The 111792-nt window shown below is 63.3% G+C and carries 113 protein-coding genes and 1 pseudogene (1 of these 114 only partly in view); 46 read left to right on the top strand and 68 right to left on the bottom strand.

Features of this window, described 5'->3' with window-relative positions:
* From tldD to M8744_RS00540, 6 genes are all read left to right on the top strand, one after another.
* Nucleotides 1-1187, top strand: the 3' portion of a protein-coding gene (gene tldD / locus M8744_RS00565; protein WP_251407785.1) for a metalloprotease TldD. 235 nt of this gene lie to the left of the window's left edge; 1187 of the gene's 1422 nt are visible here — the last part of the coding sequence; its start codon lies off the left edge, out of view; the stop codon is at nucleotides 1185-1187.
* Between the two features lie 93 nt (nucleotides 1188-1280).
* Entirely contained in the window at nucleotides 1281-2441 is a 1161-nt protein-coding gene (gene dprA / locus M8744_RS00560) for a DNA-processing protein DprA (protein WP_251407781.1), read from the top strand.
* A 196-nt stretch (nucleotides 2442-2637) separates the two neighbouring features.
* Nucleotides 2638-5172, top strand: a complete 2535-nt coding sequence (gene topA / locus M8744_RS00555) for a type I DNA topoisomerase (protein ID WP_251407777.1) — start codon at nucleotides 2638-2640, stop codon at nucleotides 5170-5172.
* 118 nt (nucleotides 5173-5290) lie between these two features.
* Complete coding sequence (locus tag M8744_RS00550) at nucleotides 5291-5995, top strand: CoA transferase subunit A (RefSeq protein WP_251407774.1); 705 nt, start codon at nucleotides 5291-5293, stop codon at nucleotides 5993-5995.
* Between the two features lie 15 nt (nucleotides 5996-6010).
* A complete protein-coding gene (locus tag M8744_RS00545) occupies nucleotides 6011-7042 on the top strand; it encodes a PAS domain-containing protein (RefSeq protein ID WP_251407771.1) in 1032 nt (343 codons plus the stop codon).
* Between the two features lie 21 nt (nucleotides 7043-7063).
* The gene (locus M8744_RS00540; protein ID WP_251407768.1) at nucleotides 7064-7690 is read left to right on the top strand and encodes a 3-oxoacid CoA-transferase subunit B; all 627 of its coding nucleotides are present in this window, start codon (nucleotides 7064-7066) and stop codon (nucleotides 7688-7690) included.
* 51 nt (nucleotides 7691-7741) lie between these two features.
* Here the strand turns inward: M8744_RS00540 and M8744_RS00535 are convergent, their stop codons facing one another.
* Nucleotides 7742-8548 carry a lytic transglycosylase domain-containing protein gene (locus M8744_RS00535; protein WP_251407765.1) on the bottom strand — a complete coding sequence of 269 codons (807 nt, stop codon included), beginning with the start codon at nucleotides 8546-8548 and terminating at the stop codon, nucleotides 7742-7744.
* A gap of 351 nt (nucleotides 8549-8899) precedes the next feature.
* On the opposite strand from M8744_RS00535, the gene M8744_RS00530 reads away from it, so the two are divergent.
* The 14 genes from M8744_RS00530 (at nucleotide 8900) to M8744_RS00465 (ending at nucleotide 21658) form a co-directional block, all read left to right on the top strand.
* A complete protein-coding gene (locus tag M8744_RS00530) occupies nucleotides 8900-9079 on the top strand; it encodes a Flp family type IVb pilin (RefSeq protein WP_251407762.1) in 180 nt (59 codons plus the stop codon).
* Between the two features lie 328 nt (nucleotides 9080-9407).
* Nucleotides 9408-9587, top strand: coding sequence for a Flp family type IVb pilin (locus M8744_RS00525; protein ID WP_251407759.1), 180 nt, complete (start codon nucleotides 9408-9410; stop codon nucleotides 9585-9587).
* A 236-nt stretch (nucleotides 9588-9823) separates the two neighbouring features.
* On the top strand, nucleotides 9824-10003 hold the full coding sequence (locus tag M8744_RS00520) for a hypothetical protein (RefSeq protein ID WP_251407756.1): 180 nt from the start codon (nucleotides 9824-9826) through the stop codon (nucleotides 10001-10003).
* A gap of 126 nt (nucleotides 10004-10129) precedes the next feature.
* Nucleotides 10130-10996, top strand: coding sequence for a Flp pilus assembly protein CpaB (gene cpaB / locus M8744_RS00515; protein WP_251407753.1), 867 nt, complete (start codon nucleotides 10130-10132; stop codon nucleotides 10994-10996).
* Between the two features lie 197 nt (nucleotides 10997-11193).
* Nucleotides 11194-12633, top strand: a complete 1440-nt coding sequence (locus M8744_RS00510) for a type II and III secretion system protein family protein (RefSeq protein WP_251407750.1) — start codon at nucleotides 11194-11196, stop codon at nucleotides 12631-12633.
* A 14-nt stretch (nucleotides 12634-12647) separates the two neighbouring features.
* Nucleotides 12648-13304 (top strand): OmpA family protein, encoded by a 657-nt coding sequence (locus M8744_RS00505; RefSeq protein ID WP_251407747.1) that lies wholly within the window; start codon nucleotides 12648-12650, stop codon nucleotides 13302-13304.
* A 220-nt stretch (nucleotides 13305-13524) separates the two neighbouring features.
* Nucleotides 13525-14784, top strand: a complete 1260-nt coding sequence (locus M8744_RS00500; protein ID WP_252474041.1) for a CpaE/TadZ family protein — start codon at nucleotides 13525-13527, stop codon at nucleotides 14782-14784.
* Between the two features lie 20 nt (nucleotides 14785-14804).
* Nucleotides 14805-16268, top strand: a complete 1464-nt coding sequence (locus tag M8744_RS00495) for a TadA family conjugal transfer-associated ATPase (protein WP_251407745.1) — start codon at nucleotides 14805-14807, stop codon at nucleotides 16266-16268.
* A 6-nt stretch (nucleotides 16269-16274) separates the two neighbouring features.
* Entirely contained in the window at nucleotides 16275-17243 is a 969-nt protein-coding gene (locus M8744_RS00490) for a type II secretion system F family protein (RefSeq protein WP_251407742.1), read from the top strand.
* A gap of 10 nt (nucleotides 17244-17253) precedes the next feature.
* Complete coding sequence (locus tag M8744_RS00485) at nucleotides 17254-18228, top strand: type II secretion system F family protein (RefSeq protein WP_251407739.1); 975 nt, start codon at nucleotides 17254-17256, stop codon at nucleotides 18226-18228.
* Nucleotides 18229-18246: 18 nt separating this feature from the next.
* Nucleotides 18247-18810 carry a tetratricopeptide repeat protein gene (locus M8744_RS00480; RefSeq protein WP_251407736.1) on the top strand — a complete coding sequence of 188 codons (564 nt, stop codon included), beginning with the start codon at nucleotides 18247-18249 and terminating at the stop codon, nucleotides 18808-18810.
* 30 nt (nucleotides 18811-18840) lie between these two features.
* Entirely contained in the window at nucleotides 18841-19692 is an 852-nt protein-coding gene (locus tag M8744_RS00475) for a tetratricopeptide repeat protein (protein ID WP_251407733.1), read from the top strand.
* A gap of 7 nt (nucleotides 19693-19699) precedes the next feature.
* Complete coding sequence (locus tag M8744_RS00470) at nucleotides 19700-20224, top strand: A24 family peptidase (protein ID WP_353049780.1); 525 nt, start codon at nucleotides 19700-19702, stop codon at nucleotides 20222-20224.
* Nucleotides 20225-20341: 117 nt separating this feature from the next.
* On the top strand, nucleotides 20342-21658 hold the full coding sequence (locus tag M8744_RS00465; RefSeq protein WP_251407730.1) for a DUF8689 domain-containing protein: 1317 nt from the start codon (nucleotides 20342-20344) through the stop codon (nucleotides 21656-21658).
* Nucleotides 21659-21703: 45 nt separating this feature from the next.
* Here the strand turns inward: M8744_RS00465 and M8744_RS00460 are convergent, their stop codons facing one another.
* Nucleotides 21704-21913, bottom strand: coding sequence for a hypothetical protein (locus M8744_RS00460; RefSeq protein WP_251407727.1), 210 nt, complete (start codon nucleotides 21911-21913; stop codon nucleotides 21704-21706).
* Nucleotides 21914-22016: 103 nt separating this feature from the next.
* Here M8744_RS00460 and M8744_RS00455 point away from each other — a divergent pair, with 103 nt between their 5' ends.
* Entirely contained in the window at nucleotides 22017-24428 is a 2412-nt protein-coding gene (locus M8744_RS00455) for a ligase-associated DNA damage response DEXH box helicase (RefSeq protein ID WP_251407724.1), read from the top strand.
* 73 nt (nucleotides 24429-24501) lie between these two features.
* Nucleotides 24502-25167, top strand: coding sequence for a ligase-associated DNA damage response endonuclease PdeM (gene pdeM / locus M8744_RS00450; RefSeq protein WP_251407721.1), 666 nt, complete (start codon nucleotides 24502-24504; stop codon nucleotides 25165-25167).
* 4 nt (nucleotides 25168-25171) lie between these two features.
* Here the strand turns inward: pdeM and M8744_RS00445 are convergent, their stop codons facing one another.
* From M8744_RS00445 to ruvC, 19 genes are all read right to left on the bottom strand, one after another.
* Nucleotides 25172-25888, bottom strand: a complete 717-nt coding sequence (locus M8744_RS00445; protein ID WP_251407718.1) for a LytTR family DNA-binding domain-containing protein — start codon at nucleotides 25886-25888, stop codon at nucleotides 25172-25174.
* 252 nt (nucleotides 25889-26140) lie between these two features.
* Complete coding sequence (gene folD, locus M8744_RS00440; protein WP_251407715.1) at nucleotides 26141-27058, bottom strand: bifunctional methylenetetrahydrofolate dehydrogenase/methenyltetrahydrofolate cyclohydrolase FolD; 918 nt, start codon at nucleotides 27056-27058, stop codon at nucleotides 26141-26143.
* 165 nt (nucleotides 27059-27223) lie between these two features.
* Nucleotides 27224-28900, bottom strand: a complete 1677-nt coding sequence (locus M8744_RS00435; protein ID WP_251407712.1) for a formate--tetrahydrofolate ligase — start codon at nucleotides 28898-28900, stop codon at nucleotides 27224-27226.
* A 152-nt stretch (nucleotides 28901-29052) separates the two neighbouring features.
* Nucleotides 29053-29655 (bottom strand): MOSC domain-containing protein, encoded by a 603-nt coding sequence (locus tag M8744_RS00430; RefSeq protein WP_251407709.1) that lies wholly within the window; start codon nucleotides 29653-29655, stop codon nucleotides 29053-29055.
* Nucleotides 29656-29749: 94 nt separating this feature from the next.
* A complete protein-coding gene (locus M8744_RS00425; RefSeq protein ID WP_251407706.1) occupies nucleotides 29750-30532 on the bottom strand; it encodes a methyltransferase domain-containing protein in 783 nt (260 codons plus the stop codon).
* A complete protein-coding gene (gene ftsH / locus M8744_RS00420) occupies nucleotides 30532-32442 on the bottom strand; it encodes an ATP-dependent zinc metalloprotease FtsH (RefSeq protein ID WP_251407703.1) in 1911 nt (636 codons plus the stop codon). The genes M8744_RS00425 and ftsH overlap by 1 nt, the downstream gene beginning before the upstream one ends.
* 90 nt (nucleotides 32443-32532) lie before the next feature.
* Nucleotides 32533-33795: a tRNA lysidine(34) synthetase TilS gene (gene tilS / locus M8744_RS00415; RefSeq protein ID WP_251407700.1), complete on the bottom strand. Its 1263-nt coding sequence runs from the start codon at nucleotides 33793-33795 to the stop codon at nucleotides 32533-32535.
* Nucleotides 33792-34628 (bottom strand): tol-pal system protein YbgF, encoded by an 837-nt coding sequence (gene ybgF, locus M8744_RS00410; protein ID WP_251407697.1) that lies wholly within the window; start codon nucleotides 34626-34628, stop codon nucleotides 33792-33794. The genes tilS and ybgF overlap by 4 nt, the downstream gene beginning before the upstream one ends.
* A gap of 32 nt (nucleotides 34629-34660) precedes the next feature.
* Nucleotides 34661-35173, bottom strand: coding sequence for a peptidoglycan-associated lipoprotein Pal (gene pal / locus M8744_RS00405; RefSeq protein ID WP_251407694.1), 513 nt, complete (start codon nucleotides 35171-35173; stop codon nucleotides 34661-34663).
* A 100-nt stretch (nucleotides 35174-35273) separates the two neighbouring features.
* Nucleotides 35274-36596, bottom strand: a complete 1323-nt coding sequence (gene tolB, locus M8744_RS00400; RefSeq protein WP_251407691.1) for a Tol-Pal system beta propeller repeat protein TolB — start codon at nucleotides 36594-36596, stop codon at nucleotides 35274-35276.
* Between the two features lie 103 nt (nucleotides 36597-36699).
* A complete protein-coding gene (locus M8744_RS00395; RefSeq protein ID WP_251407688.1) occupies nucleotides 36700-37824 on the bottom strand; it encodes an energy transducer TonB in 1125 nt (374 codons plus the stop codon).
* 8 nt (nucleotides 37825-37832) lie between these two features.
* Nucleotides 37833-38312 carry a protein TolR gene (gene tolR / locus M8744_RS00390; RefSeq protein WP_251407685.1) on the bottom strand — a complete coding sequence of 160 codons (480 nt, stop codon included), beginning with the start codon at nucleotides 38310-38312 and terminating at the stop codon, nucleotides 37833-37835.
* Nucleotides 38313-38315: 3 nt separating this feature from the next.
* Complete coding sequence (tolQ, locus tag M8744_RS00385; RefSeq protein WP_251407682.1) at nucleotides 38316-39011, bottom strand: protein TolQ; 696 nt, start codon at nucleotides 39009-39011, stop codon at nucleotides 38316-38318.
* 257 nt (nucleotides 39012-39268) lie between these two features.
* On the bottom strand, nucleotides 39269-39664 hold the full coding sequence (gene ybgC, locus M8744_RS00380) for a tol-pal system-associated acyl-CoA thioesterase (protein ID WP_251407679.1): 396 nt from the start codon (nucleotides 39662-39664) through the stop codon (nucleotides 39269-39271).
* 9 nt (nucleotides 39665-39673) lie between these two features.
* Entirely contained in the window at nucleotides 39674-40219 is a 546-nt protein-coding gene (gene thpR / locus M8744_RS00375) for an RNA 2',3'-cyclic phosphodiesterase (protein WP_251407675.1), read from the bottom strand.
* On the bottom strand, nucleotides 40219-40869 hold the full coding sequence (locus M8744_RS00370; protein ID WP_251407672.1) for a hypothetical protein: 651 nt from the start codon (nucleotides 40867-40869) through the stop codon (nucleotides 40219-40221). The genes thpR and M8744_RS00370 overlap by 1 nt, the downstream gene beginning before the upstream one ends.
* Nucleotides 40870-40931: 62 nt before the next feature.
* Nucleotides 40932-41960, bottom strand: coding sequence for a Holliday junction branch migration DNA helicase RuvB (gene ruvB, locus M8744_RS00365; RefSeq protein ID WP_251407669.1), 1029 nt, complete (start codon nucleotides 41958-41960; stop codon nucleotides 40932-40934).
* Nucleotides 41961-42035: 75 nt separating this feature from the next.
* Complete coding sequence (ruvA, locus tag M8744_RS00360) at nucleotides 42036-42710, bottom strand: Holliday junction branch migration protein RuvA (RefSeq protein WP_251407666.1); 675 nt, start codon at nucleotides 42708-42710, stop codon at nucleotides 42036-42038.
* Nucleotides 42707-43213: a crossover junction endodeoxyribonuclease RuvC gene (gene ruvC / locus M8744_RS00355; protein ID WP_251407663.1), complete on the bottom strand. Its 507-nt coding sequence runs from the start codon at nucleotides 43211-43213 to the stop codon at nucleotides 42707-42709. The genes ruvA and ruvC overlap by 4 nt, the downstream gene beginning before the upstream one ends.
* 330 nt (nucleotides 43214-43543) lie before the next feature.
* Here ruvC and M8744_RS00350 point away from each other — a divergent pair, with 330 nt between their 5' ends.
* Entirely contained in the window at nucleotides 43544-43744 is a 201-nt protein-coding gene (locus M8744_RS00350; RefSeq protein WP_251407660.1) for a DUF1127 domain-containing protein, read from the top strand.
* 117 nt (nucleotides 43745-43861) lie between these two features.
* Here the strand turns inward: M8744_RS00350 and M8744_RS00345 are convergent, their stop codons facing one another.
* The 5 genes from M8744_RS00345 to M8744_RS00325 form a co-directional block, all read right to left on the bottom strand.
* Complete coding sequence (locus M8744_RS00345) at nucleotides 43862-44248, bottom strand: hypothetical protein (RefSeq protein WP_256473992.1); 387 nt, start codon at nucleotides 44246-44248, stop codon at nucleotides 43862-43864.
* A gap of 71 nt (nucleotides 44249-44319) precedes the next feature.
* Nucleotides 44320-45192, bottom strand: coding sequence for a 50S ribosomal protein L11 methyltransferase (locus tag M8744_RS00340; RefSeq protein ID WP_251407657.1), 873 nt, complete (start codon nucleotides 45190-45192; stop codon nucleotides 44320-44322).
* Between the two features lie 32 nt (nucleotides 45193-45224).
* Complete coding sequence (locus M8744_RS00335; protein WP_251407654.1) at nucleotides 45225-46571, bottom strand: MATE family efflux transporter; 1347 nt, start codon at nucleotides 46569-46571, stop codon at nucleotides 45225-45227.
* A gap of 61 nt (nucleotides 46572-46632) precedes the next feature.
* Complete coding sequence (locus M8744_RS00330; RefSeq protein ID WP_251407652.1) at nucleotides 46633-47865, bottom strand: MFS transporter; 1233 nt, start codon at nucleotides 47863-47865, stop codon at nucleotides 46633-46635.
* A 134-nt stretch (nucleotides 47866-47999) separates the two neighbouring features.
* Nucleotides 48000-48449 carry a cupin domain-containing protein gene (locus M8744_RS00325; protein WP_251407649.1) on the bottom strand — a complete coding sequence of 150 codons (450 nt, stop codon included), beginning with the start codon at nucleotides 48447-48449 and terminating at the stop codon, nucleotides 48000-48002.
* A 181-nt stretch (nucleotides 48450-48630) separates the two neighbouring features.
* On the opposite strand from M8744_RS00325, the gene M8744_RS00320 reads away from it, so the two are divergent.
* Complete coding sequence (locus M8744_RS00320; RefSeq protein WP_251407646.1) at nucleotides 48631-49695, top strand: YeeE/YedE family protein; 1065 nt, start codon at nucleotides 48631-48633, stop codon at nucleotides 49693-49695.
* A gap of 135 nt (nucleotides 49696-49830) precedes the next feature.
* Here the strand turns inward: M8744_RS00320 and M8744_RS00315 are convergent, their stop codons facing one another.
* On the bottom strand, nucleotides 49831-52020 hold the full coding sequence (locus tag M8744_RS00315) for a primosomal protein N' (RefSeq protein WP_251407643.1): 2190 nt from the start codon (nucleotides 52018-52020) through the stop codon (nucleotides 49831-49833).
* A gap of 97 nt (nucleotides 52021-52117) precedes the next feature.
* On the opposite strand from M8744_RS00315, the gene fsa reads away from it, so the two are divergent.
* The 4 genes from fsa (at nucleotide 52118) to M8744_RS00295 (ending at nucleotide 55282) form a co-directional block, all read left to right on the top strand.
* Nucleotides 52118-52771 (top strand): fructose-6-phosphate aldolase, encoded by a 654-nt coding sequence (gene fsa, locus M8744_RS00310; RefSeq protein WP_251407640.1) that lies wholly within the window; start codon nucleotides 52118-52120, stop codon nucleotides 52769-52771.
* A gap of 156 nt (nucleotides 52772-52927) precedes the next feature.
* Nucleotides 52928-53635, top strand: a complete 708-nt coding sequence (locus M8744_RS00305) for a DUF484 family protein (RefSeq protein ID WP_251407637.1) — start codon at nucleotides 52928-52930, stop codon at nucleotides 53633-53635.
* Entirely contained in the window at nucleotides 53632-54573 is a 942-nt protein-coding gene (locus tag M8744_RS00300) for a tyrosine recombinase XerC (RefSeq protein WP_251407634.1), read from the top strand. Before M8744_RS00305 ends, M8744_RS00300 begins: the two co-directional genes overlap by 4 nt.
* A 1-nt stretch (nucleotide 54574) precedes the next feature.
* A complete protein-coding gene (locus tag M8744_RS00295) occupies nucleotides 54575-55282 on the top strand; it encodes a CDP-alcohol phosphatidyltransferase family protein (protein ID WP_251407631.1) in 708 nt (235 codons plus the stop codon).
* Nucleotides 55283-55359: 77 nt separating this feature from the next.
* Here the strand turns inward: M8744_RS00295 and M8744_RS00290 are convergent, their stop codons facing one another.
* The 3 genes from M8744_RS00290 to ileS all read right to left on the bottom strand — a co-directional run bounded on the left by M8744_RS00290 (nucleotide 55360) and on the right by ileS (nucleotide 59565).
* Nucleotides 55360-55815, bottom strand: a complete 456-nt coding sequence (locus M8744_RS00290; RefSeq protein WP_251407628.1) for a methylated-DNA--[protein]-cysteine S-methyltransferase — start codon at nucleotides 55813-55815, stop codon at nucleotides 55360-55362.
* A 153-nt stretch (nucleotides 55816-55968) separates the two neighbouring features.
* Nucleotides 55969-56466, bottom strand: coding sequence for a histidine phosphatase family protein (locus M8744_RS00285; protein WP_251407625.1), 498 nt, complete (start codon nucleotides 56464-56466; stop codon nucleotides 55969-55971).
* A 114-nt stretch (nucleotides 56467-56580) separates the two neighbouring features.
* Nucleotides 56581-59565, bottom strand: a complete 2985-nt coding sequence (gene ileS, locus M8744_RS00280) for an isoleucine--tRNA ligase (RefSeq protein WP_251407622.1) — start codon at nucleotides 59563-59565, stop codon at nucleotides 56581-56583.
* A 265-nt stretch (nucleotides 59566-59830) separates the two neighbouring features.
* Here ileS and M8744_RS00275 point away from each other — a divergent pair, with 265 nt between their 5' ends.
* Complete coding sequence (locus tag M8744_RS00275; RefSeq protein ID WP_251407619.1) at nucleotides 59831-60247, top strand: group III truncated hemoglobin; 417 nt, start codon at nucleotides 59831-59833, stop codon at nucleotides 60245-60247.
* Between the two features lie 59 nt (nucleotides 60248-60306).
* Here the strand turns inward: M8744_RS00275 and M8744_RS00270 are convergent, their stop codons facing one another.
* The 6 genes from M8744_RS00270 to M8744_RS00245 all read right to left on the bottom strand — a co-directional run bounded on the left by M8744_RS00270 (nucleotide 60307) and on the right by M8744_RS00245 (nucleotide 65796).
* Nucleotides 60307-60549: a hypothetical protein gene (locus M8744_RS00270; RefSeq protein ID WP_251407617.1), complete on the bottom strand. Its 243-nt coding sequence runs from the start codon at nucleotides 60547-60549 to the stop codon at nucleotides 60307-60309.
* Nucleotides 60539-62017, bottom strand: a complete 1479-nt coding sequence (locus M8744_RS00265) for a citrate lyase subunit alpha (protein WP_251407614.1) — start codon at nucleotides 62015-62017, stop codon at nucleotides 60539-60541. Before M8744_RS00265 ends, M8744_RS00270 begins: the two co-directional genes overlap by 11 nt.
* Nucleotides 62014-62724 (bottom strand): alpha/beta fold hydrolase, encoded by a 711-nt coding sequence (locus M8744_RS00260; RefSeq protein WP_251407610.1) that lies wholly within the window; start codon nucleotides 62722-62724, stop codon nucleotides 62014-62016. Before M8744_RS00260 ends, M8744_RS00265 begins: the two co-directional genes overlap by 4 nt.
* A gap of 72 nt (nucleotides 62725-62796) precedes the next feature.
* Nucleotides 62797-63558: an alpha/beta fold hydrolase gene (locus M8744_RS00255; protein ID WP_251407607.1), complete on the bottom strand. Its 762-nt coding sequence runs from the start codon at nucleotides 63556-63558 to the stop codon at nucleotides 62797-62799.
* Between the two features lie 8 nt (nucleotides 63559-63566).
* Nucleotides 63567-64388 (bottom strand): creatininase family protein, encoded by an 822-nt coding sequence (locus M8744_RS00250; RefSeq protein WP_251407604.1) that lies wholly within the window; start codon nucleotides 64386-64388, stop codon nucleotides 63567-63569.
* Between the two features lie 142 nt (nucleotides 64389-64530).
* The gene (locus M8744_RS00245; protein ID WP_251407601.1) at nucleotides 64531-65796 is read right to left on the bottom strand and encodes an MFS transporter; all 1266 of its coding nucleotides are present in this window, start codon (nucleotides 65794-65796) and stop codon (nucleotides 64531-64533) included.
* Nucleotides 65797-65980: 184 nt separating this feature from the next.
* Between M8744_RS00245 and thrS the strand changes: the two genes are divergently transcribed.
* The 5 genes from thrS to M8744_RS00220 all read left to right on the top strand — a co-directional run bounded on the left by thrS (nucleotide 65981) and on the right by M8744_RS00220 (nucleotide 70915).
* Entirely contained in the window at nucleotides 65981-67927 is a 1947-nt protein-coding gene (thrS, locus tag M8744_RS00240; RefSeq protein WP_251407598.1) for a threonine--tRNA ligase, read from the top strand.
* A 371-nt stretch (nucleotides 67928-68298) separates the two neighbouring features.
* Nucleotides 68299-68589, top strand: coding sequence for a BufA1 family periplasmic bufferin-type metallophore (locus M8744_RS00235; protein WP_251407595.1), 291 nt, complete (start codon nucleotides 68299-68301; stop codon nucleotides 68587-68589).
* A 57-nt stretch (nucleotides 68590-68646) separates the two neighbouring features.
* Entirely contained in the window at nucleotides 68647-69543 is an 897-nt protein-coding gene (gene bufB / locus M8744_RS00230) for an MNIO family bufferin maturase (RefSeq protein ID WP_251407592.1), read from the top strand.
* Nucleotides 69540-70295, top strand: coding sequence for an HvfC/BufC N-terminal domain-containing protein (locus M8744_RS00225; RefSeq protein WP_251407589.1), 756 nt, complete (start codon nucleotides 69540-69542; stop codon nucleotides 70293-70295). The genes bufB and M8744_RS00225 overlap by 4 nt, the downstream gene beginning before the upstream one ends.
* Nucleotides 70292-70915, top strand: coding sequence for a DoxX family membrane protein (locus tag M8744_RS00220; protein WP_251407586.1), 624 nt, complete (start codon nucleotides 70292-70294; stop codon nucleotides 70913-70915). Before M8744_RS00225 ends, M8744_RS00220 begins: the two co-directional genes overlap by 4 nt.
* Here the strand turns inward: M8744_RS00220 and M8744_RS00215 are convergent.
* Complete coding sequence (locus M8744_RS00215; RefSeq protein ID WP_251407583.1) at nucleotides 70827-71195, bottom strand: hypothetical protein; 369 nt, start codon at nucleotides 71193-71195, stop codon at nucleotides 70827-70829. The two genes, M8744_RS00220 and M8744_RS00215, sit on opposite strands and share 89 nt — an antisense overlap.
* Before the next feature lie 20 nt (nucleotides 71196-71215).
* On the bottom strand, nucleotides 71216-71530 hold the full coding sequence (locus M8744_RS00210; RefSeq protein WP_251409972.1) for an arsenate reductase family protein: 315 nt from the start codon (nucleotides 71528-71530) through the stop codon (nucleotides 71216-71218).
* Between the two features lie 207 nt (nucleotides 71531-71737).
* On the opposite strand from M8744_RS00210, the gene M8744_RS00205 reads away from it, so the two are divergent.
* Complete coding sequence (locus M8744_RS00205; protein WP_251407580.1) at nucleotides 71738-71944, top strand: cold-shock protein; 207 nt, start codon at nucleotides 71738-71740, stop codon at nucleotides 71942-71944.
* A gap of 52 nt (nucleotides 71945-71996) precedes the next feature.
* Here M8744_RS00205 and M8744_RS00200 read toward each other — a convergent pair whose 3' ends face one another.
* The 3 genes from M8744_RS00200 to scpA all read right to left on the bottom strand — a co-directional run bounded on the left by M8744_RS00200 (nucleotide 71997) and on the right by scpA (nucleotide 75159).
* On the bottom strand, nucleotides 71997-72266 hold the full coding sequence (locus M8744_RS00200; RefSeq protein WP_251407577.1) for a hypothetical protein: 270 nt from the start codon (nucleotides 72264-72266) through the stop codon (nucleotides 71997-71999).
* A 123-nt stretch (nucleotides 72267-72389) separates the two neighbouring features.
* Complete coding sequence (locus M8744_RS00195; protein ID WP_251407574.1) at nucleotides 72390-72797, bottom strand: DUF2177 family protein; 408 nt, start codon at nucleotides 72795-72797, stop codon at nucleotides 72390-72392.
* 235 nt (nucleotides 72798-73032) lie between these two features.
* Nucleotides 73033-75159, bottom strand: coding sequence for a methylmalonyl-CoA mutase (gene scpA, locus M8744_RS00190; RefSeq protein ID WP_251407571.1), 2127 nt, complete (start codon nucleotides 75157-75159; stop codon nucleotides 73033-73035).
* A 368-nt stretch (nucleotides 75160-75527) separates the two neighbouring features.
* On the opposite strand from scpA, the gene M8744_RS00185 reads away from it, so the two are divergent.
* Nucleotides 75528-75980 carry a DUF4174 domain-containing protein gene (locus M8744_RS00185; protein WP_251407568.1) on the top strand — a complete coding sequence of 151 codons (453 nt, stop codon included), beginning with the start codon at nucleotides 75528-75530 and terminating at the stop codon, nucleotides 75978-75980.
* A 4-nt stretch (nucleotides 75981-75984) separates the two neighbouring features.
* On the opposite strand, the gene M8744_RS00180 is transcribed toward M8744_RS00185, so the two are convergent.
* The 9 genes from M8744_RS00180 to M8744_RS00145 form a co-directional block, all read right to left on the bottom strand.
* Nucleotides 75985-76491 (bottom strand): hypothetical protein, encoded by a 507-nt coding sequence (locus tag M8744_RS00180; RefSeq protein ID WP_251407565.1) that lies wholly within the window; start codon nucleotides 76489-76491, stop codon nucleotides 75985-75987.
* Nucleotides 76492-76574: 83 nt separating this feature from the next.
* Nucleotides 76575-78620, bottom strand: a complete 2046-nt coding sequence (locus M8744_RS00175) for an acetyl-CoA carboxylase biotin carboxylase subunit (protein WP_251407562.1) — start codon at nucleotides 78618-78620, stop codon at nucleotides 76575-76577.
* 124 nt (nucleotides 78621-78744) lie between these two features.
* On the bottom strand, nucleotides 78745-78873 hold the full coding sequence (locus M8744_RS17745) for a hypothetical protein (RefSeq protein ID WP_256473989.1): 129 nt from the start codon (nucleotides 78871-78873) through the stop codon (nucleotides 78745-78747).
* Nucleotides 78874-78974: 101 nt separating this feature from the next.
* Nucleotides 78975-79178 carry a hypothetical protein gene (locus M8744_RS00170; RefSeq protein ID WP_251407559.1) on the bottom strand — a complete coding sequence of 68 codons (204 nt, stop codon included), beginning with the start codon at nucleotides 79176-79178 and terminating at the stop codon, nucleotides 78975-78977.
* 352 nt (nucleotides 79179-79530) lie between these two features.
* Entirely contained in the window at nucleotides 79531-79878 is a 348-nt protein-coding gene (locus tag M8744_RS00165) for a hypothetical protein (RefSeq protein ID WP_251407556.1), read from the bottom strand.
* 66 nt (nucleotides 79879-79944) lie between these two features.
* Complete coding sequence (locus tag M8744_RS00160; protein WP_251410052.1) at nucleotides 79945-80127, bottom strand: hypothetical protein; 183 nt, start codon at nucleotides 80125-80127, stop codon at nucleotides 79945-79947.
* A gap of 175 nt (nucleotides 80128-80302) precedes the next feature.
* Nucleotides 80303-80716, bottom strand: coding sequence for a DUF6497 family protein (locus M8744_RS00155; RefSeq protein ID WP_251407553.1), 414 nt, complete (start codon nucleotides 80714-80716; stop codon nucleotides 80303-80305).
* Nucleotides 80709-81122, bottom strand: coding sequence for a hypothetical protein (locus tag M8744_RS00150; protein WP_251407550.1), 414 nt, complete (start codon nucleotides 81120-81122; stop codon nucleotides 80709-80711). The genes M8744_RS00155 and M8744_RS00150 overlap by 8 nt, the downstream gene beginning before the upstream one ends.
* Nucleotides 81123-81167: 45 nt before the next feature.
* Nucleotides 81168-82700 carry an acyl-CoA carboxylase subunit beta gene (locus M8744_RS00145; RefSeq protein WP_251407547.1) on the bottom strand — a complete coding sequence of 511 codons (1533 nt, stop codon included), beginning with the start codon at nucleotides 82698-82700 and terminating at the stop codon, nucleotides 81168-81170.
* Between the two features lie 166 nt (nucleotides 82701-82866).
* Here M8744_RS00145 and M8744_RS00140 point away from each other — a divergent pair, with 166 nt between their 5' ends.
* Nucleotides 82867-84081, top strand: coding sequence for a multidrug effflux MFS transporter (locus tag M8744_RS00140; RefSeq protein ID WP_251407543.1), 1215 nt, complete (start codon nucleotides 82867-82869; stop codon nucleotides 84079-84081).
* 162 nt (nucleotides 84082-84243) lie between these two features.
* Nucleotides 84244-85641, top strand: coding sequence for a helix-turn-helix domain-containing protein (locus M8744_RS00135; protein ID WP_251407541.1), 1398 nt, complete (start codon nucleotides 84244-84246; stop codon nucleotides 85639-85641).
* A gap of 180 nt (nucleotides 85642-85821) precedes the next feature.
* On the opposite strand, the gene M8744_RS00130 is transcribed toward M8744_RS00135, so the two are convergent.
* The 7 genes from M8744_RS00130 to betI form a co-directional block, all read right to left on the bottom strand.
* Nucleotides 85822-86061 carry an HP1242/YdcH family protein gene (locus M8744_RS00130; protein WP_251407538.1) on the bottom strand — a complete coding sequence of 80 codons (240 nt, stop codon included), beginning with the start codon at nucleotides 86059-86061 and terminating at the stop codon, nucleotides 85822-85824.
* Nucleotides 86062-86173: 112 nt separating this feature from the next.
* A complete protein-coding gene (locus tag M8744_RS00125; protein WP_251407535.1) occupies nucleotides 86174-86740 on the bottom strand; it encodes a hemerythrin domain-containing protein in 567 nt (188 codons plus the stop codon).
* A 66-nt stretch (nucleotides 86741-86806) separates the two neighbouring features.
* Nucleotides 86807-87475 carry a thermonuclease family protein gene (locus tag M8744_RS00120; protein WP_251407532.1) on the bottom strand — a complete coding sequence of 223 codons (669 nt, stop codon included), beginning with the start codon at nucleotides 87473-87475 and terminating at the stop codon, nucleotides 86807-86809.
* A 73-nt stretch (nucleotides 87476-87548) separates the two neighbouring features.
* Nucleotides 87549-89207, bottom strand: a complete 1659-nt coding sequence (gene betA / locus M8744_RS00115) for a choline dehydrogenase (RefSeq protein ID WP_251407529.1) — start codon at nucleotides 89205-89207, stop codon at nucleotides 87549-87551.
* Nucleotides 89207-90667 (bottom strand): betaine-aldehyde dehydrogenase, encoded by a 1461-nt coding sequence (gene betB, locus M8744_RS00110; RefSeq protein ID WP_251407526.1) that lies wholly within the window; start codon nucleotides 90665-90667, stop codon nucleotides 89207-89209. Before betB ends, betA begins: the two co-directional genes overlap by 1 nt.
* Before the next feature lie 43 nt (nucleotides 90668-90710).
* Entirely contained in the window at nucleotides 90711-92225 is a 1515-nt protein-coding gene (gene betC, locus M8744_RS00105; protein ID WP_251407523.1) for a choline-sulfatase, read from the bottom strand.
* A complete protein-coding gene (gene betI, locus M8744_RS00100) occupies nucleotides 92222-92806 on the bottom strand; it encodes a choline-binding transcriptional repressor BetI (protein WP_251407519.1) in 585 nt (194 codons plus the stop codon). Before betI ends, betC begins: the two co-directional genes overlap by 4 nt.
* Before the next feature lie 94 nt (nucleotides 92807-92900).
* Between betI and choX the strand changes: the two genes are divergently transcribed.
* From choX to choV, 4 genes are read left to right on the top strand one after another with little or no spacing between them, the layout of a single operon-like run.
* Nucleotides 92901-93824: a choline ABC transporter substrate-binding protein gene (choX, locus tag M8744_RS00095; protein ID WP_251407517.1), complete on the top strand. Its 924-nt coding sequence runs from the start codon at nucleotides 92901-92903 to the stop codon at nucleotides 93822-93824.
* A complete protein-coding gene (locus M8744_RS00090) occupies nucleotides 93821-94063 on the top strand; it encodes a hypothetical protein (RefSeq protein ID WP_251407516.1) in 243 nt (80 codons plus the stop codon). The genes choX and M8744_RS00090 overlap by 4 nt, the downstream gene beginning before the upstream one ends.
* Nucleotides 94060-94893, top strand: a complete 834-nt coding sequence (choW, locus tag M8744_RS00085) for a choline ABC transporter permease subunit (RefSeq protein ID WP_251407514.1) — start codon at nucleotides 94060-94062, stop codon at nucleotides 94891-94893. The genes M8744_RS00090 and choW overlap by 4 nt, the downstream gene beginning before the upstream one ends.
* Nucleotides 94890-95912, top strand: a complete 1023-nt coding sequence (choV, locus tag M8744_RS00080; RefSeq protein ID WP_251407512.1) for a choline ABC transporter ATP-binding protein — start codon at nucleotides 94890-94892, stop codon at nucleotides 95910-95912. Before choW ends, choV begins: the two co-directional genes overlap by 4 nt.
* Before the next feature lie 48 nt (nucleotides 95913-95960).
* Here the strand turns inward: choV and M8744_RS00075 are convergent, their stop codons facing one another.
* The 3 genes from M8744_RS00075 to M8744_RS00065 all read right to left on the bottom strand — a co-directional run bounded on the left by M8744_RS00075 (nucleotide 95961) and on the right by M8744_RS00065 (nucleotide 98934).
* A complete protein-coding gene (locus tag M8744_RS00075) occupies nucleotides 95961-96869 on the bottom strand; it encodes a DMT family transporter (protein ID WP_251407510.1) in 909 nt (302 codons plus the stop codon).
* A gap of 41 nt (nucleotides 96870-96910) precedes the next feature.
* Nucleotides 96911-97504, bottom strand: a complete 594-nt coding sequence (locus M8744_RS00070; RefSeq protein WP_251407506.1) for a LysE/ArgO family amino acid transporter — start codon at nucleotides 97502-97504, stop codon at nucleotides 96911-96913.
* Nucleotides 97505-98193: 689 nt separating this feature from the next.
* Nucleotides 98194-98934 carry a YebC/PmpR family DNA-binding transcriptional regulator gene (locus M8744_RS00065; RefSeq protein ID WP_251407503.1) on the bottom strand — a complete coding sequence of 247 codons (741 nt, stop codon included), beginning with the start codon at nucleotides 98932-98934 and terminating at the stop codon, nucleotides 98194-98196.
* A 156-nt stretch (nucleotides 98935-99090) separates the two neighbouring features.
* Between M8744_RS00065 and bchE the strand changes: the two genes are divergently transcribed.
* From bchE to M8744_RS00050, 3 genes are read left to right on the top strand one after another with little or no spacing between them, the layout of a single operon-like run.
* Complete coding sequence (bchE, locus tag M8744_RS00060) at nucleotides 99091-100752, top strand: magnesium-protoporphyrin IX monomethyl ester anaerobic oxidative cyclase (protein WP_251407500.1); 1662 nt, start codon at nucleotides 99091-99093, stop codon at nucleotides 100750-100752.
* Nucleotides 100745-101401, top strand: coding sequence for a bacteriochlorophyll 4-vinyl reductase (bchJ, locus tag M8744_RS00055; protein WP_251407497.1), 657 nt, complete (start codon nucleotides 100745-100747; stop codon nucleotides 101399-101401). Before bchE ends, bchJ begins: the two co-directional genes overlap by 8 nt.
* A 9-nt stretch (nucleotides 101402-101410) precedes the next feature.
* Nucleotides 101411-103183: an SLC13 family permease gene (locus M8744_RS00050; protein ID WP_251407494.1), complete on the top strand. Its 1773-nt coding sequence runs from the start codon at nucleotides 101411-101413 to the stop codon at nucleotides 103181-103183.
* A 129-nt stretch (nucleotides 103184-103312) separates the two neighbouring features.
* Here the strand turns inward: M8744_RS00050 and M8744_RS00045 are convergent, their stop codons facing one another.
* The 6 genes from M8744_RS00045 to fabA form a co-directional block, all read right to left on the bottom strand.
* Entirely contained in the window at nucleotides 103313-105091 is a 1779-nt protein-coding gene (locus M8744_RS00045) for an SLC13 family permease (protein ID WP_251407491.1), read from the bottom strand.
* 210 nt (nucleotides 105092-105301) lie between these two features.
* A complete protein-coding gene (locus tag M8744_RS00040; protein WP_251407488.1) occupies nucleotides 105302-106114 on the bottom strand; it encodes a TIGR00282 family metallophosphoesterase in 813 nt (270 codons plus the stop codon).
* A 124-nt stretch (nucleotides 106115-106238) separates the two neighbouring features.
* Nucleotides 106239-107030, bottom strand: coding sequence for an enoyl-ACP reductase FabI (locus M8744_RS00035; RefSeq protein WP_285813206.1), 792 nt, complete (start codon nucleotides 107028-107030; stop codon nucleotides 106239-106241).
* 7 nt (nucleotides 107031-107037) lie between these two features.
* Nucleotides 107038-108267: a beta-ketoacyl-ACP synthase I gene (gene fabB, locus M8744_RS00030; protein ID WP_251407486.1), complete on the bottom strand. Its 1230-nt coding sequence runs from the start codon at nucleotides 108265-108267 to the stop codon at nucleotides 107038-107040.
* Nucleotides 108268-108436: 169 nt separating this feature from the next.
* On the bottom strand, nucleotides 108437-108775 hold the full coding sequence (locus M8744_RS00025) for a zinc ribbon domain-containing protein YjdM (protein WP_251407483.1): 339 nt from the start codon (nucleotides 108773-108775) through the stop codon (nucleotides 108437-108439).
* A gap of 5 nt (nucleotides 108776-108780) precedes the next feature.
* A complete protein-coding gene (gene fabA, locus M8744_RS00020) occupies nucleotides 108781-109290 on the bottom strand; it encodes a bifunctional 3-hydroxydecanoyl-ACP dehydratase/trans-2-decenoyl-ACP isomerase (RefSeq protein WP_251409966.1) in 510 nt (169 codons plus the stop codon).
* A gap of 149 nt (nucleotides 109291-109439) precedes the next feature.
* Here fabA and irrA point away from each other — a divergent pair, with 149 nt between their 5' ends.
* On the top strand, nucleotides 109440-109862 hold the full coding sequence (gene irrA, locus M8744_RS00015) for an iron response transcriptional regulator IrrA (RefSeq protein WP_251407480.1): 423 nt from the start codon (nucleotides 109440-109442) through the stop codon (nucleotides 109860-109862).
* 391 nt (nucleotides 109863-110253) lie between these two features.
* On the opposite strand, the gene M8744_RS00010 is transcribed toward irrA, so the two are convergent.
* A complete protein-coding gene (locus M8744_RS00010; protein WP_353049783.1) occupies nucleotides 110254-111711 on the bottom strand; it encodes an ATP-dependent nuclease in 1458 nt (485 codons plus the stop codon).
* Nucleotides 111708-111792: pseudogene (locus M8744_RS00005) on the bottom strand (IS5/IS1182 family transposase); the annotation flags it as partial. The pseudogene M8744_RS00005 and the gene M8744_RS00010, both read right to left, overlap by 4 nt.

Here is a 111792-nt window from a genome sequence, read left to right as displayed (position 1 = left end):
AGATTTCGCAGGCCGCGCTGACGCGCGCGGTGGCCACCGCCCGGCTGGCGGTGGGCGATGGCGGCGGCACGATGGCGGCAGGGCCACAGGCAACCAACCGCCACCTTTACACCGATGCTGACCCGATTGCCGGTGTGGAGTTCCCCGTAAAGCTGGAAACGCTGCGCGCCATCGACGCCTTCGCCCGCGACCTTGATCCGCGCGTGGTGCAGGTTTCGGCCACCATTGCCGCGTCGTGCCAGGAAGTCGAGATCTTGCGCCCCGATGGCCAGCGCCTGCGCGACGTCCGCCCGATGACCCGCGTCAATGTCAGCGTCATCGTCGAAGATCAGGGCCGACGCGAACAAGGCACGGCGGGCGGGGGTGGGCGCGTGGCCCTGGACGGGTTGCTGGAGCCGTCAGACTGGCAGGCCAAGGCACAAGAGGCGTTGCGCATTGCGCTGGTCAACCTGTGCGCCGAGCCCGCACCCGCCGGCGTGATGGATGTCGTGCTGGGCCCGGGCTGGCCCGGCATCCTGCTTCACGAGGCCGTGGGCCATGGGTTGGAAGGGGATTTCAACCGCAAGGGCAGTTCGGCTTTCGCGGGGCTTCTGGGTCAAAGGGTGGCCGCGCCCGGCGTGACCGTTCTGGACGACGGCACCATCCCCGACCGGCGCGGCAGCCTCACTTTCGATGACGAGGGCACGCCCAGCGCGCGCAACACGTTGATCGAGGATGGCATATTGGTGGGCTACATGCAGGATCGCCAGAACGCGCGCCTCATGGGCGTCGCCCCGACCGGAAATGGGCGACGAGAAAGCTATGCGCACGCGCCGATGCCGCGCATGACCAATACCTACATGCTGGGCGGCGATGCCGAGCCGGACGATATCGTGGCCGACCTTAAAGACGGCATATACGCCGTTGGCTTTGGTGGCGGGCAGGTCGATATAACCAATGGCAAGTTCGTCTTCTCCTGCACCGAGGCGTACCGCGTGAAGAACGGCAAGATCGGCGCGCCGGTCAAGGGCGCCACGCTGATCGGCGATGGTGCCACGGCACTGCAACAGATCCGCGCCCTGGGCAATGACATGGCGCTTGACCCCGGCATGGGCAATTGCGGCAAGGCCGGGCAATGGGTGCCAGTTGGCGTGGGCCAGCCCACGGTGATGCTCGGCGGGCTGACCGTAGGAGGTTCGGGGGGATAAAGCCTTTGGGCATGCGTGGCGGGCCCGGCCTGGTTTACCGGCCATTAACCAGCCGCACGCTAGAGATGATTCCAGCAAGACGGCGAGGTCGCGATGCCAGAAGAGTTTCATCCTTCCACTCACCCCCCACTCCCACCCACCACGGAAGATGAGAGGGTATCGTGGCTTCGCCTCTTGCGATCACGCAGGGTTGGCCCCTCGACCTTTTACCGGCTGCTTCACGAGCACGGCTCGACAGCCGCCGCGCTTGACGCCTTGCCCGGCGTCGCCCGCGCAGCGGGCGTCGAAAGCTACACACCCTGCCCGCCAGAGGTGGCGCAGGCCGAACTGCGCAAGGCGCGCGGCGCGGATGCACAGATGTTATGCGTGGGCGCAAACGATTATCCTGCCGCGCTTCTCGATCTTCCCGATCCGCCTCCGATCCTCTGGGCGCTTGGCGATACGGGCCTGCTGACGCGCGACCGCATTGCCATGGTCGGCGCCCGCAACGCCTCGTCGCTGGGCACCCGCATGGCGCGCGCGCTGGCGCTTGACCTGGCAAAACAGGGTTTTGTCATCGTTTCGGGGCTGGCCCGCGGAGTCGATACCGCGGCGCATCTGGCCGCCCTCGGTACCGGCACCATCGCCGTGATGGCCGGCGGTGTCGACGTGATTTACCCGGCGGAAAACACGCAGCTTGCCGAAAACATCGCAAGGACCGGCCTGCGCCTGTCGGAACAGCCCATGGGCGTGGCGCCACAGGCGCGGCATTTCCCGCGCCGCAACCGGCTGATCTCGGGGTTGGCGCGCGGCGTCGTGGTGGTCGAGGCCGCGGCGAAATCGGGTAGCCTTATCACGGCACGCGACGCGCTCGACCAGGGGCGCGAGGTGATGGCCGTGCCCGGCCACCCGTTCGATGCGCGCGCCGCCGGCTGCAACATGTTGATCCGCGATGGCGCCACGCTCGTGCGCCGCGCCGAAGACGTGATGGAGGCGCTGCCCGCGCAGAACGCGCCGGCACCACCGCGTGCCCAGCCCGACCGGGCGGGCACGCCAACCATACCCGACCCCGCGCCAGAACGCCGCAGCCTGCAAGAAACCGCCGCGCTGCACAGCCAGATCCTCGACCGTCTTGGCCCCTCGCCACTGGCCGAGGACCAGCTTATCCGCGATCTGCGCGCTCCCGCGCAGGCGGTCGCCCCGGCACTTACCGACCTGGAGCTTGACGGCCGCATCATCCGCCACCCCGGCGGGTTGCTGGCCCGCGCAACCTGACGCCGCGCGCCACCCATTTTTTAGAACATTGCTGAACGCCCGCAACCGCCGCGAGCCCGGCGATTGACAAGAGCGCGGTGGGCCTGCCGCAGACGGGCAAGTGGCCCCGGCCTTCAAAACGGCGCATTGACAAAGACATACGGCAACCCACATGTTCCGCCGCCAAGCCCCCGGTGTCGAGTCGAAAGGAAATCATATGCCCGTCGTTGTTGTCGAATCTCCTGCCAAGGCCAAGACAATCAACAAGTATTTGGGCTCTGATTACACCGTTCTGGCCTCTTACGGGCACGTTCGCGATCTGCCTCCCAAAGATGGTTCGGTCGATCCCGAGCATGATTTCGACATGAAATGGGAGATTACGAGCGACAGCCAGAAACACGTTCGCGCCATCGCCGAGGCACTGAAAACCGACAACGAACTGATCCTTGCCACCGACCCCGACCGCGAGGGCGAGGCGATCAGCTGGCACCTGAAAGAAGCGCTGACCAAGCGCCGCGCCATCAAGAAAGACACCGATGTGCGCCGCGTGACCTTCAACGCGATCACCAAGGATGCCGTCAGCGAGGCGATGAAGAACCCGCGCGAGATCGACGCCCCGCTGGTCGAGGCCTACCTGGCCCGCCGCGCGCTGGACTACCTTGTGGGTTTCAACCTGTCGCCGGTGTTGTGGCGCAAGCTGCCGGGTGCGAAATCGGCCGGCCGCGTGCAATCGGTCTGCCTGCGCCTGATCGTCGAGCGCGAGATGGAGATCGAGGCGTTCAAACCGCGCGAGTACTGGTCGGTCAAGGCGCTGATGAGCACGCCGCGCGGCCAGGAATACGAGGCGCGCCTGACCGTTCTGGCCGGCAAGAAGCTGGACAAGTACGACATCGAGAATGAAACCCAGGCCGAACTGGCGGTGCAGGCCGTGACAAGCCGCGACCTGACTGTGACATCGGTCGAGGCGAAACCGGCGAACCGCAACCCCAGCGCGCCCTTCATGACCTCGACGCTCCAGCAAGAGGCCAGCCGCAAGTTCGGCATGGGCGCTCGCCAGACGATGAGCGCGGCGCAGCGCCTCTACGAGGCCGGTCACATCACCTACATGCGAACCGATGGCATCGACATGGCCCCCGAGGCAGTGCATGCCGCGCGCGACGCCATCAAGGATCGCTTCGGCCCCGAATACGTGCCCGACAGCCCGCGCATGTACAAGAACAAGGCCAAGAACGCGCAAGAGGCGCATGAATGCATCCGCCCCACCGACATGGCCAAGGATGCCGCGGCGTTAAAATTGTCGGATGCCGATCAACGCAAGCTTTACGACCTGATCTGGAAACGCACGCTGGCCTGCCAGATGGCCGCCGCGCGGTTGGAACGCACCACCGTCGAGATTGCCAGTGCCGATGGCCAGGTGGGGCTGCGCGCCACCGGGCAGGTGATTCAGTTCGACGGCTTCCTGCGCGTCTACGAAGAGGGCCGCGACGAGGTGGTTGACGATGATGACAAGCGCCTGCCCCAGATCATGGAGGGCGAAAAGGCCGAAAAGCGAGGTGTCACGCCAGACCAGCATTTCACCCAACCCCCGCCCCGCTATACCGAGGCGACGTTGGTCAAGAAGATGGAAGAGCTGGGGATCGGGCGTCCGTCAACCTATGCCAGCATTGTCACCACGATCCAGGACCGCGAATATGTGCGCAAGGAGCAGAACCGCCTTATCCCCGAGGACAAGGGCCGGATCGTCACGATCTTTCTGACCAATTTCTTCCGCCGCTACGTGGAATACGATTTCACTGCCGCGCTCGAAGACGAGTTGGACCATGTCAGCGCGGGCGAGTCAGATTACAAAGAGCTTCTGTCACGCTTCTGGCGCGACTTCTCGGCCGCGATTGCCGAAACGTCCGAACTGCGCATTTCCGAGGTGCTCGACGTGCTGGACGAGGCGCTGGCGCCCACGCTCTACCCCCCACGGGAGGATGGCAGCGATCCGCGCATCTGCCCGTTGTGCGGCACGGGCCAGTTGCATCTGAAAACCTCGCGCTCGGGCGGGTTCGTGGGCTGCGGGAACTATCCCGAGTGTCGGTATACCCGGCCCATCGGTGGCGAAGCGGCCGAGACGGGCGACCGGGTGCTGGGCGAAGACGAGGATGGCAACGAGATCAGCCTGCGCTCGGGCCGGTTCGGGCCCTACGTGCAACGCGGCGAGGTGACAGAGGAGAACAAGAAGCCCGACCGCGCCAGCCTGCCCAAAGGCTGGGAGCCCGACGAGATGACGCTGGAAAAGGCGCTGACGCTGCTTTCGCTTCCGCGCCAGGTGGGCGAGCATCCCGAGGGCGGCATGATCAGCACGAATTTCGGCCGTTACGGGCCTTACGTCATGCACCAGTTGCCCGACGATGCGAAGCCCGTTTACGCCAACCTGAAAGACCCCGCCGACGTTTTCGAGATCGGGATGAACCGCGCGGTCGAGTTGCTGGCCGAAAAGCGCGCCAACCCCGGCGGGCGCGGACGTGCGGCGGCCAAGCCCCTCAAAGAGCTGGGCGAGCATCCTGACGAAGGTGGGCCGGTCAACGTGATGGACGGACGGTACGGGCCTTACGTGAAATGGGGAAAGATCAACGCCACCCTCCCCAAGGAGACCGAGCCTGACGCGGTCACGATGGACATGGCCGTGCAACTGATCGCCGAGAAATCGGCCAAGAAGGGCGGCGGGCGAAAGAAAACCACGGGCAAGACGGCCAAGAAGGCCTGAACGTGCCGCGTGGCTGCGGCCCGGCCCCTTGGTCGGTATGCAGCGGTCCACCTTCACGTTGACTCTGCGCGCTCCACCCGGCAAGACATTGCCAACAACCGACTTCAGGGAGAGACCCATGAAAAAAGTCTATAACTCGGCCTCCGAGGCGCTGGACGGTCTGCTGCATGATGGCATGCTGATCGCTGCGGGCGGTTTTGGCCTTTGTGGCATCCCCGAATTGTTGATCGACGCCATCGTCGACAGCGACGTGAAGGATCTGACCGTCGCCTCGAACAACGCCGGTGTCGACGATTTCGGGCTGGGCAAGCTGCTGACCACCCGCCAGGTCAAGAAAATGATGTCGTCTTACGTGGGCGAGAACGCCGAGTTCATGCGCCAATACCTGTCGGGAGAGCTGGAGCTTGAGTTCAACCCCCAGGGCACACTGGCCGAGCGTATGCGCGCCGGCGGGTCGGGCATTGCGGGTTTCTACACCAAGACCGGCGTCGGCACGCAGATTGCCGATGGCAAGGAAGTAAAGATCTTCGATGGCGAGGAATACATCCTCGAACGCGGTATCTTTGCCGACCTGGCCATCGTCAAGGCGTGGAAGGCCGACACGACCGGAAACTGCATTTTCCGCAAGACCGCGCGCAACTTCAATCCGCCGGCGGCGATGTGCGGCAAGGTCTGCGTGATGGAGGTCGAAGAGATCGTGGAACCCGGCGAACTGGACGCCAATGCGATTCACCTGCCCGGCATCTACGTCCATCGCCTGATCCAGGGTGAGCACGAAAAGCGGATCGAGCAGCGCACGACACGCCCGCGCAAGGCCGCCTGACAGGGAACCGCGCCCGTGCACGATCAAGACATGTCATTGGTGCTGAGTGAAGGCGACGTTCTTGTCGGGTTTTCCCGCATGAGCATTGCCATGCTCATCACCAATCCACGGCTTGAGGACAATCCGATCATTTATGTCAATGACGCGTTCGAACGCACCACGGGCTATGCGCGCTCGGCCGTGATCGGGCGCAATTGCCGATTTCTGCAGGGCGAGCGGACCGACAAGCGCGATGTCGACCAGATTCGCACAGCGGTGAAGGAGGCCCGCGAAGCCTCGGTCGATATCCTGAACTACCGCGCCGATGGCACGCCGTTTCAAAACCGGCTGATTCTCACCCCCATAAAGAACGAGGCGGGTGAAGCGATCTATTTTCTCGGTATCCAGAAAGAGCTGCGGCCCGGTGACCGTGCGTCGGAAAACCAGATCGAGCATACCCATCTTAATCTTATCCGCAGCCGCGTGGAAAAGGATTTGTCACTGATGCTTGCCGGGCTGCAGAAATTGCGCAGCACCGACACGGAAGAGATTTTGCACGAGGCCAAAGCCCTGCCCCGGCGGCTGGAATGCCTGCAACTTGTCTACGAGGAAATGAAACTGGCCGACCGTCGGGTCAATGACGGTTTCATCGACCTTGGCAGCCTGCTAAGCCGCATCTCCAACGGCATCGCGTTTCATGACGGGCGCGCGGGCATCCGTTTCAACCAGTTCATCGAGCCGATCCATGTCAATCTTGAAACAGCGACCCGGATCGCGCTCAGCATGTGCGAGGTCGTCACGAACGCGTTCCGCCATGCCTTTGAAGGGCTGCAGCAGGGCTATGTCGAACTGCGCGTGACGCAATTGGCGGCAGGCGGGCTGCGCATCATGATCTCGGATGACGGTGTGGGCCTTCCCGCCGGAGCCGAGTTTCCAAGCGACAAGACGTTGGGCGGGCAGTTGATCAAGCAATTGCTGGACGGGCTCGACGCAACAATCAACGTGGCCCGTGGGGCCGCCGGCACGGTGGTCATGATCGACGTGCCGGTGGGCTTTACGGACCAGTAACAGGAAAAAGGGGTGACGCATATGCCTTGGGATCGCAACGAAATGGCGGCGCGCGCCGCACAAGAGCTGGAAGACGGGATGTACGTGAACCTTGGCATCGGGATTCCGACGCTGGTAAGCAACTACATACCCGAAGGCGTCGAGGTGACGCTGCAATCGGAAAACGGCATGCTGGGCATGGGCCCTTTCCCCTATGAGGGCGAGGAAGACCCGGACCTGATCAATGCCGGCAAGCAAACGATCACCGAATTGCCGCATTCGGTCTATTTCGACAGCGCCACAAGTTTTGGCATGATCCGCGGTGGCAAGATCGCCATGGCAATCCTGGGCGCGATGGAGGTCAGCGAAAAAGGTGACCTGGCCAACTGGATGATCCCCGGAAAGCTGGTCAAGGGCATGGGCGGCGCAATGGACCTGGTGGCCGGCGTTGGCCGCGTGGTTGTGGTGATGGACCATACCAACAAGGCCGGCGAGTCAAAGCTGTTGAAGGAATGTACCCTGCCGCTGACGGGCAAGGGCGTGGTTGACCGGATCATTACCAACCTAGGCGTGCTGGACGTGACGCACAAGGGCCTTCACGTGGTGGAAACCGCGCCCGGCGTCACCCATGACGAACTGGTGGCCGCGACCGAGGCCACGATCGTCTGAACCGGACTTCGGGTTTCGAACAGGGCCGTGCCACACCAGGCGCGGCCTTTTTCACGAGCCCAGGTTGAACACGCACCCGTCAGAGATCAACTGCGGCGGGGTCTTGCACAGGGCACGCGCCACGGCAAAGGCCGCCAGAACCTTCGGCACGTAATCACGGGTTTCGGCAAAGGGCGGCACGCCCTGGTGCTTTTTCACCGCCCCCTCACCCGCGTTGTAGGCAGCCAGTGCCAAGATGGCATCGCCTTCGAATTCTTTCAGCAGCCAATCCAGGTAGGCGATACCGCCCTTTATGTTGTCTTGTGGATCAAGGCTGTCGGTGACGCCGAACCGCGCGGCCGTGGTTGGGATCAGCTGCATCAGGCCCTGTGCGCCGGCCTCGCTCTTTGCATCCGGGCGGCCACCGGATTCAACGGATATGACGGCCAGTGCCAGCGCGGGCGACACCCTGGTGCCCACCGTGTTCAGCAAAAGCGCCGCCTGCCGGTCGCGCGCGATTCGCAGCAGGTCACCCAGGCGTGGCGCGGCCACCCCCTGCCCCTGCGGTGGGTTCGACAGGCTGTTCAGCGCAGGCTCCAACCGCGCGGGCCCTGCGCCCTCCATGTCCGGTGACACGGCCTGCCAGAACCAATCGTACCGCGCGTTGCGCGTGGCAGGTTCTTCCCTGTCGGTCGGTTTCGCGGCCACCGCCGGCTCGGTCCGAGGCTCGATCTGCGGAAGCTTGGGGCGCTCACCCTTTTTCGGGGGGGTGACGCGTTTGAAGGTAAAATCCGGAAAAGGTTTCGGCCCCTCGGCCAGCACGGGGCCGGAAAGCCCCATTGCCACCGCAAGCGCCACCACAAGTGACCGCCGCCTCATCACATGACCTGCCTTTTGTTCTTCTGCTCGTTAACCCGAATTTACTGGAATCGGGTCGGAAAAGCCATTTCCAAAGCGGAATTGATGGAAAAACTGCGGCAGCGGACAGAAAAATGCGTGCATGCAGGTGCGGAAAATGTTTTTTTGTTGTTATTTTTCATTATGTTATAATTTTTCAGGTCAATTTCTTCAAATTTTCCAAAATGGCTCGATTGCTGCCCCAATCATGCCCGATTGCTTTGGCTAATTAACGTCATACCAAGGCGGCGACGGGCCAGTATGAGAGCAACGCCCACTTCATTCACTGCCTGGTTGAGAACCTGAGCAACAGATCCTTTGGAGGGACATACCATGATGAACTTTATCAAGAACTTCCGCAACGACGAAGACGGCGCAGTGACGGTTGACTGGGTCGTGCTGACCGCAGCCGTGGTTGGCCTGGCCATCGCCGCCTACGGCGCGATCGAGACACAGACCCAGGCCCTGGCCGATGCCGCCGCGACCAACATCGAAGGCGAACTGACCAAGTAAGGTTTTGGTGGCGCAACGCGCCATGCATGAACACCCTAGAAGGGCCACCTGCTTTCAGGTGGCCCTTTTCCATTGCCCAGGCCAACCAACTGGTTTCGAACTGACCGACGGCTTGGACGCAAGTGCCGACATGTCGCAGTTGACGTGAAATCCGCGAAAAGGCCCTGAAATTGCCGTTCTTGACCGCGTTAACACCAAATTCATGCCGCATTTGTCCCCGATAAACGCAACATACCGAGACGGCCCCGCCCCCAGAGGGAAAACACGGGTCGGGATTTTCCGGATCGGTAGGGCAACCTGAGTAACCGATCCTTTGGAGGGATGTACCATGATGAACTTTTTCAAGAATTTCCGCAAAGACGAAGACGGCGCCGTCACGGTTGACTGGGTCGTGCTGACCGCAGCCGTGGTTGGCCTGGCCATCGCGGCCTACGGCGCGATCGAAACCCAGACCCAGGCCCTGGCCGATGCCGCCGCGACCAACATCGAAGGCGAACTGACCAAGTAAGGTTTTGGTGGCGCAACACGCCATGCTTGAACACCCTAGAAGGGCCACCTGCTTTCAGGTGGCCCTTTTCACATGCTGGCTTGTCGGCATCGCAATACCTGCAAATCGCTATCTTGAAACCAAAATTCTGCCTCAATCCAATGGCATCAATCCTTAACCTGTTTCATCCGACTGCCGGAGAGTTGGCCAGGAAAACGACGGGTTGGTTAATGATTTAGGATCCCGTGGAGGACTGAATGTTGAAATTTGCAAGACGCTTCCTGCGCGACGACAACGGCGCAGTCACCGTTGATTGGGTCGTGCTGACCGCGGCCGTCGTTGGCCTGGCGACCGCTGCCTACATCGGCATCGAAACCCAAACGAACCTTCTTTCAGCCGAGGCCGCAACCAATATCGGCAGCGAGATCGGCAAATGACACTGTGCACCCGCCTTCGACTTTCGGTGGCGGGTGCGCCCCACGCCCCCGGCCAAGCATACGGGGTAGCGCAACACGGCACGGCAGGTTCGCTTGCCGAAAGCCGAAACGAGAAGAGGTAACAGCATGCGGGTAATCTTTGGATTGGTCTTGGTCGCCGGCCTCGCGCTGGCCGGTTTCGCCGTCTACATGGCCAAGAATTACATCGCCAGCTACCAGGCCAGACTGGCCGAGGCGAATGCGATGAAAGAGCAACTGGTGAAAACCGTCCCAGTCTACGTGGCCGAACGGCCGCTGAAATACGGTGAGATCCTCATGCCCGAGGATGTGCGCGAGGTGCGCTGGCCCGAAGAGGCCGTGCCCGAAGGTGCGTTCACCCAGGAAGGTGCGCTGTTCCCCGAGAATACCGATGAACGCCGCCGCGTGCTGCGCACCATGGAAAAGGACGAGGCGGTGATGGCCGTCAAGGTCACCCAGCCGGGCGAAGAGGTCGGTATCACTTCGCAGCTGGAACGTGGCAAGCGTGCCTTCGCGATCAAGGTCGACGTGGCCAGCGGCGTGTCGGGCTTCTTGATGCCGGGCCATCGCGTGGATGTCTACTGGACCGGGCAGGTTGCCCGCTCCGGCGGTGCGCGCAATAGCGAAAGCCGCCAGGAAGTCACCAAACTGATCGAAACCGGCGTGAACGTCATCGCCATCGACCAGTCTGCCAATAGTGAAACGACCGGCGCCGCAATCGCGCGCACCGTCACCGTGTCCGTGCGGCCGGAGCAGGTTGCAAGCCTCGCGCTGGCGCAATCGACCGGCCGGCTGTCGCTGGCTTTGGTCGGGCTCGATGATGACAGTGTCTCGGGGGCGATCGAAATCGACCAGCGCAAGTTGCTGGGCCTGGCCGACATGGTTGTCGAGGAAGAGGTTAAGGAAAAGGTCTGCACCATCCGCACCCGCCGTGGTTCCGAAGTGGTCGAAATCCCGATCCCCTGCACGAATTGATCCGCACCCACCCCGCATCCCGGCCGGCCCGTCCAAAGCGGGCCGGCTTCGCTTGTTCAGGCATGTTGCCGGATATCTACGTTAAAAGAATTGCCGAACAGCTTGATTCTTGCAAAAAATCCAAGTTTCGTTCATGGTCGTTCAAAATACGGTCGGACAAGGCCGATGTAACGAGGCGTGATCGAGAGGCAGGTCACATGAAAATCGACAAGTTTATCAAAGCGGCGTTCGTCGGCTTTGCATTGGTATATGCACCGTCCTTCCTGGCCAGCCCCGCGGCGGCACAATCCGTCCGTGTCGTGAAAAGCGGCATGGAATCGTCACTTAGCGTGCCGATGAACCGCGCGGTCGTGGTGGAAAGCGAAACACCCTTCGCCGAACTCAGCATCGCCAATCCGGCCATTGCCGACATTTCATCGTTGAGCGATCGCACCATCTACGTGCTGGGCAAGGCACCGGGTCTGACGACGCTGACCTTGCTGGATGCGAACGGCCAGTTGATCACCAACGTGGACGTACGGGTCGCGGCAGATATCTCGGAATTCAAGGAACGCATCCGCCAGATCATGCCCGATGAACGGATCGAGGTGCGCACCGCGAATGACGGTATCGTGCTGTCAGGCACGGTTTCGAGCACATCGAAGATGCAGCGCGCGCTGGACTTGGCCGAACGCTATGCGCCCGAACGCGTGTCCAACCTTATGAGCGTCGGTGGCGTGCAACAGGTTCTGCTGAAGGTTCGTTTCGCCGAGATGGAGCGCAACGTGTCGAAATCGCTCAGCGCCTCTCTGGCGTTGAACGGCACATCGCTGGGCGGTGACCTGGGTATCTCGGGCGGCACGAACACCACCGCCAATTCGGTATCACAGGGCGATGCCCTCGCCGGCACGCTGCCCGCGTCGACCGAACAGAACGGCGCGATGCTGTTCGGTTTCAATGCCGGCTCGGTCGAAGTCGGCGTTTTGCTGGAAGCGCTTGAAAGCAAGGGCGTCATCCGCACATTGGCCGAACCCAACCTGACGGCCCTTTCCGGCCAGGAAGCCAAGTTTCTGGCCGGCGGCGAATACCCCGTTCCGGTCAGCCAAAGCGACGGTCGGGTATCCGTCGAGTTCAAGCCCTTCGGTATCGAACTCAATTTCGTTCCGCGCGTGCTGGACGACAAGCTGATCAACCTCGAACTCGAGGCCGCGGTTTCGGAAATCGACCCGACCCGCGGGTTTGAGCTCAACTCCTTCAAGATCGACGCTTTCAAGCGGCGCGAAGCTACCACCACGGTCGAACTGCGCGACGGCGAAAGCTTTGCCATCGCGGGCATGCTCAAGGACGATTTCCGCGATCTCAGCGGCCAGGTTCCCTGGCTGGGCGACATCCCGGTGCTGGGCGCGCTGTTCCGCAGCGCCGAGTATCAGCGTTCGCAATCCGAACTGGTAATCATCATCACCGCGCACCTGGTGACCCCAACCCGTGGCGAGGCGCTCAGCCTGCCGACGGACAGGGTGAAACCCCCGTCTGAAAAGGATCTGTTCCTTTACGGCCGCGTCACGAGCAACGATGGCTCGACCCGCCCGCTCAAGGGGGCCGCTGGCGAAGTTGCCAAGCAGGACTTCAAGGGGTCCTACGGCTATGTGATGGATTGATGGGAGCAAGGCAGATGTACAAGACACTCGCACTGACCGGCCTTGTGGCCCTGACCGCCTGCAGCGAGAGGCAGATGGCGAATTCCAGTTTCTGGCGCGAAGCCGGTGTCCTGCATAGCAATGCGGATTTCGGCAACTCGACGATGAACAACATCATGTACCAGAACGGCGAGCGCAGCTATGCCGTGGACCTGTCGAACCGGTTCGCGCGCGAAGTGCCCTCGATGGTCAATTTCGCGTTCAATTCGGCCGTGCTTGACGAAACGGCGCGTGCGAACCTGCGCCGCCAAGCCGATTGGATCCGCCAGTTCCCCGAGGTTCGGTTCCGCGTTTACGGGCACACCGACAAGGTTGGATCGAATTACTATAACAAGCGGCTTGGCCTGCGCCGGGCCCGCGCGGTGGTGCATTACCTGACATCGCTTGGCGTCGATCGCAGCCGCCTCGAGGCGGTGGTGAGCTACGGTGAAACGCAGCCTCTTGTCGTGACCGAAGGCCGCGAGCGGCGCAACCGCCGCACCGTGACCGAGGTTTCCGGCTTTCTCAAGCGGCACCCCACGGTGATGGACGGCAAATACGCCGAGGTCATCTATCGCGAATATGTCGCCAGCGCTGAACCGACGTCGAACCTTGAAGGGATCACCGGCGCGGACTTCGGAACCGATCAATAATCGGAAAATACATCCTGACCTTGGACAAGCGGGCGCAACAATGCAGCCCGCTTTTTCTTATCGTTTGAAGATAACGCACAATTTCGATCTTTTGGCCGCAATCTCGCCCAGATTCTCCGACATCTTCACCTTGAGTGAATAACAGGTCCGCCGAGTCGGACCCGGAAGCACGAAGACGGTTCAACTGTCTGCCGCTTCTCGAAAAAAGGACATGAGGCGAATGACAAGCAACGCTCAAATGGTGCCGGAGGCAAGTCCGATCCTCGCCTGCACGGTTAGCCGTGATGTAAAGAATTTCGACCTCTTGGTCGAAGACATGGAAACCGCGATGGGCGAAACCTGGGGCGACCTGGGCTTTGACGACGCGCTTGCCTTTCTCGATCAGCCCGAGGCCGAAACACTGGAGTTCATCGCGCTGGCCGTGGATGCGGATGACGAGGAAAACCTGGCCATGCTGGGCCAAATCATCACCAGCGCCAAGGCCAACCGTATAAAGGTCATTCTGATCGCCGAAGACATCAGCCCAACCGCCCTGCACCAGTTGCTTAGGCAGGGCGCGGATGAATTCGTGCCCTACCCCTTGCCCGAGAACGAGTTGCAGGCCGCGATCGACCGGCTGCGCGCCCCTGCCCCCACCGCCCATGCCGAAGCCGACGAAAGCGCCCCGAGCGCCCGGCGTGGCAGCGGCCCATCGCGCGAAGGTGTTGTGCTGGCCGTCCACGGCATAGCCGGCGGCAGCGGCTGCACGACATTCGCAGTCAACCTTGCATGGGAGCTGTCGCAGGTCGCGAAGAAGGGCGAAACGCCGCCCAAGGTCTGCCTGCTGGATCTCGACCTGCAATACGGTGCGACGGCGACCTACCTCGACCTGCCCCGCCGCGAGGCGGTTCTGGAGTTGCTCGGCGATACCGAGTCGATGGATGACGAAAGCTTCCAGGCGGCCCTCATCGGCTATGAGGATGCCTTGCAGGTGCTGACCGCGCCGCCCGACATGATCCCGCTTGACCTGATAGGGTCGGAAGACGTGTCACGAATCATCGAGATTGCGCGCCACCATTTCGACTATGTCGTGATCGACATGCCGCATACCCTGGTGCAATGGACCGAAACCGCATTGTCGCAGGCGCAGGTCTATTTCGCCATGATCGAGCTCGACATGCGATCTGCGCAGAACACGCTGCGGTTCAAGCGGCTGCTTCAATCCGAGGACATGCCCTTTGACAAGATCCGCTTTGTCCTGAACCGCGCGCCGAAATTCACCGACCTGAACGGCAAGTCGCGCGTCAAGCGCATGGCCGAAAGCCTGGGCATCTCGATCGAACTGCTGCTTCCCGATGGCGGCCGGCCGGTCACGCAGGGGGCCGATCACGGCCAGCCCCTGGCATTGAGCGCGGGCAAGAACCCGCTGCGCAAGGAAATCGCCAAGCTGGCGCAAAGCCTGCATGAGTTTGGCCAAAGCGATGCCGAAGAGGCCGCGTGATGATTGTGAGGAAGTAAGGCATGTTTTCGCGCTACAAGAAACAGACTGCCCCCGCGTCGACTGCGCCGCGCCCGGCCCCCGCGCCCAAGGCCGTTGCGCCGAAACCTGCCCGCGCGGCAGCCGCGCCCCAACCCGCGCCGGTCTCTTCTGCACGGCAAGCCCCCCAAAAGACCCCGGCCCAGGTCGCGACCGCCGACAAGGAGCGCAAGCGCAAGGAGCGGTTGGGGGACATCAAGCTGGAACTGCACCGCTCGCTTCTGGACAACCTGAACCTCAGCGCGATCGAGGCCGCCTCGGAAGCCGAGCTGAAAGCCGAGATCTCCGAAATCGCGGCCGAGGTTCTGTCGGAAAGGGGTATCGTTCTGAACCGCGAGGATCGCACGACCCTGAACCAGGAGCTTTACGACGAAGTGCGCGGTCTCGGCCCGCTTGAGACATTGCTCAAGGATGACACCGTCAACGATATCCTGGTGAATGGGCCGCAGCGGATCTTCGTTGAGCGCGACGGCAAGCTGCAACTGACCGATGTCACCTTCAAGGATGAAAAGCACCTTCAGCGGATCATCGACAAGATCGTTTCGGCGGTCGGGCGGCGCGTTGACGAATCCAACCCCTATGTCGACGCACGCCTAGCCGATGGCTCGCGTTTCAACGCCATGGTGCCGCCCATCGCGGTGGATGGCAGCCTCGTGTCGATCCGGAAATTCAAGAAGGAAAAGCTGGGCATCGACGACCTGGTGAATTTCGGCGCCTTTTCGGAAGAAATGGCCGCCTATCTTCAAGCCGCGGTGGCGTGCCGCCTGAACGTGATCGTGTCGGGCGGAACGGGCTCGGGCAAGACCACGACGCTCAACGCCCTGTCATCCTTCATCGACAATGCCGAACGCATCCTGACGATCGAAGATACCGCCGAACTCCAGCTGCAACAGACCCATGTCGGCCGGATGGAAAGCCGCCCGCCCAACGTCGAGGGCAAGGGGGCCGTGACCCAGCGCGATTGTCTGCGCAACGCACTGCGTATGCGCCCCGACCGCATCATCGTGGGTGAAACCCGCGGCGAGGAAGTGATCGACATGTTGCAGGCCATGAACACCGGCCACGACGGTTCGATGACAACCATCCACGCCAACAGCGCCCGCGACGGCGTCAGCCGGCTGGAAAACATGATCGCCATGGCCGGGATCGAAATGCCCATAAAGGCGGTGCGCAGCCAGATCGCCAGCGCCGTCAACGTCATCGTGCAGGCCAGCCGCCTGCAAGACGGGTCGCGCCGCATGACCTCGATCACCGAGATCACAGGCATGGAGGGCGACGTGATCGCGATGCAGGAAGTGTTCCGCTTTCAGCGTGTCGGCCTGACGCCGGAAAACAAGATCATCGGCCATTTCACGGCCACCGGCGTGCGTAGCAACTTCTCCGAACGTTTCCGGCTCTGGGGCTATGACCTGCCGGCCAACATCTTTGAACCCATCGCCGCGGAGTAACCAGTCATGTCCATAAGTATTGAGCCGCTCATCTACGGGCTGATCTTCATCGGTGTCCTGGTGCTGGTGGAAGGTTTGTACCTCACGGTATTCGGCCGCTCGATCAGCCTGAACAACCGGGTGAACCGCCGGCTTGAAATGCTCGAACAGGGCGGCCGCCGCGAAGAGGTGATGGCCAAGCTGCGCAAGGAGATGCGCCAGCACATGAACTCGCGCGGGATACCGCTTTACGCGATGCTGGCCGACCGCGCGCAAAAGGGGGCGATCGCCTTTACGCCAGTGCAGCTTATCATGCTCATGGTGGCGCTTTCGGTCATTTCCTTCCTCGGCCTGACCATCGGCACCGAAACCAGCGCCCCGGTGCGCGCAGCGGTCGCCGTGGGCATGGGCGTGGGCGGCATTTTCATGTGGGTCAACCACAAGGCCAAGAAACGCATGTCGATGATCGAGGAACAATTGCCCGATGCGGTCGAACTGATGGTGCGCAGCCTGCGCGTCGGTCACCCCTTTTCATCGGCCATCCAGATCGTCGCCAAGGAGGTGCCCGACCCGCTGGCCACCGAGTTCGGCATCATTGCCGACGAATCCGCCTATGGGCGCGACGTGGGCGAAGCGTTGAAAGACCTGGCCGAGCGCCTGGACATGCAGGATTTGCGCTTTCTCGCCGTGGCGGTGACGATCCAGCAGCAGTCGGGCGGCAACCTCGCCGAGATCCTGGCGGGCCTTGCCAAGGTGATCCGCGCGCGGTTTCGCCTGTTCCGCCGCGTCAAGGCCATCACCGCCGAGGCACAGTGGTCGGGAAAATTCTTGTCTGGTTTCCCCGTGTTCGCGCTAATCGCGATCAACCTTCTGGACCCGAACTACTACGACGACGTGCTGGATCACCCCTGGTTCATCCCGGCCTGTTTCGTGGTCGGCGGATTTCTGGTCGCCAACCTGCTGGTCATGCGCATGCTTGTGAACATCAAGGTCTGAGGAGACGACGATGCAACAGTTGAACGACATCCTTACCGGCAGCCTTGGTGAATTCGGCCCGTTGATCGTGGTGGGCGGGCTGGGTCTGTTCCTGATCCTTGCCACCATCCCGATCCTTCTGAGCCAGAAGAAGGATCCGCTGGAAAAGCTGCGCATGGAGAACGAGCGGGGCGTTGTGCACAAGCCCGGCAAGAAACTGCGCACCAACCAGGCCAACAACAAGCTTGAGAAATACAAGGAATTCCTCGAGCCCCAGAACGAACAGGAATACTCGGCCGTTCGCCAGAAGCTGATGCAGGCGGGTTATCGCACCAAGGATTCCGTGCGCTATTTCCATTTTGCGCAATTCGCACTTGGGATCGGTGGTGTGGTCGTTGGCACGATCTACTACATGACATTCAAGGCCGGTGCGCCCGACCTGACCACCCAAAGCACCTTGATGCACATTCTCGGGCCCGGCGTCGTGGGTTACATGGCACCGAAATACTGGGTGACGAAGCGGCAGCAGGAACGCCAGAACCAGATCCAGGAAGGCTTTCCCGATGCACTGGACATGATGCTGGTCTGCATCGAGGCCGGCCAATCGCTGGATCAGTCCATCATCCGCGTGTCCAAGGAAATCCGCCCCTCGTTTCCGGCGCTGGCCGACGAATTCGAAATCGTCAGCTACGAGATCAAGGCCGGCAAGGACAAATCCTCGGTGCTGCGCGACATGGGCGAACGCTGCGGCGTGCAGGACGTATCGAGCTTCGTGACAGTTCTGATCCAATCGGCCAGCTTCGGCACCTCGATCGCCGATGCGCTGCGCGTCTATGCCGGCGAGATGCGCGACAAACGCGTGATGCGCGCCGAGGAAAAGGCAAACAAGTTGCCTACGAAGATGACACTTGTCACAATGACCCTGACAGTGCCGCCGCTTCTGATCATCCTTGTCGGTCCGTCCGTTAACGGGATCACGAACATCCAGAGCGCGACCGGCAACTAGAAACGGGGCAAACACGGCATGACTTCGATCCGCCCGGGGATCGCGCTGATCGCAACATTGGTCTTGGCCGCCTGTTCCACGGGCGGCCTTGATTCATCGCGCGGCCCCTATGCGCCGGGCCCGAAACCGGGCGCCTTGGCGGTTGACGGGCTGCTGGTGGGCCATCGCCTTATTCAGGCCGGTGAGTTCGAGCTGGCGCTGGAAGCGTACAGCCGTGCCGCGCTTGAGCGTGGCACCGGCGATGTCGATGTGCTTTCGGGGCTTGGCACCGCGAACCTGGGGCTTGGCCGGCTGGGCCAGGCAGAACAACTTTTACGCCGTGCCATAGACACCGAAAACGCGATACCGGAAACCTGGAACAACCTTGGCGTCGTCCTGATGGAACAGGGCAACGTGGCCGAAGCCGAGCAGGTATTTCGCCGGGCCTACGCACTCGACAATGGCGAAAGTGACTCAATCCGTGATAATCTGCGCTTGGCCATAGCAAAAAACAAAAATCCAGATTATGGTGACAAGAAAGAACAAGACTATAAATTGGTGCGCCGGGGCAGCAGTGATTACCTCATCCGACGCGTGCCATAGAGGCAAGAGCAGTAAAAGGGACGCAAAAACATGCGCCACCCCCTTCTTATTTCCCTGTGTATCGCCGGGTCTCTCGGCTTGTCCGCCTGCGAACAGCGGATTGACAAGGACAAGGTCGACCGCGCTTTTCAAGAAGTTGACGTGGTCGATGAAAGCAACCTTAGCGACATCATGCTGACAGTGGCCGACCCGAACGAGGCGGTTTCATATTTCACCCGCGCCGTCGAGGACAAGCCCGAGCGGATCGACTTGCAGCGCGGCCTGGCCAAGTCGATGGTGCGCGCCAAGCGCCACACCGAAGCCGTGAGCGCGTGGAAAAAGGTGTTGCAACACGCCGATGCCACCAAGGATGACACGGTAGACTTGGCCGATGCCTACATTCGCAATGGTCAGTGGAAAGAGGCCGAGGAAACACTGAACGGTGTCCCCCCGACCCATGAGACCTTCAAACGCTACCGGCTGGAGGCGATGATTGCCGACGGCAACGAGGAATGGAAAAAAGCCGACAGTTTCTACGAAATTGCCGTGGGGCTGACCACGCGCCCTGGCGGCGTTCTGAACAACTGGGGCTATTCCAAGCTGTCGCGGGGCGATTACGATGAAGCCGAACGCCTTTTTGCCGAGGCGCTTAAACACGATGGCAGCCTGTTCACCGCCAAGAACAACATGGTCCTGTCCCGCGGCGCGCAAGGCAAATACACCCTTCCCGTCGTGCCGATGGACCAGGTCGAACGAGCACAGCTGTTGCATACGTTGGGGTTGAGCGCGGTCAAACGGGGCGATGTCGAAACCGGCAAGGGCCTTTTGCGCGACGCGATAGAAACGCACCCCCAACATTTCGAGGCGGCTGTGCGGTCGCTCAGGGCGCTGGAAGGCGGCTGATCTGCCAATGGACGTGCTGGGGCTCATCGGACGGCTGTCACAAGCGTTGGCCATTCAGGATATGACCGCGCTGGTTCTGCTGGTGGTGGCGGCGCCCGTGTGTTTTTACGTGGCCTTCAGCGATTTGCGCAGCATGCGCATCCCGAACTGGACGGTCGTCATGCTCTTCGTGCTATTCGCCATATTCGGGCCGGTGCTGATGCCCCTGCCCGAATATGGCTGGCAATTGCTGCACATGCCCATCTTGCTGATCCTCGGAATGGTGGTGAACGCGGTCGGGCTGGCCGGCGCGGGTGATGCAAAATTTCTGGCCGCAGCCGGGCCCTATCTTTGGGTGGCGGACCTGCAGGTGCTGATCGTGATCTTTGCCGCAAGCCTGTCGGCGGCCTATCTAAGCCATCGCCTGGCCAAGTATACCGCGCTGCGCGCACTGGCGCCCCATTGGCAAAGCTGGTCGGCAGGTCGGAAATTTCCTATGGGTCTGCCGCTGGCGGGCACGCTGGTGATCTACCTCGCGCTCGGTGCGTTCTGATCGGCGCAAAGCCGTAAAGCTTTCTCCATTATTTTGCCATCATGCTTTGGCACAAACGTGGGCAAACCCATCAAGGGTGCCCCCGCGCACCGCAATGATTGAGCAGGAAACAGCCCGATGAACATGCAAGCGCCCCCCGCCACAGGCGTGCAGCCGCCCCCGATCCCCGCAAGGTTGGAGGACATGCAACTGCCTGTCGTGATGATGCGCGACATCATGTTGAAAACCATGTTTCGCAAGAACCTGGACATGATCGGCGACATCGCCCGCGCCATCTGCCTGCCACGGGCCGTCACGACCGAGCTGATCGACATGACCCGCGCTCAGAACCTGCTTGAGGCGACGGGCACGCTGCACGCGAATGCCAGCAATGAAATGGGGTTCCAACTGACCGATGCGGGCAAGGCACGCACGCTCGATGCGCTCAGCCAGTCGGAATATTTCGGCGCAATGCCCGTGCCGCTCGACGTTTATCGTGAGCAGGTCAAACGCCAGTCGATCCGCAACATCCAGATCACGCGCAAGCAGTTGACCGATGCGATGGGCCATCTCGTGCTGCCCGATGACCTGCTCGACAATCTCGGGCCTGCGGTCAGCGCCGGTCGCTCGATCCTGATGTACGGGCCACCGGGTAACGGCAAATCCAGTATTTCCAACGGCATACGCGACGCCATGGGCGAAAAGATCTACGTGCCGCGCGCCATCGAATACGCTGGCCAGGTGATCACCGTCTATGACCCGATCGTTCATTCGGCCGCCGAAACCGAAGAGGATGACCCGAATTCCCTGCGCGTGCGCCGCAGCTATGACACCCGGTATGTCAAGTGCGAGCGCCCAACCGTTGTCACGGGTGGCGAGCTTAGCCTGTCGATGCTTGACCTCGTCTACAACCCCACCGCGCGCACCTACCAGGCGCCGCTACAGCTTAAATCGACGGGTGGAATCTTCATCGTCGACGACCTTGGCCGCCAGGCCGAGCCGCCACAATCGCTGGTCAACCGCTGGATCGTGCCGCTGGAAGAAAACAAGGACATCCTGGCCCTGCAATCAGGCGAAAAATTCGAAGTACCGTTCGACACGCTGGTGATCTTTTCGACCAACTTTCACCCGAACGAGATCTTCGACCAGGCCGCCCTGCGCCGCATCTTCTACAAGATCAAGATCGACGGCCCGAACCAGCAGAATTTCCTGAAGATCTTTGCCATGGTCGCGAAAAAGCGCGGCATGCCCCTGTCCGAACCGGCGCTGGTGCACCTGATCAAGAAGAAGTACCCCACCATCAACAACGTCTATGCAAATTACCAACCGATCTTCCTGATCGACCAGATAATCTCGATCTGCGAATTCGAGGGGATGCCTTATCAGATGAGCCCCGAGCTGATCGACCGGGCCTGGGCCAACATGTTCGTCAAGGACGAGCATATCGTGAAATGATCCGGGCGGCGTGCCCGGGCCATAATGCAGGGCGCGCGCCGGATTTCACTGTTTTTTCAAACCGATACGTAACATGGCGGCCGGTTCACCGCGATCGCCGCCCGACAGGGCGGCTACCGTCTGCCCCGGCTCGGCCGTGATACCTTCCGCTTGCCGGCGGGCCAGCACCGCGTCGGTTTCGTCGCCCGTCAGGGCGATCACCCGTTCAATCGTGGCCTCGCCGCGACGACTGTTTTCATTGCCAAGCTCACTCATCTATGCGCAGCCCTGTTGCGCGGGAAAGATCAGCGATGCGGCAGATGCAGGAGGCGCTGTTCGCGCCCTGTTCCCCGGCGCTGTTCGGCACTACATCTGGCCTATGCGCGACTTGCCCGATCAGATCGATTCCTGGTTCTCCAGCCAAGGCTGGCAGATCCACCCCCATCAGCGAGAGATGCTGGCCCGCGCTGCGGACCCGGCGACTTTGCTTATCGCGCCCACGGGGGGCGGCAAGACGATGGCGGGTTTCCTGCCCACGCTGGCAGAGTTGTCCGACCGCGCGCATCAGGGCCTCCACACGATTTATGTCAGCCCGCTCAAGGCGCTGGCCGCCGATATAAAGCGCAACCTGACGCGCCCCATTACCGACATGAACCTGCCCATCCGTGTCGAAGATCGGACCGGCGATACCAGTTACACCCGCAAACGCCGTCAACGCGCCAACCCGCCGCATATCTTGTTGACGACACCTGAATCACTGGCGCTGCTGATCAGCTACGAGGATGCACCGCGCATATTCGCCGGCGTGCAGCGCATCGTGGTGGACGAAATACACGCCCTGGCCGACAGCAAGCGGGGCGATCAACTGATGCTGGCGCTTGCACGGGTTCAGGCGCTGGCGCCGGGGCTGCGGCGGGTCGGGCTATCGGCCACGGTGGATGAGCCGGCCGCCATCGCACACCTGCTGGCGCGTCACCCTGACCCGTGCCAGATCGTGCAGGCCGATCCGGGTCCCGACCCCGATATCGCGATGCTGGAAACCCGCCAAGCCCCGCCCTGGGCCGGGGGTGGCGCCGCACATGCCATTCCGGCCATTCTGGAACAGGTCAAACGCCACAAGACGACGCTGATTTTCCACAACACCCGCGCGCAGGCCGAGATCTTTTTTCACAAGCTCTGGATGGCCAATGACGAAGGTCTGCCCATCGGCATCCATCACGGCAGTCTTGCGCGCGCGCAGCGCGAAAAGGTCGAGGCTGCGATGGTCGCGGGCCAATTGCGCGCCATCGTCTGCACCGGGTCGCTCGACCTGGGCATCGATTGGGGTGACGTGGATCTTGTTATACAGGTCGGGGCGCCCAAGAACGTCAAACGCCTGGTCCAGCGCATCGGCCGCGCCAACCACCGCTACAACGCCCCATCAAAGGCGCTGCTGGTGCCGGCCAACAGGTTCGAGGTGGTCGAATGCATTGCTGCGCTCGAAGCGGCGAAAGCGCACGATCTGGATGGCGAAGCGCGCGGTCCGGGGCCGCTTGACGTTCTGTGCCAACACATCCTGCTTTGCGCCTGCGCCGGGCCCTTCGATGCTGATGCGCTTTACAACGAGACCCGGCAAGCCGGGGCCTATGCCGCCCTGCCCCGTGCCGATTTCGACGCCTGCCTGGATTTCTGCGCCACCGGCGGCTATGCGCTGCGCGCTTATGACCGCTGGCAGCGCCTGCAAAGGCGCGCCGATGGCCAGTGGCATCTGCGCGACCCGCGCGCAGCGGCGCTCATCCGGCAGAATATCGGCACGATCCAGGATATCGACACGCTGAAGGTGCGCCTGAAAGGCCGCGGCGGCACGCCTTTGGGCGAAGTCGAGGAAGGGTTTGCCGCCTCTCTCACCCCCGGCGATACATTCCTTATCGGCGGCCGCGTCGTGCGCTATGAATCCTTGCGTGAAATGACGGTCGAAGTCAGCCGCAATGCCGGCCGCGAGCCAAAGATTGCCGTATTCAACGGCACGAAATTCGCCACCTCCACCCAGCTGGCGCAACGTATCCTTGCCATGTTCGCACAACCTGGCTGGCCGCAACTGCCCGAAAACACTGCCCAGTGGCTGGGGCTGCAACGGTCGATATCACGCCTGCCGCAGGCCGGGCGGCTGCTTATCGAAACCTTCCCGCATGAAGGGCGCGAACACCTTGTGGCCTACGGGTTCGCGGGGCGCAACGCGCAGCAGACGCTGGGGCTGATCCTGACCAAGCGAATGGAGGAGATGGGTCTTGCGCCTCTCGGCTTCGTGGCCACCGATTACGCCGTGCTGATCTGGGGGCTGGACCGGGTGACAGACCCCGCGCCGCTTTTCGACCGTGCCGCCCTGCGCGACGGGCTTGAGGGGTGGCTGGCCGGCAACGCGGTTATGAAGCGGACCTTTCGCGCCAGCGCAACCATCGCCGGGCTGATCCAGCGCAGCCACCAGGGGCAGCGCAAATCGGGGCGGCAGGCAACGTTTTCCAGTGACATCCTGTATGACACGCTGGTGAAATACGACCCCGATCACCTGATGCTGCGCATAACCCGCGACGAGGCGATGCGCGGCCTGGTCGATTTCGCCCGGATCGAGGATATGCTGGATCGCGTACAGGGGCGGATCGACCATGTGCGCCTTGACCGCCTGTCCCCCCTTTCCGCACCGCTTTTCCTGGAGCCGGGCCGCGTGCCCGTCCAGGGCGCGGGCCAGGAACGGCTGGTCGAGGAAGAAACAACGCGCTTGCTGGCCGAGGCCGGGTTGGGCGAACTGGGCTGATCTGTCTTGCCCGTTCGATACGCGACATACCCCCGAACTTGACCTTCGCCGGTCCTTTGCGCATCACGTTTGCATGAATGATGGCTACCCCTTCACCCTTGCCGGTCAAAGCCTGGTGGCGCTCGGTTCGGGCGCGCTTTGGTGGCCCGAGCAACGGCTGCTCTGCGTTTCGGATTTGCACCTGGGCAAGTCCGAAAGGCTGGCGCGGCGCGGCGGCGCGCATTTGCCGCCCTATGAAACCCGCGATACGCTTCTGCGCCTGCAAGCCGAGATCGACGCGTTCCAGCCAAAGTCGGTCATCTGCCTTGGCGACAGTTTCGATGATACCACCGCCGCGCAGTCGCTGCCCGAACGCGAACGGATTTGGATTGCCCGACTGCAGGCCGGTCGACAGTGGATCTGGATCGAGGGCAACCACGATCCTGGGCCGGTCAGCCTGGGTGGCTCGCATATGGTTGAGCTGCCCCTGCCCCCGCTTACCTTTCGCCACATCGCAGACCCTGCCCAAAGCGGCGAGATTTCCGGCCACTACCACCCCAAGGCCAGCATACGCACACGGCTGCGCACGGTGACGCGCCCCTGTTTCCTGGTTGACGGTGATCGTGTGATCCTGCCGGCTTTCGGCACCTATACCGGCGGGTTGCAAAGCGCCGACAACGCGCTGCGCGAGCTCATGCGCGAGGAGGCGCTTGCCGTTCTGACAGGGAAAACAGCCAGGCCCATGCCGATGCCACGCTGAGACGTCAGGCCCCGGAGTGGGGAATAAGCCCGGCCTTTTCCAAGCCGGGGCGATAAGTACGGCTTACCGGCACTTCCATGCCGTTTTTCAGTACAATGAACAGCTTACCTGACGCGCGCCTGTGGTCGGACACGGCAGCCCGCGCGACCCAGTGCGAGCGGTGGGTACACAGGCCATCAACCGGGTCCATCTCGTTCACCGCATCGGCGAAGCGCATCCGAATTTTATGCGTCGCGCGGTCGCCAGTTACGGTCACGAAATGCCCGCTGGCCGTCAGATGCAGCACCTCGCCGATATCCTGCCCCTCAAGCCGGCGGTACAAGCGCGGGCGTGGCGGCTCTTCCAACTGGGCGGGCGTCACCGGGGCCGGTGCAACCAGTTGAACCGCGCCATCCTCGTCTCGCGAAAAGAAAACCATATCCTCGAATCCGGGGATCACGCGGCGCATCAGGAACACGGTTGCGCAGCCTGAGGCCACGTAAAAGGCAAACCGCGCCACGCAGCCTATCCCGACGCAGCGCATGCCGCCAAAACCCCATGCCAGAAGCATCACGAAAGGCGTGGCATAGAACACCATCAGCCCAACGGCGCAGGCCTCGTACAGGAAGGGCCGTTTTTGCCCGTCGACATGGCGGGCAATCTGGGCGCGCGCGACATAGGCCATGAAGGTCGTGCCGAAAACCATAAGCGTCCAACAGGCAAAGCGTGTTGGCAAATTCATTGTTTCAAGGGTTCCGAAGGGGCCGGAAATCGTGGCTATGATAGATAGGCTGACGCAAACAACCAAGGTGATTGGATGCATCATCCGCGATCGGATTCCTGTCCATTCATTACTCGCCAAAGTTACCCCCCTTCAAAAAGGGAAAATCATACCTTTCCAACGGCATAGCGAGCACTGAATGCGAGCGCAAGGAAAAGAAATACCCCGCGCACCCCACCCTGTTACACGCGGAGGTAGCAGTTGCGAACGCGCTCAGGCAGTCAAACCTTCGGGTTCGGGCAGGTCGTGGGCGCGGCAGCAGGCCGTGACGGTGTTGGCCAACAGGCAGGCGATGGTCATGGGGCCGACGCCCCCGGGCACAGGGGTAATGGCACCTGCCACTTCGGCGCAGCTGTCAAAGGCCACGTCCCCAACCAGCCGTGTCTTGACGCTGCCATCTTCGTTCGTGCCGCGCTCGGGTGCCTCGATGCGGTTTATGCCGACGTCGATCACGGTGGCGCCCGGCTTTATCCAGTCACCCGGCACCATCTCGGGCCGGCCCACCGCGGCGATGACGATATCGGCACGGCGCGCGACACCGGGCAGGTCTTTCGTCCGGCTGTGCGCGATCGTGACGGTGCAACTGTCCCCCAGCAAAAGCTGTGCCATCGGCTTGCCCACGATGTTCGACCGCCCGATCACCACCGCGTCCATGCCCGACAAGCTTCCGTGATGGTCGCGCAGCATCATCAGGCAGCCAAGCGGCGTACAGGGCACCATGCTTTTCTGCCCCGTGCCCAGCAACCCCACGTTCGATATGTGAAACCCGTCCACATCCTTGGCCGGGTCGATCGCGTTGATAACCAGGTCCTCGTTCAGATGGCCGGGCAGCGGCAATTGCACCAGGATGCCATGCACATCGGTGTCGGCATTCAACCGCTCGATCAGTGCCAGCAGGTCGGCCTCCGAGGTATCGGCATCCAGCCGGTGCTCGTAAGAGTTCATTCCCACTTCGACGGTCATCTTTCCCTTCGAGCGGACATAAACCTGGCTTGCCGGATCCTCACCAACCAGCACCACCGCAAGGCCAGGGGTTATGCCGTGCCCCTGCTTCAAAGTTGCAACATGGCTTGCCACTTTCTTGCGCACCGTGGCCGCGAACGCCTTGCCGTCAATGATCGTCGCTGTCATGGTTCATCCCTTCCCGGTTTGCCGGTGTCTTGACCCAGGGTCAGGTCACAAGCAAGCCCCGCGTCTTCATCTTGCCAGGTATTTCCCGCCCGAGGCAGGAGCGGCCCAAGGGGCCACGACCGGGCCGCCGGGGGCGCGATGCCCCTGACGGCCCGCCTGCCCATCTCAGAACAGCCCTTCGATCTGGCCTGCCTCGTTCAGCATGATCGCCTCGGCGGCGGGTACGCGCGGCAGGCCCGGCATGGTCATGATCTCGCCGCAGATGACCACCACGAAACCGGCCCCCGCGCTCAGGCGCACCTCTCGGATCGGCACCGAATGGCCTGTGGGCGCACCGCGGCGGTTGGGATCGGTGGTAAAGGAATACTGGGTCTTGGCCATGCAGACCGGCAGGTTGCCATAGCCCGCGTCTTCCCATTCCTTCAGCTGGTTGCGGATTTTCTGATCGGCCAGCACCTCATCGGCGCGGTAGATGCGCTTTGCGACGCATTCCACCTTTTCGAGCAGGCTCAGGTCATCGCCGTAAAGCGGCGCGAAATTGCTTTCGTCCTTGTCAGCGATCTCGGCCACGCGGGTTGCCAGCGCCTCGGTCCCTTCGGACCCCTTTTCCCAGTGCTGGCACAGGATCGCCTCGCTGCCCATCTCGGCCACGTAATCCTTGACTGCCTGCACCTCGGCATCGGTGTCGGTTACGAAATGGTTGATCGCCACCACGACCGGCACGCCGAATTGCTTCACATTCTCGATGTGACGGCCCAGGTTCGGGCAGCCAGCCTTGACCGCGTTGACGTTTTCCGCGCCCAGGTCGGCCTTGGCCACGCCGCCATTCATCTTCATTGCGCGCACGGTGGCAACCACCACCACGACCGAGGGCGCCAACCCTGCCTTGCGGCACTTGATGTTCATGAATTTCTCGGCACCAAGGTCGGCACCGAAACCGGCCTCGGTGACAACATAATCGGCCAGCTTTAGCGCCGTGCGCGTGGCAATGACGCTGTTGCAGCCATGTGCGATATTGGCAAACGGCCCGCCATGCACGAAGGCTGGGTTGTTCTCCAGCGTCTGCACAAGGTTGGGCTGCGTCGCATCCTTCAGTAGCACGGTCATCGCGCCATCGGCCTTGATGTCGCGGCAGGTGATCGGTTCTTTCGCGCGGGTATAGGCCACGATGATGTCGCCCAGGCGGCGTTGCAGATCGGAAAGGTCGTTGGCCAGGCACAGGATAGCCATCACCTCGGAGGCCACCGTGATGTCAAAACCCGTCTGGCGCGGGAACCCGTTGGCCACGCCGCCCAGCGACGTCACGATGTCGCGCAGCGCCCGGTCGTTCATGTCCAGCACCCGGCGCCAGACCACGCGGCGCTCGTCAATGCCCAGTTCATTGCCCCAGTAGATATGGTTGTCGATCATCGCCGACAGCAGGTTGTGCGCGCTGGTGATGGCGTGGAAATCACCGGTGAAATGCAGGTTCATCTCTTCCATCGGCACAACCTGCGCGTAGCCACCGCCTGCGGCCCCGCCCTTCATCCCGAAACACGGGCCCAGGCTGGCCTCGCGGATGCAGATCGCGGCACGTTTGCCGATGCGGTTCAGGCCATCGCCCAGGCCGACGGTGGTGGTGGTCTTGCCCTCGCCCGCCGGGGTGGGGTTGATCGCCGTCACAAGGATCAGCTTGCCATCGGCATTGCCCTGGACCGAATTGATATACTCTTGGCTGACCTTGGCCTTGTCATGGCCGTAGGGCAGCAGGTGGTCGCTGGGAATATCCAGCTTGGCGCCGATTTCCTGAATCGGGCGTTTCTTGGCTTCGCGGGCGATTTCGATATCGGACTTGTAGCTCATGGATCACTTCCCTGCTGTGCGGCCTGTGCCGGGTCTTTGCAACGCCGTGATAAAGCCAGATGCAATGGCTCCACGCGGCATTTCCGACATTTCCGGCGCTGCTTGCGGCGAGATGCCGCGCGTTTGTTTCTTTTCGGAAATCATCCCCGAGATCAACCGCCCCTCGCCGCCGCAATGTGCGGCCATGCGGGCTGATCGGGGATGTGCAGGCGCAGCGTGTGACCCAAGGCCAGTCGCCCCTCGCGCTGGACCCAGGCGGTTACGCCCCGGCGGCCATTGGCGGCGCGCTTGAAAAGGCGGCCCTTGCCCGGTTCGACGGATTCGATGCTGCGGGCCGGCAATTGGCAGGGCCTGTTTTGCATATCCACCACCATGGTCGCGCCATCCGGCCCCTGCAACCGTGACGACGGCGGCACAAGGCTGAGATCGGGCAAGCCGCGCAGCACGACCGACGCGCCCAGCCGCGCGGGATCAAGCCGCGCCAGGCCCATGGCGGCGGCGATCTTGGCCAGTTCTTCCTCGGCAAGGAGCGAGAGCTGGCGTTCGTTCGCGATGGGCGTACCCTTGGGATGTTGCGCCGTGACTCGGCTGCAAGACGGGCGCAGGCGCCCGCCATGAACCGACCCTGCCAGCCCCTCGAACGTCAGGTCGACCGCGTCGCGTGATGTGGCGATCAGGGCGGTTCGGTCATCGCTTTCGACCACACCCAGCCATGTGACCGTGACGGTAAACTCGGTTGGGATCAGCGCTGGCATCATGGGCTCCGTCGGTGGTTGCGCGCCCAAAGGTGCCCGGCCCCGCAAGCACAAGCAATCGCCTTGTGCTGATGGCGCGCATCACCGCACGCGATCAAACCACAAGCGTGAAGAACAGCCGCCGGAACGGAAACAGGACCGAGCCATCGGCCCCGCGCGGGTAGGCTTTTTCCATCACCGCCTCGTAAGCGGCGATCAATTGCGCACGCTCGCCATCGTCAAGCGTTGCCAACAGCGGGCGGGCAAAGGTCGCCTCGGTATAGCGACGAACGGGATGGGCGCCTTTGTCTGCTGGCAAAAGCTGGTAATATTCGGTTTCCCACAAGGTCAGGCTGCCCAGGGGCGACAAGAGATGATGATAATCGGCGGGCAGCAAGACATCCGGCCCGCCCGCGCCATCGTAGCGGCCCGGGAACATCTCGTCCGCCAGGCTCAACCAGACGCGATGGCTGGGGGCGTTGTTCTGGTGCGGAACCTGAACCGCCAGCGTGCCACCGGGGGCCAACATCGCGGCAAGGCGCGGCACCAGCCTGTCATGTGCGCCCAGCCAGTGCAGCGCCGCGTTGGAAAAGATCAGCGCCGGGGGCGCGTCGGTACGCCAAAGCGTGATATCGGCCTGATCCAGCCTATCATAGAGCCCCGTTGCCGTCGCCTTGGCAAGCATCGTGGCCGACGTATCCACGCCGATCAGCCTGCGATCGCCGAAACGCGCCCTTAGCCCCTCGGCCGCGACACCGCTGCCACAGCCCAGATCAACGATATCGCCCGCGGGCACGGACCCGACCGCATGGATCAGGTCTTGCGCAGGGCGCAAACGCTGACCCCGGAACCTGTCATAGGCCCCGGGGTCCCAATCGGTTTGCGTGGTTTCGACCATCAGGTCGGTTCCGGTTCCATCCCGCCCGAAGGCTTGTTCTTGGGGCGGGTTTTCGGGATGGCGGTGACCGAGGGGGCGTTGCCCTTGTCCTCGTTGTCGCCCTCATCCTCGTCGGTATGGGGCGGCTCGCCGCGCATCACGCGTGCGATCTCGTCGCCGGTCAGGGTTTCGTATTCCAAAAGCCCTTCGGCCAGACGCTCCCAGTCTGCCTTGCGCTCGGTCAGGATCTGGTAGGCACTTTCATAGCCCTCCTGCACCAGGCGCCGCACCTCTTCCTCGATCAGCTCTTTGGTATGCGCCGACACCGAGAACCCGGCCGTGTTGCCCGAATATCCTTCATGCGCCTCGGCATAGTCGATGTTGCCGACCTTGTCGGACATGCCCCAGCGCATCACCATGGCGCGCGCCAGCTGGCTGGCCTGCTGGATGTCGCCGGCCGGGCCGTTCGACACTTCGTCCTCGCCATACTTGATGATCTCGGCCGCCTTGCCCGCCATGGTCATGGCCAGCTTTTGCTCACATTCGGACTTGTGCCAGTTCAGCCGGTCCATTTCCGGCAGGCTGACGACCATGCCCAAGGCACCGCCACGCGGAATGATCGTTGCCTTGTAGACCGGGTCGCACTTGGGCAACGTCAGACCCACCACGGCGTGACCGGCCTCGTGAAAGGCGGTCTTTTCCTTCTGGTCGGGTGTCAGCACCATCGAGCGACGCTCGGCCCCCATCATGACCTTGTCCTTGGCCTGCTCGAAATCTTCCATCGTCACGAAACGGCGCCCGACGCGCGCGGCCATCAGCGCCGCCTCGTTCACCAGGTTGGCCAGGTCGGCCCCCGAGAAACCGGGCGTGCCGCGCGCGATGATGCGCAGATCGACATCGGGGCCCAGCGGGGTCTTGCGGGCATGCACACCCAGGATCTTTTCGCGGCCCTTGATATCGGGGTTGGGCACGGTGACCTGACGGTCAAACCGGCCCGGGCGCAGCAGCGCCGGGTCAAGCACGTCCTTGCGGTTGGTCGCGGCCACGATGATCACGCCCTCGTTGGCCTCGAACCCGTCCATCTCGACCAGAAGCTGGTTGAGCGTCTGTTCACGTTCGTCATTGCCGCCGCCATAGCCTGCACCACGGGCGCGGCCCACGGCGTCAATCTCGTCGATGAAGACAATGCAGGGCGCGTTCTTCTTGGCCTGTTCGAACATGTCGCGCACACGAGAGGCGCCGACACCCACGAACATTTCCACGAAGTCCGAGCCCGAGATGGTGAAGAAGGGCACGCCCGCCTCACCCGCGATCGCGCGGGCCAGCAGCGTCTTACCAGTGCCCGGCGGGCCCACAAGCAGCGCACCTTTGGGGATCTTGCCGCCCAGCCGGCTGAATTTCTGCGGATTGCGCAGGAATTCCACGATCTCTTCCAGCTCTTCCTTGGCTTCGTCGATGCCCGCCACGTCATCGAATGTGACACGGCCCTGCTTTTCGGTCAGCAGCTTGGCCTTGGATTTGCCAAAGCCCATGGCACCGCCACGTCCGCCGCCCTGCATGCGGTTCATGAAGTAAATCCAGATCGCGACCAGCAGGACGAATGGCAGAAGCGACAGCAAGAACGACTGGAAGCCGCTTTGCTCTTGGCTTTCGGCCGAAACCGGGATGCCCTGGTCGATCAGCATCTGCGTGACCTCGGCATCCTCGGGCTTGATGGTGGTGTAATCCTGCCCATCCTCACCCCGGAAACGCACCTGTTCGCCATCCAGCGTGACGCGGCTGACCTCTTCGTTGTCGACCTTCCGGACGAATTCGGAATAGCTGACCGACGTGCTTTGCATGGTTCCGCCCGTTCCGCTGAACAGGTTGAAAAGCGCAAGTATCAGAAGGAACAGAACCACCCAAAAGGCGATGTTTCTCGCGTTGCCCAAGGAAAATCTCCTATAATTCTTGGTAAGGGCCAAGATCTATCCGGCCCCCCATCCTAAGATAGAGATCAGCGCGGTTTCTTCAATGCACAATCACCCCTTCATCAGCGCGGCAAAGAAGTCTTCCTCGTTTCGGGCAAGAACCTGCCGCCAGCATTCGGGGCGACAGGCCAGCGGTGCGGCAACCACGGTATCGCCGTCCCAAAGCGCAGGGCATCCCAGCATCGAGGCATGTGGCAGGCCGCTTTCACGCCAGTCGGGGCATTGCGCCAGCCCCGCCTCGCCCAGCGCGGCAATTTGCAGCGGCGCCTGCGTGGCCTGCCCGACAAAACGCCAACGGCCATCCCAGGTTTGCGTCACCGCACAACGCAGGCGGGCAACGGCATTGTATTCGCGCGTCAGGCGGATCGGCTGATCAGGCCCGTCGGGCAACATCTGGCAGCCATGCAATGTCATGCCCCGCCCCTGCAAGGCAGCTTGCACCATCTCCAGCAGCGGGCGGCGGCGCGGCGGGTATGCGGCGCCGCTGATCCAGCATAGCGCCTGCGCGATCAACCGCCGCTGAATGTCTTGCGGCAACGTGCGAAACCCGGGGCGCGCGATCAAGACATCGCCGGCCTGCATCTGCGCCAACTCACGCGCCGCCAGATAGGTCTGCCATTTCAGCGCCTTGCGGGCCTCTGCCATGTTCCGTGACACGGTGATCAGGCTGTCCCTGTCAAGGCCAAGCGGCGCCAGGTGGTCCAACGCGCGGCGGGCCTTGATCCGGTCGAAACGGGTATTTTCATTCGACGGATCATCAATCCAGGCCTGCCCCTGCGCCGTCAGCCAGGCGCGAAGATCGTCGCGCGCGATATCGAGCATGGGGCGCAGAAAGGCCACGCCCTCGACCACGCGCCGCGGCGGAATGGCGGAAAGCCCGTCAACACCCGCCCCGCGTGCAAGGCGCATGAGAACGGTTTCGGCCTGGTCGTCGGCGGTATGGCCAAGGCAGACATGGCTGATCTCGTTGCGATGCGCCCAAACCGAGATAAGCGCAAACCGGGCGCGGCGGGCATTGTCCTGCACGTTGCCGCTTCCATCCCATCCATGCCATTCGACGGTGTCATGTGCGATGCCGTGATCGGCTGCGACGCGTGCCACGGTTGCAGCCTCTTGTGCGGCTTCGGGCCGCAGGCGGTGATCGACCGTAACGGCCCGGAACGGCGTGCCGCGCGCCCGCGCCCAGGCAGCTGCGCATAACATCAAGGCCAGAGAATCACCGCCACCCGAAACAGCCACCCCAAGCCCGGAAATCGAATCCTGCCCAATCAGTTCGCCCAGGCGCGCGCCAACGCGCTTGGCGGCGTCGTTCACGGACAGTCGAGCCGCGCCCGTGCCTCTTCGGCTTGCGTCACGGCGTCCGATTGCGGGAAACGCGCGCTCACCTCGGCCAAGGTCACGCACGCCTCCTGGGTTTGGCCCAGATCGCCCAGCTTTTCACCCAGCCTCAACAATGCGCGTGGCGCAAAGGGGCCATCCTGGTCGCTGCTGAACGCATCGAGAAAGGCGCGGGCCGCAGTGGTGTTGCGGTCTAGCCGGGCCAATGCCTCACCGCGTTGGAAATGCGCCTCGGCGGTCATTGGCCCGCCAGGGTAGGTTTCGACGAAACTGCCGAACAGTTCGGCCGCCTGTTCATGATCGCCCTCGTCCATGGCTTGCATTGCCCGGTCGAAATCGCCTTGCTCGCCCATCGCCAGTTGCGGACCCTCCGAAGCGTCGCCTGCTTCTTCGGCCGGTACGGGCGTCGGGCCGGTTTCCAGATCGACCCCGCCAAGGCTGGGCGTGTCGCCCAATTGGGCAATGTCGCAATCATCCTCCAACTCGCACAGGCGGAATTCCAGATCGCCGATACGGTTGGTACCGTCGCGCACCACGCTGGTGATACGGAATTCAAGCGCCTCGGTCTTGGCGGTCAGGCGCTGCAACTCGGCCTCAATCGCGTCGATACGCTGCAAGGTCGAGCCGCCCTGCCCCGTACCGCCCGGCGCGCCGGTGGTCGACAGTTCACGCTTGAGTTTCTGGATCTCGACAAAGACAACCGTCAACTCTTGCCGGATATCGGCCAACGTTTCGGCCTGCTGCGCCCGCGCAACGCCGCCCGGCAGCAGCATCGCGGCCAGAACTCCTGCCATCAAAACCTTGCGCATCGCAACACCCCTATCGGTTATCCGCGCCCAGATCAGCTGGACAGCCCTGCCGCCAGCACCGTGACCGCACGGCGGTTCTTGGCATAACATGCCTCGTCCGAGCACAGCTCGATCGGGCGTTCCTTGCCGTAGCTGACCACGCGCAACCGGCTGTTGGCCACGCCCTTGGACACGAGGTATTCCTGAACGGCGTTGGCACGGCGCGCACCAAGGGCCAGGTTGTATTCGCGCGTGCCTTGTTCGTCGGCGTGGCCTTCGATCACGGCGGTGTAATCCGTGTTCTGCATCAGCCAATCGGCCTGTCCATCCAGCACGCCGCGGGCCTCGTTGGTCAGGGTCGACTGGTCAACCGCGAACAGCACCCTGTCACCCACCGTCTGCTGGAAATACGAGGGCGAGGCCGGGTCGTTGGCCGAACCCGGAACAACCGCGCCCGAATTCGCGCCAGAGCCCGCATCGGTGCCGCTACCGAAACGGTCGGGGTTGGTGCAGGCCGCCAGCGCCAGCACCGTGGTCAGCATCATTGCCCTTGCAATATAAGTCATTTTCAAATTCCGCCTCTTGTTGTCGTTGTCCCGTGATCAGGCCTGTGTTCGTTACTACCACAGGCTGACCGGCATGTGAATCATCATGCCGCGCACCGCCCTATTCCTGCAGGGGCGACCATGACGGGTCGCTGGCGCCGGTTTCGGTGCGCACGCGTTTCAGGTTCCGCCCGGTGATATCCACCGAGTAAAGCGAGGATTGCCCGCCCGCGCCCTGCGTTTCGCGGGTGAACATGATCACCCGGCCGTTGGGCGCCCAGGTGGGCCCCTCGTCCAGGAACGAGGCGGTCAGCAGCCTCTCTTCGCTGCCATCGGTACGCATGACACCAATGTGAAACCGGCCCTTGGATTGCTTGGTAAAGGCGATCAGGTCGCCGCGCGGGCTCCAGACAGGGGTGCCATAGCGGCCGGGGCCGAAACTTATGCGGCGCGGCTCGCCCCCCGAGGACGGCATGATATAAAGCTGCTGATTGCCCGAGCGGTCGGATTCAAACACGATCTGGCTGCCATCCGGGCTGAAGCTGGGCGCGGTTTCGATCGAGGGTGCGTTGGTCAGCCGCTGGACCCCGTCACCGTTGATGTTCATCCGGTAGATATCGGTATTGCCACCCTGGGTCAGCGAATAGATGACCGTTTGCCCGTCGGGCGAAAAACGGGGGCTGAAGCTCATGCTGCCGGGCTGGTTTTCCAAGGCCCGGCGGCCAACGCTGGCCACGTCCAGTACGTAGATGCGCGGAAAGCCGGTTTCATAGCTGGTATAAAGAATCCGGTCTCCCGTGGGCGAAAATCGGGGCGCCAGCACGATGTTGCTGCTGTCGGTCAGGTATTGCACGTTGGCGCCGTCGTAATCCATGATGGCCAGCCGCTTGCGGCGCTCGCCCTTGGTACCGCTTTCGGCGACGAACACCACGCGGCTGTCGAAATAGGGGGACTCGCCCGTAAGGCGGCTGTAAACGGCGTCGGACACCTTGTGCGCCATGCGCCGCCATCCGTCCTGCGTGCCGTCGAACTGCAACCCCGCGCCCATCTCTTGGCCTGCGAACACGTCGTAAAGCCGGAACTTCACCGAGATCCGCCCATCGCTGCCCGTGCTGACCGCGCCGGAAATCAAGGCCTGCGCATTGATCGCGCGCCAGTCGGCAAATTCGACCGGACTGCTAAAGCTGGTGATCTTGCTGATGAATGCGTCTTCGGGAATTTCCCGAAACAGCCCGGTACCTGTCAGGTCGGCGGCCACCACGCGGGCGATCTGTTCTGCCATCTGCGCGGCAGCGGCGTTCTCGGCTACGAACTCGGGCACTGCGAAAGGCAACGGCTCGATCACGCCTTCGTCTATCGTGATCCGAAGCGGGCCATCTTGCGCCTGCGCGGGCAGTGCCAAAATCCAAAAGGCGGCAATAAGGGTCAGAAAACGCAGCATCATAGGCTCCTCATAGTCTTTGGACCGAGCAAAAATGCAATCGCGCCGCATCGCGCATCGGCGGGAATTGGCGCAGAATGACAAAACCGACCGCAAGCCCGGGCCATCACTTGATCCTCATGTTCGAAGGGTCGAAGGTCATTTCGATCTCCTGCCATTGGCCGTATTTTTCACGCGGCAGGTCGAAACCGTTCACGCCACAACGAATGATCGCGCGGCGCGCGGTCTCGAAGGCTTGCTGGGCCGAGGCGGCAGACCCGCCCGAGTGGCTGATCAGGCGGATCGAGCCGGTCACCGGCGTGGCGTCCTCGTTCATGTCGACTCCCACCACCACCGTGGTACTCAGCGCATCGGAAGATAGCGACCCAACGTTCCAGCATCGCTGCACGCCGACGCGCAGGGCATCGCGTTCACCGGCGGTCATGGGCGGGCCGGTGGGCGCGGTCGAACGCCCCTGCGCCTCCTGTCCCCCCAGCGCTTCGGCCAGGGCGTCTTCCACGGCGTTCCGGGTGCCGTCTGCCTCGGGCGTTTCAGCTTCGGGCGTGGCGGCCGTTTCGGTGGCCGGTTCAGGCGCGGGCCGGTCGGGGCGGGCGCGCGGCCGAAGCGAGCGCACGGGCGCGGCAGAAGGGTCCTCTTCGGCCTCGGTGACGATCTCGGACGTGGCCTCTTCGGGCGCGGTGGCGTCTTGTTCCTCGTGCTGGGTGTCTGCGTTGTCCTGCGGCGTGGCCTCTTCGCGCACGACATCGTCAACCTCCGCGTCGGGCGGCGGTGGGGCGACAGGTTCGGGCGCGATGCGCGGGGCCGGACGGGGTACCGGCCGGTCGGACAGATCGGGCGCGGGCACGGCCTGCTCTTGCGGCGGTGGCGCCAGGTCGTTCACCTCATCCTGGAGTTCGGTCGGATCGGCAGGTTCGGGATCGGGCGGGGTGGGCGCGGCATCGGGCGGCGGCGCCTCGGCGGCCTCGGGGCTGGGGGGGGTTGGACGCGGTTTGGGGCGTGCCGGTGCGGGCGCGGGGGCCTCGTCGGATTCGGGCGGCGTGGGCAGGGCCACGTCGGTTGCGGTTTCCGGCGGCTCGGTGCCCGACATGAGCGCGTCGAACTCGGCACTCGAGATCATCGCGACCTCTGTCACCTCGAAAGGTTCGGGCGCGGGTGCAAAGGCGCCGCCGAACAGCACCCAGCCAATCAGGCCGATATGGCCCACCCCGGATATGATGTGCCCCAAATTCATTGCGGGCCTCAGTTCTCCTGCCCATCCAGGGCGGGGCCGCCAGTGTCTGTGACCAGCCCGATATTGTCGAACCCGGCCCGGTTGAGCGCGCCCATCACCTGCACCACCGAGGCATAGGACACAGCCCCATCGGCGCGCACGAAAACGCGGTCGCTGGCGCGTTCGGCCGCGATGGCACGCAGCCGGTTCACCATCTCGTCACGGGGCACTTCGGTCGTTTGGATCATAACCTGCCCTTCGGCGGTGATGGTGATGGCCAGCGGTTCTTCCTGCTCGCCCGGCAGCGCATTGGCGGCGGTTTTCGGCAATTGCACGGGCACGCCCACCGTCATCAACGGCGCGGCGACCATGAAGATGATGAGCAACACCAGCATCACGTCGACAAAGGGCGTGACGTTGATTTCCGACATCGGCCGCGCGCGGCCTCCGCGCCGCCGCCTGCGCCGCCCGCCCCCGCCGCTGTCTTTCTGGATCACACCCGCGCCCATGGCTCAGGAATCCAGCTGGCGGCTGAGGATGGTGGCGAATTCGTCGGCGAAGGCTTCGTAGCCCGCGACGATCCGGTCACTGTCGGCGCTGAACTTGTTGTAGAAGATGACCGCCGGGATGGCGGCCAACAGGCCCAGCCCCGTGGCCAGCAGCGCCTCGGCGATGCCCGGGGCCACGACGGCGAGGTTGGTGTTCTGCTGCTCGGCGATGCCGATGAAGCTGTGCATGATGCCCCAGACCGTGCCGAACAGCCCGACGAAGGGCGTGACCGACCCGACGGTTGCCAGGATCGACAACCCACTTTGCAGATCCTCGGCCTCTTTCGCGATGGCGACATCCATCGAGCGGTCGATGCGCGCCTGCGCCCCCGCGATCAGCCCGCCATCCTGCCGATGGCTGCGCCGCCACTCGGTCATGCCGGCGGCAAAGACGCGCTCGGACCTGCCGGAGGGTTCGGGCCCGATCTGGTCGAACAGTTCATCCAGCGGCTCGCCCGACCAGAAGGCGCGGTCGAACACCGCGGCCTCGGCGCGGGCCTTTCGGTAGCTGATCAGCTTTTGCACGATGATGGACCATGACCAGAACGAGGCCAGGATCAACAGGATCATCACGAGTTTCACGGTGAGGGTGGCGCGCGCGAAAAGCGACCACATGGAGAAATCCATCTCCTGCGCCAGTGCGAGGGTTTCTGCTTCCATTCTGCCTGCTCGTTGTTGTGGCCCGGGTTTTCGGGGCTTTTGTGGACAAACTACCTTATGAATAAGGGGAAAGCCAACAGGAACTGCATCACGGTTGCGCCATGTGACTTTTGTGCGGAAACCCGCCTGCGTTGCGCCATGATGTATTGCGCCGCCCTTGCAGGCGCCGCCGAGGCAAGGGGGCGCTGCCCCCCTCTTGGCGCTGCGCGCCAATTCACCCCCCTGGGTATTTACGGCAAGAGGAAAACGCGGGCTGTTCAGCCCTCGGTGTAATCGGGCATGCGCACGGGGCGACCTTCAAGCGTCATGCAAATGATGGTGACCATGGCGGCAAACAGCACCTTGTCACCGCGGCGCACCTCCTGGCCCATGATCATGCGGGCCGGGCGGCGCTCTTCGACCCAAGTCAGAACGGTAAGTTCGTCATCGAGCCGCGCGGGGGCGAGGTAATCGGCCTCGACCCTGCGCACGGCGTAGACGATGCCCTGTTCGTCCTTCATGCGGTTCTGATCCAGCCCGACGGCGCGCACCCATTCGCTGCGCCCGCGCTCGATGTAGCGCAGGTAATTGGCGTAATAGACGATGCCGGCCATGTCCGTGTCTTCGTAATAGACGCGGATCGGCAGTTCGTGGATCTTCGGTGCCTTGGTCATGGGCGCAAGCTAGGCCGTCGCGGGATAGTCCGCAAGCACCTCGTATCGCGCGCCATCGCGGGCGAGATGAGACCGGTAAAGCGCGAAACCGGCGACCGACATCGCGGGCAACGCCGCGTCGCCATGCGCGGCCAGGAAGCGGCCGAGGCTGGTGGCATCCTGCGTGGACATGTCGCGGGGAAACCGGGCCAGCGTGACATGCGGGCGAAACCGTGTGCGCGGCAGGTCGAGGCCAATGCCGCGCGCGGCGCTGCGGATTTTGTCGCGCAGGTGGCGCAGCGGCTTGCCGCCCCTGGCCTCGATGACCAGCGCGCGGGGATGGGGGCCGCCGAAAAGCTCCAGCCCCGAGAGCCGCAGCTCGAACGGGGACCAGGAGACCTGTTGCAACTCAAGATGGAGCGCTTCGAGATCGGGCAGGGTGACCTCGCCCAGGAAGGCCAGCGTCAGGTGCAGGTTTTCGGGCGGCACGTGACGGCCCGCGCGCAGGTCGGATTGCAGCGCCTCCAGCGCCTCGCTCGCCGCGTCGGGCAGCGGCAGGCCGACGAAGACGCGCATCAGCTGGGCGGCGCGGCCCGGGCCATTCGCGCCGCGAGCCTGAGCGCGTGGGACGGATCGCTGCTGGCCACGGGAAGCACCGGGTCATAGGCCGCGCGCAGCAGCGCGGCGATGTCGGGGCGCAGGATCGTGCGGTCCTGCATCACGGCCAGCGCCGAGCGGTCGGTGAAGGCCGTGTCGGACCATAAAAGGAAGGTTTGCACTACCTGGCCAAGCGCCAGCACGTCGGCCGGGAGTTTCGAAAGTTCTGCATCCATCCGCAGGAAAACGAACGCTGCCTTGATCCCGCCCTGTTCGTCGAACCGAAAGACGCGATACTGGTTGGCATCGACCGATTTCAGCCGCGCGACCAGTGGACCCAGGTCCGGTATCAGCCGATCGAGATTCGGCACCTCGGGCAGTTCGTCCCATTCGCGGAAAAAGAACACCATCAGGTTGGCGCCCAGTTCCGGGTCGGTCTCGGCCAGCTTGTGGCCCGACAGCGCGGCGACCGCCTCGAGCGCGCCCTTGACCGTTTCCAGCGTGGCATCCTGCACGCCGAAAACCACCGGCGCGATGGGCCGCCCCCAACGCGCGAAAAGGAACTGGTCATCGGCGCGGGTAAACAGCGCCGTCACCTCGTCGGGTGTCAGGGATGTCGGGTCGGTCATGGCTCCTCCGTCTGGGCGCGCGGCCCGCATAGCGCGGGGCGGGTGACGGGTGCAAGCCGGTGTTACTGGCCGAACAGGTCGTTCTGCCCGGGCGGGCGCGGCGCGGCAAGGCCCAGATGCGTCCAGCCCTTTTGCGCCAGCATCCGCCCGCGCGGCGTACGCTGAATAAGGCCTTGCTGCAGCAAGAAGGGTTCGATCACCTCTTCCAGGCTGTCGCGACTTTCCGACAGCGCCGCCGACAGGGTTTCGATGCCTACTGGACCGCCGGCATAGTTTTCGGCGATCAGCCGCAAATATCGACGGTCGGCGCCGTCCAGGCCGAGGTCATCGACCCCAAGACGTGTCAGCGCGTGGTCGGCGATCTCTTTCGTGACGCGCCCCTCGCCCTCGACCACGGCGAAATCGACCACCCGGCGCAGCAGCCGCCCGGCAATCCGCGGTGTCCCGCGCGAGCGACGGGCGATTTCCATCGCACCCTCTGGCGTGGCGGGCGCGCCCATCAGGCGGGCGTTGCGGGTAACGATCTCGTGCAACTCGTCGCGGGTGTAGAAATTCAGCCGGGTGGGGATGCCGAAACGGTCACGCAACGGCGTGGTCAGCAGGCCCATGCGTGTCGTGGCGCCCACCAGTGTAAAGGGCTGCAACTCGATCCGCACGGTGCGCGCCGCCGGGCCCTCGCCGATCACGAGGTCAAGTTCGAAATCTTCCAGCGCGGGGTAAAGCACCTCTTCGACCGCGGGGTTCAAGCGATGGATCTCGTCGATGAACAGAACATCGCGCGATTCCAGGTTGGTCAATATCGCCGCGAGGTCGCCCGCCTTGGCCAGCACCGGGCCGCTGGTCATGCGGAAATTGACGCCCAGTTCCTTGGCCATGATCTGCGCCAGCGTGGTCTTGCCCAGACCGGGAGGGCCATGGAACAGCGTGTGATCCATCGCTTCGCCACGCTGGCGTGCGGACTGGATGAACACCTTGAGGTTTGCGCGTGCTTCGGCCTGGCCGATGAATTCGTCCAGTACCTGCGGGCGCAGCGCACGATCGCCATCCTCGGGCCTGGGATCGGGGCGCAGCGTGGGGTCGGGGCCGGTCATGTTCGGCGCTCCTTATGCCGCGGGTGGCGTTCGGTACGAGACAGGTCACCCCGCCTGTTGAGCGTGCCCATGCCCCTACCCTTTCGGTGCCAGCAGTTTCAACGCCGCGCGGATCAACTCGGGCGTGCCGGCCTCGGGCGCGTCTCCGGCGGCCTGCGCCACGGCGCTGGCCGCCTCACCGGGGGCATAGCCCAGGTTCGACAGCGCCGACAGCGCCTCGGATTGTGCGGCGGCATTGCCCTTGGCGGGCGCGTAGGCGGCCGCGTTGGGCGCAGGCGTGCTGCCCTCGACCACTTGAGCGGGGGCCTCGCCTGACGCGGCGGCCATGCCGGCCCCCAAAGCCATGATGCCGGGGGCCTTGTCCTTAAGTTCGTTCACCACGCGCTGCGCGGTCTTGGGGCCGATCCCCTTGGCGGCCTTCACCGCGTTCCAGTCGCCCAGGGCGATGGCGCGGCTGACACCATCAGGGCCAAGCGCGCCAAGGATCGCCAGCGAGGCCTTGGCGCCCACGCCTTGCACGCTCATCAAAAGGCGATGCCATTCCTTTTCCACCAGCGTGACGAAACCATAAAGCTGCAGGATATCCTCGCGTACCAGCAGATCTGTATAGAGCGCCGTCGCCTCGCCCGCGCCGGGCAGCGCCGCCAGCGTGCGATCCGAGCAATAGACAAGGTATCCCACACCGCCCACATCGATCAAAACGTGGTCTTCCGCACGGTAATCGATCCGCCCCGCGATCTTGCCGATCATGCGCTGGCCCTCCGCACAGCTTCGTTCAGCCGGGTGCTGGCCGCCCCCTGGTAGGCGTGGCAGATCGCCACCGCCAACGCGTCGGCCGCGTCGGGCCCCGCGATTTTGACGCCGGGCAGTTGCATGGCGACCATGTGCTCCACCTGTCCCTTTTGCGCGTGGCCCACGCCCACCACCGTCTTTTTCACCGCGTTGGGGGCGTATTCGCCCACCTCGATGCCGAACTGCGCCGGCACCAGCAGGGCGATGGCCCGCGCCTGGCCAAGTTTCAACGTGCCGGCCCCATCCTTGTTGACGAATGTGTGTTCAACCGCCGCCGTGTCAGGGGCATGGGTGTGCAGGATATCGGTCAATTGCGCGTGCAAAGACAGCAGGCGGCGTGCCAGATCGGTGCCGGATGAATGTAAAATTCCGTTCGCCACGTGCCTGAGTCGGCTGCCCTGCGCGTCGATCACGCCCCAGCCAAGGTTCCGCAACCCCGGGTCGATGCCCAAAATCCTCATCACTGCCCTGCATATTGTTGCTTTTCTGACGCAGTAGCACGAAAGGCGAACAAACGCCAAGCCGAAAGCGCCACGGGCCAAAAACGACACCTTGCTGCATCGCAGCGTCACGCGTGGCGGAATCGCGCCGACACACAGGCAGATCGCCATCCGATTCAGGCGGATTTCAGCCTTGTTTTAAAGGGTTTTGCCGCCGACGCGACACATGCAAAAGCTGCATGACGCCTATGCAAAAATGGCTGCTTGCGCGGCGTGAGCGCCCCCCCTATTTGCCCCATCAGAACGCTGAGTTTCCAGCCCGCCCAAATCTTGCTCAAAAGGATCACGAAAATGGCAGTTTTCGACGCCCACCGCCCCGCAGCCTTCGGCACCACCCCTCGCCGTGGCAACCTGTTCTCACGCCTTGTTGCCGCCGTCGCCGCATGGAACGACGCGCGCGTGACCCGTAACGCGCTGAACAAGCTGTCCGACCGCGAACTCGATGATATCGGCCTGTGCCGCGGTGACATCGACACGGTGGCACGCGGTTAAGCGCCCTACCGACACCCACGAGAAAGGCCGCGCCCCTAAAGGGACGCGGCCTTTTCCTTTGACCCCCGATGTTCTGTCAACCGAACCTGAGCCGGGGGAGGACGCCTCTGCGAGAGATCAGAGGGTCAGTTTGTTTATACCGTCTGCAACAGCCAGTGAAACGGGATCGGCCTGCAATAGCCACGCACCGCCCTGTTCGATCACCGTGCCGGTTTTCAACAGGTCGACGCGAGTGGCGTATCCTTCCGGACCCAGTTGGCTGATCAACAGGATCTTGAAACCGAAGAAACACAGCACCAGGGTCGCCAGAACGCGCAGCGGGAACCCGCCGGATTTGCGCTTGGGCTTGGTAATGATCAGCCCGTCTTCACCCACGACCGAAACATAGCCATGCTCAAGACGCGCATGTCGCTTTCCAATGCGCTTCAATCGCTTCTGGAAATCAGTGGCAGCCTCGTCCATCTTGAACTCCGAATACTTGATACCGGCCCCCACCAGTGTCAAAATTCTGTATGCCCCCAAAATGCGGCAAAAATGGGGCAAACGCCTAAAACACACCTCAATTTGGGCTTGAATTAGTTGTTATTCACCAGCGTGAGCGTCGTCCATTCACCAATCTCTTCACGGTGCGTCAGATTGATGCCAAACCGTGAATAAACCAAGATAACCTCATCCGCCTGCTCGTTCAGTATCCCGGAAAGAATCACCTTCGCATCCGGGCCGGTGTTCTTGGCCACATCCGGGGCAAGGGCGATCAGCGGCCCTTTCAGGATATTGGCAAAGACCAGGTCGAACGGTGCGGCAGCCTGCAACTCGGGGTGGTCAAAACCCGTGGCCTCAAGACAGCGCACCCGGCCCTGAAGGTCGTTCGCGGCCACGTTTGCCTCGGCCACCTCGACGGCGACGGCGTCGATATCGCTGGCCAGCACCGTGTCGGGCCAGATCCGCGCGGCCGCCATGGCCAAAACGGCGGTGCCGCAGCCGATATCCACGACATTGCGCCCGGTGAACCCGTCATTGGCCAGACGGTCAAGCGCGCGCAGGCAGCCCAGCGTCGTGCCATGATGCCCGGTGCCGAATGCCATCGCCGCCTCGATCAGCAACGGTTCGCATGTCGCCGGCACCTTGTCGGCGTCATGGCTACCATAGACGAAAAACCGCCCTGCCTCGACCGGGGTCAACTCGCGCCGCACCTTGGCGACCCAATCGGTTTCCGGCAGTTCGGAAATGGCAAACGGCTTGGCGTCGTGGGCCGCGGCCAGCAGCGCCAGCCCGGTGTCATCGGGGCTTTCGGTGAAATAACAGGCGACCTCCCACAGTCCCGAGTCGTCCTCGATCTCGAAAACGCCAACACCGGCGGGTTCGGGCACAAGGTTCTCGACGGCAAGGCCCAATGCCTCGGCGCGGTCCTTGCCGGACAGGGTGGTCATGGCGGTAAAGGTGGGCATGTCGTTGTCTCCGCTATCGTCGCAGGTTGGCGTTAGGCCGGGCGCGCGGTGCGGTCAAGCCTGCCGCTGACAAAGCGCCAGCCAACCCAGGCGGCCAGAGTGCCCGCAAGGATATTGGCAACGGCCTGCCCCGCGATAACCCCCGGCGCGGCATACACCGCGCCCAGCCCAAAGGCCAGCGGCGCCATCATGGCGCCGTCGCGCGTCCAGTTGGCCACTGTGGCCCAGATTGGCCGTCCCAGGTTGTTGAAGGCCGCGTTGGCCACGAACAACGCCCCGGTGAACATGAACGACCCCGCCCCGACATGGGCGAACCAGTGCAACACTTCGGCCGCCTGCCCCGTCAGTCCAAAAGCCCGCGCCAGCGGATCGGCAAGCGCGACCATGAGCGCCCAGACGATCGCGGTATAGATCGCGCAGAATTTCAACGCGTCGACATAGGATTGCCGCACTCGCCCGGGCAGGCCGGCGCCGTGGTTCTGCCCGATGATACCACCGATGGCCCCCGACAGCGCAAAGATCCCGCCGAACCCAAGGATCTGCAACCGCGCGGCCACGCCAAGCCCTGCCACGGCGCTGTCACCATGTTCGGCCATGGCGCGGATCAGCACCCAGTTGCCGAACGGGGTGGAAACCTGCGTCGCCACCGCCGGCAGCGCGATGCCCAGGAAGGGCGCCATGGTATCGCGCAGATCGCCGGGCGCGGGCGGCGCCAGCAACCCCTTGCCCGCCACCCAGTAAAGCCCCGCACAGGCCATCACCAACCGCGATATCACGATCGCCATGGCGGCCCCGGGCACGCCCAGTTCCAACCAGATGATCAACACCGGATCGACCACCAGCGCCACCAACCCGCCCGTGGTCGTCACCATCATCGCGCGCCACGCCTCACCCGCGGCGCGCAGCACCGCCGCCGCGCTCATGCCGAGAGCGATCAGTGGCAGCGACATCACCGAGATACCCAGGAACTGCGCCGCCACGTCCAGCACCTCGCCCTCGGCGCCCGACCAGGCCAGGATATGCCCGCGCAGCACGAATACCGTTACCGCGATGCCGCCCTGCATCGCGACGGCATAGATCATTGACGACGTGGCAATGCGCCGGGCGCGGTCCGGGTTGCCCTGCCCCAGCGCGCGGCTGACCAGCGCGACCGCCGCGATCATCATGCCGACCGATATCGAGATCAGGAAAAACTGCACCGTCGCGGCGAAACCCAGCGCCGCGATCAGGTCTTCGCGCCCAAGCTGGCTGATCCAGAACAGCGCCAGGAAATCCACCAGGAACATGAAGCTCAGCCCCAAGGAGCCCGTCAGCGTCATCACCACCACGTGCCGCATGGTCGAGCCGGTGGTGAACTTTGCGGTCGCTGACTGGGACATTCCCTGGCCTCTTGTTTCTTGTCCGCCCCGGCGCCCGATGCGGCAATGGCATGTGGTTTCGCTATTCTGCCGGCGCGGGGGCGACAAAGCGCGAAAGAACGGTTTCGTTGCCCGGCTCGGGGTGGCGCGGAATCATCAGCGCCAACAGAAGCGAGGTGCCCGCCATGGCCGCGGCCAAACCGAACACCGCCCCCGGCGCAACCAGCCACAACAAGCCAAGCACCCAGGGCAGCCCGACCGCCGCGATATGGTTGATGGTAAAGGCCACCGCCGCAGTGGGTGCGATATCGCCCGGATCGGCGATCTTCTGGAAATAGGTCTTCAGCGCCAGCGCGAGGGCGAAAAGCATGTGGTCTACCACGTATAACACCGAGGCCAGCAACACCCCCCAGCCGAACCAGTAGATCCCGCCATAGGCCAGGAACACCAGCACCAGCCCGGCATATTCAAAGACCAGCGTGTTGCGCTCGCCAAACCGCGCCACGGCCCGCCCGAACACGGGCGCCAAACCCATGTTGATCACCAGGTTGATCAGGAACAGCCCCGTCACCTCGTGAACCTCGAAGCCGAATTTCTCGACCATCATGAACCCTGCGAAAACCATGAAGATCTGCCGCCGTGCCCCGGCCATGAATTGTAACGCGTAATAAAGCCAGTAACGCCGACGCAGGATGAATTTCTTGACCTGGGGGTTGGGTGCCTCGAACTGGGGGTATGCCAACAGGCAGAACACCGCCAGCGCTGCGGTTATCCCCCCCGACGCCAGGTAGACCAGGTTGTAGGACAGGTCGAACGCTTCCCATGTCAGCACGATCAGCACATAGGCCACCAGCGTCGCCGCCGATCCCGCGGCCAGCAGCCATCCCAGGATCTGCGGCGCGCGGTCTTTCGGCAGCCATTGCAATTGCAGCGACTGGTTGACCGTTTCGTAATAATGAAACCCGATCGAGCTGAGCATGGTGATCGTCAGGATACCGCCAAGCGAGGGAAACCACGCTGTAATCGCCGTCGCCGCCCCCAACAGGATCAGGGAAACAAGCCCAAGCACCTGTTCGCGCATGAAAATTATGATCGCGATGACTCCCACCGCCAAAAAGCCCGGGATTTCGCGCACCGTGTGCAACAGGCCGATATCGGCCCCGTCGAACCCTGCCGCCTCGACCACGAAATTATTGAGCAGCGCCGACCAGGTCGCAAAGGCGATGGGCATGGCCAGGGCCATGGCAAACAGCAAACTCGTGGGGCGCCGCCAGAGCGGCAGATGCCGCGCCTCGGCCAGGGGCATGGTTCTCATGTTAATGGCTTTACGCCCTTTTCACGGGCTTGGCGAGTGCACTGATATCAAGCCGGCCATGCACCCCCGGCAAGGCATCGCATCACCGCGACAGGCGCGGCGCGACCGGGCCATGCAACAGGCGATGCGCGGGCCTACCCCTCGGCTGCAAAACGATAATCGATCTCTGAAAACCGGTCACGCGGAAAGGCGTAAAGAAATTGCAGCCCGTCGGGGCCGGCCACGGTGCCGTGCAGAACCTCGCCCGGAATGAACAGCGCGGTGCCCGGCCCGATGGTGTGCGCCACACCTTCGATCGTTACCGTGCCGCGGCCCGTCAGGCCAAAATAGATTTCGGCCGCGCCGTGGCGATGAGGCTTGAGCGTGCCATGCGCGCCGAACTCGGCCACGCCCACAACCATGCCCTGCGTGCTGGTTCTGTCGGCACAAAACAGCGTGCGCCAACGCACGGTGCCAAAGGCCGGGTCTTCGCCCCCTTCCAGCGCGACCACATCGGCGCTGACGCTCACAGGCATCGCGGCCAGCGCCAGCATGGCCATCGCCTGGGCCTGCGCTGCCGCGATCTCGTTCATCGCTTGGGTCATGGCGCACCTCCCTGCAACGCCGTGGACGATAGGGGGGGAATACCGCGCGCGCGCCAGGCCGTCCGCCCCGATTGCGACGCGGTCACGGTCGCTTTCGCACCGTTCTGATCTGAATCAAGGCACGAATTTGCGCGCCATGCGACAGACAGCGCCGAAACGCCGCAAAACCCGGAGACGCGCGATGGATCTTCTTGCCCTTGTCGAATGGATCGGAGAGGCCCCGACCGCCGCGCTTCTGGGCGTGATGACAGGCGTGGTTTTCGGCGTCTCGGCGCAACGCTCGCGCTTTTGCTTGCGCGCGGCCACGGCGGAATTCGCCCGCGGCCAGATGGGCGACAAGGTGGCCGTGTGGTTCCTGACTTTTTCCACCGCGCTGGTCTGGGTGCAAGGGGCGCAGCTTCTGGGCCTGTTCGACGCCGCCGAAGGCCGGCAGATGGCGGTGCCGGGCAGTTGGTCGGGCGCGATCATCGGCGGGCTCTTGTTCGGCGTCGGGATGGTGCTGGCGCGGGGCTGCTCGGGGCGGTTGCTGGTTCTGGCGGCCACGGGCAACCTGCGCTCGGTCGTTTCGGGGCTGATCTTTGCCGTGGTGGCCCAGATGAGCCTGTCGGGCATCCTGTCGGGCCCGCGCGACACCCTGGCCGCGCTCTGGACGACCTCGGGCGGGCGCAACCTCGACCTGCTGGCCGCGCTCGGCCTGCCGCAAGGGGCGGGGCTGGCTATCGGCGTGGTATTCGCCGTGCTGGCGCTGGTGCTGTCGTGGAAAAACCGCATATCGGCAAGCCGGCTGGTCTTTGGCGCCGGAGTGGGCTTCGCGGTGGCGATCGGCTGGGTGGCCACCTACAACCTGGCGCAAATGGCCTTCGACCCCATCACGATCGAAAGCGTCACCTTCTCGGGGCCTTCGGCGCATACGTTGATGTTTTTCCTGTCGCGCGGCGAGGCGCTGCAATTCTCGATCGGGCTGGTTCCCGGTGTCGTCGTCGGCTCGATGGTCTCGGCGCTGTTGAAGGGCGAGTTCAAGTTCCAGGGCTTCACCGATGAATCCAACATGCGCCGGTCGATGACGGGGGCCGTTCTGATGGGCTTCGGCGCGATGCTGGCCGGTGGCTGCGCAATCGGAGCGGGCGTCACGGGCGGGTCGGTCTTCGCGGGCACGGCGTGGCTGGCGCTTTTCTGCATGTGGATCGGCGCAATGGTGACCGATGTCCTCGTCGATCAGCGCGGCACTGCCACCGCCGCCGCCTGATCCAGGGGGCCAGTCCCCTGCTTCCTCTTGCCGAAAATACCCTGGGGTGAATTGGGCCGCAGGCCCAAGAGGGGCAAAGCCCCTGGCGAAAACCATACCTGCGTGGCACCGCCACTCCGCCTGAATACCCCGGTGTCAGAAAAAGCTCTGCGGGTCGATATCGACGGCCAGCCGCGCCTGTGCCGGCAGGCGCAACTGCCCCACCCAGGCGCGCATCGCGCCTTGCAACGCCACGCCCTTGCCCGCCTTGACCAGTAACCGCACCCGGTGGCGCCCGCGGATCCGGGCAATCGGGGCCGGTGCGGGGCCGAAAACCTGCGCGCCGATCTGGCGCAGCGGCCCGTCGGCTCTTGCCAGTTGCGTGCCGATATCAAACGCTACCTGCGCATCGGGAGAGGAGATCACCACGCCCGCCATGCGTCCATAGGGCGGCACGCCCGCCTGTTGCCGTTCGGCCGCCTCTGCGCGCCAGAAGCCTTCCTCGTCGCCGGCCAGGATGGCGCGGATCACCGGGTGTTCAGGTTGGAATGTCTGCAACATCGCCACGCCGCGCTTTTCCGCGCGCCCCGCGCGTCCGGCCACCTGCCGCATCAGCTGGAACGTCCGCTCGGCCGCGCGCAGGTCAGATCCTTGCAGCCCCAGGTCCGCGTCTATCACGCCCACCAGCGTCAGCAGCGGAAAGTTGTGCCCCTTTGCAACCAATTGCGTGCCGATGATGATATCGGCCTCGCCCGCCGCTATCGCGGCTATCTGCTCTTTCAACGCGCGGGCGCTGCCGAACATGTCGGAACTCAGCGTGGCAATGCGTGCATCGGGGAACAGCGCTTGCGCCTCTTCGCTCAAACGCTCAACCCCCGGGCCAACGGGGGCAAGGCGGTCCTCCGCGTCGCAGGCGGGGCATTTTTCCGGCATCGGCCTGGTCTCGCCGCATTGGTGGCACACCAGGCGCTTGAGAAACCGGTGCTCGACCATCCGCGCGTCGCAATGGTCACACCCGACCTGGTGCCCGCAGGCCCGGCACAGCGTGATGGGGGCATAGCCGCGCCGGTTGATGAACAGCAGCGCCTGTTCCCCGGCATCGACCCTCGCCTGCACGGCCGCCTGCAACGTCGGTGACACCCAGCGATCGCCCGGCAGTTTCTCGGCGCGCATGTCGATGGCGCGCATGTCGGGCAACACGCTGTCGCCAAAGCGGTCGCCCAGCACCAGTTTTTCATACTTGCCGGCTTCGGCATTGGCCCAGCTTTCAAGGCTTGGCGTGGCCGAGGCCAGCACCACGCGTGCGCCGCAGATCGAGGCCCGCAACACCGCCATGTCGCGGGCGTTGTACAACACTCCCTCTTCCTGCTTGTAGGACGTGTCATGCTCTTCATCCACGACGATCAGGCCCAGGTCGCGATAGGGCAAGAACAGCGCCGAGCGCGCGCCCACGACAAGCTGTGCGCCCCCCGTCGCCACCATCTTCCATGTCCGGCGGCGTTCGGTCATGGTCACGCCTGAATGCCACTCGGCGGGCCGCGCGCCAAAACGTGCCTCGACCCGGGCAACGAATTCCTGCGTCAGCGCGATCTCGGGCAAAAGCACCAGCGCCTGTCGCCCCTTGCGCAGACATTCTGCCACGGCTTCGAGATACACCTCGGTCTTGCCCGACCCGGTGACACCGCGCAAAAGCGTGGTCCCGTAGCGACCCGATTGCACGCCTGCCCGCAGCCGCTCGGCGCCTTCTGCCTGCGCGGGCGTCAGGGCCTTGCCGCCATAATCGGGGTCAAGCGGCGCGAAAGGCAGATCGCGCGGGCTGTCCTCTTCGGCCACGGCGCCCTGCTTCACCAGCCCCTTGATGACGGATGAAGACACGCCCGCCATCTCGGCCAGTTCGCCCAGGGTAAAGGCCAGCCCGCCATAGTCGCGCAGCACCTCCAGCACGCGGGCGCGGGCCTCGGTCATGCGGTCGGGCACCCCCTGCCCCAGCCGATAGATGCGCCGCATCGACGGCGGATCGCCCAGGCCCGGCGCGCGCGTGGCCAGCCGCAGCATCTGTGTCATCGGCGTCAGCGTGTACGCGCCCGCGCGTGTCAGGAAGTCCTGCATCTCTTCGCGCATCGGCGGGGCATCCAGCACACGCGTGATGGGGCGGATCTTCGCACGGTCGAAATCGCCCTTGCCCGCCCCCCAGACCACGCCCAGCACCTTGCGCGGGCCCAGCGGCACCTCGACGAAAGCCCCCAGGAAACACCCGCCTTCGGGCGCGCGGTAATCCAGCAGGCGATCCAGTGGCTGGGTGGTCAGCACCGCCACCAGCTGATCCTCGTGGAAGAAATCGCGCATATGCCGCGGCACCTTTCGGAAATCGGGGTTTCGGGGCACAGGTCTATGGGGTAAAGGCAGGGCAGAGCAAGACCACCGCCCGAAAGAGAGGCACCGAATGAAGTTCTTTGTCGATACCGCCGATATCGCCGCCATTGCCGAGTTGAACGCATTGGGCATCGTCGATGGCGTGACCACCAACCCCTCGCTGATCAAGAAATCGGGGCGCGACATCCTCGAAGTGACGCGCGAGATCGCCGAGCTGGTCGATGGGCCCGTTTCGGCCGAGGTCGTCGCCACCGAGGCCGAGGCGATGATCGCCGAAGGGCGCAAACTGGCCAACATCGCCGACAATATCGCCATCAAGCTGCCCCTGACATGGGACGGGTTGAAAGCGTGCAAGACCCTGTCGGCCGAGGGCCACATGATCAACGTGACACTGTGCTTTTCGGCCAACCAGGCCTTGCTGGCCGCCAAGGCGGGCGCCAGCTTCATCAGCCCGTTCATCGGGCGGCTGGATGACATCAACCTCGATGGCATGCAGTTGATCGCGGATATCCGCCAGATCTATGACAATTACGGCTTTGAAACCGAGATCCTGGCCGCCTCGATCCGCACGGTGAACCACGTGACCGAGGCCGCCCGCATCGGCGCCGATGTCATGACTGCACCGCCAGAGGTGATCCAGAAACTGGCCCAGCATCCACTTACCGACAAGGGGTTGGAGCAGTTCCTGAAAGATGCCGAGGCCGCCGGCATCAAGATCGTCTGATGCGTGCCACCGTATCATGAACTCAATGCAAGGCCCGCCCGCATGGCGGGCCTTATCCGTTGACAAGAAGGCACCAAATCCCGCACCAGATGAAAAAACATGCGGAAAACCGCGTGCCGGCCTGCTAAGGTCGTGAAAAACAAGGCCGAGACGAGCATGACCACAAAGCCCCGTATCGATGACACGCTGCGCGATCGCATCCTGTCACAGCCCGACGTGATCCTGGACGACCACGACCTGATGCGCGCGCTGGTAGCGGCAAGCGAACGGGCGATGGGCGGCAACGTGATAGACCTGCGCGGCGTGGCGATGGACCGGCTCGAAGCGCGACTGGACCGGCTCGAAGACACGCACCGCAGCGTCATCGCTGCCGCCTACGAAAACCTTGCCGGCACCAACCAGGTGCACCGCGCGATCCTGCGGATGCTCGACCCTGTCGATTTCGAAACCTTCCTGCGCGACCTGGGCGGCGAGGTGGCCGATATCCTGCGCGTCGACGTGATGCGGCTGGTGCTGGAAACCGTGCAATCCGACGCCGACCCGGCGGTGCAACGCATGGGCGACGTGCTGAGCGTGGCCGAACCCGGTTTCATCGACAGCTACCTGAGCAACGGGCGGTCGGCCCCCACCCGGCCCGTCACCCTGCGCCAGATGGAAGAGGGCAGCGAGGCGATTTATGGCGACGCGGCCGGCTGGATACGCTCCGAGGCGTGCCTGCGGCTCGATCTCGGGCCGGGGCGCCTGCCGGGTATGCTGGTGATGGGGGCCGAAGACCCGCATCAATTCGCCCCGTCCCACGGCACCGACCTCTTGAGCTTTTTCGGGGGCGTGTTCGAACGGGCGATGCGCCGCTGGTTGTCATGACGGCCGTTTCGCCCGCAGCACGCGATGCGCTTGTCGCCTGGCTGGAGCGGCAAAAGGCGCTGAAGGGCGCGTCAGACAACACGATCGAGGCCTATCGCCGCGATGTCCTGGGCTTTCTTGCCTTCATGACCGAACACAAGGGCGCATCGCAGGGCTTGGCCGCGCTGGCCCGTGTCACCACCGGCGACATGCGCGCATGGATGGCGGCCACCCGCGGGCCCGACACAGGGGCGCGCTCGCTGGCGCGCAAACTGTCGGCCGTCAAAAGTTTTTATCGCTGGCTGGCCGAACGCGAGGGGTTCGAACCTTCGGCCGTGCTGGCCACCCGTTCGCCCAAGTTCCAGAAGAAACTGCCCCGCCCGCTGGCCGAGGATGCCGCGCGCGAAATGATTTCGCGCGTCGAACTGCAGGCCGGGGCCCCCTGGGTTGCCGCGCGCGACATGGCGGTGGTTACATTGCTTTACGGGCTGGGGCTGCGCATATCCGAGGCGCTTTCGCTGACCGGGGCCGACGCGCCTCTGCCCGAGGTGCTGCGCATCCGTGGCAAGGGCGGCAAGGAACGCGTGGTTCCCGTGCTGCCCGCGGCACGTCAGGCAGTGGATGAATACCTGGCGCTAACCCCCTTCGAGACCGAGGAAAACGGCCCGCTGTTCCGCGGTGTGCGTGGTGGCGCGCTCAGCCCGCGCGCGATCCAGAAGGTGATGGAGCAGGCAAGGCTACAACTGGGCTTGCCCGCCAGCGCCACGCCACACGCATTGCGCCACAGCTTTGCCACGCATTTGTTGAATTCGGGCGGGGATTTACGCGCCATACAAGAACTTCTGGGTCATGCCTCTCTATCGACCACGCAGGCTTATACGGCGGTTGATACCGCGCGCCTGATGGAGGTGTACGAAGCCACCCACCCAAAGGCCACTGGCGGCCGAAAGGCAGGTTGATGTGTCATTAAGAGTCAAGGCGATACTGGTTCATCTTCTCACGGCGACCGGCGCGGTTTTCGCCATGCTGGCCATGCTGGCCGCGGTCAACGAACGATGGGACATGATGTTCCTGTGGCTGGTCGTCGCCTTTGCGGTGGATGGCATCGACGGGCCGCTGGCACGCAAATACGACGTGAAAAGCAACGCTGGCGAGTTCGACGGCGTGTTGATGGATCTGATCATCGACTACCTGACATACGTGTTCATCCCGGCCTTTGCCCTGTTCAAATCCGACCTGCTGCCCGGCTGGACGGGGTGGTTTGCCATCATCGTCATCACTTATGCCAGCGTCGTCTATTTCGCCGACACGCGCATGAAGGCAAAGGACAATTCCTTTTCGGGCTTTCCCGGCTGCTGGAACATGCTGGTGATCGTTCTGTTCGCCGTCGAGCCTGATTTCTACGTCAGCCTTGCGCTGGTCGCCGGGCTGGCGCTGGCCATGTTCCTGCCGTTGAAATTCATCCATCCCGTGCGCACCGAGCGTTGGCGGCTGGTGTCGCTGCCCGTGGCGCTGGCCTGGACCTTTTTCGCCGGGTGGGCCGCCTGGGTCGATTTCCACCCTGAAAGCTGGGCCCATTGGGGCCTGGTGCTGACCAGCCTCTACCTGGTGCTGGTGGGAATCGTGCAGCAGATCGTACCTGCGCGCGACGCTGTGAACAAAAGCTGAAGCAGGTTGCGATTGCGACAGAAACACCCGCTGACTTGTGGATAAAGAGCAGCCGCCCGTCCGAACAGGACAAGCCGTCAGATCAGGAAACCGCCCGCGCCCTCGTGGCGCAAAAGCCAGACCTTGGTTTCCACACCGGCACCGCCCGAAAACCCGCCCAGGCCATGCGCGCCCAGCACCCGGTGGCACGGGATGACAATCGGCAACGGGTTGGCGCCGCAGCCCTGCCCCACCGCCTGCGCGGGCAAGCCAAGGTCGCGCGCAATCTCGCCATAAGTGCGCGTTTCGCCAAAGGGGATCGCCGCGATGGCCGTGCATACCCCGCGCTGGGTCGCGCTGCCTGACAGTTTCAGGGGCAGGTCGAATTCGGTTCTTTTCCCATCGAAATACGCGGTCAGTTGCCCCGCCGCCGCGCGCAAGAGGACCGTATCATCATCGCCACCACCACCCCATGTCACCTGTGTCAGCGCCCCGGCCTCTTCGGTCAGGGTCAGCGGGCCGGTGGGCGTGTCGATAGTCAGGCGCGCGCTCATTCGACGGGCCGCCACGACAGGCGGGTTGGCACGCGGGCAGTTCCGGGTCCGAGCGTCCGGCGCAAGCGGGGCGCGTGCGGCATCAAAGGGGCAGATGCCTTGAGCGGTCCACGTGCCGGGGCCAGATCAGACGACGCGCGTTTCACGAAGTTTTCAGTCAGCGGGAACATTGCGCCGCTCGACGGTCACGGCGCCGTTGGCATCGCTGCGGATGATCGCCAGCGATCCATAGTCCAGCGGTGCGGGGTCGGGCAGGGCCAGGTCGCGCCAGATCTCGCGTATGTTGCTCTTGTTGCCGATCCAGATCACCCCGCGCCCACGCGCCCGGCGCACAAGTTGGCGCGTCAGCGACGCGCCGCGCGGAGTTACGACGGGCAGGCCCCGCGCCTGCGCCAGCGGCGCCGCGGTATCAAGGTTGCGCTTTATGTCGGGTGCATGGATGGCGGCAAGGTCGGTATTGGACAGCACCTCGACCAGAGAACGCGCCCGGGCGCTGCCCGTGGTGCTGAGATCTTCGCCGTTACGGTCGGCGTGCCGCACCACCACCAGAGTCGAGTTCGGCGCCAGCCGCATCGCGCCCGGCGCGATGGCGGGGGTGCATGCAGCCAGAAAGCCGGCGCCGGCCAGGGACAGGATCATGCGGCGCTGCATCGGCGCGCTCCTCTTTCCAGGACGCACCGATGATAGCAACCGCTTGGAAGCCTGCCAACCGGGGTTTCCCTGCGCCCGACCGTAAGGGGGCGCGGCGGGGCTTGGACCCGCCCCTTACCCCAGCGCGTCGTTACAGCGCTTGCACGTGCCGGGATGAGCATGCTGGCCCACGTCGGGCAGAATTTTCCAGCAGCGCTGGCATTTCTGCCCTTCGGCCTTTTCGAACACCACGCCCACGCCTTCGACCTCGGGAAGGCGATAGGCCTCGGCCGGGGCCGGATCGGCTGTCAGCACGATATCCGAAGTGATGCACAGATCCTCGAACGCCACCGATTTCAGCGCCGCCAGCATCTCGGCATCGGCCACGTGAACCACTGGCGCGGCCTCAAGGCTGGCGCCGATCACCTTATCGCTGCGTTGCAGTTCAAGCGCGGCGGTGACGGCGCGACGGGCGCGGCGCACCATCGCCCATTTCACCGCCAGCGCATCGTCGCGCCACGTATCCGGCGTTTCGGGCATGTCCTGCAAATGCACGCTGCTGTCGTCACCGGGGAAACGCGACAGCCACACATCCTCGGTCGTGAACGGCAGGATCGGTGCCAGCCACGTGGTCAGCCGGTGGAACAACAAATCCATCACCGTGCGCGCCGCGCGGCGACGGGTCGTGTCGCCGTCGCAGTAAAGCGCGTCCTTGCGGATGTCGAAGTAAAAGGCCGACATGTCAACGGTGCAGAAATTGAACAATTGCTGGAACACGCCCTGGAAATCGAAGGCGGCATAACCGTCGCGCACGGTCTGGTCCAACTCGGCCATGCGATGCAGCACCCAACGCTCCAACTCGGGCATGTCGGCGGGTTCGATGCGATCGGCATCGCTGAAATGCCCCAACGCCCCCAACATAAAGCGCATCGTGTTGCGCAGCCGCCGATAGCCGTCGGCGACCCCTTTGAGGATCTCCGGGCCAATGCGCTGATCGGCGGTATAGTCGGTCTGCGCCACCCACAGCCGCAAGATGTCGGCGCCATATTGCTTGATGACCTCGTCGGGCACGATGGTGTTGCCCAGCGATTTGGACATCTTGTTGCCCTTCTCGTCCAGAGTGAAACCATGTGTCACCACGTTGCGATAGGGCGCGCGGCCGATGGTGCCGCAAGCCTGCAACATCGAGGAATGGAACCAGCCCCGATGCTGGTCGGTGCCTTCCATGTAGACATCGGCAATGCCGTCCTCGGTGCCGTCCTCGCGGTCGCGCAGGACAAAGGCATGGGTCGAGCCGGAATCGAACCACACGTCGAGGATGTCGAACACCTGTTCCCATTCCGTGGGGTCGTAATCATCGCCCAGGAACCGCTCTTTCGCGCCGTCCCTGTACCACGCATCTGCGCCCTCGGCCTCGAACGCCTCGGCGATGCGGGTATTCACGACAGGGTCGCGCAACAGGAAATCAGGGTCGGTGGGCAGCGCGCCCTTTTTCACGAAACAGGTCAGCGGCACGCCCCAGGCGCGCTGACGCGACAACACCCAGTCGGGGCGCGCCTCGATCATCGAGTAAAGCCGGTTGCGCCCGGATTTCGGCGTCCACTTCACAAGCTCGTCGATGCTGGTCAGGGCGCGTTGGCGGATCGTCGTGCCATAGGTATCTTGCCCGTCGCCCACCGCACGGTCGATCGCGGCGAACCATTGCGGCGTGTTGCGATAGATCACCGGTGCCTTCGAGCGCCAGGAATGCGGGTAGCTGTGCTTGATCTTGCCACGCGCCAGCAGCCCGCCGACCTCGACCAGCTTGTCGATCACCGCTTTGTTGGCGTCGCCCTCGCCGCCTTTGCGGGACAGGATGTATTTACCGCCGAAAAACGGCAGATCGGCGCGGAACGATCCGTCATCCAGCACGTTATAGGTGATGACCTGATCCAGCATGCCCAATTCGCGGTAAAGCTCATATTCCTCCATCCCGTGCGACGGCGCGCAATGAACGAACCCGGTGCCTTCGGTGTCGGTGACGAAGTCGGCGGCGCGGAAATCGCGGATGTCATCCCATTCGCCATTCGCCCCTTCAGCCCCAGCCAGCGGGTGGGTCAGCTTGAGCCCTTCAAGCATCCAAGTGTCAACGTCACGCACTCTGCGCCACATTGTGTCTTCCAACCTAGCCCTTGCCATCACATCGCTCGCCAAGTTATCGGCCAGGATGAAGCGGTCGCCGACATTCGCCCAGCATTCGTCTGGCGTGCCGGTTACTTCATAAAGACCGTAAGAAATCTCTTCACCGTAGACGACAGATTTGTTAGACGGGATGGTCCAGGGTGTGGTGGTCCAGATCAACACACTTGCGTCCGTCAGATCAGTTTTCAGTTGCCTGAGAAACTCCAAGTTGTCCTGTCGCTCGTCAGACTCATTTTGAATGCACTCGACCTCATTTGGCCAATCAGCTTCCACAACCTTGAATTTCACCCAGATGGTGAAGCTTTCCTTGTCGTGATATTCCACCTCGGCCTCGGCCAGCGCGGTCTTCTCGATGGGCGACCACATCACGGGCTTGGACCCCTGGTATAATGTGCCGTTCATCAGGAATTTCATGAATTCCTCGGCGATCACGCGCTCTGCGTGGAAATCCATCGTCAGGTAGGGGTCGGCCCAGTTGCCTGTGATGCCCAGCCGCTGGAACTCGTCGCGCTGGATATCCACCCATTCCTCGGCGAATTTCCGGCACTCGGCGCGGAAATCGTTGATCGGCACCTCGTCCTTGTTGCGGCCCTTCTTGCGGTATTGTTCCTCGATCTTCCACTCGATCGGCAGGCCGTGGCAATCCCAGCCGGGGATGTATCGGCTGTCATAGCCCATCATCTGGTGCGAACGCACGATCATGTCCTTGATCGTCTTGTTCAGCGCGTGGCCTATATGCAGGTGCCCGTTGGCATAGGGCGGGCCGTCATGCAGGGTAAAAGGCGTGCGGCCCTGCTTTTCGCGCAGCCGGTCATAGATGCCGATGCGGTTCCAATGCTCCAGCCACTCGGGCTCGCGCTTGGGCAGGCCCGCGCGCATGGGGAAATCGGTTTTGGGCAGGTTCAGGGTGTCTTTGTAGTCGGGCGTTTCGGCGCACATGTCTGGGCGTCCTTTACGTGAATTCAATGATGGGTTTTGGGGCGGCGCGGCGGTCCAGACGCCTATTTCCCGGCGACTCGACTGGATCAGAGCGCCGGGCTGCTAATTCGAATAATGAGTGCCGCCATGTGCATCATGGGCGGCTTATAGGCGCTGCCTGCGCGCGCGTCCAGAGCGGTTTGCCCCGATTACCGGGTCATGTGGCCGCCTGTTGCATCGCGGCGCATGCGGGCACAGTATGCCCACCAAAGGACACCGAAAGCCCATGACCGCCCTGCCCCCCCGTTTCGAGATCAGTGATGAAGAAATCGCCCGTGTCGTCGCGACGTTTTATGCCCATGTGCGCGAACATCCCGCGTTGGCCCCGGTATTCGCCGTGCACGTGAATGACTGGCCCGCGCACGAAGAAAGGGTCGCGGCCTTCTGGCGCAAGGCGATCCGGCACAGCGGCGGTTACGACGGCAACGTGATGCAGGTGCACAAGGAGGCAGGCAACGTGCGGCCGGGCATGTTCGACGCGTGGCTGGGCCTGTTCGACATGGTGCTGCGGCAGGAACTGCCCGAGACCAAGGCCAACGCCTGGAGCGCGCTGGCCCACCGCATCGGCCGCACGTTGCGCGCGGGCGTGGTTGCGCGGACGCAGGGGCCTGGCGGCGTGCCGATGTTGCGCGGCGGTATCTAGGTCATTTCGGTGCGCATGAAGCCAGAAGGCAGAGCAATGTCAAAGTTTAAGGCGGTGCGCTAACGCCGCTTTCCCGCGCGTCCCCGCAGCCAGCGCCACACAGGCACCACGTCAAGCGCAGCGATTGCAAGACCCAGCGGGATCATCCAGAAGCCAAGCACCGGCAAGAAGCCGAACAACCCGCCCACCATCACCAGCAAGCCCGCCACCAGCCGCATCCCCGGCGGGATGTGCCGCCGCGCCCAGATCTGCGCGCGCTGTCGGCCACGGCGCAGTCGTTGGCGCCAATCCCTATCGGCCATCGTATCCCCGGATCACGTCGATCACGCTACCGTCGCGGTATTCGCAGAGGGCCGTCACCGGCCCCTCTGCGGCGGTTGCGACGGGTTTGGGCAGGCCCGCGCGCATCTCGTCCAGCGTCGTCACGGGCAGGTCGGCGGCGCGGGCGCGCTCAGCCAGTTCCGGGCGGGCCGGGTTCACGGCCACGCCGCGCTCGGTCACCACGGCATCGACATCGCGGCCCGGCGTCGTGCGGCACGCCACCCGGTCGACGATGCGCGACATGCCCCGTGCCGTCGCCCGCGTCACGATGATGCACAACCCGGCGCCCGCCGCGCAATCGGCATGCCCGCCCGAGCCGCCAAGGATGCGACCGTCGCTGCCGGTGGTGACATTCACATTGAAATCCAGATCAACCTCGGCCGCGCCCAGGATCACCGCATCAAGCGCGTTCACCACCGCATCGGCACGGTCGGGGTGGGCATACTCGCTGGCCGACATGGCCGTATGGCCGGCATCGCGCGCCAGGCTTTCGACGCCTGCCAGGTCAAAACACTGAACGTCGCGCAAGCGCGCGAACAGCCCCGCGCGGTGCAGCGCCACCAGCGGCGCGGTAATGCCGCCGCAGGCAAAACCGCCCGTTACGCCCGACTCGGCCATCAAGGTGCCCAGCCGCGCCGCAACCGCCAGCGACACGCCCCCGGCCCCTGTCTGAAAATTGAACCCCGGCCGCATCGCACCCGAGGCCGCGATCAGCCGCGCCGCCATGTCGGCAATATGTTGTCCCTGCACCTCTTGCGTGATCAGCGTCGTGCCCGACACGATCTCGGCCGCGGCGCCGATCCGGTCTTGCACCACGATCTGGTCGACCTGCGTGCCCGGGATGGACGCCGGCACCGGCAGCCCGTCGACAAGGCAGTCAGTCACCGCGATGACGTGGCGGGCATGGGCCGCATCGGGTTGGGCATATCCCATCGGGCCAAAGGCCTGATCGCCCGCCAAGCCGGTCAGGTTTCCCGCGCGATCAGCCATTGCCGCCGCGATGATGGCGATATCGGGCGTGGCCCGGCCGGCTTCGACATCGCGGGCGCGGCCGCCATGGGTGGTCAGAACGGCAGGGCGCGCCAGCTTGCCAAGACCCTTGGCCACGGGTCCGGCCACGTAGGCCGTGCGCAACCCACCCACCGTCCCGCGCGCGATGTGGCCCGCCAGTGGCCCATGCACCGGAAAGACCGAGCTGGGCATCACCGTCAGATCGGCCACCCCCAGTGTTGCCGCCGCGTCGAGCGCGATGTTCAGCACCCCGTCGCCGTTGCGAAAATGGTGATGAAACGACAACGCGGCGCCATCACGCAGCCCCGCCGCTCGCAGGGCGTGGGCCAGGTCGGGCGCGATCTGCGCCGGCGCGGCGGCCTGACGGGGCGCGCGCGCGGGCCAGGTTGGCATCTGCACGCCAAAGGGCCGCGCCGCCGCGGGACCCGGCATGCTCATCGCAACACCAAAGGCTGCGCAAGCCAATCCCTCAGCGCCTGCGTCACCGCCTCGGGCGCTTCGAGCGTAGGCAGGTGGCCCGCCTCGTCGATCAGGCGCAGTTCGGCATAAGGGATCAGTTCGGCCATGAACGTGTGCCGCTTGGGCGGGGTCAGCCCATCATGCACGCCGCACAAAACCAGCGCGGGCACCTTGCAGCGGCGCAGCGTGGGCTGTTGGTCGCGGCGACGTTGCAGCGCCCGGATCTGCCGGTCGAACACCGCCGGGCCCATCTCGATGGCCATTTCCAGGAAGGCGTTCATCACCGTCACCCGCCCCGGTCCCGGCGCCAGGAAGTCGGGGCGCATCATGTCGCGCAGCGCCTCGTCCAGCCGCCCGGCGCGCGCCTTGATCAATAAAGGCTCGTACGCGCTGGCGCTTTGCGGGGTCTCGGCCAGAGGGTTGGTATCCATCAATGCGATCCGCGTCACGCGGTCGGGGGCGCGACGCAGGATCTCCATCGCGACGATGCCCCCCATGCTCAGCCCCGCCAGCGCAAACTTGCGCGGCAGCGCATCGAGCAGGCCACTCGCGATCTCTTCAACCCTTTCGCCCCCGGTGATGGGCGCGATGCTGACCACCCGTTCGCGCGACAGAACGTTCAGTTGCGGCGCGAAAAGCCGCGCGTCGCACATCATTCCCGGCAACAGCACCAGCGGTTCAGACATCCCGAGCCCCCTTTTTACCATACCTGCACCAGCGATATGCCGCAGCCGATCGGGCCGAGCAATCCCTGCGGGTCACGCGTGCCCCAGGCGGGCCGTGACCTCGTCGATTGACTGCACGATCAGGCCCAGGCAATCGCTGTCGGAAAAGCGATGGTCGGCCCCGTCGACCAGCGTAAGGCGCATATCCGGGCCCTGCGCGTGGTTCAGCAGGCGCAGGGCCACTGCCATGTCGACATCTTCATCCGCCGTGCCCTGCAAGAACCGCACAGGAAAGCGCAACGGCAACGCATCGCGCAACACCAGATGGTTGCGCCCATCCTCGATCAGCTTTTGCGTGATCACGTAGGGGCTGTCATCGTACTCGCTGGGCAGTTCCACCTTGCCATCACGGGCCAGCGCCGCGCGCTGCGCATCGTCAAATCCCGCCCACATCGAATCCTCGGTGAAATCGGGCGCTGCGGCGACTGTGACAAGGCCCGACACGCGCTCGGCCATGTCGCGGCAGACCAACAGCGAGATCCAGCCCCCCATGGATGAGCCCACCAATATCTGCGGCCCCTCGGTCAATTCGGCGATCACGGCCATCGCATCCGCCGCCCACGCGCCGATGCAGCCATCTTCGAAGCGCTCACTGCTCTGGCCGTGGCCGGAATAGTCGAACCGCAAAAAGGCCCGGCCCGTGGCGCGCGCCCATTCTTCCAGGTGCAGGGCCTTGGTGCCCTCCATGTCGGATTTGAACCCGCCCAGGAACACCACGCCAGGGCCGCTGCCCGGCGTCTGTTGATAGGCGATGCGCCGCCCTTGCGACGTTGTCAGGAAATCAGGATCTGCCATGTGTTGTGTCACTCTTTCCGAAAATTCACACCTTGCGTGCCGGCACCGCGCAGGTCGCGCGGGCTGGCCCATGTATCGGGGTCGGCGATCAGTGCGGCGACTGCCTTGGCCCCTGCCTGCAACAGCAATTCGCCCTTTTCGGGCGTGGCGCGGGCCGGGTTACCGGCCAGCCCGTTGGCCGTCATGTGGGCAAAAGGCCGCCAGCGATAGCCCGATTTGCCCGCCTTCAGAAAGGCCGGCCCGCCCGTTTCGCCCATTTGCGCGATGGTGCCCAATTCGCTGGCATCGACCAGGTCGCCCTCGCAGGCCATCATCATCGCGGTTTCGCCCTCGCCCGCATGCATGATCTGTTCCTGGTCCTCCAGGATCTCGGCATACTCTTGGGCCGCCTCTGTCGGATAGGTGACAAAGGCCAGCGTGGCTGCCACCTTGGGCGAGAGTTCATCCAGTATCTGTTGGCAAGCAACGATGTTGCCACCGTGGCTGTTGGAAATCAGGATGTCACGAAAGCCCAACCGCGTGATGCTGTCGATCAGATCGGCAATCAACGCGCGAAACGTGGCATGGCTGACCGTCAAGGTCCCGCCGAAGGGCATGTGATGCTCGCTCAGCCCCGACCAGACAACGGGCGCCACCACGACCGGGCGCGTATCGTAAGCGATGCGCGCCGCGCGATGGGCAATCTCGTATCCCAGCCGCGTATCGGTCATCGTGGGCAGGTGCGGCCCGTGCTGCTCGGTCGAGGCGACTGGCAAGATCACAACCGCATTCTGGTCGGCCAGCGCGCGCAGCTCATGCGCCTTCAGGCGCGCCCAATCTGTTTCCGGCATCGTTCCCTCCGCTTTTGGGCCCATACTGCACGGGCAGGCGGCGGGTGCAATGCTGTCGGCTGCGCACGGCGGATGGATGCCGTGACGGGCCAGCGCGGCCTCAAGACCACCGCGAATAGCCGCCAAACCGTCGCGCGTTGGCCTACCCGGCGCGCTCGACCTCGTTCAGGCCCAGCGCCGCGAACGCCCCCAGGACCGACAGACCGGCAAACCCCAGCAGGGCCCAATCCGCGCCCAGCGCCGACAATGCGCCGCCAAGGGCGCCGACCACCAGCAGCAACGTGCCGATCACCGTGTTGGCCAATGCCGCGTAGGAGGCGCGTTCCTCTTCGGGTGCCATGTCCACCAGGTAGGTCGAGCGGCCCTGCCGCACCCCGTGATAGGCGATCATCTGCAAGAACAACGCGCCGGCGATGGCCCAGCCATCGGCCAGCCCTGCGCGGGTCAGCGCCACAGCCCCCAGCATGGCCAGCGCCGCGACAAAGCCTGACAGCATCAGCACCCGGCGCGAGGATCGGTCGGCCAGACGGCCCCAGAGGTAAGACGACACGAACGCCGCCGCACTGGAGGCCAGCACAAGCGCGCCCAGACGCTCCAGCCCCTGTGCCCCCGACTGCCCCGCGATCACCACGAAATAGGGCGGCGCAAGCGAGGTCACTACCAGCAAGCCCCGCACGGTGATGAAGCGGCGCAACTGCGCGTCGCGGCGCAGAATGGCCAGGTAAGCGGGGCGCTTTTCGGGCGCGGCCTCTTCGCTGGCAGGCTCGGACAGGGCTGCCAGTATCGCCGCGGCGACCACCCACAGGACAGCGGCCAGCGCCACCGCCGCGATCACCGGCCAGCGGCTGTCCATCAACCCCGACAAAAGCAGCAGCGCATAGCCGAACACCACCGCAGCCGATACCGAACCGGCAAAGCCCGTCACCGCACCGCGCCGCGTGTTGCCCACGGTCTTGCCCAGAATATCCTTGTAGCTGACCGAACACGCAGCCCGCGCCACAGCCAGAACCGCCAGCAGCAAGCAGACCACAAGCCCCGCCAGCCAACCCGACAGGATGCTGACCGCCACCGCGATACCCGCCGCGGCCAGCCCCTGCACGGCACTGCCCGCAACCCACATCCACTTGCGCTGCGTCATCCGGCGCAGCACCACCGCCAGGCCCATTTGCGGCAAAAGCGCGCCGGCCTCGCGGATGGGCACCAGCGCCCCCACGAAGGCCGCCGGTGCACCAAGCCCCGTCAGCAGCCAGCTCAGCACCAGTTTCGGGTCGATCAACCCGTCCGAAACCTTCGTCAGGCTGAGCGACGCCATGTGGCGCAGCCCGTTTCGCGCCTCGCGCTGGCCGTCATCGCCATCGGTCTCGCCCGCCAAGGTCTCGAATGTCTGTTCGGCGCGGCTTTCAGTCATGTCACTGTCCTGTCCTCGCGCGGCAAGCACCCGCGCCATGCCTTGGGCGACTTAAGCCGCCCGCCCGGTTTTGCCACCAGCCCCCTGCTTGACTTTGCCCACGGGCAGGGGCACAGAGCAAGCCGAACCTTATACCCGCAACCGGGCGTTCCGTGGGCGCCAAACCGACGAGGAGCCAACCGCAATGGCACCGATTTCCCTCACCTTCCCCGATGACAATGCACGCGACTACGAGGCCGGGATTACCCCTGCCCAGGTTGCCGCCGACATTTCCAAGTCGCTGTCGAAGAAAGCCATCAGCGCCACCGTGAACGGCCAGCATTGGGATCTGCAATGGCCGATCGACGCCGACGCGCAGATCGCCATCAACACCATGCAGGACGAAGCCCCCGCGCTGGAACTGATCCGCCACGACCTGGCGCATATCATGGCCCGCGCCGTGCAGGAAATCTGGCCCGACGTGAAGGTCACCATCGGCCCCGTCATCGACAATGGCTGGTACTACGATTTCGACCGGGCCGAGCCCTTTACCCCCGAGGATCTTGGCGCCATCGAGAAAAAGATGCGCGAGATCATAAACAAGCGCGACCCCGTCACCACCGAGGTCTGGGACCGCGACCGCGCCATCAAGTATTACGAAGCCAACAACGAACCCTACAAGGTCGAGCTGATCGAGGCGATCCCGGGCAGCGACCCCATTCGCATGTATTGGCACGGCCATTGGCAGGATCTGTGCCGCGGCCCGCATCTGCAACACACCGGACAAGTGCCCGCCGATGCCTTCAAGCTGATGAGCGTAGCGGGCGCTTATTGGCGCGGCGACAGTTCGCGCCAGATGCTGCAACGCATCTACGGCGTGGCCTTTCAGAACAAGGAGGCGCTGCGCGCCCACCTGACCATGCTGGAAGAGGCCGCCAAGCGCGATCACCGCAAGCTCGGCCGCGAGATGGACCTGTTTCACATGCAGGAAGAGGCGCCGGGCCAGATCTTCTGGCACCCCAACGGCTGGACGATCTACACTCAGTTGCAGGATTACATGCGCCGCCAGCAGCGCCGCGGCGGCTATGTCGAGGTGAACACGCCCCAGGTCGTGGACCGCAGGTTGTGGGAGGCTTCGGGCCACTGGGAGAAATACCAGGAGCACATGTTCATCGTCGAGGTCGACGAAGAGCACGCGAGGGAAAAATCGGTCAACGCGCTGAAACCGATGAACTGCCCCGGCCACGTGCAGGTCTATAACCAGGGCCTGAAATCCTATCGTGACCTGCCCCTGCGCATGGCCGAGTTCGGATCATGCAACCGGTACGAGCCCTCGGGCGCGCTGCATGGCATCATGCGCGTACGCGGCTTTACCCAGGATGACGCGCATATTTTCTGCACCGAAGATCAGATCGAAGCCGAAACCGCCCGCTTCATCGATTTCCTGTCGGAAATCTACCGCGATCTCGGTTTTGCCGAGTTCAAGGTTCTGTTCTCCGACCGCCCCGAGACGCGCGCCGGCTCGGACGAGATCTGGGACAAGGCCGAGAACGCGCTGCTTACCGCGACGCGCGCGGCGGGCACCGAGCCGGGTCTGAACCCGGGCGAAGGCGCGTTTTACGGGCCCAAGCTGGAATTCGTGCTGACCGACGCGATCGGGCGCGACTGGCAATGCGGCACGTTGCAGGTGGATTTCGTCCTGCCCGAGCGGCTGGATGCCACCTACATCGGCGCCGATGGCGACAAGCACCGCCCCGTCATGTTGCACCGCGCGGTTCTGGGCAGTTTCGAACGCTTCATTGGCATCCTGATCGAGGAACACGCCGGCAAGCTGCCGTTCTGGCTGGCCCCGCGACAGGTTGTCGTGGCTTCGATCACGTCCGAGGCCGATGCATACGTGGCCGAAGTGGTCGAGGCGCTGCAAAAGGCCGGCATCCGGGCCGAGGCCGACATTCGCAACGAAAAGATCAACTACAAGGTGCGCGAACATTCCGTCGGCAAGGTGCCCGTCATCCTGGCCGTCGGACACCGCGAGGTCGAAGACCGCACCGTTTCCGTCCGCCGCCTGGGCGAGAAACAGACCAGCGTGCAACCGTTGGCCGACATCGTGGCCAGCCTGGGAGCAGATGCCACCCCGCCCGACCTAGCCTGAACCATCCTGCACCAAATCGGAACGGCCCGCCTTTTGCGCGGGCCGTTTTCGTTTCGCGGGCCCAGGACTGACACATTGCTGACGAACCGCGTGATCGGCGCCGCAATGGCCCTGCACCGGTGGACAATCCTGTAACATTCCCCCGCAGGAAGCTTGGCGCACATGGCCCGATTGTTACGGTTCCACAGACGAACCCGTTGTTTTCGCTGAATTGCTGCAGCCGCGAAACCTCACGCGGCGTGAACGCGCGCTGACACGCTCGTGATGCACGCGCCCGTGACTACACTGCGACCCAGCGTCGCGGCAGGCTTGTGACACCGAGGGCGCAAGCCCCGGCACGGTTTCAAACCTAGTAACGGAGAGAAAGTTCCATGTCGAAAACACTCAAAACCGCCGCCCTTCTGGGCGCTGTCGCAACGGCCGTTGCCGCGCATGGCACCGCCGCCAGCGCCGCAGAAAAGGAAAAGTGCTACGGTGTCAGCCTGGCCGGTGAGAACGACTGTGCCGCTGGCCCCGGCACCACGTGCGCCGGCACCTCGACCGTCGACTACCAGGGCAACGCATGGACCATGGTCGATGCGGGCACCTGCACCGAGATCGACCTGCCGGGAGAGCGTATGGGCAGCCTCGAACCACTGGAACGCGACGTTCCCAAGTCGTGATGCGCCCCAGGGATGGGCGGGCACGTCCCGTCCATCCTGCAATCAAAGGTTCACCCGATGTTCGACACGCACCAGACCCCACTGCCGGCCCTGCCCGGCGTCGGCTACAAACCACAGCATTACACAGCGCTGGTGGATGACCCTACCCCGGTAGGATGGCTGGAAATACATGCCGAAAACTACATGGGCGCGGGTGGCCGCCCGATCGCGCAACTGCGCGAACTGTCGAAACGGTTTCCGGTTTCCGTGCATGGCGTGGGTTTGTCGATCGGCGGCGAGGCGCGACTTGACCCCGACCACCTCGACCGGCTGCGCACGCTGTGCAACTGGCTGAACCCTTACAGTTTTTCGGAACACCTGGCATGGTCCACCCATGACAGCGCGTTCTTCAACGATTTGTTGCCGCTGCCCTATACCAACGCCACGCTCGCCCGCGTATGCGCCCATATCGACGAGGTGCAGACATGCCTCGGGCGGCGAATGTTGTTGGAGAACCCGTCCAGCTACCTGGCGTTTTCGGACAGCACATGGGACGAGCCGGATTTCCTTCGCGAAATAACCCGGCGCACGGGCTGCGGACTGCTGCTGGATGTGAACAACGTATTCGTCTCGGCCACGAATCTCGGGTTTTCGCCGCGCGGCTATATCGACGCCTTCCCCCTGGAAGCGGTGGGCGAGATTCACCTGGGCGGCCACGACGACGACACCGATGATCAAGGCGCGCCGCTGCTGATCGATAGCCACGGTCGCGAAGTGGCTGATCCTGTCTGGGCGCTGCTTGATCATACGCTGGCCCTGGCAGGCCCACGTCCGGTTTTGGTCGAATGGGATACCGACGTGCCCGACTGGTTCGTTCTGCGCGACGAGGCCGCACGCGCGGCTGATGCGCTGGCCGCGATACCGGATGCGCAAGAGATGTCTGTGAATCGTGACAGCGCCAGGCTTGCACGATGACAGGGCTGATCACCGAGTTCCTGCCCGCGCTGCGCGACCCGGCCCATCCGGTGCCTGCTGGTCTGCATGATGGGGCCGGTCGCCCCGCCGGGCGGCGCTTCAACGTTTATCGAAACAACGTTCTGGTATCGCTGATCGAGGCGTTGGAGACGGGCTTTCCCGCCATCCGCAGCCTGTTGGGTGCCCAGAATTTCCGCAATATCGCACGGGGGTACGCCACCGAAAACCCACCCGAGGGACCGTTGATGATACGCTATGGCCAGCACTTTCCCGATTGGGTGGCGGCTATCGTGGCGCTGGCGCATATTCCCTACCTGCCAGACGTCGCGCGGCTGGAACTGGCTTTGCGCGCCAGCTATCACGCGGCCGATCACACGGCCCTGACAGCCGAAGACCTGTCCGCGGTTTCGCAAGATGACGTAGAGCGGACACCGCTTGCGCTTGCGCCATCTGTTCATCTCATGCGCAGCGCGTGGCCCGTGGTCGAGATACGCCGATTTGCCTTGGACCCTTCCACCGCAAAACCCAAGGGCGGGGCACAGGAAGTCGCCGTGATCCGCCCCGATTTCGACCCGGTGGCGCATGCGCTGCCTGCTGGCGGCTTCGCGTTCATGGCCGCACTCCGCGATGGACAGCCCCTTGGTCAGGCGGCGGACACCGCCACCGACGCGGCACCCCAATTCGACCTTGGCGAGGTTCTGGCCTTTTTGCTGTCGCACCGCGCCCTGACGAAAGGAACCCCACGACAATGACCGTACTGCTTGGAATTTATCACCGTCTGACCGCGCCCATCGCTCATCTGGACGGGTTGTTGCCAATACTGGCGCGTTTCGTGTTCGCCGCCGTTTTGCTTCCCTATTTCTGGGCCTCGGCAATGACCAAGCTCGGGGATGGTGTCTTTGGCATTTTCGTGCCTTCCGCAGGCGCCTATGCGCAGATATTTCCCCGGGCGATGGAAGCTGCCGGGTTTGACACCAGCCAATTGTCGTTCTTGCACACGCTCGTTGTACTGGCCGGTACATGGGCGGAATTCATACTGCCGTTGTTGCTGATCCTGGGGCTTTTGACGCGTGCGGCGGCATTGGGAATGATCGGGTTCATCGTGGTGCAAAGCCTGACCGACCTTTACGGCCACGGCGGGATCGACCATGCTGAAACCTTGGGTGCATGGTTCGACCGGCAGCCAGACAGCCTGATCCTGGATCAACGGGCCTTGTGGATGCTGGTGTTGCTGGTGCCGGCGATCAAGGGGGCGGGGGCGCTGTCGCTCGACGCGGTGTTGTTCAGAAATGCGCCTTTGGCTCATCCGGTTTCCCCGCGGCAAGGGCCAGAATCCCGCCAAGCAGGCAAAAGCCAAGCGGGAACATCGTGAAGACGCCAAAGCCGAAAGCGGCATAGATCCCGACCGCCGCCACGATCATCAGCACCCCGCCCCACAACGCGCGCGCCTTGGCCATGGCGCCGCCGGCGATGGCAAGGATGGGCGCGGCAAAACTGACGATACGTATCATTTCGCGATTGGCCACGGGGCCGAAAATCTCTTCGATCTCGGCGTAGCGCGCGGCGGCTTCGGTGTAGCCATAGCTGAAAAAGCCCACCATCATGGCGAAAAGCCCGCCGATAATTCCCAGAACCAAGGCCGCGTTGCGCATTCATCCTCCATCCGCCGCGCCTAGATCAGCGCCGCCTGAACATTTGCCGCCCACCCCAGATAAAGGCTCCCGTCGCTGGTTTCAATCAACGGCCTTTTCATCAACGCGGGATGCGTGGCCAGCAATTCAAGCTCGGGCCGGGAACGCTCGGATTGCTCAAGATTTCGCCAGGTCGTGGAGCGGCGGTTCACCAGATCGGCACCAAATTGCGCATGGGCCCGGGTCAGCAATTCGATCGGCATCGGCGTGGTGCGAATATCAACCAGCTCAGCCGATGAAAGTGATTTCAATGCCTTACGGCATGTATCACAGTTTTTCAGACCATAGATTTTCATTTCAACTCTCCAATTTCGCCATTTGGCCAGCCATTTGTGCATACAATTTCCGACCAAGGTTTTGCTTGTATTTTACAAATCTGGTGCAATCCTCAGGGTAGCAACTGGAGTTCAGTTTCCGTCTCTCGTCGATGCCGGACCCTGATAACCGGCCTGCTCGCCCGGCTCGTCCGGGTGGAACTATGACGACAGAAGGAGACACGGGACATGCCCACCGGCACCGTGAAATGGTTCAACACCACCAAAGGCTACGGCTTTATCGCACCCGATTCAGGCGGCAAGGATGTGTTCGTGCACATCTCGACCGTGGAACGTTCAGGCCTTACAGGCCTGGCCGACAACCAGAAAGTCGGCTTTGAACTCCAGGAAGGGCGTGATGGCCGCGAGATGGCCGCCGACTTGAAACTTCTTTAATCGAAACCGGCGCAAAGGGGCGGCGGTGCCCGCCGCCCCTACCCGAATTGGGTCACTGCCGATAACAGCCCTTTTCGCCGTCCGGGCAAACAAGACGCCCATGGCCGCGCCTTGAAACCGTGTGCTGTTTCATTTCCGCATAGCTGATCGACTGGTTCGGCTGGCCGCAGCTTACCACGCCACCCAGAACAACGGGCTGCAGGCCGCTGGGGCAATAATTTTCCTTGGAATGATAAGGGTAAATCTTGGCATCCATCGCCGAGGCGGGCATGCCAGCGGCCATGGCAAGGGCGCTAGCCGCAAGAATGGTCTTGAATGTCATAACGGTAACCTCTGAACTGTTCGGCCATGTGGGCAGGCCTTTATTGTAGCGTAATCAAGCTATTGCGCAGAAAACGAACGGTCAATCCTCTGGAAAGGCGCGAGAGCCATGACATCTGGCCTGTCAGGCCGGGCCGATCAGCGCCCGAGTGATCCAGACCCCCACAAAGGCCGAGCTGCCCGTCAGAACCGCGCCCCATGTCGTATCGGCCACGACCATCTGCCAGTGCCAGTTCTTCATCACGGCGAAACTGGTAAATTCATAGGTGCCATAGGCCACGGCCCCCAGCATCGCCCCCATCCAAAGCGCCTGCATCGGCGCATCTGCCCGCAATGCCGGTAGCGATACAAAGACCAGAACACCGACCACGTAGAACAAGTAAAACAGCGCAGCCGCCCCCAAGCGCGGGCTGTCGCGCAGTTGATCGCCCAGGTGGGTTTCGAAAAGCGGGCTCATGATCTTGGTCAGCATGATGGCGTCAACCACCAGGAAAAAAAGCGCGGTGACACCGTAAAGAAGCACGATCTGCATTGGGTTTCCTTCTGCATCTTTCATGGGAAATACGCACGCCAATGGCCAGCAGATCGAAATGACCAGGAAAAAGCCCGCCACGCATCGCTGCGGGCGGGCCTTGGGCACCTTACAAACGCCATGCCGAAAATACGCCCGGCTGGCGCGTCACGTATCGTCTATCGCGGTGGCGTCTTGAAATCATGGGGAAAAACCAATGACATTTCCCAAACCTGCGTTAGATCCCCGCCCGCGATCAGGCGCGCGCGGCGCGGATCAGTTTCAGAATGTCCTGCGCCGCTGCGGGGATGTTGGTGCCCGGGCCAAAGATCGCCTTGACGCCGGCCTTTTTCAGGAACTCGTAATCCTGCTGCGGGATCACGCCACCACAGATCACGATGATGTCGCCCGCATCCTTTTCGCGCAACGCCGCGATCAGCTGCGGGGCCAGGGTCTTGTGCCCGGCTGCCTGCGAACTGATGCCGATCACGTGCACATCGTTGTCGATGGCATCCTGCGCGGCCTCGTCCGGTGTCTGGAACAACGGACCCACATCGACGTCGAATCCGATATCGGCAAAGGCGGTGGCGATCACCTTGGCGCCGCGGTCATGCCCGTCCTGGCCCATCTTGACCACCAGCATGCGCGGGCGGCGGCCTTCGGTCTCGGCAAAATCTTCAACCGATTTCTGAATCGCGGCAAAACCCTCGTCGCCCTCGTAGGCGGCGCCGTAGACGCCGGCCAGCGTTTTCACCTCGGCGCGGTGGCGGCCGAATTCCTTTTCCATCGCCATGCTGATTTCCCCCACGGTTGCACGTGCGCGCGCGGCCTCGACCGCCGCTTCCAACAGGTTTCCGCCCTCTTTCGCGCGGCGCGTCACCTCGTCCAGCGCGGCCTTGCAAGCCGCGTCATCGCGGCTGGCGCGGATACGCTCCAGCGCGGCGACCTGGCCCTCGCGGACCTTCTGGTTATCAATATCGCGGATGTCGATCGGGTCTTCGGTTTCCTTGCGATACTTGTTGACGCCCACGATCACTTCGTCGCCCCGATCGATCATGGCCTGTCGGGTGGCGGCCGATTCCTCGATCCGCAGCTTGGGCATGCCACTGGCCACCGCCTTGGTCATGCCGCCCATTTCCTCGACCTCTTCCATCAGCGCCCAGGCCTTCTCGATCAACTCGTTCGTCAGGCTTTCGACGTAATAAGAGCCCGCCAGAGGATCGACCACGTTGGTCACGCCGGTTTCCTCTTGCAGGATAAGCTGGGTGTTGCGCGCGATGCGCGAACTGAAATCGGTGGGCAGGGCAATCGCCTCGTCCAGGGCGTTGGTATGCAGCGACTGGGTGCCGCCCAGAACCGCGCTCAACGCTTCGTAGGCGGTGCGCACCACGTTGTTATAAGGATCTTGTTCTTGCAACGAGACACCGCTGGTCTGGCAATGGGTGCGCAGCATCTTCGAGCGTTCGTTCTGTGCGCCGAATTCAGTCATGATGCGGTGCCACAGGGTGCGCGCGGCGCGCAGCTTTGCAATCTCCATGAAGAAATTCATCCCGATGGCAAAGAAGAACGACAGCCGCCCCGCGAACTTGTCGACATCCATACCCGCCTCGATAGCGGCCTTCACGTATTCGCGCCCGTCGGCCAGGGTATAGGCCAGCTCTTGCACCAGGTTCGCGCCGGCTTCTTGCATGTGATAGCCGGAAATCGAGATCGAGTTGAATCTCGGCATGTTGTCCGAGGTGTAGGCGATGATGTCGGAAATGATCCGCATCGACGGCTCCGGCGGGTAGATATAGGTGTTGCGCACCATGAATTCCTTCAAAATGTCATTCTGAATGGTGCCCGACAGGACCGATTTGTCGTGGCCTTGCTCCTCGCCCGTGACGATGAAATTCGCCAGGATCGGAATGACAGCGCCGTTCATCGTCATCGACACGCTGACCTGGTCCAGCGGGATGCCGTCGAACAGGATCTTCATGTCCTCGACGCTGTCGATTGCCACGCCGGCCTTGCCCACGTCACCGACAACGCGGGGATGGTCGCTGTCATATCCGCGGTGCGTGGCCAGGTCGAAGGCGACCGAAACGCCCTGCTGCCCTGCGGCCAGCGCCTTGCGGTAAAAGGCGTTCGATTCCTCGGCGGTGGAAAAACCGGCATATTGCCGGATCGTCCAGGGACGGCCGGCATACATCGTGGCCTTGGGTCCGCGCGTGAAAGGGGCAAATCCCGGCATCGAACCGAGGTGATCCAGCCCCTCGACATCCTCGGCCGTGTAGACTGGCTGCACCTTGATCCCTTCAAGGGTTTTCCAGGTCAGGTCCTCCAGCGGGCGCCCGCGAAGTTCCTTTTCAGCCAGCTTCCGCCACTCGTCCTTGGTGGTCATGTGCATGTCCTCTTTCTGTTTTGTCGGGGGCAAGGGCGACGCCCTTGGCCTCGAACGGCTTTCCGGTGATCAATTCGGCCGGACCATCCGCACCGGCTGCCGGCCGGAACGGATCGTCCGCACAGGGTTCCCGTGGCCAGCCGCGCGGCCTGCACACGGCGGAACGAAATGAATGGGCCATGGCCGCTGCGCGGATGGGGGATGCCGCGGCACCCCCGCCCTGTCGGGTGGCGATGGCTGGACAATGCTGCCATCATTCCGCCCCCGGGTTGGGCTGTGGCCCCAGCTTGGCATTTCCGACGAATTTCACGAAAAACCTATTCGCATAAGCGCGCGGCCTGCCTATATCATGTTTGACAGGAGAATTCATGAAACACGTCTTAGCCTTTGCAATCGCGATATTTTTCACCGTTCCGGCGGCGGCGCAGGACACAGCCGAGCCAGAGCCCGAATTGCCGCTGATGTCGTCGGAAGGTGTGGAACTGGACCAGTTCTTGTGGGTTTCACGTCTAGTGATCGTCTTCGCCGACAGCCCCAACGACCCGCGATACATCGAACAGATGCAGCTATTGCGCGAAGATCCAGGGCCGCTTCTGCAACGCGACGTGGTGGTTTTGACCGACACGACGCCACAGGCGGAGTCGGCACTCCGCCGGGCGCTGTATCCGCGTGGATTTTCACTGGTCATCATCAGTAAGGACGGACAGACGCGGATTCGCAAACCACTGCCCTTCGACGTGCGCGAGATCACCCGCTCGATCGACAAGATGCCGATCCGCCAGCGGGAAATTCGCGAAATGAACACGCGCGACTCGGGCTGATCCGTCAGACCGGGCCGCGCATCAAGACTGCGTGACGCGAAACCGTGTCGATCAGCAACACCATGTTTTCCGACGGGTCGTAAACAGTGATCACACCCTGCCCGGTCAGGATGTGATGCACGGCGCGCGCCACCTCGTCCGACATGCAGGTACGCGGGCCGGTGACGCTGGACACCAGGCCAAGCCCCGTATGCAGATCGGCCGACATCACCGCCCGTGACAGGGCATCTGGGGTTGTCTGTGTATCGGCAAAGGCCACGCCGTGCCCCTGCCGTAGCAGCCCCACCCCTTGACGCAAATCGTAAACCCGCCTGGCGCCGGTGCGAAGCCCGGAACGGTCCAGCCGGTACACGGCCACGGTGCAGCCGCGTGCCGACGAGAAATAGGTTTGCGCCTGCACCCAGACCCAACGATCGGCAAAGGCGCGGGCGGTTTCGGGTTTGTCCATCGCGCAGGCCACCAGGGTCAAAAGGCCCAGGCAAAGCCAGGAAAGTCGCGCCATATATGCCATGCAGGCTGCCCCCGGAAATGTTCCGGGGCACAGTATCGGGCCAAAGCCCTTTCCGCTTGGTTACGGCGCGGGCAATCATGGAGTCACTCGAATTCCATGATTACGTCATCCACGGCCAGGCTGTCGCCCGGCCCGGCGTTGATCTTGGCCACGATGCCCTTGCGCTCGGCGCGCAGGATGTTTTCCATCTTCATCGCCTCGACCGTGCACAGCGCCTGGCCCTCTTGCACCTCCTGACCCTCTTCCACGTCGACCTTCACGATCAGGCCCGGCATCGGGCACAGCAGCATCTTCGACGTGTCGGGCGGCAGTTTCTCGGGCATACGACGCGCCAATTCGGCCTGGCGCGGCGAACGCACATGCACTTTCAGGTCCGCGCCCCGGCTGCGAATACGGAACCCGCCCGAGATCTTGCCGACCTTCATCACCAGAGCCTTACCATCTACCAGCATGTCGGCCAGTTGGTCGCCCGGTGTCCAGTCGCCTGTCACGCGGTGGCTGCCGCCATCGGCAAAGGTCACGGTCGCACCGTCACGATCGGCCGCGGTCCTCAGGTCAAAGGACTGGCCCTGTAGCGTGACATTCCAATCTTCGCCGACATGGCGTTCATGATTGTCCATCCGGCCCGACACGCGGGCACGGCGAATCTCGGCCACGCGGTGCATCGCCGCGCAACAGGCCGCGATACGGCGCAGCGCGGCTTCATCCAGGGCGACCCCGTCAAACCCATCGGGGTATTCCTCGGCGATGAAGGCGGTGGTCATGTCGCCCGCGGTGAATTTCGGGTGATCCATCACCGCCGACAGGAACGGCAGGTTATGGCCAATCCCCTCGAGCTCAAAACGGTCAAGCGCCACGCGCATTGCCTCAAGCGCCTGCGCGCGGTCGGGTGCCCATGTGCACAGCTTGGCGATCATCGGGTCATAATACATGCTGATCTCGCCGCCCTCGAACACGCCGGTATCGTTGCGCACGGCCGTGTCGCCGGCGGGCGCGTCACCTTGCCAGGTGCCCATCTCCAGCAGCGGGCCGGCGGCCACCTCGGCGGGCGGGCGATAGCGCGTCAGCCGCCCGATCGAGGGCAGGAAGTTCCGATACGGATCTTCGGCGTAAAGCCGGCTTTCGAGCGCCCAGCCGGTCAGCTTCACGTCATCTTGCGTGATCGACAGCTTTTCGCCTGCGGCCACGCGGATCATCTGCTCGACCAGGTCGACACCGGTGATCAACTCGGTCACCGGGTGCTCCACCTGCAAGCGGGTGTTCATCTCGAGGAAATAGAAATTCTTTTGCCCATCGACGATGAATTCCACGGTTCCCGCGCTTGCATAGTCAACGGCCTTGGCCAACGCCACGGCCTGTTCACCCATCGCGCGGCGGGTTTCCTCGTCAAGGAAGGGGCTTGGCGCCTCTTCGATCACCTTCTGGTTCCGGCGCTGGATCGAACATTCCCGCTCGCCCAGATACACGCCGTTGCCGTGGCTGTCGCACAGCACCTGGATCTCGATATGGCGCGGTTGCGTCACGAATTTCTCGATAAAGATACGGTCATCGCCGAAACTGCTGGCCGCCTCGTTCTTCGAGCTTTGGAACCCCTCGCGCGCCTCGTCGTCGTTCCACGCGATGCGCATGCCCTTGCCACCGCCCCCCGCGCTGGCCTTGATCATCACCGGGTACCCGATCTCGTTGCTGATCTTGACCGCCTCTTCGGCGTCTTCGATCAGGCCCATGTAGCCGGGCACCGTGCTGACACCGGCCTCCTGCGCGAGCTTCTTGGACGTGATCTTGTCGCCCATCGCCTCGATCGCGCCCTTGGGCGGCCCGATGAAGGCGACATTGGCCGCTTCCAGCGCTTCGGCAAATTTCGGGTTCTCCGACAGGAAACCATAGCCCGGATGCACCGCCTGCGCACCCGTCTGCTTGATGGCGTCCATGATCTTGTCGATCACGATGTAAGACTGGTTTGCCGGAGGCGGGCCAATATGCACGCGCTCGTCGGCCATCTCCACATGCAACGCATGTTTGTCGGCATCCGAATAGACCGCGACGGTCTGGATACCCATCTTGCGGGCGGTCTTGATCACGCGGCAGGCGATCTCGCCCCGGTTGGCAATCAGGATCTTGTTGAACATGCGCTGTCCCTTTTCTTTCCTATGGCAGAACGCGAAACGGCGCCGTTCGCCCAAGGGCGGCCGGCGCGGTTTTGCATATGGTTCGGGTGGTTTCCTGGCGGCATCTCGCCAGAGGCGCCGCCGGTCAGTCGAGGCCCGGCAAAGCGTCGTATGACGGGGCGAAGTGGAATCGGCTGGATGTTTCCGGAACGGATGACCACCCGACGACCGCCACGATGACGCCCATCGCGGCCAGGAATTTCACGGTTCTCATGCTCGGTGCCTCGATTTTTTTCTTCAGGCTTTGAGGCGAACCGTACCGGAAACAGTGTGTTTACGCCAGCGCGCTGCGCACTGACGTTGGAAAGTGTTGCGTCAACACCGCGACGGGTATTGCTGGCAATAGGCGACGTTGGCCACGGCACCGACCAAGGCTCCGCCTGCCACGTTGGTGTCCAGCACCGCGCCAGCCGCCGCGCCGGTGCCTGCGCCCAGCAACGTTTGTTCCAGCGCCGTGTCACCACAGCCCGCAAGCGCGGCGGTTGCAACCGCAACGAGGAAAACGGATTTGATCTGCATGGTCTGTCCTGCCTTTTTTCCCAAGTTTTCAGCAACAGGCTATATGGCGCGAACTGGGGCAAATACCAGACATAGCCGGGCCCCGCCGGAATACAGGCAAAGCGTTGCCGACCGGCACAAGTCTCTGAGCGGTTTTTATAAAAGATGGGCGGCCGACCTGGGGAAAGGTCGCACCGCCCAACAGGGGAAGGGTAACGGGTCAGACTCATCGTCCCGGCCCGAGGGGTTCGGGCCACCACTACAAAACCAGTTTGCCGCGTGGCAGACCATGGCGCAATATGGTAAATATCACAGCCCTCAAGATAGGCCGTTTCCCGCCAAAGTTGAGGCGCCTTGCGCAGGAAAGTGCCGATCATTCCTCGAACACCTCCGGAAAGGCAGCGCGCGCAGTGGCTTCGTCAATGCGCAACAGCGCGTCATAGCTTTCGGGGTCGAACGGATCTTCCGCAGGCACCACTTCGCGCCCAAACAGCCAGCTCAACCGCCCGGCATCCAGGTTGCCGCGCTCGAAAGGCTGATCGCCGAAATGATCCCACAGCGCACCCAAGAAAGCCGCGTCGGCGCGCTTGTCGGCCGGACGGCGGTCGCGGTACCGTTCACGCGCGGTCAGCGGCGTTGCGCCCTTGGGGTTGGCGCGGCGAATGATGAACTGGAAATCAGTGCCCGGAAGACGACCGGGAAAGCCGCGATGCTTCAACATGTCCGGGCCCCCGCATCGCCAAGGGCAGGGATGGGGCCGGGCCCGAAGACCCGACCCCGACAAGCATTACTTGTACTTGCCGGTATAGGTCGGCTCGACCGAGATGGGCTCGGGCTCGACCACGACGTATTCTTCCTCTGCCGGCTGTGCGCAGGCTGCCAGACCGGCAACCAGACCCAGGGCGAGCATGCTCTTGATGTACTTCGACATCCGTTTCTCCTGTTTCTTGTTTTGGACAAACCGGCGCATCGGCACCGGCCCTGCCCCTCTTGCGAGGTAACGGTCGCTTGGGTGCAACCGAAATACAGAATACAAGAATCACGCGAAGAATGATACGTGCGCGCAGACGCCGCCGCAGTCTGTGACGGGAAAGCCGCAATTGCCGCCGAACCTGAACAATGCCCCGCAAGATATTGTGGCATGGTCAAAAACCCTCCCAGATGCAGGTGTCATTTTCGACGCGAAACACATCCATGTACTGAATGATTTCGGGATCGGTGGCACCGAACTCGATCGGCTCGGAAGCCAAGGAAACGATGACGCGCGTCGCGCTCACCCCGGCCTGCGCCAGCTGGGGCAGGGCGTAATCGCGACACAGGAACCCGAAATCCTGCTCGACTTCCTCAAAGCCGGCATCCTGCCCGATGGCCGGCGCGACAAAACGAAATCGCGCCACTTCGCCCATGCCGGCGGGCGCGTCGATCACCACGTCCTGCAAGGCAAGGGAAATCCCGGAAGGCGGTGAGGGCACGGGCCGGGCCTCCTCCTGCCCGGCTGCCGTGGTCGCACAGGCCAAAGCCCCCCCAAGCGCGACGAAAGTCATCAGGCGCCTATACATAAGACACCCCTTTGCCCGCGTGGCGCTGCCAGCGGGCACGGTTGGCAGGATCGTCCAGAACCGCACGAATGGCCGCTTCGGCCCACGCGCGCGGCACCGGGCCATCCACCGCGCCACCTGCCAGCACGTGCAAAGCATCGCCCTTGCGCGCGACGCGCACGGCCGGTGCGAACCCCCGCAGGTCGCGCAGCGCCCGCCACATATCCTGCCGCACCTGGTGGGCCAGCCGCAAGGGGTCCATCGACGGCAAAACCGCCTCGACGCCTAGGTCGAACCGCGCGGGCCGATGGCGCGACAGGGTAAGCCCCGTCCCCGCCCTGTCCACATACCAGCGATCCTGTTGTCCGCGTCGTGCCACCGTATCGTTTTCCTCTTGCCAGAAATACCCCGGGGGGAGTCGCGCCACGCGCGACGGGGGGCAGCGCCCCCGCCCCCGGGCAACCACCCGCGCTTACAGCGGGATGTTGTCGTGCTTTTTCCAGGGCATGTCCTGTTTCTTGTTGCGCAACATCGCAAAGGCACGCGCCAGGCGCTTGCGGGTACTGCGCGGCTGGATCACTTCGTCGATAAAACCGCGTTCGGCGGCGACAAAGGGGTTGGCAAAGGCATCTTCGTATTCCTTGGTGCGCTGCGCGATCTTCTCGGCATCGCCCAGCTCGCTGCGATACAGGATCTCGGTCGCACCCTTTGCCCCCATCACCGCCACCTCGGATGTCGGCCAGGCATAGTTCACGTCGGCCCGCAGATGTTTCGACGCCATCACCACATAGGCGCCACCATAGGCCTTGCGGGTAATCACGGTGACCTTGGGCACCGTCGCCTCGCCATAGGCAAACAGCAGTTTGGCGCCATGCTTGATCACGCCATCATATTCCTGCTTGGTGCCCGGCAGGAAGCCGGGCACATCCACCAGCGTCAGGATCGGAATCTCGAACGCATCGCAGAACCGCACGAAACGCGCCGCCTTGCGCGCGCTGTCGATGTCCAGAACGCCGGCCAGAACCATCGGCTGGTTGGCGACAACACCCACGGTCTGCCCCTCCAGCCGGATGAACCCGGTGATGATGTTCTTGGCGAAATCCTCCTGGATCTCGTAGAAATCCCCCTCGTCCGCGATCTTCAGGATCAGCTCCTTCATGTCGTAAGGCGTGTTGGGGTTTTCCGGCACCAGCGTGTCCAGGCTCTGTTCCACCCGATCGACATCATCGAAGAACGGGCGGACAGGCGGCTTTTCACGGTTGTTGGCGGGCAGGAAATCGACCAGGCGCCGCACCTCGGCCAGCGCCTCCACATCGTTTTCAAACGCCGCATCCGCGACCGAGCTTTTCCTGGTATGGGTGCTGGCGCCGCCCAGCTCTTCGGCGGTGACCACCTCGTTCGTGACCGTTTTCACCACGTCGGGGCCGGTGACGAACATGTAGCTGCTGTCTTTGACCATGAAGATGAAATCGGTCATGGCCGGGCTGTAGACCGCGCCCCCCGCGCAGGGGCCCATGATCACGCTGATCTGGGGTACCACGCCGCTGGCCATGATGTTGCGCTGGAACACGTCGCCGTAACCGGCAAGGCTATCGACACCTTCCTGGATACGCGCGCCCCCCGAATCGTTGATGCCGATCACCGGCGCGCCATTCTGCATGGCCATATCCATGATCTTGCAGATCTTTTGTGCATGCGTGGCCGACACCGACCCGCCCAGAACGGTAAAATCCTGGCTGAACACGTAGACCAACCGCCCGTTGATCGTGCCCCAGCCCGTCACCACGCCGTCGCCGTATGGGCGGTTCTTTTCCATCCCGAAATCGGTGCAGCGATGGGCAACGAACATGTCGTATTCCTCGAAACTGCCCTCGTCGACCAGCAGATCGATCCGTTCGCGCGCGGTCAGCTTGCCCTTGTCATGCTGCGAGGCAATGCGTTTCTCCCCCCCACCCATGCGTGCAGCATGGCGGCGGGTTTCAAGTTCTTGCAGGATGTCTTTCATGGCGGTCCCCTTCCGTTTCGGCGGGTTATAATGTTGCGCTGGCTCAAGTCCAAACGAAATCCGGCAAATTTGCAAATCATGTGAAATATTTTTAAAGCTAATTGCAAAAAAGCAAAGACGCGGCGGGCGTCTGGACATTGCCCCGGGCTGGGCCTACTCAAGTTCCATGAGTGACACGGCCTCGGTGCGCTATCTTGATCGCACCACACCCCCACATATTTCAACGCTGATCCTTCTGGCCGGTATTTCGGCTCTCAGCATGAACGTGTTTCTTCCCTCGCTTCCGGGGATGGCCGTCTATTTCGACACCGAATACCGGCTCATGCAGCTTTCGGTTGCGATCTACCTGGCGATGAACGCTGTTCTGCAGATCTTCGTCGGCCCGATCTCGGATCGCTTCGGGCGCCGGCCGGTGATCCTGATCGGCCTTGCACTCTACCTGCTGGCCACGCTGGGCTGCATCTTCGCGCCCAACGTCACCGTATTCCTGGCCTTCCGCATGATCCAGGCCGTGGTGGTGGTTGCGATGGTGCTCAGCCGCGCGGTTGTGCGCGACATGTTCACACAAGACCGCGCCGCCTCGATGATCGGCTATGTCACCATGGGCATGGCGGTGGTGCCGATGATCGGCCCGGCCATCGGCGGCATCCTCGAAGAACTGTTCGGGTGGCATGCGAATTTCTGGCTGCTGTTCTTTGCCGGTTTGGCTGTGTTCTGGCTGACATGGCGCGACCTGGGCGAAACCGCGCGCGCCTCGGACAACACGCTGCTGGGACAGTTCCGCGAATACCCCGAGCTTTTGACCAGCCCACGCTTCTGGGGCTATTGCCTTGCGGCGGCCTTCGGATCGGGCGCGTTCTTTGCCTATCTGGGCGGCGCGCCCTTCGTGGCCTCCAACGTGTTTGGTCTTTCGCCCGGCAAGATGGGGATCTATTTCGCCGCACCGTCGATCGGTTATTTCCTGGGCAACTGGATCACGGGCGCCTATGCCTCGCGCTACGGCGTGAACAAGATGGTACTCTGGGGCACGGTCACGGCCACCGTGGGCATGGCGTTCTCGCTGGTCTCGTCCTATTCCGGCTATTCCAGCCCGCTGAGCTTTTTCGGCTTCATGACGCTTGTGGGTGTTGGCAACGGCATGACAATCGCCAATGCTACCGCGGGCATGCTGTCGGTGCGCCCGCACCTGGCCGGCACCGCCTCGGGGCTGGGCGGCGCCATCATGATCGGCGGCGGCGCGGGCCTGTCGGCACTGGCAGGCGCGCTACTGGTGCCCGGCGCAGGGGAATTTCCGCTGATCTGGATTATGTTCCTGACCTCGCTTTTCGCCGTGGTCGCCATAACCGGCGTCATCCTGCGCGAACGGCAACTGGGGCTCTGACCTCTTCCTCTTGCTTGAAATACCCCGGGGGAGCACGAGGGGGCTGGCCCCCTCGTTTCGTCGGTCGGCACGAGGCCCGGCCCGCGCGCCCGCTATAGCAGACTGGACAGGCGCGCTTTGCAAAGGCACCTTTGTACAAACGCAAAACTGCAAAGAATCCCCATGGCCACGAAAAAGCTTTATGCCGGCGCCAAGCTGCGCGAAACCCGCCAGCGCCTCGGCCTCACGCAAAAGGATTTCGCCGCGAAACTGGGCGTGTCCCTGCCCTATCTGAACCAGATGGAAAACAACAACCGCCCCGTCAGCACGACCGTGGTGCTGGCCTTGGCGCAGGAGTTCGGCTTTGACGTGACCGAGCTTTACACCGGCGACAGCGAGCGGCTCGTCACCGACATGCGCGAAGCGATGGCCGACCCGCTTTTCGGCGATGCGCCCCCGCCACTGGCCGATCTGCGGCTAACCGCATCGAACGCGCCGGCGCTGGCGCGCGCCTTCATCGACCTGCATCACGCCTATCGTCAAACCCACGAACGGCTCGCCAGCCTGGACGAGGCGCTGGGGCGCGAAGAGTCGCGCCTGCAACCCAGCCCCTGGGACGAGGTGCGCGATTTCTTTCATTATTGCGACAATTATATCGACGCCGTCGACCGCGCGGCCGAACACATGGCGCAGGCCACCCAAGGCCGCCCGATGCGCTTGCAGGCGCCCGAGATGCTGGATCAGGCCGGGATAAACCTGCGCCTGGCCGACAGCGACCGGCTGCGCCATTTCGACCCCGAGGCCCGCGTGCTGACCCTTTCGAACCGCGCGGCACCGGAAACCCAGACCTTCCAGATCCTTCTGCAACTCGCGCTGCTGCAACAGGACAAGCTGCTTGAGGCGACGCTGGATTTCGCGCGTTTTCGCAGCGACGAGGCCCGCGCCATCGCCAAGATCGGGCTGGCCAACTACTTTGCCGGGGCGGCGCTCATGCCCTATACGCGCTTTCTCGAAGCCGCCCAAGGCGCCCGCCACGACCTGGAACTGCTGGCAACGCGTTTCTCGGCCTCGATCGAGCAGGTGGCGCACCGCCTGTCGACATTGCAGCGCCCCGGCGCCAAGGGCATTCCCTTCTTTTTCGTCCGCGTCGATCAGGCCGGCACCATCACCAAGCGCCACAGCGCCACACGGCTGCAATTCGCGCGCTTTGGCGGTGCCTGTCCGCTTTGGAACGTGCACCGTGCCTTTGAAACACCGGGCCGATTCCTGCGGCAACTGGCCGAAACACCCGACGGGATGCGCTATATCAACCTGGCTCGTGACGTCAGCAAGCCGGGCGGAGCCTTCGGCGCGCCCACCCGGCGCTATGCCATTGCGCTGGGGTGCGAGGTGCGCCACGCCGATGCGCTGGTCTATGCCGACGACCTGGACCTTTCGAACCCACGCGCGTTCGAACCCATAGGCATATCCTGCCGCATCTGCGAACGCGCCCATTGCCACCAGCGTTCGGTCCCGCCGCTGGAGCGGCGGTTGTCCATCGACAGTAACGAACGCGGGGTTCTGCCCTACCGGGTGGAGTGAAGCCTGGGGTTTCGGGTGATGGCCGCGCTGGCCCTTGCGGGTGTTGCCGGGGCAACGGAGATTTCCCAACCCCGACAAACGCGGGGCGGCGCCATTTCGGCGCCGCCCCTGTAAAAACCAAACGGGTCACTAACAAGCCCCAGGCCGACAAACCCGTCCTGCGGCATGTGCCTTTGCCGATCAGGCGGCCGAAAGTATCTGGTAAATCTCGTCCTTCAGAGCGGCGCGTTTCTTGCGCATCTCGGACATGTTGAGATCGTCGGTCGGCTCAATATCGGTTTCTGCCCGGTGCACGGCGCGGTTGATCTCGTGATATTCCTCGGCGAGCTTGGCAAAATGCGCGTTCGAGGTTTTAAGCGCGGTCATTTTTTCCGCGTGTTCGGGGAACTCTTCATGCAATTCGTGGGGGGTATGGGACATGCGCGGTCTCCTTCCTGTTTCCTTGGTTGAACGCCAGACTAGTAAAGACTGGCCCCCTCCTCCTTGATGCGGATCAAACCGGCGCGGCAATGCGCGGGAAAACCGCAAAAAATCATGCCATGTCGGCGCCGTATTCCAGAACGAGGGGCACGATCACTTCTTCCTCGTCTGTCAGGTGCCGATCAAGGAAGTGACGAAACGCCTCGTGCCGGGCCAAAAGGGCGCCCGCCGCGTCATGCGTACCCTGCCCGGCCTGCAGCGCGCGCAAAACCGCGTTGGTGTCTTGCGCCAGGTCATGCAAATGCGCATCCAGCGCGTGGTGGTCATGGTCGAGCAGGTCGAAGGCCCCGGAAACGCGGGCATCCAGCGGCTTGAACTGCGGAAAATAATGCGCGTCCTCGATCCCGTGATGGCCGTGCAGCTCTTGCAGGAAGAATCCGGTATACCGGCTCAACTCGGGCCCGTAACGCGGCCCGGCCCTGTCATCCAGATGCGCCTGCGTTTCAGTGATCAGCTTGTCCAGCACCTTGCGGAACATCAGGTGCCGATCCAGCCAGAACGCCGTCAGCTGGTTGAAGTTAGTATGCCCGCGCCACATCTCGCGCGGGTACTTGTCGGCCAGCACGCGCAGATGGGCGGGCAGGCCGCTGCGCAGATCGAGGGAAAGCTTTTCATCCATGGCAGAAACCTAAGTCACCGGGCCGGGGCATGCCAGCCTGTCAGTTGCACAAAGCTTGTGCGCATTTCAGCGGGCCGCGCGGCGCCAGCCAGCGTTTCGGGCCTGGGATTCGGAGCAGAACCAGCGTTCGCCCTTTGCCGGCGAAATGCGCGTGCGCCCGTACCATGCCTGACCGGGCATGTGATAGATGCGCTGCCCGTCGGACGAGATGTTTCCCTTGATCACGCAGCCATCTGGCGCGTGATCAAGGTTGGCCGCGCCTTGTGCCGTGCGCGCGGCACGGCGAAAGGCGGCGGGCGACTGTATGCCGGTGCCATGCAGGCCGCGCCCATTCACCGCCGCGCCCTTTTCATCAAGGTCATAATCCAGGCTGTACCTGCGATAGGCAAAGGCCAGCCCGTCGCGCACAAGCCTTTGCCCGATATCCTGACCGTCAAGGTAACACTTGGCCACCACCCGGCCATACCGATCGGTATCGACCGTCCGGCAACTGACATTCCGCCCCTCGGCCCAGCCGCGCAGTTCATTGCGCACCCATGACCCGCAGGCCCAGGGCGGCGCGCCATCGCCGCCGCAGAACTGGTCGGTTTCCGGCGCGTCGATGCCATGCAGCCGCACGGTGACGCCGCCCACCTTCAAGGTGTCGCCATCGACCACGCGCACGGACCCTTGCGGCCCGGCCACGGCGGGCCAGGCGGCAAGCATCAGAACAAAGGCAGCACAAATTCTTAACATCCTGTTAATTTCGGAAGGCAGCCCACCGAGTTCAACCGGATTTGTTAACCAAGGTTAAGAAAAGGAGATTATCTCAACGCTGTGCGCTCTGCCAGTTGGGATGTATCCAGGGCTGCGCGTTCTCGGGTGGCAGCGGATCACGGCCCAGGATATGGTCGCTCACCTTTTCACCCACCATGATCGACGGCGCATTCAGGTTGCCATTGGTGATGCGCGGAAAGACCGAGCTGTCGGCCACGCGCAGCCCCTGCACACCGATCACGCGCGCCTGCGCGTCGACCACCGCGCCCGGGTCGTCGGCCCGCCCCATCCGGCAGGTGCCGCAGGGGTGATAGGCGCTTTCGACATGGTCACGGATGAAATCATCCAACGCGTCATCGGATTGCACGGCCTCACCCGGCTGGATCTCGTGTTTGACGAAGGGCTTGAAGGCATCTTGCGAAAATATCTCGCGCGTGAGCCGAATGCAGCGCCGGAAATCGCGCCAGTCGCTTTCGTCGCTCATGTAGTTGAACAGTATCTTCGGCGCCGCGCCCGGATCGGCGCCGCGCAGGCTGACAGCGCCGCGCGACACGCTGCGCATCGGCCCCACATGGGCCTGGAACCCGTGACCCTCGGCCGCTGTCTGCCCGTCATAGCGCACGGCGATGGGCAGGAAATGATACTGGATATCGGGGTAATCAACGCCCGCGCGGCTGCGGATGAAGCCCGCGCTTTCGAACTGGTTCGACGCGCCGGGGCCGCGACGGGCCAACAGCCATTGCAGCCCCACCCACGCCTTGCCGAACAGGTTCCAGTATTTATACAGGCTGACCGGCTGGCTGGCCGCCATCTGGATGTAAAGCTCAAGATGATCCTGCAGGTTCTGCCCCACGCCGGGCCGGTCGGCCACCACGGGGATGCCGTGCTCGGCCAGATGCGCAGCAGGGCCTATCCCCGACAGCATCAGCAGCTTGGGCGAATTGATGGCCGAGGCCGCAAGGATCACTTCGGCCCGCGCGGCGATCACCTCGGTCCGGCCCTTGCGCGAGATCTCGACGCCGGTTGCGCGTCCATCCTCGATCACCACGCGCCGTGCCAGCCCGCGCAGCAGCGTACAGTTGGGCAGTTTCAGCGCCGGGTCAAGATAAGCCCGCGCCGCCGACCAGCGCCGCCCCTGCCACACCGTCATGTCATAAGGGCCGAAGCCCTCTTGCTGGTGCCCGTTATAATCGCCCGTTTCGGGATATCCCGCCTGCACGCCCGCCTGCACGAAAGCGCGCACCAGCGGGTTGACGCGCTGCCCGCGCGTCACGTGCAACGGCCCATCGGTGCCACGCCAAGCCGGGTCGCCCCCATGACCGCCGTCGTGCCAGTGTTCCATTCGCTTGAAATAGGGCAGCACATCGGCATAGCCCCAGCCGTTTGCCCCCTGATCGCGCCAGTGATCAAAATCGCGCGCATGGCCGCGCACATAAATCATGCCGTTGATTGACGACGAGCCGCCCACCACCTTGCCGCGCGGACACGCCAGGCGGCGACCACCCAGGTGCGGCTCGGGCTCGGTTTCATAGCCCCAGTCATAGCGCGCCATGTTCATCGGGTAGGACAGCGCGCCGGGCATGTTGATCAACGGACCCCAGTCGCTGCCGCCATGTTCGATCACGATGACACTGCGCCCGGCCTGCGCAAGGCGATACGCCATGGCACACCCGGCGCTGCCGGCGCCAACGATAACGTAATCGGCATGCATCAGAAGGGGGCCTCGACCCGGCCCATGCGGACGTACACGGATTTGAGTTGGCTGTAATGCTCGATCGCGGCCTTTGAATTTTCACGGCCCACGCCCGACATCTTGACTCCGCCGAACGGCACCTCGACCGGCGCATCGTTGTAGGAGTTCAGGAAACAGCTACCGGCCTGAAGCGCACCGATCACCCGGTGGCCGCGTTGCAGATCGCTGGTAAAGACGCCTGCCGACAGCCCGTATTCGGTGGCGTTGGCCCGCGCGATCACCTCGTCCTCGTTCTCGAAATCAAGCACGCACATGACGGGGCCGAAAATTTCCTCGCGCGCGATCGTCATGTCGTCCGTCACATCGGCGAACACGGCCGGCGTGATCCAGCAGCCGGGCCGGTCAAGACGCTGGCCACCCGAGACCAGCCGCGCGCCTTCCTCGGTGCCCTTGGAGATGTAATTCAGCACGATCTGCAACTGCCCCTCGCTGACCATGGGGCCGAAACTGGTTTCCGGGTCCAGCGGATCGCCGATAACGGCGTTTGCCAACCTTTCGGACAGGCGATCAAGAAAGGCATCGCGCAGGTTGCGTTGCACGAAAACCCGCGTGCCGTTGGAACAAACCTGCCCAGAGGAATAGAAATTTCCCAGGATCGCGCCGCCCACGGCGTCGTCCAGGTCGGCATCGTCGAACACGACCAGGGGCGATTTGCCGCCCAGTTCCATGGTCACATGCTTCATCTCGGCCGCGGCAGCGGCGTAGACCTTTTTGCCCGTGGGCACTGACCCCGTAAGCGAGACCTTATCCACGCGCGGATCGGTCGTCAGCGCCGCGCCCGCCGCGCCCGCGCCCTGCACCACGTTGAACAGCCCTGGAGGCGCACCGGCCTCGATCAGGATTTTGGCAACCTTCAGCGCGCAAAGCGGCGTGGTTTCCGAGGGCTTGAACACCATCGCGTTGCCACAGGCCAGCGCGGGTGCGGCCTTCCAACAGGCGATCTGGGTGGGGTAGTTCCACGCGCCCAACCCGACGCAGACGCCCAAGGGCTCGCGCACGGTATAGGCCCAGTCACCACCCGGCAGTTGGATATGCTCCCCCGTCAGGCTGCCCGCCAACCCACCGAAATATTCCAGCGCATCCGCGCCGCTGGTGGCGTCGGCCACGCTGGTTTCCTGGTAAGGCTTGCCGGTATCCATGGTTTCCAGAACCGACAGATCATGGTTGCGCGCGCGCATGATATCGGCGGCGCGGCGCAGTACGCGCCCGCGCTCGGTGCCGCTCATCGCGGCCCAGTCAGCTTGCGCGCCTTTCGCGGCCTCCAGCGCCCGGTCGATGATGGCGGGCGTGGCCTCGTGCAAAATGGCGATGGTTTCACCCGTGGCCGGGTAGACAACCGGCAGCGCGGCGCCGGCGGTATCTTCGACATACTCACCGCCGATGAAATGGCTGGCGGTCGGCTGTGTTGGATAGGTCATGGGTGTCGCCTCCGGCGCAAGTTTTTTCAGCAAGATGAAGGGGTCATTCGCCACGCGGAAAGCGTTGGCTTTCTTCCAGCACGTTCAGGTCCATGTGGTTGCGCATATAGCGTTCGCTGGCCTTTTGGAGCGGCTGGTAATCCCACGGGAAATAGCCGCCCCGGCGCAACGCCTCGTACACGACCAGCCGGCGCGCCTGCGATTGGCGCACTTCGGCGTCAAAGCGTTCCAGGTCCCAGAGTTCGGCCGCCATGATGCGAAAACGTTCGAGCGTTGCGGCATGTTCCGGACTTTCGGCCAGGTCTGTCAGCTCATGCGGGTCGGCATCGAGGTCGAAGAGCTGCTCGGGGTCACGCGCGCAGTTGGTGTATTTCCAGCGCCCTTCGCGCAGCGCGATCATCGGCGAAATGCTCGCCTCGGCGGCGTATTCCATCGCCACGGGGCTTTTGCGCACGGCTCCCCGCCCAAGCGGCACCAGGGTTTCGCCCGTCGTCCAGGGCATTACATCGTCCATCGGAACGCCGGCAAGGTCGCAAAGCGTGGGGCAGATGTCGATGTTGCTGACCGGATCGCTCACGAGGCCGGGGCGCATCTGCGGCGCCGCGATCATCATGGGCACGCGGGCCGAGCCTTCGAAAAAGCTCATCTTGAACCAAAGCCCGCGCTCACCCAGCATGTCGCCGTGATCGGACACGAACACGACAATCGTGTTCTCGGCCTGCCGGGTCGCCTCAAGCGCGGCAAGCACCTCGCCGATCTTTTCATCGAGATACGAGATATTGGCGAAATACGCCCGCCGCGAGCGGGTGATATCGCGTTCGGTGATGGTGTAGCTGCGCCAGTCATTCGAATCGAAGATACGCTGGCTGTGCGGATCGTGGGTTTCGTACTCCATCGCCGGCACCGTCGGGTGCAGCTGGTCGCTGTCTTCGTAGAGATCCCAGTATTTGCGCCGCGCAACGTAAGGGTCGTGCGGGTGGGTAAAGCTGACCGCCAGGCACCAGGGCCGGTCATCCTTTCCGCGTGCCAGGTCATAAACCATTTGCACGCCGTGGAACGCCACCTCGTCATCATATTCCAGCTGGTTGGAAATCTCGGCCACGCCAGCGCCGGTCACGCTGCCCATGTTGTGATACCACCAGTCGATCCGCTCGCCGGGTTTGCGGTAATCCGGCGTCCAGCCGAAATCGGGCGGATAGATATCGGTGGTCAGCCTGTCCTCGAACCCGTGCAACTGGTCGGGGCCCACGAAATGCATCTTGCCGGAAAGGCAGGTGTAATACCCCGCACGGCGCAGATGGTGGGCGAATGTCGGGATACTCGATGTGAATTCGGCCGCGTTGTCGTAAACGCCCGTCTGACTGGGCAATTGCCCCGACATGAAGGCCGCCCGCCCCGGCGCGCATAGCGGGCTGGCGGTATAGGCGTTGGCAAAGCGCGTCGAACGCTGCGCCAGCTTGCGCAGGTTCGGCGTATGCAACCAGTCTGCCGGCCCGTCTGGAAACAACGTGCCGTTCAACTGGTCGACCATGATAACCAGGATATTGGGGCGGGTCATGACGCAGCCCTTTCCAGTTCGAGTTCCAGGTAGCCCAGCACCTGCGCCACCGCCTGATCGCTGTCGGGCGTGTCGCGGCCAAGACTTTGTTGCAGATAGACCCCGTCGACCAGCGCCGCGATCCGATCGGCCGCCGGTTCGGCACGCCCCCCGATGGCCGGGCGCAGGGCGTGGCAAAGATTCGTCCGCAGCCGCCGCTGGTAGACGACCAAAAGGCGCTGTGCTTCGTCCGCACGGCGGGCAAGAACATAGAAGTTCATCCATGCCGCAACCGTATCGGTCCGGAAATTGCGCGGGCTGAACGAGGCACGCACGATCGCCTCGACCCGTGCGGCAGGCGTCGCTGCCATTGCCAGCGCACCGCGCACTTCGGCGGCGTAGATCCCCATGGTGTAACGCATTGCCGCGACAAGGATCTGTTCCTTGCCGCCAAGGTAGTGATGCGCAAGCGCCGAGGACATGCCGGCACGACGCGCGATCTGCGCCACGCTGACATCCAGCGTGCCACATACTCCGATCTCTGCGATCGTGGCTTTTACCAGCGCCTCGCGGCGTATAGGCTCCATTCCGAGCTTGGGCATGATGACACGCGACCCCCAAGTTGCTATGCAAACGACCTAATTGGTATTTGATTGACTCGTCAATCAATAAACCTCGACACAAGGGAGACTCCGAATGACCACGAAATCCATGCTATCCGCGCTGGCGCTGATCGCTACCGCCCCCGCAGCTTGGGCCGAATGCGGCACCGTGCGCTTTTCCGACGTGGGCTGGACCGACATCACCGCCACCACCGCTGCCACCACCACGGTGCTGGAGGCACTGGGCTACGACACCGATATCAAGGTGCTGTCGGTGCCTGTCACCTACACCTCGATGGCGGCAGGTGATATCGACGTGTTCCTGGGCAACTGGATGCCCACGATGGAGGCCGACATTGCCCCCTACCGCGAGGCCGGAACTGTCGATACCGTGCGCACCAACCTGGAAGGCGCGAAATACACGCTTGCCACGAACGCCGCGGGCGCAGAATTGGGAATCGCCGATTTCGCAGACATCGCGACCCATGCCGAGGCGCTGGAGGAAACCATATACGGCATCGAGCCGGGCAATGACGGCAACCGCCTGATCATGGACATGATCGCGGACAATGCCTTTGGGTTGGGCGAATTCGATGTGAAGGAAAGCAGCGAACAAGGGATGCTGGCGCAGGTGGGCCGTGCCGACAGCCGCGATGAGCCCGTCGTGTTCCTTGCATGGGAACCACACCCGATGAACGCACGCTACGACCTGACCTACCTGACGGGTGGCGATGACTGGTTCGGCCCGAACCTGGGCGGCGCGACCGTGCTTACCAACACCCGAGCCGGATACGTGGAGGAATGTCCCAACGTCGGCAAGCTGCTGCAAAACCTGGAATTCACGCTGGCCATGGAAAACGAGATCATGGGCGCGATCCTGAATGACGGAGAAGACCCCGCCGACGCCGCAAGCGCATGGCTCGCGGCCAATCCCGGCGTGCTCGACGGCTGGCTTGACGGTGTGACCACCCGCGATGGCGGCGATGCGATGGCCGCGGTCAAGGCCGCGCTGGAGTGAGACCGCTCCGCACGAAAACGGGGCTTGCCGGCAGGCAAGCCCTTTTGGCCGAGCGGACCTTGCACTGGCGCGGGGGCCGCGCGGCCACGATCAAGAACAGTGCCAGACCCCGCATCATCCTCCAAACCGTCGTCGCGATCCTGCGACATGAGTTTTCGCCCGCCGCGCCAAGGCATGAAGGTTTTGCCACCATGCGCGCGGCACGCGGCGTCACACGCTACCAGGAAACCCCGACATGAACTGGCTGACCGACAGAAAAATCCCCGTGGGCGATTGGGCCGCGGCGGTATTTGACTGGCTCCAACGCAATTTCACCTTCGCCTTCGACGCGCTTTCCGACTCGCTCGAGGCGCTGATCGACGCGATCTTGTGGGTGCTGCAAACACCGCATCCGCTGATCGTCATCGGCGTTCTGGCGGTGTTGTCATTCGCGCTGCACCGGCGCTGGCAAATGCCGGTCCTGGTGGCGGTTGGATTTCTTTTCATCGTCAACCAGGACTACTGGGAAGAGACCACCGAAAGCCTGACGCTTGTGCTGTCGGCCTGCGTGGTCTGTATGGGGGTGGGCGTGCCAATCGGCATCGCCGCCGCACACCGCCCCCGCCTTTATGCCGCGATGCGCCCCGTGCTTGACCTGATGCAGACATTGCCGGCCTTCGTCTACCTGATCCCGGCGATCGTCTTTTTCGGCATCGGCATGGTTCCGGGGCTGATCGCGACCGTGATATTCGTTCTGCCCGCGCCGATCCGACTGACGCATCTGGGCATCACCGGCACGCCAAAGCCGCTGCTCGAGGCAGCGCAGGCCTTCGGCGCCACACCACGCCAGACCCTTTGGAAGGTCGAACTGCCCTACGCCCTGCCCCAGATCATGGCGGGTCTGAACCAGACCATCATGCTATCGCTGTCGATGGTGGTGATCGCCGCGCTGGTCGGCGCCGACGGGCTGGGCGTTCCGGTGGTTCGCGCCCTCAACCAGGTGAACACGTCGCTTGGCTTCGAGTCTGGCTTCGTCATTGTCGTGCTCGCCATAATTCTGGACCGTCTGCTGAGGCTCGATCGCAAATGAGCGCCGTATCCTTTCAAAACGTATCGATCGTCTTTGGCGACAAGCCTGCGACTGCCCTGCCCCTGATGGACCAGGGCCAAAGCCGCGAAGAGGTGCAGCGTGCCACCGGGCAGGTTCTTGGGGTCCATGATTGCTCGCTCGACGTGGCCGAGGGCGAGATCCTGGTGCTGATGGGCCTGTCGGGCTCGGGCAAATCCACGCTCTTGCGGGCGGTCAACGCGCTCAACCCCGTGGCGCGCGGCAATGTGGAAATTACCACCGACACGGGCCCCGTCAACGTCACGACCGCCAATGCCGCCACCCTACGCGGTTTGCGCCAACGCACCGTTTCGATGGTGTTCCAGCAATTCGGCCTGCTGCCCTGGCGCAGCGTGCGCGAGAACGTCGGGTTGGGACTGGAACTGGCAGGCATGGACCGCGCCGCCCGGCAGGCCCGCATCGATGAAGAACTGGCGCTGGTGGGCCTGTCCGACTGGGCCGATCACAAGGTAAGCGAGCTGTCGGGCGGGATGCAACAGCGTGTCGGGCTGGCCCGCGCCTTTGCCACCCGCGCGCCGATCCTGCTGATGGATGAACCCTTTTCCGCGCTTGATCCGCTCATCCGCACCCGGCTGCAGGACGAGTTGCTGGAGCTGCAACAAAAACGCCGCCGCACAATCATCTTCGTCAGCCACGACCTGGACGAGGCGTTCAAGATCGGAAATCGCATCGCCATCATGGAGGGCGGGCGCATCGTGCAATGCGGCACCCCGCAGGACATCTTTACCAACCCGGCCAGCCCCTACGTGGCCGATTTCGTGGCCCATATGAACCCGCTGGGCGTACTGTGCGCGGGCGACATCATGACAACGGCGCAGGGCACACCGGAAATAACCCTGCCTGCGGAAGCGACAATCCAGCAGGTCATGCAGGCCGTGACAGCCAACGACGTCATCGGCATCACGCGCGACGACCAACTGGTGGGGCAAATCACCCCGGCCCGGATCATCGAAAAACTGCTCGATCCGCGCACCCCGTAGGGCGCGGCTTGCGTGGCAGCGCGCCTCTGGATCCGGCCAATGCCCCGATCACAGCTTGGTTGCAGGAGCGGCGGGCGTAACCGCGCGGCGCTTCAGCACGGCCTCGCGCCAGGTGATGAAACTGACCGACCCGATGATGACCAGCCCGCCCATGATAACCCAAGGGTCCACCGCCTCGCCGAAAAACAGCGCGCCCACGGCCACAGCCCAGACCAGTTGCAAGAACGTCACCGGCTGTGTCACGGTCAGCGGCGCACAGCCAAAGGCCAGTGTCATCGTGTAATGCCCTCCCGTCGCCAGTATCGCCACGCCGAACAGCACCATCACGGTTTCAAGATCAGTCGGCACCCAGACGCTTGCGGCCATCGGTGCCAGCCCGACCGTCACCCAGATCGAGAGCATTCCCACCACGACTATGGCATCAACCTCGTCCGTCAGCACCTTGGCCAAAAGGTAAGAGGCCCCGAACACGATGGCCGCCAGCAGCATCGCCAGATGTCCGGCGCCCACTTCGCGAAACCCGGGGCGCAGGATGATCAGGGCCCCCAGCAGCGCCACGATCACCGCGATCACCCGGCGCTTGGCCAGCCGTTCCCCCAGAAACAGCGCCGCGCCAATCGTGACATAAATGGGCGCCAGGTAATTCATCGCAGTGACATCGGCGATCGGGATACGCGCCATGGCAAAGAACCACATCGAAACGCCGGCCGCATGCGCCAGCCCCCGCAGGGTGAACAGGCCCCATTGCCGCTGCGTCAGCCGCGCGTTCAGAATCGGCCGGATCATGGGCAGGACGAAAACCAGCCCCAGCGCATAGCGGATAAAGGCCGCTTGCGGCGAAGGAATATCGGTGCCCAGGTATTTCACAAGGGCGGTGACACAGACGAACAGAATACCCGTCACCACCATCCAGAACACGCCCATCACGGGCCGGTTTGCTGCTTCCGCGTTTTTCATGGCGCCATGAATTCACGTTAACGAGTTAACTGCAAGTGGGGTCACGCGCCCAGCAGCAGCTTGGCCGCGATGGCCCACATCACCAGGCCCACGATCACGTCCAGCGCGCGCCACGCGCGGGGCTGCGCGAAAAACGGCGCCAGCAGGCGCGCGCCGTATCCAAGCGAAAAGAAAAAGGTGAAACTGGCCGCCACCGCGCCCAGGGCGAATGGCCGCGCGCTATATTGCGCCGAGATCGTGCCCAAGAGAACAACGGTATCAAGGTAGACATGCGGGTTCAGCCATGTCAGCGCCAGGCAGGTCAGCAATGCCGCACGCAGGCTGCCGGCATCCTGCCCTGCCTCCAGGGCCTCGCCGCCGCGCCATGCCGCCAGAAAGGCCCGCGCTCCGTAAACGCCCAGGAAAGCCGCGCCACCGTACCGCATCACCGGCTCCAGCCAAGGCAGTGCCAAGGCCAACGCGCCAAAGCCCGCCACGCCAAGGACGATCAGAACCGCATCAGACAAGGCACAGGTCAGCACGATGGGCAGCACATGCGCCCGCCGCAGCCCCTGCCGCAATACAAAGGCGTTCTGCGCCCCGATGGCCAGGATCAGCGAAAACCCCAGTGAAAACCCCGCGATGGCCGATTGCATGCCTGCCCCTTTCGATCTGTTGACCGGCGTCGCGTACCACCCGGTTCGCGTTCAGGCTAGACAATCTGTTTTCATCCGATCAATTTTCACCGCCGCATCTGGACCCCGCACAACTGGCCGCGCTCGCCTCGGTGCAGTCTCTTGGCTCGTTCGGGCTGCAGGCGTGCGGTTCAGGGCTGTATCCCCCACCCGTCGGACGATCTGCGTTACACCGCCACTTTCGCCCCCGGTTCTGATACCCGGTGCTTCACCAGGGGCATGACCGCGCAGACCTTGGCCCGCGCAGATGCTGCAATTCAACGAAAGGGTCGCGGCACGGCAACTGACGCCTGAAATGGTGATGTGACCACTTTATGTGGATAACATGCCCGTGAAACGTAATAGGACAACAAAATTCTGATTTTTCTGTGGATAAACAGGGAATATCTATCTGCTTTCTTCAAGCGTCCATTGCCCTTTGCCGCTGTCCTATAACCGAAAGACCCACGGCGCGACGCGCGTTCGACCTCAGAAGTGACTCAAGGCATGGCCGGCAAGGCGCTGAAAATCATATAAAATTTCAAAAATCGGAAAACAGCGTAAATCCGCGGATTTTTCCGGCAAAATCACAGCCCGCGCAAACCCGGTCAGCAGACATGAAAACAGCGCCGCAAACCACGGCGCTGCAATAAATTTTCTGGTCTGGCGCGTTACAGTTGGGCCATGACCTCGTCGCTGGCCTCGAAATTGGTGGTGACGCGTTGCACGTCATCGTCATCTTCCAACGCGTCGATCAATTTCATCAATTTCTGCATGCCTTCAAGGTCCAGCTCGGTCGTGGTCGTAGGCTTCCAGACAAGCTTGGTCGATTCACTTTCGCCCAGCTCGGCCTCCAACGCGTTGGACACGTCGTTCAGGTCGGTATCCGCGCACCAGATCACGTGGCCGTCCTCGCTGCTTTCCACGTCTTCCGCGCCCGCCTCGATCGCGGCCATCATGACCGTGTCGGCATCCCCCACTGCGGCGGGATAGACCACCTCACCCTTGCGTTCGAACATGAAGGCAACGCTGCCCGTCTCGCCCAGGTTGCCGCCGTTTTTGGAAAAGGTCGACCGCACGTTCGATGCGGTGCGGTTGCGATTGTCGGTCATCGCCTCGACGATCACCGCGACGCCGTTCGGGCCATAGCCCTCGTAGCGGATTTCCTCGTATTCATCGCCTTCCCCGGCGACAGATTTCTTGATCGCGCGTTCGATGTTGTCCTTGGGCATGGATTGCGCCTTGGCCTCTTTCACAGCAAGGCGCAGGCGCGGGTTCTTGTCCGGGTCGGGGTCGCCCATCTTGGCGGCGATGGTGATTTCCTTGCTGAGCTTGGAAAACAGCTTGGCCCGCACGGCGTCCTGACGCCCTTTGCGGTGCTGGATGTTCGCCCATTTCGAATGGCCTGCCATGATGCAATCTCCGGGAAATTCCTGCGCACGTGTCTATAGGCGAAAGGCCGGCCGGGGTTCAATCCCCCCAGGCACATGGCCGGGATTTGATGTATGTCAAGTTGGGTTGACACTTTCCAATGTTAGGTTGGCAGGACACAGAAGGGAATCTCTGCCATGCGTATCGTTCTTGTTCATCCCAATTATCACTCCGGCGGCGCCGAGATCGCGGGGAACTGGCCACCGGCCTGGGTGGCCTACCTGGCCGGGCATCTGCGCGATGCCGGCTATTGCGATGTCACTTTTCTGGATGCCATGACCAACCACATGGAAGACGACGAACTGGCCCGCAGGCTGTCCGAACTGGAACCTGACGTGGTTGGCGTCACCGCGATCACGCCCTCGATCTACAAGGCCGAGGACGTTTTGAAAATCGCGGCGCAAGTGGTGCCGGGCGCGCTGCGCGTGCTGGGCGGGGTGCATGCCACCTTCATGTACAAGCAGGTACTGTCCGAAGCGCCCTGGATCGACGTGATCGTGCGTGGCGAGGGCGAAGAGATCTTTACCAACCTCATAACGGCCATCGACCAGGGCCGCTGGCCCGAGGGCCGCAATAAAATCAAGGGGCTGGCCTATACCGAAGGCGATCAGATCGTGGCCACCCAGGCCGCCCCTACCGTCAAGGATCTTGACGCCATAAACCCGGACTGGTCGCTTCTGGAGTGGGACAAGTACATCTACATCCCGTTGAACAAGAAGGTGGCCATCCCCAACATGGCGCGCGGCTGCCCGTTCACCTGTTCATTCTGTTCCCAGTGGAAATTCTGGCGCGACTACCGCGTGCGCGACCCCATCAAGGTGGTGGACGAGATCGAGGACCTGGTGAACAACCACGGCGTCGGCTTCTTCATCCTCGCCGACGAGGAACCCACCATCAACAAGAAGAAATTCGTGCAGTTCTGCGAAGAACTTATCAAGCGCGGCCTGCCCGACAGGGTACAATGGGGCATAAACACCCGTGTAACCGACATTTACCGAGATCGCGATCTGCTGAAATTCTACCGCAAGGCCGGGCTCGTACATGTCAGCCTCGGGACCGAGGCCGCAGCACAGCTCAAGCTGGACCTGTTCAACAAGGAAACCAAGGTCGAGGAAAACAAGGAGGCGATACGCCTTCTGCGCGAGGCCGACATCTTTACCGAGGCGCAGTTCATCGTGGGCCTGGACAACGAGACCGCCGAAACCTTGGAAGAGACATTCCAGATGGCCTGGGACTGGCAGCCCGACCTTGCCAACTGGTCGATGTACACGCCCTGGCCCTTTACCCCGCTTTTCCAGGAATTGAAGGACCAGGTCGAGGTTTTCGATTTCTCGAAATACAACTTCGTAACCCCCATCATGAAGCCCGAAGCCCTGACCCGGGGTGAGCTGCTGGACGGCGTGATGAAGAACTATCGCCGGTTCTACATGCGAAAGGCGTTGTTCCACTATCCATGGCGCGGCACCGGCTATCGCCGCCGGTACCTGCTTGGCTGCCTTAAGGCATTCCTGAAGGCCGGTGTCGGGCGCACCTTCTACGACCTGGGCAAGGCCGGATACTGGGGGCCGCAGACAAAGGGCAAGGTGGATTTCCACTTTGACGAAACCCGCACCATCGCCGACGCACAGATGGAAGACTGGGAAGCCGCCGCCGATCGCGCGGCCCGTGCCGCCGAACGGCGCGAGGCGCTGCGCGCACAAGGCAAGGCCCGAGCCGAGGAACGCAACGCCCTGAAAATACCCGAAGATGCCGCCAAGGCGGTGGCCGGCGGTCGCAGCACGGAACAGGTGGATGCTTGATCACTCTGGCCTGTCCGGGGGCCGGATCGGCCCCAACGCACTGATGCAACTGGCCCCCGTGCTTGATCGCGACGTGGGCGTGGACGCACGCCATGCCCTTTTTGCCGCGCATGGTCTGATGGAAGTGCCCGACGGCCGCGTCATGATCGACGAGGCGCTGGTGGCCGCCATCCACCAGGACATGCGCCTGCGCCACCCCGAACATGCGCGCGCGATGGCGCGGGCGGCGGGGCTGGCCACGGGCGATTACCTCCTGGACAACCGCATACCCGCCTCGGCGCGCAGGCTGCTGCGCACCCTGCCCGCGCCCTTGGCGGCGCGGGTGTTGACCCGTGCGATCACGGCCCATGCCTGGACATTCTGCGGCACCGGGCACCTGACCGCCCGGCCCGGGCATCCCACCGTTTTCGACATCACCGCCAACCCCGTGGTCCGCGGCGAAATCCGGCCCCGGCCCGTATGTGACTGGCACGCGGCCGTGTTCGAGCGGTTGTTTACCGCCCTTGTTCATCACCGGGCCCGCGTCCGCGAGGTGACATGCTGCGCGATGGGTCACGCGGCCTGCCGGTTCGAGCTGCGCTGGCGCCGGCACCCAACCGGCAGGAAATCGCTGCATACTCTGCGTGACGGGCAGGAACAAACGGTCTAAACCTGCGTCATGACGCAAGATCAGATCATCCTGTTTGCCCTGTTTGCCAGTGTCTTTGCGATGCTTCTATGGGGGCGCTTTCGCTATGATATAGTTGCATTTTCAGCGTTGCTGATCGGCGTCGTGCTGGGCGTGGTGCCCTCAAAAGACGCATTTGCCGGCTTCGGCCACCCAGCCACGCTGGTCGTGGCGCTTGTGCTGATCGTTTCAACGGGGTTGATGCGCTCGGGCGCGGTGGGATTGATCACGCGCACGGTCATCGACAGCAGCCGCTCGCTTGGTCATCACATCACGCTGATGGGCGGCGTGGGCGGCGTGTTGTCGGCCTTCATGAACAACGTGGCGGCACTGGCGTTGCTGATGCCCGTTGACATCCAGACCGCGCGAAAGGCCGGGCGCAGCCCGTCGCTGTCACTGATGCCGCTCAGTTTTGCCACCATCCTGGGCGGCATGGCGACGCTCATTGGCACACCGCCCAACATCATCATCGCCTCTATCCGCGGTGATAGCCTGGGCGAACCGTTCAAGATGTTTGATTTCGCCCCCGTGGGCGGGCTAACCGCCATCGTCGGGCTGATTTTCGTGGCAACCATCGGCTGGCGGCTGATCCCCCACCGCGACGATGCCATGGCCGAAGCGCGCGATTTCGCCGCCTATATCGCCGAGTTGACGGTGCCCGAGGATTCGGAGCTGATCGGGCACCGCGTGGCCGAGCTCCTGACCGATGCCGAAAAGGCCGATGTCGCAATCATCGGGCTGGCACGCGGAGGTGAGCGGCTTTACGGTAGTGCCCGTAACGCCACCATTCGCGCCGAGGACGCGCTGGTGATCGAGGCCGCGCCCGAGGCGCTGGACGAGTTTCGCACGGCCATGAACCTGGCCTTTTCCGACAAGACCCGCGAAGAACAACTGCGGGCCGAGGGCGACGGGGTCGACCTGCTGGAACTGGTTGTGCCAGCCGATGCGCGCATCGTGGGCAAATCGGCGCAATCCATCGGCCTGGCCTGGCGGCAGCGCTCGGTGCTGCTGGGCATCTCGCGCCAAGGCAAGCGGATCACCAAGCAGGTGCGCAAGACCACCGTGAAACAGGGCGATATCCTGCTTGTGCTGGCCCCGCGCGACCGCAGCACCGAGGTGGTCAACTGGCTGGGTTGCCTGCCCCTGGCCAATCGCGGCCTGGCCGTCACCGAAGACAGCAAGACCTGGGCCGCGATCGGCCTGTTCGCCGTGGCCGTCGCGCTGGCCAGTTTCGGCCTGATATACTTGCCCGTCGCACTGGGAATCGTGGTCGTGGCCTACGCGCTGTTGCGCATCGTGCCGCTGTCCGAGCTTTACGACAGCATCGAATGGCCGGTTATCGTGTTGCTGGGCTCGATGATCCCGCTAGGCGCGGCGCTCGAAGACGCGGGCGGCACCGCCCTTCTGGCCAATAATCTGGTCAGCCTGACCGAGGGATGGCCCGCTTGGGCGATACTGGTCGTGCTGATGGTCGTAACGATGACCCTGTCGGACGTGCTGAACAACACCGCCACGGCCATCGTGGCAGCCCCCGTGGGCATCCAGATGGCCCATAGCCTGGACATGTCGCCCGACCCGTTCCTGATGGCTGTGGCCGTCGCCGCCTCATCGGCGTTCCTGACGCCGATCGGGCACAAGAACAACACGCTGGTCCTGGGCCCGGGCGGCTATCGCTTTGGCGATTACTGGCGCATGGGCCTGCCGCTCGAAATCCTGGTGATCGCGGTTTCAGTGCCGCTGATCCTTGTGTTCTGGCCGCTGTAATCAGCCTGCAAGGCAGGCAGGGCACGCACGCGGAAAGCCCTGCACAACCGCGGGCCGATGCCCAGGCTTGTTCGGCGTTTTCTTTCCCCGCCACGCTCGCGCCGCGTTTTCCGCGCGCCCGTCATTGCATCAGAACGGAAAGAAAAACGGTATGAGCGCCGAGGCCAGTATCCCCATGGTCAGGTTCAAAGGCACGCCCACGCGCATGAAGTCTGTGAACTTGTAGCCACCCGGCCCGTAAACCAGCATGTTGGTCTGGTATCCGATAGGCGTGGCAAAACTGCAGCTTGCCGCCACCATCACCGCCACGACCAGCGGCCGCGGGTCGATACCCATCACCTGCGCCAACCCGATGGCGATGGGCGTTATCACCACCGCCACGGCGTTGTTGCTGACCATCTCGGTCAGCACGCTGGTCAAAAGGTAGATCACCCAGACGATCACGAAGGGCGACAGCCCCGACAAACCCGGCGCAATCGCGTTGACGATCAACGCCACCGCGCCCGTATGTTCAAGCGCCGCACCGATGGCCAACATGGCAAAGATCAACGCCAGCAGGCGCCCCTCGACAAAGGAAAACGCCTCGTCCGCGTCGATACAGCGGGTCAGCAACACGATCGCCACCGCGATCACCGCCAACGGCAGAAGCGGTGCAACGCCCAGCCCTGCCAGTATCACCACACCCACCAGCGCTGCCACGGCCAGCGGCGCATGACCCCGCCGGAACGCACGCGCCGACGGGTGGCTGACATCCACAAGGTCCATCTCGTTGGCCAGGCGCTGAATGTCCTCTGGCGTCCCTTCCAGCAGCAGCGTATCGCCCACGCGCACCACCAGTTCGTCAAGCTGCCGGCCAATATTCTGGTTCCGCCGGTGCACCGCCAGCGGATAGACCCCGAACCGCCGCCGCAGCCGCAACGCGCCCAGCCGCCGGCCGACCATCTTTGCCCCGGGCGTTATCAGTACCTCGACCGTGCTCGTCTCGACCGCGCTGATCTGGTCGACGCGCTTCAGGCTCTTGTCGCGTTGCAGGCTCAACAACTCGGTCATCTGCGTGCGCAGCACCACGCGGTCGCCCACTTCCAACGTGACACCCTGCAGGTTGCGCCGCAGCGACTGGTCGCCGCGGATCACGTCGATCAGCCGCACGCCCTCACGCTTGAACAATTGCACGCCCGTCACCTCGCGACCGATCAGGTTGCTTTCGGGCGGAATGACGGCCTCGGTAAAGAATTTCATCTTCGAGCGGTCCGACAGCATGCTGGCCATGCTATCGCGTTCCGGCAACAGCAAGGGCCCGATCACCCCAAGGTAGAACATGCCCCAGACCACCAGGACCGCCGCCAGCGGCGTGACCTCGAAGATCGAGAACGCCTCCAACCCGTTGGCCCGCGCCACGCCATCCACCAGCAAGTTGGTCGATGTCCCGACCAGCGTCAGCGTCCCCCCCATGATCGCCGCATAGCTGAGCGGGATCAGGAACTTGCTGGCCGATTGCCCCAACGTGCGCGCCAGTTGCACGAAAACCGGGATCATCACCACCACCACCGGGGTGTTGTTCATGATAGCCGAGGCCACGATGACAAACCCCAAAAGCATCGCGATGGCCATGCGCGGGCGGGTTTGCGCATGCCGGTCGGCATAGGCGGTAAAGGCATCCAGCGCGCCGGTGCGCACCAGCGCCCCCATCACGATGAACATCGTGGCAATGGTCCAGGGGGCGGGGTTCGACAGCACCTCCAGCGCCCGGTCATAGGGCACCAGCCCCAGCACCAGCATCAGCGCGGCACCACCGATCGCGACAACTTCGGTGGGGTACCATTCCTTTACGAACAGCACGAACATCGCCAGCACGACGACCAGCGACATGACAGCCTGCGTTGCCTGGGAAAACTGAAAAAGCTCCATGCCCGCGCCCTTGCTACCCGCACTCACCACGCGTCAGTCTCGCCCATGCCCCGAACCCGAGCAAGAGGGCCAGAACACCGCGGCTGCACTTGGCAGACGGGCGGACACCATGCCTGGATCGGCACCTGCCGAAAACATCCCCCGACGGGGTGCAGATGTGCCTGCCCGCCATGATCGCCACGGGCGCGGGCACGCTCCACGTCCCTGGGCTCACGGGCCCGCCTGCGGCAGGTGGCCGCCCTGGCGGACCATCTCGATCCGCGTGGCGCGGCCCGTCTTGTCGTCGGTTTCGATGTAGACGCCCGACAGCGTCGCCTCGCCCAGTGCCGGGGTAAAGCGGCCCTTTCCCATACCCGTCACGAAACGGCGCATCGGCTCGGATTTCTCCATCCCGATGACCGAGTTGTAATCGCCGCACATCCCCGCATCCGATAAAAGCGCCGTGCCCCCCGGCAGGATCTGCGCATCCGCCGTGGGAACATGGGTATGGGTGCCAACCACCAGGCTGGCGCGCCCATCGCAGAAATGCCCCATGCCCATCTTCTCCGACGTGGCCTCGCAATGCATGTCCACGACCGCCGCTTGCACCGCCCCGCCCAGCGGCTGCGCGCGCAACACCGCGTCGATGGCCGAGAAAGGATCGTCGAAGGCTCGTTTCATGAAAACCTGCCCCAACACCTGCGCCACCAGGATCTTGCGTCCGCGTGCGTCGGAAAACACCCGCGCCCCGCGCCCCGGCGCCTGCTTGGCATAATTCAGCGGCCGCAGGATGCGCGCATCGCCCTCGATGGCCTGCAACATGTCCTTCTGGTCAAAGGCATGATCGCCCAGGGTCACGCAATCCGCGCCCGCCTCGAACAGCAGCTTGGCATGGGCCGTGGTCAAGCCGGCCCCGTTGCTGGCATTCTCGCCATTGACGATCACGAAATCCAGTTGCCAATCGGCCCGTAGCCGCGGCAACCGCTCGGCCACCGCCACGCGCCCCGCGCGCCCCATGACATCGCCCAGGAACAGGATCTTCATGCGCCGGCTACCTTCTTCCTCTTGCCGCAAATACCCCGGGGAGCCCGAGGGGCAGCGCCCCTCGGCCCCGAGGCCCGGAACGGGCCGAGACAGGCAGCGCGCGCCACGGGCGCGCCCCGCTCGCTCACAGGTTCTCGGGCTGGGGCATACCCAGCACGTGATACCCGCCATCGACGTGAATGACCTCGCCCGAGGTAAAGGCCCCCGCGTCCGACGCCAGCCAGACGGCGGTGCCGCCCACCGCCTCCAGCGTCGCGTTCGATCGCAAGGGCGCGTTCGCCTCGGTGTGCTTGTAAGTCTTGCGCGCGCCACCTATGGCTGCGCCGGCCAGCGTCTTCATCGGGCCAGGGCTGATCGCGTTGACGCGGATGCCATCCGGCCCAAGGTCGTTGGCCAGGTAGCGCGTCGTCGCTTCCAGCGCCGCCTTGGCCACGCCCATCACGTTGTAATTGGGCACCACCCGGTTCGATCCCTGGTAGGTCAGGGTCAACATCGTACCGCCCTGCTCCTTCATCAGCGGATAGGCGCGCCGAGCCACATCGATGAAGGAATAGGCCGAGATATCCATCGAGTTCTTGAAGTTCTCGCGGCTGGTGTTGATGAACCGCCCGGTAAGCTCCGACTTGTCGGAATAGGCAATGGCATGCACCAGGAAATCAATGGTCGGCCAGCGCTCGGCCAGTTCGCGAAAGGCGCGGTCCAGGGTCGCGTCGTCAGTCACGTCGCAATCGACCATGAAATCGCTACCCACGCTCTCGGCAAGGGGGGAAAGCCGCTTGCCGAAAGCCTCGCCCTGGTAGGTAAAGGCCAGTTCGGCCCCCGCCCCGGCCATCGCCTTGGCGATGCCCCAGGCGATCGACCGGTCGTTGGCGACGCCCATGATCAGGCCGCGCTTGCCCTCCATCGAATTCATCATCTTCGTGTTACCCGCGATATCTGGACAGGATCATCGACCCGTTCGTACCGCCAAAGCCGAACGAGTTCGTCATCACCGAGTCGAGCCCGGCATTCTCGACCAGCGCCGTCGCGATCTCCGCGGGTTTCAGCGCGGGATCCAGCGTTTCGACATTGATCGAGGGGATGATGAAATCATGCTCAAGCGCCAGAAGGCAATAAATCGCCTCCTGCGCGCCGGTGGCACCCTGGCTGTGGCCGGTCATCGACTTGGTCGAACTCACAGGCGGCGTGCTGCCCTCGCCAAAGACGCGGCGCACCGCCTCAATCTCGCCCACGTCGCCCACCGGGGTCGAGGTGCCATGCGCGTTGATATAGCTGACCTTGCGATCCTCGGGCAGGGTTTGCAGCGCCAGGCGCATGGCCCGTTCGCCGCCCTCGCCGCTGGGTGCGACCATGTCGTGCCCGTCGCTGGTGGCGGCATATCCGGTGACCTCGGCATAGATCTTTGCACCGCGCGCCTTGGCATGTTCCAAGTCTTCCAGGACAAGGATACCGCCGCCCCCGCCGATCACGAACCCGTCACGATCCACGTCGAAGGCGCGGCTGGCGCGCTCGGGCGTGTCGTTGAACTTGCTGCTCATCGCGCCCATGGCATCAAACAGGCACGACAGCGTCCAGTCCAGTTCCTCGCCGCCACCGGCGAACATCACGTCCTGCTTGCCCATCATGATCTGCTCGGCCGCATTGCCGATGCAATGCAGGCTGGTCGAACAGGCCGAGGTGATTGAATAATTGATCCCCTTGATCTGGAACGCGGTGCTGAGGTTCGCGCTGATTGTCGAGGACATGCATTTCGGCACGGCAAAGGGTCCGATCCGTTTCGGGCTGCCCTTTTCAAGCACCGTCAGATGCGCGGCCAGCATGGCCGATGTCGACGGCCCGCCCGAGCCCGCCACCAGCCCGGTGCGCGGGTTCACGACATCGCTTTCCTCAAGCCCGGAATCGGCGATGGCCTGGGACATGGCGATATGGGCATAGGCGGCCCCCGGCCCCATGAAGCGCAACGTGCGCTTGTCCACGTACTCGGTGATGTCCAGTTTCACATCCCCCGCGATCTGGCTGCGAAACCCGTGCTCTTTCATCGCCTCGTTGGCGGTGATGCCGGATTTGCCCGCCTTGAGCGCGGCCAGAACCTCGGTGGCGTTGTTGCCGATGCTGGAAACGATGCCCAACCCTGTAACGACGACGCGGCGCATGTGGCCTCCCTTCATCTATTTGCTGACTGTGTAGGGCATGGGGGCGGTCAGGTGCAAGCAGGGATGGCGGCGGCAAGGCGCATGGGGGCGTCGGCAACTGGACATGCGCCGAAGTGGCCCGCCATTCGTTCAAGGCTGCTTAAAACGGCGGCAGGCGCGACCCCTGCCCCTATTTCGTGACCTTCTTAACGAATTGCGACTTGAGGCCGATCTGCCCCACCCCGGCGATCTTGCAATCGATATCGTGATCGCCGTCGACCAGGCGGATGTTCTTGACCTTGGTGCCCACCTTGACCACCGACGAGGTGCCGCCCAGCTTGAGATCCTTGATCACGGTCACCGTGTCGCCATCGGCCAGCGGCGTGCCCGCGCTATCGCGGATCACCTGCGCGGCCGCCTCCTGCGCCGACCATTCATGCCCGCATTCCGGACAGACCAGCAGCGCATCCATTTCATAGGTAAAGGCCGAACCGCAATCCGGACAGGGAGGCAAACCTGTTTCGCTCATCGCGTTCACGTCTCGCTCAACGCGACCTTCATGTCCTTGACCTCGTAAATCACCTCGCCATCGGCCTCGACGATGCCATCGGCCACGCCCATGGTCAGGCGGCGGGTTTGCACGGCCTTGGTGAAATCTATCTTGTATGTCAGCATCTTGCGGTCGGGGCGTACCATCCCCTTCAGCTTGACCTCGCCCACGCCCAGGGCATAGCCGCGCCCCTGCCAGCCGCGCCAGCCCAGGTTGAAACCCGTCAGCTGCCACAGGCCATCCAGCCCAAGGCAGCCCGGCATGATCGGGTTGCCGGGGAAATGGCACTCGAAGAACCACAGGTCCGGGGTGATGTCGAACTCGGCCAGCACATGGCCCTTGCCATGCGCGCCGCCGTCAGCGGAGATGTCGGTGATCCGGTCCATCATGAGCATCGGCGGCTCGGGCAGTTGCGCGTTGCCCGGCCCGAACAGCTCGCCACGGGCGCATTTCAACAGGTCTTCCTTGCCAAAGCTGGCGGGATAGTCGGCCATCTGCGACGCTTCCTTCTTGTCCGTCGGTGTCGGTTCCGGTTCCTGTAGCATTGGGGGGGGGGTGGGCTCAAGCCTGTGGTTATCTGGGGTTTTTGTTTGAAATTTCCGGTCGGTGCGCCCTATATATCCGGTGGAGCAAGGAATTCGCGATGACAGTGACCCAGCGGCAGATCGAACGTGGAACCGAATGGCTATCGGAGGGCGGGTTGCGCCCGACGCGGCAGCGCGTGGCGCTGGCGGCGCTGCTGGTGGGCGACGGGCACCACCGCCACGTCACCGCCGAAAGCCTGTTCGCCGATGTCCGCGACAGCGGAGAAAAGGTAAGCCTGGCAACGGTTTACAACACGCTACGCGCCTTTTGCGAGGTCGGGCTGCTGCACGAGATCACGGTGGACGGCACCAAGAGCTACTTCGACACCAACACCCATGACCACCCGCATTTCTTCTGGGAGGATAGCGGCACGCTGCAGGACGCGCCCAGCGAGGAACTGGAGATCAGCCGCCTGCCGGAGGTGCCCGAAGGGGCGGAGCTGGCCTCGGTCGACGTGGTGATACGGCTGCGCCGGACCTGACCGCGCGAAAACGGGCGCGCGCCCCGTTAACCGCGCGATCCGGCCAGGATGGCGCGCATTTCCTGACGAAAGATGAACGCATACCGCGCGGCCCAAGCGCCAGACCGCGCGGTTTTGCACCGTCCGCAGACGTAACAGACGCGTAACCCGGCCGCATATCCCCCGAAAACCGCCCGCCCCGCGCGATCCGCCCCCGAAACCGCGCGGCCATTAACCCCCTGCGGGGCGCGAACCCCGCCAAGCGGCCCACGCGCGATCGGCGGCGGGAAAGGTTGTTGGTCGCCGGGTGTGGATGGTTGTCAGGAAGCGGGCCGGAGCGGACGTTCGTACGAAACTCGTCTGACGGCCGCTCCCAGCCTAAAGGAGATATTCTTAAATGTTGGGTATCCCACTAACCAACCGGCAATTTCGCTTCAACAGTTTTTATAAAGCTGTCAATTGGCCCTGAAAGCTGTTTTTTGACGATACTGTTCGCGTTTTCAGCTGCAAATTCTGCAAGCCAGTTCTTAGCCTGTGTTTTGACACCGTCACTCCAAGGCTTGCCGGCCTGTCGGAAGAGACGCTCTGTTGTATTCGACCACTTTTGTTTGTCTTTTGCCATGGGTTTCTTTCTGACATCGACGCCAAACTCGGCGAGGAACGCATCAGCGTAAACGGATTTATCGTACAGGTCTTCTAACTCCGCTTCCAACAAGTGCGGAACAGTACAAAGATTCACATCCAAGAGCTTTAGAACTTTGTCATCGACTGCACGCTGCACGGCACTTTGACCGGCTTTATCATCATCCATAAAGCACTGTAGCAGACAAGCGCCTGCGTTGTAGAAAGAAGCCTTCTGGCGTAAAGCACTTGCGCCGCCCAAATGATCGAACTTGACTGTTCCGCTACAAATTGCCTCTTTAAGCGGTTCGCTTCGCGCAGCAACTATAGCGGATAGTGCGATAGCGTCGTCGCTACCTTCAACCAAAAGGACCACCCTAGCGTTCTCCAAGTTGTCGGAAAACCGAACTCCAAGGGCCTCGCGAATATCTGCAACGTGGGCCGCAGGGGCCGCTTTACTATTTTTGACGATGATTGTGTTATTCAAATTACTTGGGTCGACAAACAGCGGTGAATGACTCGTTAAAACCACCTGATTTTTTTCAGCAAGTGATTCAATTACTGATCTGAGTTCATGTATCGCGCGAGGATGGAGGTGCGATTCGGGTTCTTCGATTGCTATGATGCTACTGCCGTCAGTATTAGAACTTTGCTCTGAAGCATGACGCATCAAAGCTAGAGCGACCAAGCTTTGAACACCGTCGCCTTTGCGATTGAGTCTTGTGAGGTTTCCATCGTCTACAATAATTTCCACGTCTCGGCGCAACGATCGATACCGAGCTTCTCGACGTGTTTGTAAATCGACCGATTTCACATTTGGCAAGAAACCGGCAACCGTTGACTGAATTGTACTGGCCAACTCTTCAAAGACCGGTTTTTGCAGATCCTCAATCACTTGGACTGCATTGGTATATTCCTCGTCCCTTTCAAGTCGAAGCAATTCCCGTTCAACTAACTCGGATATCACTCTTGACGCAGATTCCGCAGTTCGAATTGCCGGAATGTACTCAAACGAAATCCTTTGAGATATGAAATCAGCAATTCTCGTGCTCTTTTTGGTCAGCGGAGCTTGCCCGCGACCCGGCTTCTTAATCAGCACATCGAAGTCTCTCTGGCCGAAAGATATCATTAGCGGAAGCGTTCCGTTTAGATTGCTTTTTATCTCGTCTTTAAACTCTTGAGTCTCAGTTTCGTTAAGCTCAAATTCTAACGTGATGTTGGATGTGCTTTTGCTAGGCTCAGGACTCATAGCCAATAAATGACGAGCGCCGCGAGTGCGATGGCGGAGAGGAAGACCTTTGGGCATCTGTCGTATCGGGTCGCCACACGT

The sequence above is a fragment of the Lutimaribacter degradans genome, from assembly GCF_023703375.1.
In the GTDB taxonomy this organism is placed as follows: domain Bacteria; phylum Pseudomonadota; class Alphaproteobacteria; order Rhodobacterales; family Rhodobacteraceae; genus Lutimaribacter; species Lutimaribacter degradans.
The sequence above is the reverse complement of the archived record's forward strand: the minus strand, read 5'-3'. Positions and strand labels throughout refer to the sequence as shown.

What these genes read in the sequence shown, in the direction of transcription:
- dprA (WP_251407781.1), top strand. Translation starts at nt 1,281, where the DNA reads ATGCCAGAAGAGTTTCATCCTTCCACTCACCCCCCACTCCCACCCACC.
- topA (WP_251407777.1), top strand. Translation starts at nt 2,638, where the DNA reads ATGCCCGTCGTTGTTGTCGAATCTCCTGCCAAGGCCAAGACAATCAAC.
- M8744_RS00550 (WP_251407774.1), top strand. Translation starts at nt 5,291, where the DNA reads ATGAAAAAAGTCTATAACTCGGCCTCCGAGGCGCTGGACGGTCTGCTG.
- M8744_RS00540 (WP_251407768.1), top strand. Translation starts at nt 7,064, where the DNA reads ATGCCTTGGGATCGCAACGAAATGGCGGCGCGCGCCGCACAAGAGCTG.
- M8744_RS00535 (WP_251407765.1), bottom strand. Translation starts at nt 8,548, where the DNA reads ATGAGGCGGCGGTCACTTGTGGTGGCGCTTGCGGTGGCAATGGGGCTT.
- M8744_RS00530 (WP_251407762.1), top strand. Translation starts at nt 8,900, where the DNA reads ATGATGAACTTTATCAAGAACTTCCGCAACGACGAAGACGGCGCAGTG.
- M8744_RS00525 (WP_251407759.1), top strand. Translation starts at nt 9,408, where the DNA reads ATGATGAACTTTTTCAAGAATTTCCGCAAAGACGAAGACGGCGCCGTC.
- M8744_RS00520 (WP_251407756.1), top strand. Translation starts at nt 9,824, where the DNA reads ATGTTGAAATTTGCAAGACGCTTCCTGCGCGACGACAACGGCGCAGTC.
- cpaB (WP_251407753.1), top strand. Translation starts at nt 10,130, where the DNA reads ATGCGGGTAATCTTTGGATTGGTCTTGGTCGCCGGCCTCGCGCTGGCC.
- M8744_RS00510 (WP_251407750.1), top strand. Translation starts at nt 11,194, where the DNA reads ATGAAAATCGACAAGTTTATCAAAGCGGCGTTCGTCGGCTTTGCATTG.
- M8744_RS00505 (WP_251407747.1), top strand. Translation starts at nt 12,648, where the DNA reads ATGTACAAGACACTCGCACTGACCGGCCTTGTGGCCCTGACCGCCTGC.
- M8744_RS00500 (WP_252474041.1), top strand. Translation starts at nt 13,525, where the DNA reads ATGACAAGCAACGCTCAAATGGTGCCGGAGGCAAGTCCGATCCTCGCC.
- M8744_RS00495 (WP_251407745.1), top strand. Translation starts at nt 14,805, where the DNA reads ATGTTTTCGCGCTACAAGAAACAGACTGCCCCCGCGTCGACTGCGCCG.
- M8744_RS00490 (WP_251407742.1), top strand. Translation starts at nt 16,275, where the DNA reads ATGTCCATAAGTATTGAGCCGCTCATCTACGGGCTGATCTTCATCGGT.
- M8744_RS00485 (WP_251407739.1), top strand. Translation starts at nt 17,254, where the DNA reads ATGCAACAGTTGAACGACATCCTTACCGGCAGCCTTGGTGAATTCGGC.
- M8744_RS00480 (WP_251407736.1), top strand. Translation starts at nt 18,247, where the DNA reads ATGACTTCGATCCGCCCGGGGATCGCGCTGATCGCAACATTGGTCTTG.
- M8744_RS00475 (WP_251407733.1), top strand. Translation starts at nt 18,841, where the DNA reads ATGCGCCACCCCCTTCTTATTTCCCTGTGTATCGCCGGGTCTCTCGGC.
- M8744_RS00470 (WP_353049780.1), top strand. Translation starts at nt 19,700, where the DNA reads ATGGACGTGCTGGGGCTCATCGGACGGCTGTCACAAGCGTTGGCCATT.
- M8744_RS00465 (WP_251407730.1), top strand. Translation starts at nt 20,342, where the DNA reads ATGAACATGCAAGCGCCCCCCGCCACAGGCGTGCAGCCGCCCCCGATC.
- M8744_RS00460 (WP_251407727.1), bottom strand. Translation starts at nt 21,913, where the DNA reads ATGAGTGAGCTTGGCAATGAAAACAGTCGTCGCGGCGAGGCCACGATT.
- M8744_RS00455 (WP_251407724.1), top strand. Translation starts at nt 22,017, where the DNA reads ATGCGCGACTTGCCCGATCAGATCGATTCCTGGTTCTCCAGCCAAGGC.
- pdeM (WP_251407721.1), top strand. Translation starts at nt 24,502, where the DNA reads ATGAATGATGGCTACCCCTTCACCCTTGCCGGTCAAAGCCTGGTGGCG.
- M8744_RS00445 (WP_251407718.1), bottom strand. Translation starts at nt 25,888, where the DNA reads ATGAATTTGCCAACACGCTTTGCCTGTTGGACGCTTATGGTTTTCGGC.
- folD (WP_251407715.1), bottom strand. Translation starts at nt 27,058, where the DNA reads ATGACAGCGACGATCATTGACGGCAAGGCGTTCGCGGCCACGGTGCGC.
- M8744_RS00435 (WP_251407712.1), bottom strand. Translation starts at nt 28,900, where the DNA reads ATGAGCTACAAGTCCGATATCGAAATCGCCCGCGAAGCCAAGAAACGC.
- M8744_RS00430 (WP_251407709.1), bottom strand. Translation starts at nt 29,655, where the DNA reads ATGCCAGCGCTGATCCCAACCGAGTTTACCGTCACGGTCACATGGCTG.
- M8744_RS00425 (WP_251407706.1), bottom strand. Translation starts at nt 30,532, where the DNA reads ATGGTCGAAACCACGCAAACCGATTGGGACCCCGGGGCCTATGACAGG.
- ybgF (WP_251407697.1), bottom strand. Translation starts at nt 34,628, where the DNA reads ATGCGCAAGGTTTTGATGGCAGGAGTTCTGGCCGCGATGCTGCTGCCG.
- pal (WP_251407694.1), bottom strand. Translation starts at nt 35,173, where the DNA reads ATGACTTATATTGCAAGGGCAATGATGCTGACCACGGTGCTGGCGCTG.
- tolB (WP_251407691.1), bottom strand. Translation starts at nt 36,596, where the DNA reads ATGATGCTGCGTTTTCTGACCCTTATTGCCGCCTTTTGGATTTTGGCA.
- M8744_RS00395 (WP_251407688.1), bottom strand. Translation starts at nt 37,824, where the DNA reads ATGAATTTGGGGCACATCATATCCGGGGTGGGCCATATCGGCCTGATT.
- tolR (WP_251407685.1), bottom strand. Translation starts at nt 38,312, where the DNA reads ATGGGCGCGGGTGTGATCCAGAAAGACAGCGGCGGGGGCGGGCGGCGC.
- tolQ (WP_251407682.1), bottom strand. Translation starts at nt 39,011, where the DNA reads ATGGAAGCAGAAACCCTCGCACTGGCGCAGGAGATGGATTTCTCCATG.
- ybgC (WP_251407679.1), bottom strand. Translation starts at nt 39,664, where the DNA reads ATGACCAAGGCACCGAAGATCCACGAACTGCCGATCCGCGTCTATTAC.
- thpR (WP_251407675.1), bottom strand. Translation starts at nt 40,219, where the DNA reads ATGCGCGTCTTCGTCGGCCTGCCGCTGCCCGACGCGGCGAGCGAGGCG.
- M8744_RS00370 (WP_251407672.1), bottom strand. Translation starts at nt 40,869, where the DNA reads ATGACCGACCCGACATCCCTGACACCCGACGAGGTGACGGCGCTGTTT.
- ruvB (WP_251407669.1), bottom strand. Translation starts at nt 41,960, where the DNA reads ATGACCGGCCCCGACCCCACGCTGCGCCCCGATCCCAGGCCCGAGGAT.
- ruvA (WP_251407666.1), bottom strand. Translation starts at nt 42,710, where the DNA reads ATGATCGGCAAGATCGCGGGGCGGATCGATTACCGTGCGGAAGACCAC.
- ruvC (WP_251407663.1), bottom strand. Translation starts at nt 43,213, where the DNA reads ATGAGGATTTTGGGCATCGACCCGGGGTTGCGGAACCTTGGCTGGGGC.
- M8744_RS00350 (WP_251407660.1), top strand. Translation starts at nt 43,544, where the DNA reads ATGGCAGTTTTCGACGCCCACCGCCCCGCAGCCTTCGGCACCACCCCT.
- M8744_RS00340 (WP_251407657.1), bottom strand. Translation starts at nt 45,192, where the DNA reads ATGCCCACCTTTACCGCCATGACCACCCTGTCCGGCAAGGACCGCGCC.
- M8744_RS00335 (WP_251407654.1), bottom strand. Translation starts at nt 46,571, where the DNA reads ATGTCCCAGTCAGCGACCGCAAAGTTCACCACCGGCTCGACCATGCGG.
- M8744_RS00330 (WP_251407652.1), bottom strand. Translation starts at nt 47,865, where the DNA reads ATGAGAACCATGCCCCTGGCCGAGGCGCGGCATCTGCCGCTCTGGCGG.
- M8744_RS00325 (WP_251407649.1), bottom strand. Translation starts at nt 48,449, where the DNA reads ATGACCCAAGCGATGAACGAGATCGCGGCAGCGCAGGCCCAGGCGATG.
- M8744_RS00320 (WP_251407646.1), top strand. Translation starts at nt 48,631, where the DNA reads ATGGATCTTCTTGCCCTTGTCGAATGGATCGGAGAGGCCCCGACCGCC.
- M8744_RS00315 (WP_251407643.1), bottom strand. Translation starts at nt 52,020, where the DNA reads ATGCGCGATTTCTTCCACGAGGATCAGCTGGTGGCGGTGCTGACCACC.
- fsa (WP_251407640.1), top strand. Translation starts at nt 52,118, where the DNA reads ATGAAGTTCTTTGTCGATACCGCCGATATCGCCGCCATTGCCGAGTTG.
- M8744_RS00305 (WP_251407637.1), top strand. Translation starts at nt 52,928, where the DNA reads ATGACCACAAAGCCCCGTATCGATGACACGCTGCGCGATCGCATCCTG.
- M8744_RS00300 (WP_251407634.1), top strand. Translation starts at nt 53,632, where the DNA reads ATGACGGCCGTTTCGCCCGCAGCACGCGATGCGCTTGTCGCCTGGCTG.
- M8744_RS00290 (WP_251407628.1), bottom strand. Translation starts at nt 55,815, where the DNA reads ATGAGCGCGCGCCTGACTATCGACACGCCCACCGGCCCGCTGACCCTG.
- M8744_RS00285 (WP_251407625.1), bottom strand. Translation starts at nt 56,466, where the DNA reads ATGCAGCGCCGCATGATCCTGTCCCTGGCCGGCGCCGGCTTTCTGGCT.
- ileS (WP_251407622.1), bottom strand. Translation starts at nt 59,565, where the DNA reads ATGTGCGCCGAAACGCCCGACTACAAAGACACCCTGAACCTGCCCAAA.
- M8744_RS00275 (WP_251407619.1), top strand. Translation starts at nt 59,831, where the DNA reads ATGACCGCCCTGCCCCCCCGTTTCGAGATCAGTGATGAAGAAATCGCC.
- M8744_RS00270 (WP_251407617.1), bottom strand. Translation starts at nt 60,549, where the DNA reads ATGGCCGATAGGGATTGGCGCCAACGACTGCGCCGTGGCCGACAGCGC.
- M8744_RS00265 (WP_251407614.1), bottom strand. Translation starts at nt 62,017, where the DNA reads ATGAGCATGCCGGGTCCCGCGGCGGCGCGGCCCTTTGGCGTGCAGATG.
- M8744_RS00260 (WP_251407610.1), bottom strand. Translation starts at nt 62,724, where the DNA reads ATGTCTGAACCGCTGGTGCTGTTGCCGGGAATGATGTGCGACGCGCGG.
- M8744_RS00255 (WP_251407607.1), bottom strand. Translation starts at nt 63,558, where the DNA reads ATGGCAGATCCTGATTTCCTGACAACGTCGCAAGGGCGGCGCATCGCC.
- M8744_RS00250 (WP_251407604.1), bottom strand. Translation starts at nt 64,388, where the DNA reads ATGCCGGAAACAGATTGGGCGCGCCTGAAGGCGCATGAGCTGCGCGCG.
- M8744_RS00245 (WP_251407601.1), bottom strand. Translation starts at nt 65,796, where the DNA reads ATGACTGAAAGCCGCGCCGAACAGACATTCGAGACCTTGGCGGGCGAG.
- thrS (WP_251407598.1), top strand. Translation starts at nt 65,981, where the DNA reads ATGGCACCGATTTCCCTCACCTTCCCCGATGACAATGCACGCGACTAC.
- M8744_RS00235 (WP_251407595.1), top strand. Translation starts at nt 68,299, where the DNA reads ATGTCGAAAACACTCAAAACCGCCGCCCTTCTGGGCGCTGTCGCAACG.
- bufB (WP_251407592.1), top strand. Translation starts at nt 68,647, where the DNA reads ATGTTCGACACGCACCAGACCCCACTGCCGGCCCTGCCCGGCGTCGGC.
- M8744_RS00225 (WP_251407589.1), top strand. Translation starts at nt 69,540, where the DNA reads ATGACAGGGCTGATCACCGAGTTCCTGCCCGCGCTGCGCGACCCGGCC.
- M8744_RS00220 (WP_251407586.1), top strand. Translation starts at nt 70,292, where the DNA reads ATGACCGTACTGCTTGGAATTTATCACCGTCTGACCGCGCCCATCGCT.
- M8744_RS00215 (WP_251407583.1), bottom strand. Translation starts at nt 71,195, where the DNA reads ATGCGCAACGCGGCCTTGGTTCTGGGAATTATCGGCGGGCTTTTCGCC.
- M8744_RS00210 (WP_251409972.1), bottom strand. Translation starts at nt 71,530, where the DNA reads ATGAAAATCTATGGTCTGAAAAACTGTGATACATGCCGTAAGGCATTG.
- M8744_RS00205 (WP_251407580.1), top strand. Translation starts at nt 71,738, where the DNA reads ATGCCCACCGGCACCGTGAAATGGTTCAACACCACCAAAGGCTACGGC.
- M8744_RS00200 (WP_251407577.1), bottom strand. Translation starts at nt 72,266, where the DNA reads ATGACATTCAAGACCATTCTTGCGGCTAGCGCCCTTGCCATGGCCGCT.
- M8744_RS00195 (WP_251407574.1), bottom strand. Translation starts at nt 72,797, where the DNA reads ATGCAGATCGTGCTTCTTTACGGTGTCACCGCGCTTTTTTTCCTGGTG.
- scpA (WP_251407571.1), bottom strand. Translation starts at nt 75,159, where the DNA reads ATGACCACCAAGGACGAGTGGCGGAAGCTGGCTGAAAAGGAACTTCGC.
- M8744_RS00185 (WP_251407568.1), top strand. Translation starts at nt 75,528, where the DNA reads ATGAAACACGTCTTAGCCTTTGCAATCGCGATATTTTTCACCGTTCCG.
- M8744_RS00180 (WP_251407565.1), bottom strand. Translation starts at nt 76,491, where the DNA reads ATGGCATATATGGCGCGACTTTCCTGGCTTTGCCTGGGCCTTTTGACC.
- M8744_RS00175 (WP_251407562.1), bottom strand. Translation starts at nt 78,620, where the DNA reads ATGTTCAACAAGATCCTGATTGCCAACCGGGGCGAGATCGCCTGCCGC.
- M8744_RS17745 (WP_256473989.1), bottom strand. Translation starts at nt 78,873, where the DNA reads ATGAGAACCGTGAAATTCCTGGCCGCGATGGGCGTCATCGTGGCGGTC.
- M8744_RS00170 (WP_251407559.1), bottom strand. Translation starts at nt 79,178, where the DNA reads ATGCAGATCAAATCCGTTTTCCTCGTTGCGGTTGCAACCGCCGCGCTT.
- M8744_RS00165 (WP_251407556.1), bottom strand. Translation starts at nt 79,878, where the DNA reads ATGTTGAAGCATCGCGGCTTTCCCGGTCGTCTTCCGGGCACTGATTTC.
- M8744_RS00160 (WP_251410052.1), bottom strand. Translation starts at nt 80,127, where the DNA reads ATGCGCCGGTTTGTCCAAAACAAGAAACAGGAGAAACGGATGTCGAAG.
- M8744_RS00155 (WP_251407553.1), bottom strand. Translation starts at nt 80,716, where the DNA reads ATGTATAGGCGCCTGATGACTTTCGTCGCGCTTGGGGGGGCTTTGGCC.
- M8744_RS00145 (WP_251407547.1), bottom strand. Translation starts at nt 82,700, where the DNA reads ATGAAAGACATCCTGCAAGAACTTGAAACCCGCCGCCATGCTGCACGC.
- M8744_RS00140 (WP_251407543.1), top strand. Translation starts at nt 82,867, where the DNA reads ATGAGTGACACGGCCTCGGTGCGCTATCTTGATCGCACCACACCCCCA.
- M8744_RS00135 (WP_251407541.1), top strand. Translation starts at nt 84,244, where the DNA reads ATGGCCACGAAAAAGCTTTATGCCGGCGCCAAGCTGCGCGAAACCCGC.
- M8744_RS00130 (WP_251407538.1), bottom strand. Translation starts at nt 86,061, where the DNA reads ATGTCCCATACCCCCCACGAATTGCATGAAGAGTTCCCCGAACACGCG.
- M8744_RS00125 (WP_251407535.1), bottom strand. Translation starts at nt 86,740, where the DNA reads ATGGATGAAAAGCTTTCCCTCGATCTGCGCAGCGGCCTGCCCGCCCAT.
- M8744_RS00120 (WP_251407532.1), bottom strand. Translation starts at nt 87,475, where the DNA reads ATGTTAAGAATTTGTGCTGCCTTTGTTCTGATGCTTGCCGCCTGGCCC.
- betA (WP_251407529.1), bottom strand. Translation starts at nt 89,207, where the DNA reads ATGCATGCCGATTACGTTATCGTTGGCGCCGGCAGCGCCGGGTGTGCC.
- betB (WP_251407526.1), bottom strand. Translation starts at nt 90,667, where the DNA reads ATGACCTATCCAACACAGCCGACCGCCAGCCATTTCATCGGCGGTGAG.
- betC (WP_251407523.1), bottom strand. Translation starts at nt 92,225, where the DNA reads ATGACCCGCCCCAATATCCTGGTTATCATGGTCGACCAGTTGAACGGC.
- betI (WP_251407519.1), bottom strand. Translation starts at nt 92,806, where the DNA reads ATGCCCAAGCTCGGAATGGAGCCTATACGCCGCGAGGCGCTGGTAAAA.
- choX (WP_251407517.1), top strand. Translation starts at nt 92,901, where the DNA reads ATGACCACGAAATCCATGCTATCCGCGCTGGCGCTGATCGCTACCGCC.
- choW (WP_251407514.1), top strand. Translation starts at nt 94,060, where the DNA reads ATGAACTGGCTGACCGACAGAAAAATCCCCGTGGGCGATTGGGCCGCG.
- choV (WP_251407512.1), top strand. Translation starts at nt 94,890, where the DNA reads ATGAGCGCCGTATCCTTTCAAAACGTATCGATCGTCTTTGGCGACAAG.
- M8744_RS00075 (WP_251407510.1), bottom strand. Translation starts at nt 96,869, where the DNA reads ATGAAAAACGCGGAAGCAGCAAACCGGCCCGTGATGGGCGTGTTCTGG.
- M8744_RS00070 (WP_251407506.1), bottom strand. Translation starts at nt 97,504, where the DNA reads ATGCAATCGGCCATCGCGGGGTTTTCACTGGGGTTTTCGCTGATCCTG.
- M8744_RS00065 (WP_251407503.1), bottom strand. Translation starts at nt 98,934, where the DNA reads ATGGCAGGCCATTCGAAATGGGCGAACATCCAGCACCGCAAAGGGCGT.
- bchE (WP_251407500.1), top strand. Translation starts at nt 99,091, where the DNA reads ATGCGTATCGTTCTTGTTCATCCCAATTATCACTCCGGCGGCGCCGAG.
- bchJ (WP_251407497.1), top strand. Translation starts at nt 100,745, where the DNA reads ATGCTTGATCACTCTGGCCTGTCCGGGGGCCGGATCGGCCCCAACGCA.
- M8744_RS00050 (WP_251407494.1), top strand. Translation starts at nt 101,411, where the DNA reads ATGACGCAAGATCAGATCATCCTGTTTGCCCTGTTTGCCAGTGTCTTT.
- M8744_RS00045 (WP_251407491.1), bottom strand. Translation starts at nt 105,091, where the DNA reads ATGGAGCTTTTTCAGTTTTCCCAGGCAACGCAGGCTGTCATGTCGCTG.
- M8744_RS00040 (WP_251407488.1), bottom strand. Translation starts at nt 106,114, where the DNA reads ATGAAGATCCTGTTCCTGGGCGATGTCATGGGGCGCGCGGGGCGCGTG.
- M8744_RS00035 (WP_285813206.1), bottom strand. Translation starts at nt 107,030, where the DNA reads ATGATGAATTCGATGGAGGGCAAGCGCGGCCTGATCATGGGCGTCGCC.
- fabB (WP_251407486.1), bottom strand. Translation starts at nt 108,267, where the DNA reads ATGCGCCGCGTCGTCGTTACAGGGTTGGGCATCGTTTCCAGCATCGGC.
- M8744_RS00025 (WP_251407483.1), bottom strand. Translation starts at nt 108,775, where the DNA reads ATGAGCGAAACAGGTTTGCCTCCCTGTCCGGATTGCGGTTCGGCCTTT.
- fabA (WP_251409966.1), bottom strand. Translation starts at nt 109,290, where the DNA reads ATGGCCGACTATCCCGCCAGCTTTGGCAAGGAAGACCTGTTGAAATGC.
- irrA (WP_251407480.1), top strand. Translation starts at nt 109,440, where the DNA reads ATGACAGTGACCCAGCGGCAGATCGAACGTGGAACCGAATGGCTATCG.
- M8744_RS00010 (WP_353049783.1), bottom strand. Translation starts at nt 111,711, where the DNA reads ATGAGTCCTGAGCCTAGCAAAAGCACATCCAACATCACGTTAGAATTT.